The following is a 112129-nucleotide window of genomic DNA, read 5'->3' on the forward strand; positions in this document are numbered from 1 at the left end:
GCCGCCAGTGCCAGCAGGCGCGCACTGATGCGCAGCTGCGCGGCCATCGCTTCGAGGCGGTCGATGCGCAGCCGCAGGCGCTCGCCGTCCGCCATCAGCCCGACCACGCAGCCGTGTCCGGGCGCGCCGTCGCAAACCGTCAGGACGGGCTGGCTGCGCACGGCGTCCAGCAGCCGGCCGCGCGCGGGCGCGGCGCTCACGAACAGGACGTGCAGGCCGCGCGGCATGGCGCGCGGATCGAGGCGGGAATCGATGCGGACGACGGCCAGCGGCCGGCCGTGCACGAGGCGCCCGTCCATGAACCGCCCGGCCTCGTCGGCCAGCGCGTCGTCGCCGGCGACGCCGATCAGCAAGGGACCATCCGCGCGCGCGAACGCGGCATCCGGCCAGTCGACGAACGTGGCGACACGATAGATATAGGCCGCCTTGAGCTTGCGCTCAGGGGTGGCAACGGGGCTGGTCCGGGCATGGACGGCACCCGCTACGATCAGCAGGCACAACACCGCCCGACGGGCGCCGCGCGCGGCTGCAAAGGACGACGCCATCATGGTTATGCCGGCCCCGGATAATCATGCGCGAAACGGTCGAGCGGCATGCGAGGTCCTGGTTCGGTCAATGAGCAACGGTGCGGGCAGAGCCCGCAAGGCGAGCAGAATAGCAGCCCGGCCGGGTGTAATGTCGCACGGAACGAACTCGTTCATTAACGATGGTAAATACAATAACATTTGTAAGGACAAGGCAGGCATGGCTTTTCGTTAAGATTCCGACGCCGCACGCTGGGAAGGCGCGCTAAAATGGATGCGAGCGCGCAGCGGATCCATCCACGCCCGGCACACGGCGGCGCGCCCGCGAAAGATCCTGGAGACCCTGGCGGCCCGCTGGTCCGCCATTACAAGGAGGAGCGACACGTGACGAACGACATCATCGACCTGGCCACCCGTGTGGGCCGGGCACTCGAAGCCAAGGGCCTGCTGCTGGCCACCGCCGAATCCTGCACGGGCGGCGGCGTCTCCCAGGCCATCACGGAAATTCCCGGCTCGACCGGCTGGTTCGAATGCGGCTTCGTGACGTATTCGAACGCCTCCAAGACGGAGATGCTGGACGTGCCGGCCGCGTTGATCGCGCAATTCGGTTCCGTCAGCGAGGAAGTCGCGGGCGCGATGGCCGAAGGCGCGGTCGCGAACAGCAATGCCGACGTGGCGGTCTCCACCACCGGCATCGCCGGCCCCACCGGCGCCGTTCCCGGCAAGCCCGTGGGCACGGTGTGCTTCGGCTGGTCGAAGGGCGACACGACGTACACCGAACGCCTCGTATTCTCCGGCGACCGCCACGCGGTGCGCGAGCAGACCGTGGCGCACGCGCTGTCCGGCCTCCTGCGCCTGCTCGAGTAAGGATGCCCCGCCTGCCGCTGCGTGCCACGGCCGCGCTCACGATGTTCGTCTGCGTGAGCGCGCTTGCCGCGGGCGTCGACGAGGGCATCACCGTGTACGCGGCCGGCGACATCGCGCGCTGCGCCTCCCCTGACCCGGCATATTCGGGCGCGGCCGAGACGGCCGCCACCGTCGCCGCCGGGCTCGCGCAGGACCCGCACGCCGTCGTGCTGGCGCTGGGCGACCTGACCTATCCGCGCGGCGCCATGAAGGAATTCACCGGCTGCTACGCGCCCACGTGGGGCCGCTTCAAGGACCGCACCTGGCCCGCGCCCGGCAACCACGAGTACTACACGCCGGGCGCCCAACCGTATTTCGCCTACTGGGGCGCACGCGCCGGCCGCGGCTACTACAGCTTCGACCTGGGCACCTGGCACATCGTCTCCCTGGACAGCAACCTGGCCCCGGCCGCGCACGCGGCCCAGCTGGACTGGCTGCGCGCCGATCTCGCCGCCCACCCCGCGCGCTGCACGCTCGCGTATTGGCACCATCCGCTGTACAGCTCGGGCGGTCACGGCAGCATCCCCAAGATGCGCGACGCCTGGAAACTGCTGTACGACGCCGGCGCCGAGCTGGTGCTGTCCGGCCACGACCACGATTACGAACGCTTCGCCCCGCAGGATGCGGACGGCCGGCTCGATCCGGCGCGCGGCATTCGCCAGTTCGTGGTCGGCACCGGCGGCGCGTATCCGACGCCATTCCTGCTCACCGTCGCGCACAGCGAGGTCCGCGACAGCAACCGCACCGGCGTGCTGCGCCTGCAGTTGTACGCGGGCGGCTACGGCTGGGAATTCGTCGAGTCGACGCGGCTCGCTTCCTTCGGGGTCGCGCCGCCCGACCGGGGCAGCGCCGCCTGTCATTAAAAAAACGGAGTCCGCATGACACGCCTCCTGTCCATCCTGCCCCTGTTGCTGCTCCTCGCGGGACCGCCGGCGGCGCATGCCCAGCCCGCAGCGGCCGCCGCCGTGCCGCAGATCCGCTACGACAAGACGCAGCTTCCCAACGGCCTGGAAGTGATCCTCGTCGAAGACCACCGCCTGCCCATCGTGGCCGTCAACATCTGGTACCACGTCGGTCCCGCCAACGAGGCGCCCGGGCTGACCGGCTTCGCCCACCTGTTCGAGCACATGATGTTCGCCGGGACGCGGCACCTGCCGCGCGGCCTCGCGGACCGCCTGCTGGAAGGCGCCGGTGCCACCGACAGCAACGGCAGCACGGACTACGACCGCACCAATTATTACGACACGGTGCCGTCGAACCAGCTGGAACTCGCGCTGTGGGTGCACGCCGACCGCATGGGCTATCTGCTCGACGTGCTCGATCAGACCGCGCTGTCGAACCAGCAGGACGTCGTGCGCAACGAGCGGCGCCAGAGCGTCGAGAACCGCCCGTACGGCATCGTCGAGGAAGCGCTGAACCACGCGCTGTTCCCGAAGACCCATCCGTATTACGCGGCCGTCATCGGCTCGCATGCCGACATCCAGAACGCGAAGCTGGCCGACGTGCGCGACTTTTTCAAGCGCTACTACGGCCCGAACAACGCCAGCATCGTGATCGCCGGCGACATCGACAAGACCAAGACGCGCGCCCTCGTGGCCAAGTACTTCGGCAGCTTCAAAAAGAGCCCGCCGGTCGTCCGCCCGCAGGTAACCACGCCCGCTATCACCCGCGAGCGCCGCATCATGGTGCCGGACCGCGTCGAGCTGCCGCGCGTGTACATGGCGTGGCTCACGCCGCCCGCGTTCCAGCCGGGCGACGCCGAGCTGGAAGTGACGGCGCAGATCCTCGCCGGCGGCAAGGCGAGCCGCCTGTACAAATCGCTCGTGTACGAAGGCCAGCTCGCCCAGGAGACATCGGCCGCGCAGAATTCGAACGCGCTCACGTCGACCTTCATCGTCGACGCCACCGCGCGCCCCGGCCACGACGCGGCCGAGCTGGAAGCGGCCATCGACGCGGAACTCAAGGCGCTGCGCGACAACGGCCCGTCCGAACAGGAAGTCGAACGCGCCCGCAACACGATCGAGACGGCGATGCTGACGTCGATCGAAAAGCTGGGCGGCACGGGCCTCGCGAACCAGATCAACCAGTACAACCAGTACACGGGCGATCCCGGCTACCTGCCGAAGGACATCGCCCGCCTCACCCGCGTCACCGCCGCCGACGTGCGCCGCGTGGCGCAGGCCTATTTGCAGCCGAACGCGCGCGTGATCGTCGTGGGCGTGCCGGGCAAGCCGGATCTCGGTCCGGACGTCCCGACGCCGCCGGCACCGAAAGCGTCCAAGACCGGGCTTGCCGCCGGCATCAACCGCGACGAACCCTGGCGCCGCGCGCCGCCGAAACCGGGACCGGCACCGCGCTTCGCGCTGCCGCAGGGCGAATCGTTCAAGCTGCCGAACGGCCTCACCGTCATCTTCCATCCGAATCCCGCGCTGCCGCTCGTGGCCGCGGAACTGGTCGTGAAAAGCGGTTCCGACGCCAACCCGTCCGACCAGCCGGGCCTCGCCGGCTTCACGGCGCAGATGCTGGAAGAAGGCACGGCCACACGCAGCGCGCCGCGCATCGCCGACGAGATCGCGCAACTGGGCGCCTTCCTCGGCAGCGCCGCGTCGAACGACGCGTCGACGGTATCGCTGCTGGCGTTGCGCGCCACGTTCCCGCAGGCGCTGGACGTGCTGGCCGATGTCGTGCTGCACCCGGCCTTCCCGACCGCCGAAGTCGAGCGCCAGCGCGCCGCGCGCCTGGGCGAATTGACGCAGCAGCGCGACGACCCGGCGCTGGTCGCCGCCGTTGCCGCGGCCGGTGCGCTGTACGGACCGAACCACCCCTACGGCTACGGCCAGCTGGGCACGGAACAGGCGATCCGCGCGACGACGCGCGAAGACGTCGTGCGCTTCTGGCGCCGCCACTACCTGCCCGGCAATGCGGCCCTCGTCGTCTCCGGCGACATCACGGCCGACGAGCTGCGTGCGCTGGTCACCGCACGCTTCGGCGGCTGGGAACGCGCCGACGCGGCCGTGTCGGCGGTCGGCGATCCGTCCGGCACCAAGGCGCGCCTCATCGTCGTCGACAAGCCGGGCGCACCGCAGACGGCGCTGCGCGTGACGACCATCGCGGCCGCGCGCAAGACGCCGGACTACCCGGCCATGCAAGTCATGAACGCGGCGCTGGGCGGCCTGTTCTCGAGCCGCATCAACCTCAACCTGCGCGAAGAAAAAGGCTACAGCTATGGCGTGTTCTCGGCATTCCGCTACGACCGCACGCCGGGCCCGTTCACCATCGCGGGCAGCGTGCGCACGGACGTCACGGGGCCGTCGGTGGCCGAGATCTTCAAGGAGGTGAACGGCATGCGTGCCAAGCCGCTGCCGACCGCCGAACTCGCGGGCGCGCGCGACTCGCAGGTGTATTCGCTGCCGGGCCAGTTCGAAACCAATAGCGGCATCGGCGCCAGCCTGGCCGAGACCTATGTGTTCGACCTGCCGGCCGACTACTGGCGCACCCTGCCCGACCGCTTTCGGGCCGTGACGGCGGCGCAGGTGCAGGCGGCGGCGCAAACTTGGTTGAAGCCCGAGCGGCTGAAAGTCATCGCCGTGGGCGACCGGGCGGCGATCGTGCCGCAGTTGCAGAAGCTTGGGCTGGGGGAGCCCGAGATGCGCGACGCTGACGGACAGCTACCGTAAGGTGGACCGCGGCACCGCACGGTTTGTGTTCCGCAAGCGTGCACGCCGTCCACGGGTTCGACGCCGGCAGGCGTCGCGACGAACACGCAACGCTGCCGCCGGTTGAACGCGTGGGCGGTGCTCGCGCCGACGTTGCGCGGCATGCACGGTCGAGCCGCACCTGCCCGCAACGCATCGTTGCGCCACATGTGCATACGATAGCCCTTGCGCCCGCCACCCCTATGCGTTTAACATGTGAACAGTTCTTCACACGTTAAGCATGAGCATCCCCCCCGACATCGACAACGCGGTCGACGAGCTCGCCGACCTGTTCCACCTGCTGGGCGACCCCACGCGCCTGCGGATCGTGCTCGCCTGCCTCGCGCAGCCGACCGCCGTGGGCGACATCGCCGCCGCGTTGAACCTGTCCAGTTCGCTGGTCAGCCACCACCTGCGCCTGCTGCGCGCGGCCCGCATCGTCAAGGCCGAGCGCCAGGGCAAGCAGGTGTTCTATGCGGCCGCCGATGCCCACATCAGCGGCCTGCTCTCTGACATGTTCGAACACATCGCCGAACCCATCGTCGAATAAACTACGGACTGGACGCATGAGTCAACATCATTCCCACGGCCATGGACATGGCCATCATCACCACCATCCCGCGCCGGGCGACAACGGCCGCGCGTTCGGCCTCGCGATCGCCCTGAACACGGCCTTCGTCGCCATCGAATTCGTCTACGGTTTCATCGCCAACTCGACGGCGCTGATGGCCGACGCCGGCCACAACCTGTCCGACGTGCTTGGGCTGGGCCTCGCCTGGGGCGCCGCGCTGCTCACGAAAAGCGCGCCGACGCGCCGCTTCACATACGGCCTGCGCGGCACGTCGATCCTGGCGGCCCTCGCCAACGCCCTGCTGCTGATGGTCGCGTGCGGCGCCATCGCGTGGGAAGCCGTGCACCGCGTCGCCCATCCGGAACCGGTGGCCGGCACGACGGTCTCCATCGTCGCGCTTGTCGGCGTGCTGATCAACGGCTTCTCGGCCTGGTTGTTCGTGGCTGGCAGCAAGGACGACATCAATGTGCGCGGCGCCTGCCAGCACATGGCGGCCGATGCCGTGCTGTCGCTGGGCGTCGTCATCGCCGGCGTCGTGATCATGTACACGGGCTGGACCTGGCTCGACCCGGCCGTCAGCCTCGTGCTGGTCGTCGTGATCGTGGTGGGCACGTGGTCGTTGCTGCGGGAATCGATCCAGATGGTGCTGGCGGGCGTGCCGGACAGCGTCGACGCGACGAGCGTGACGGCCTTCCTGGCCGCGCAGCCGGGCGTGACCGAGGTGCACGACGTGCACATCTGGGCGATGAGCACGACGGAGACGGCCCTCACGGCCCACCTCGTCATGCCGGCCGGCTATCCGGGCGATGCCGCCATCGACGACCTCGTCGGCCACCTGCGCGAGGATTTCGCCATCCACCATTGCACGCTGCAGGTGGAACAAGGGACAACCAACCACAGCAGTTGCTGCCTGCAGGACGGCATGACGGCGCATGCGCACGACGATCATGACCACGATCATGACCATGATCACGACCACGATCATGATCACGGCGCCCATTCACATGCGCACTGACACCGCACCGTAAAAAAAAGCCCCGCAGACATCGCGGGGCTTTTTTTATCCTGCCAGGTTGGCGTACAACGCCGTACTGAGATAGCGCTCGCCGAACGAGGGAATGATGGTGACGATCAGCTTGCCCGCATTCTCCGGCCGCTTGGCGACCTGGATCGCGGCCCACAACGCGGCGCCGGACGAGATGCCGACCAGCAGGCCCTCCTCGCGCGCGGCCGCTCTCGCCGTCTCGAAGGCATCCTCGTTCTTGACGGTGATGACTTCGTCGTACGCTTTCGTGTTCAGCACTTCCGGGATGAAGCCGGCGCCGATGCCCTGGATCGGGTGCGGGCCCTTGGTGCCCTTGGAGAGGATCGGCGACGCTTCCGGTTCCACGGCGATAGCCTGGAAGCCGGGTTTTCTCGCCTTGATCACTTCGGCCACGCCCGTGATGGTGCCGCCCGTGCCGACGCCGGCCACGAGGATGTCGACCTTGCCGTCCGTGTCGCGCCAGATCTCCTCGGCCGTCGTGCGGCGGTGGACCTCCGGGTTGGCGGGATTGTTGAACTGCTGCGGCATGAAACAGTTCGGGTCGGATGCGACGATTTCCTCGGCGCGGCGGATCGCGCCCAGCATGCCTTCCGGCCCGGGCGTGAGCACCAGTTCGGCGCCATAGGCGCGCAGCAGCGTGCGCCTTTCATTACTCATGGTGTCGGGCATGACGAGGCGGCAGCGGTAGCCGCGCGCCGCGCACACCATCGCCAGCGCGATGCCCGTGTTGCCGCTGGTGGGTTCGACGATGATGGTGTTCGGGCCGATCCTGCCGGACTGCTCGGCCGCTTCGATCATGGCCCAGCCGATCCGGTCCTTCACGCTGTGGGCCGGATTGTAGAACTCGAGCTTGGCGGTGATGTCCGCGCCGGCACCTTGCGCCAGGCGGCGGATCCGCACCAAGGGGGTATTGCCGATCAATTCCGTCACGTCGTTCGCGATACGCATGCATACCTCCCGGTTGAATTAGATTTACTTCACCTTCAACAGTTCAACATCGAAGATCAGATCGGAATCCGGCGGGATCGAGCCGCCGCCGGCGCCGCGTTTGCCGTAGGCGAGTTCGCTCGGGATGATCAGGGTGCGCTTGCCGCCCACCTTCATGCCTTGCACGCCCTGCTCCCAGCCCTTGATGACCTGGCGCGCGCCGAGCTGGAACTCGAGCGGTTCGCGGCCCGCGTCCAGCGACGAATCGAATTTGCGGCCGTGCTGCTTGGCGGCCAGCGGCTTGTAGAACCAGCCCGTGTAATTGACCACGACGGTGCTGCCGACGGTGGCTTCCGCGCCCTTGCCGATCACATGATCGATGACCTGCACCTGCGGGCCCTGCTGGGCCGGCTGCGCCTGGGCGTCGGCGGGGTTGACGGGATTGTTCGGGTTGGCAGGATTGGCCGCGTTGGCGGTGGCCTGGGATGCGTCCTGCGCGTTGGCGGCGACAGCCGCAAGCAGCAGGCTTGCTAAGGCGATACGACGAATCATGGAGCCTCTTTCACGAATCAGTAAAAAGGGCACTTCGAAAAACCGTCGCGAGCGGCGGCAATGCTGTTCGAGAAGCGGGGCTGTACGAACAGTACAGCGAGCATCGCAGGACAGCAGTGCAACGCGCAGCAGGTTTTGCGACGTGCCCGACTGATTCTATGATAACAAGGCCTCCTCCGGTTGCACAGCGTCGACGGATTCGGTTACATGTACGGGCGCCGGCACGGCATTGGCCGCGTCCGCCAGCTTGCGCAGCAGATGGCCGGCCGCGACCATGCCGAACGTCGCGGTGACGACCATGCTCGAGCCGAAGCCGGCGCAGTTCAGGCCCGTGATGCTGCCCGCATCGACGTCGCAGGCGTCGCCCGCTTCCGGGTAGCGCAGCGGTTCCATCGAGAACACGGCGTCGATGTGGTACTTGTTCTTTTCGCCGCGCGCGAAGCCGTAGCGGGCGCGCAGGATCTTGCGCACTTTTTTCAGCAGCGGTTCCTGCTCGGTGCGGGCGAGGTCGCGCACCTCGATCTTCGTCGGATCGAGCTGGCCGCCGGCGCCGCCGATGACGATCAAGGGAATCGCATGCGCGCTGCAGTACGCGATCAGCGCGGCCTTGGCCTTGACGCTGTCGATGGCGTCGACGACGTAGTCGAAACGACCGGTTCCGATCATGTGCGGGATGTTGTCCGGATCGATGAAGTCTTCGACGAGCTCGACTTCGCAGTACGGATTGATGAGCGCGATGCGCTGTTTCAGCGCCTCGATCTTGGGCATGCCGATCGTGGTCGACAGGGCCTGGATCTGCCGGTTGATATTCGATTCGGCCACGTTGTCGAGGTCGATGAGCGTGATGCGGCCGACGGCGCTGCGCGCCAGCGCTTCGACAATCCAGGAGCCGACGCCGCCCACGCCGACCACGCAAACGTGCGCCGCACGGAAGCGTTCCAGTGCACGCTCGCCGTAGAGGCGGGCAATGCCGCCGAAGCGGCGGCCGAAGTCGACGTCATCGAGGAGAGAGGTGGAAAGCGTAGTCATCATCCGCCCATTTTACCGGACGGCGCGGCGCTCCTTGCACTAAAATAACTTTCAGTCAATCAAAAATTTAGCCGCATTCTGCGTGTCCACAACAGCGATCATGAACAACATTCTTCCCGACCCCGCGCCCGATTTCGACCAGCCCGTCGCCGTCCTCAAGCATTGCCACGGACGCATCCGCAAGCAACTTGCCACGCTGGAAAAACTGCTCGCCCACCTGCCGGAACACGGTGCCGACGAGCAGGCGCGCCAGGCCGCCACGGCCGTGCTGAGATACTTCGACAAGGCGGCGCACCTGCACCACGAGGACGAAGAGCAGGACCTGCTGCCGATGCTGCTGGCCGTCGCCAAGGGCGACGATGCGGCCACGCTGCAGGCGCTGGCGCCCGTGATCCTGCAGGAACACAAGGACATGGATGCGATGTGGCAAGACCTGCACGAGCAGCTGACGGGCATCGCGGACGGCAGCGGCACGCAGTTGTCGGCATCCATCGTCCGCCGCTTCGTGCAGAGCTACCAGGGCCATATGGAACGCGAGGAAGGCATCGTGGCGCCGATGGCCCTGCGCCTGTTCGGACCGGACCAGATGGCGCGCCTCGGTGCTGCCATGCGCCGCCGCCGCGGCCTGGACGCACCGGCGGCGTGCGCCGAATCGGCGCCGGCCATCGGCGAACGCGTGGCCGACCTGCGCAAGGATTACGGCCAGGCCCGCCTGGACGAAAGCGACGTGGCGGACGACCCGATCGTCCAGTTCACGCGCTGGTTCGAGGAAGCGCTCAAGGCCGAGGTGAACGAGCCGAACGCGATGAGCCTGGCCACCGTGGGTCCCGACGGGCGGCCGACGTCGCGCATCGTGCTGGTCAAGCAGTTCGACGAGCGCGGGTTCACCTGGTACACGAATTATGCGAGCCAAAAAGGCAAGCAACTGGAAAGCAAGCCTTTTGCAGCTCTGCTATTCTTCTGGAGTGAACTTGAACGGCAAGTGCGAATCGAAGGCAGAGTTGAGCGCACGAGTGCCGACGAAAGCGATAAGTATTTCAACAGCCGGCCCTTGAAGAGCCGGCTGTCGGCGATCGCGTCCGAGCAAAGCGAACCGATCGCGAATCGTGCCGCCCTCGAACAACATTACGAGGAAGTGGCGCGTCAATATGGCGAAGCACCGCCACGGCCACAGCATTGGGGCGGTTTTCGCCTGGTGCCGGAACGGATCGAGTTCTGGCAGGGGCGGCGTTCACGCTTCCACGACCGCATCGTCTACACGCGGCAGGAAGACTGGCATTGGACGCGGCAACGTTTGCAACCCTGAGCCGGCGCGTCCGGTTCAGGACTAGCCGGAGATACGCGTGTTCGACCAGATGAAGCTTTCCGCCTGGACTTCAGGCATTCGCAGCAAATTCAACCTGCCCCTGCGCGTGGAATTGTGGAACGGCGCGCAGGTCGACCTGTCGTCCGACCACCAGCCGCGCGTGAAAATCCGCGTTCCCAACCCGGGCGGGCTGCGCTACCTCCTCGCTCCGTCGCTGGGCAACCTGGGAGAGGCCTATGTCGAAGGCGCGCTCGAGATCGAAGGGCGCGCGGCCGACATGATCCAGGTGGGTTCAGCCCTCGCGGAAACCACGGGCAAGCCGGCGCGCACCAGCCGCGTCGCCAACGCCGCGTTGCGCCTCGTCTCGCCGCACACGCGCGAAAAGGATGCCGAGGCCATCCGCTACCACTACGACGTCTCCAACGAGTTCTACAGCCTGTTCCTCGACCCGGCCATGGTGTATTCCTGTGCCTATTTCGAGAACGGCGACGAAGATCTCGCCACGGCCCAGCAAAAGAAGATCGACCACATCCTCACCAAGATCGGCGTGCAGCCGGGCCAGACGCTGCTCGACATCGGTTGCGGCTGGGGTGCCCTGGTCATGCGCGCCGCCAGCAAATTCGGCGCGCGCTGCGTGGGCGTCACGCTGTCGCAGCGCCAGTACGAGCTGGCGCGCGAGCGCGTGGCCCAGGCCGGGTTGCAGGACCGTGTCGAGATCCGCTTGCAGGACTATCGCGACGTCGGCGGCAGTTTTGAGCGCATCACGAGCGTCGGCATGTTCGAACACGTGGGCGTGGACAACCTGCCGGAATACTTCAGCCGCATCAACAAACTGCTGGCGCCGGGCGGGGTCGTCATGAACCACGGCATCACCACGACCGACGTCGAGCAGCGCAACAGCCCGTACGGCGGCGGCGAATTCATCGACAAATACGTGTTCCCGCACGGCGAACTGGCGCACCTGTCGACCGTCATCCGCACCATGCAGGAAGGCGGCCTCGAAGTGCGCGACGTGGAAAACCTGCGCCGCCACTACGCCCGCACGTGCGCGCTGTGGACGGAGAATTTCGAGAACAACGCCGAACGCATCCGGGCGACGTGCGACCCGAAGACCTTCCGCATCTGGCACGTCTACCTGGCCGGCTGCGCGTACGGCTTCGCGCATGACTGGATCAGCCTGTATCAGATCGTGTGCGGCAAGGCAGGCGGGGAACCGGCGCAGATTCCGTGGTCGCGGCGGTATATGTACCCATGACCGGTGGGCCGTGGGCACGGGGTGCGGCGAATTACTTGACGCGCTCCGTGAACATCTTGCGGAACTTGGCGACCTTGGGCGCCACGACGAACGCGCAATAGCCCTGCAGCGGATGCTGGGCGAAATAATTCTGGTGATAGTCCTCGGCCTTGTACCACTGCTCGGCCGGCAGCACCTGCGTGACGATCGGCGCGTCCCATACGCCGGCCATCTCGGCCATCACCTTGCGCGCCGTCGCTTCCTGCTCCGGCGACGTGTAGAAGATCACCGAGCGGTATTGCGTGCCGACGTCGTTCCCCTGGCGGTTGAGCGTCGTCGGGTCGTGGATGGTGAAAAAGATTTCCAGGATGTCGCGATAGCTGATCACGTCCGGATCGAACTCCAGCTTCACCACTTCGGCATGGCCCGTCGTGCCGGCGCACACCTGCTCGTACGTCGGCGCGGGGGTCTCGCCGCCCATATAACCCGATTCCACGCGCAGGATGCCGCGCGCTTCGAGATAAACCGCTTCCAGGCACCAGAAACACCCGCCGCCCAGGATGGCCACTTCGGTTGCGGATTGCTGGCTCATACTGACTCCTCGAGGGATAAATAGTTTTCCATGGCTTCACTGTAACCGAAAGTGCACTGTTGTGCAGGATCAACGAGCAGCCGGCCAGAGGGAGATAAGCCATTGGTGGCATAATGCGCGGATGAACACCAGCTCACCTCGCGCCATCACGCGCGGTTTCGATTCCGCCCATTTCCGCCAAGCCCTGTCGCAATTCGCGACCGGCGTCACCGTGATCACGACCCGCCTGGGCGACGGCAAATTCCGCGGCCTGACCGCGTCTTCCTTCAATTCCGTGTCGCTGGAGCCGCCACTGGTGCTGTGGAGCCTGTCGAACGTCGCCAACAGCCTGCCCATCTTCACCGGCAACTCGCACTACGTGATCAACGTCCTGTCCGCCGGGCAGGAAGAGCTGGCGCGCCGGTTCTCGCGGCGCGGCCAGGATCCGTTCGAGGGCGTCGAGTATGAACTGTCGCGCACCGGCCAGCCGATCCTGAAGGGCGTCTCCGCCTGGTTCGAGTGCCACAACCGCAGCCGCTATCCGGAAGGCGACCACGTGATCTTCGTGGGCGAAGTGGAAGACTGCGCCGTGCATCCGCAGGCCGCCCTGCTGTTCCACGGCGGGCGCTTCGGCACGACCTGATCCTTGCTCGTTTAAAAATGAAAATGCCTGTCGCAGTTTGAAAAGATGCGCGCGGGCGGGCTTCCTATAATGGCTCGACCCGGGCGGCCATCATTCGCCCGCCACATTCTTACAAAGATTGAGACAGGAGCCTCATGAGCCGTTCCGATACGCCCCGCAAAGCCCAGTTCCATTGGGATGACCCGTTGCTGCTGAACGAGCAGCTGCTCGACGAGGAGCGCATGGTGCGCGACGCCGCAGCGGCCTATTGCCAGGACAAGCTGCTGCCGCGCGTCCTGGAAGCCTTCCGCCACGAAACCACCGACCCGGCCATCTTCCGCGAGATGGGCGAACTCGGCCTGCTGGGCCCGACCATCCCCGAGCAATACGGCGGCCCCGGCCTGAACTACGTCAGCTACGGCCTGATCGCGCGCGAAGTCGAGCGCGTCGATTCCGGTTACCGCTCGATGATGAGCGTGCAGTCGTCGCTCGTGATGGTACCGATCTACGAATTCGGCAACGAAGAAACGAAACAGAAATACCTGCCGAAGCTGGCCACCGGCGAATGGATCGGCTGCTTCGGCCTGACCGAACCGAACCACGGCTCCGACCCGGGCTCGATGGTCACGCGCGCGCGCAAGGTCGACGGCGGCTATTCGCTCTCCGGCTCGAAGATGTGGATCACGAACTCGCCGATCGCCGACGTGTTCGTCGTCTGGGCCAAGGATGACGAAGGCCAGATCCGCGGCTTCGTGCTGGAAAAAGGCTGGAAAGGCCTCTCAAGCCCGGCCATCCACGGCAAGGTCGGCCTGCGCGCGTCGATCACGGGCGAGATCGTGATGGACGAGGTATTCTGCCCCGAAGAAAATGCCTTCCCCGAAGTGCGCGGCCTGAAGGGTCCGTTCACGTGCCTGAACTCGGCCCGCTACGGCATCGCCTGGGGCGCGCTGGGCGCCGCGGAAGACTGCTGGCACCGCGCGCGCCAGTACGTGCTGGACCGCAAGCAATTCGGCAAGCCGCTGGCCGCGAATCAGCTGATCCAAAAGAAGCTGGCCGACATGCAGACGGAAATCACGCTGGGCCTGCAAGGCGTGCTGCGCCTGGGCCGCATGAAGGACGAAGGCACCGCTGCGGTCGAGATCACGTCGATCATGAAGCGCAATTCCTGCGGCAAGTCGCTGGACATCGCGCGCATGGCCCGCGACATGATGGGCGGCAACGGCATCAGCGACGAATTCGGCGTGGCGCGTCACCTCGTCAACCTGGAAGTCGTCAACACGTATGAGGGGACGCATGACATCCACGCGCTGATCCTGGGGCGTGCTCAAACTGGCATTGCTGCATTCTGAATACGGTAGGTGGACGGCAAGCCGTCCACCCTACGAAAAAAAACCGCCACGAGGGCGGTTTTTTTTATGCTGGCGGCAAGCTCAGAACTTGTAGCCCAGCGTCAGCACGGTCGAGTTCGGATCCAGCTTCATGTGCTGGCCCTGATGCGTGGAGAAGTGCACGTCGGTACGCAGGCGGGTCTTCACGAGCGCGGCGTTGAGGAACCATTTCTGATTGAAATTCCAGACGGCGCCGACCTGGCCCGACACGGTCCACTTGTTGTCGATGCTGAACGTCGTCGCCGGACCGCCCGGGTTCGTCAGCGCCGTCATGCGGAACGAGCCGGTTTCCTTGTAGAAGTAGGCATAGGTCACGCCCAGGCCGACGTAAGGACGGAAGGCCGCGGTCGGCTCGAAGAAACGGTATTGCACGAACGCGGTCGGCGGCAAGGCTTGCACCGTACCCAGCTCGCCCGTGCCGGCAATGGCGCCCGCGCCGTACAGGCTGTGCTTGTACGGCGTGGCGAAGGTGAATTCGCCGGTGATGTTGTCGGTGATGCCGTAGTTGACCACGATCACCGGTTCCGTGTCCTTGCCGACGTCGCCCAGCGAGTTCGGCAGGGCCGGCGCGGTAATCGCACCGCTTTCCACGTGCGGGGTGATCTGGGTGGCGCCGACCGACACGGCCCACTGCCCCTTGGCCTGTGCCGCAGCGCTGCCCGCCACGGCGAGCGCGCCTGCGGCCACCAGCAGTTTCACGACGTTGGAACTTACTTTCATGTTATCTCCTGATTCTTATGGATGGCCCGTCCGCGCGGACGGGCTGGTCGGGAACGTCGAAAAACCTGCTGCGCGTTGCACTGTCGTGTTGCGATGCTCGCGACGGTTTTTCGAAGTCCCCTATGTGAGGATTACAGCCAGCCCTTCGTGGCCATCTGCTCGAGGACGTAGCGTGCGATCAGCCAGTTCTCGAACGGGGTCGGGTGCACGTCGTCGGCGAACATGTAGTGGCTGACGTCGCCGGCGATCACGTTCTTCGCGTTGCAGACGAGCGACGTGGTGCCCAGCGCGTTCGGGCCGCAGGCCGGGGTCGACGTGTTCGACAGGCCGTACGGCGCCGGGTTGATGACTTCGTCGTGGCTGACGCTCCACAGGTCGACGTACAGGACCTTCGGTTCGTTCGCGACGCCGACCTTCAGCTGGGCGTTGAAAGCATCGACGGCCGTCTTGATCAGGGACTGGACGGCAGCCGGCTGCGATCTGCCCGACGGCGTCGAAGCCACGTCCGGCAAGTTGTTCACGACGACGTAGTTCGCGCCCTTGGCGACGATCTGCGTCTTGACGAGGGCCGCCAGCTGGCCGCCCGCGGTGGCCATCGCGGTGACGACGCCCGCGGCATTGGCGGTCAGGTAGTCGGCGCCCGCCTTCTGGCCGGCGGCCAGCGAATCGGCCTTGGCCTTGTCGACCATCGGGCCGTACACGGTGGCCTGGGCAGCCGCAGTATTGCCGGCCATGACGGCCGCGGTGACGGCGGCCTGCACGACGGACGCGTCGGTGTGGCCGGCACGCGCCGCTTCAGTCTGGATCGCCAGGCCGATCGATTGCGCCGCGGTGGCCGGGTTCGTGGCACCGGCGGCCAGTTGCGTCGTCAGCGAGACGGCGAAGGCTTGCGAGCCGGCCGTGGTGCCGGCGGCGGTGGCGCTGGCCGACAGTTGGCCCATCAGGAACAGGATGTCGTTACCGCCGGCCAGGACGGTCACCAGCTCGGTGCCGCTGAACTTGCCGCCGCTCTTCGCCAGGTGGTTCGCGATCTGCGTCACCACCGGTACGGTCGTCTGGCCCAGCGGCGAGCCCGTGGCCGCGTTGCCGGGGCCGATCGGATTGATCACGCGCGAGCCGCCTTGCGCATAGTTCAGGCAGTTGGTGTTGAACGTGACGGGCACGGCAAAGCCCTTGGTCGCGTCGCCCTGCAGGCCGGTCTGGGCCGGGCACGGGGCCGGCAGCTTCAGTTGGGCTGCGACGAATTCGGTCCAGTTCTTGCCCGTGAGGTCGGGGCTGATCGACGTGTTGTCGCCGTTGATCGTGAACTTGCCACCGCCCAGTGCCTTCACGCCGCCGACGGCATAGGTGCCGACGTCCGACAGGCTGTCGCCGAACGATACCTGGGCGCTGAACTTAGTGGCCGGGGTCTGGTCGCCGGCACGGGGGCTGGTGCTGCTGCCGCCGCAGGCCGACAGGACGGCGGCGGTCACCAGTGCAAGCGCGAATGAGGTCTTACGCATTGTGTCTCCTAAAGAAATTTTTCTTATGCAACGAACGGCCGTGCTATTCGTGTCTTGACTAATATGCCAGTGTTCGACACCGTTGTATAGCGAAAACCTTTGTCGTGCGCCGGCAACAACACCTCCGATTGTTGGGGTAGGGACAAGGCCGGCAGCGGCCGATTATAGCAACGCCGCCGGCTCGTTTTTACCTCAATGTGACAATGTTGATTGAAAATAATCGCGTGTCGCGGCCATGCAAAACGGCGCCACGAGGCCGGCGTGGTAAGCCGACGACACGGCGTCGTCGCCCGAGGCCGCGCGCAGGAGCGCCTTGGCCGCCACGAAGCCGGCCTTGGCCGAGCGGTACGGGTCGTTCAGGCCGGGCGTGTCGTCGATGTCCAGCAGCGTGACATTGCTGCCGCGTGCGCTGAAATAGCTCGCTGCCGATGTCGCGTTGAAAAACGGCACGACCGGGTCGGCATGGCCGCCGCACAACATCGTCGGAACGTTCGGCATATAGCTGCGCAGATCGTTGCGTACAAGCCACTTGCGCAGGTTGTGGGCCGGCGCGCAGGACAGCGGCGCCGTCGCGCTCTGGTCGCACGGATGCGACGCCAGGTCGGCCAGATAGCCGTTGCGGTAAGCCGTGCGGATCAGGTTATTGGCGCCGAAATACTGCGTGTAGCCGGCCGTCTGCGGCTGCGAGTCGACGGCGAACAACGCGGTCGCGGGCAGCCTGCCCTGGCCGACGAGGTCGCTGCTGCCGAGGCTGCCCGGAATCAGGTCGGCAATCGTGGACGCATACTGCGCCTCGTAGATGTCGGACGGTGTCGTGTACAGCGCGGCGCTGGCGTGCTGGGCGGCATTGACGATCATCGGCACGATCACGGTGGCGCCATTGCGCGGCGCGCCGCCGAACAGGTCGTCGCCGAAACGGGCGAGCGCGTACGGGCCCGACATGCCGGACGCCGCCGTCAGGTTGAACTCGTTCGTCCCCAGGTCTTGCATGGCGCGCTGCGTGGCCATCGCGACATAGCCGCCTTGCGAATAGCCGGTGACCATCAGCTTGCCGGAATCCTTGGCGCCGATTGCCGTGAACGAGGTGCGCGCGGCGCGCAGCGCGTCGATCATGTCGGCGGCCTGCGCGATGCGGTCGAGGTAAGGGTGATAGCCGAGCGAAGAGCCGCTGTAACCCGTATAGTTCGGCGCGACGACGATGAAACCCTGGGCCGCGAACACGGCCGCCGCCAGGCGCGCTTCTGCGTTGTTGGCAATGTCGGCCATGTCATACGATTTTTGCAACGACGTGCCGTGCGCATACAGCACGACGGGCCGCGAATTGCTGCACGAGTTGCCACCGCCGGTGGGCACGAAGACGGCGGCAGTGGCGTCCGTCGTTTCGCCGGCGCCGCCGATCGTGTTGTAGTGCACGCGATACACGGACACCGAGCACTGCGGCTGGCCCGCGACGGCCAGGGTGCCCTGCTGCGCCGCTTCGAGGAAGCCGGCCAGCACGGTGGGGGTCAGGGTGGGCAGACTGGCGCCGCCGACATTGACGGCCACGGAGGCGGCCTGCCCCACGAGGCTGCCGCGCGTCGCGACGGGCAGCGGGTCCGGATTCGTGACGCCGGCGGGCGTGCCGCCGGCGGTGGTGCCGCCGCTGCAAGCGGCAAGCAAATAGCCAAGCCCCAGGCTGCAGGCCAGGGTATAGAGGGAACGCATGGGTGTCCTTCGACTAACGGATGACAACAAAAGGTCCGCGCAGAAGGCGGACCAAAGATTGCCGTGTAGCATGCACCGGACAGGCGTTTTTGGGAAGATTCCGAACGGATTACAGCGCGGTAGTGTTGTTTATCAACCCGTGCACGATGCCGGTGGAACCATGCGCGGCGCGGCGCAGGCGGTCGTTGACGCCCGACCATGGACCATCCTGCGGCGGCGCCTCGACGAGGATGACGTCGGCGGATGCCCCATCCATCGCCCGCAGCGCCGCGTACAGCGCGTGCGCGAAGCCTTCGGGCGACGCGGGCAGGCGTACGGCCGCATGCGTGGCCGGCAGGTCGGAATAGTGAATGAGCGCGACCTTGCGCCCTGCCCCTTGCAGCCTCGACAAGGTGTCGGCCAGCGTGGCCGTGTCCTGCATCGCGACCGGCGTATGCGGCGCGTAATGCGATTCCAGCGTGCCGGACGCGCGCGGGGCCGCGGCGTCGGGACGCGCCGGCACCTGGTCGATCACGGCCGCGATGGCGTCAAGCGAGATATGGCCCGGACGCAGCAGCACGGGGCCGTGCGTCGCCAGACGGGATAAATCCACGATCGTCGATTCGATGCCGACCTCGCTCTGGCCGCCATCCAGCACGAACGCGATGCGGCCGTGCTCGCCGATGTCGTCGCCGAACTCGTCGCGCACGTGCTGGGCCGTCGTCGGGCTGACGGCGCCGAATTTGTTCGCGGACGGCGCGGCGACGCCGCCCTTTCCGCCCTTGAACGCCTGCAGCAGTTCGATGGCGACGGGATGCGACGGGCAGCGGATGCCGACCGTGTCCTGGCCGCCGGAGACGGCGTCCGGGATGTGCGGCGCGCGTTTCAAGATCATCGTCAGCGGACCGGGCCAGAAGGCGTCGGCGAGCTGGCGCGCTTCCGAGGGAATATCGGTGGCCCAGTAGTCCAGATCGGCGCCCGGGGCCACGTGCACGATCACGGGATGGTCCTGCGGGCGGCCCTTGGCGGCATAGATCGCGGCCACGGCGGCCGGATTTTCCGCATCGGCGCCGAGGCCGTACACGGTTTCCGTCGGCAACGCGACGAGCCGGCCGGCCTCGAGCGCGCGCGCCGCGGCTTTGATCACATCATCCGTCACGGCAGGATTCACGGCGCGATCCCGAGGATGGCGCACGCTTGCGCGACATTCGCCTGGGCTTCCTGCAAGGTGGGCGCGACGAACGTCACATGCCCCATCTTGCGGCCGCGGCGCGGGTCCGTCTTGCCGTACAGGTGCAGGTTGGCGCCGGGCAGCGCCAGCACCTTGTCCCACGCGGGTTCGCGGGCCCGCTCTTGCTCACCATTGCCGTCGAACCACACATCGCCCAGGATGTTCAGCATGACGGCCGGCGAATGCTGGCGCACATCGCCCAGCGGCAATTGCGCCATCGCGCGGACTTGTTGGGCGAACTGGCTCGTGATGCACGCGTCCATCGTGTAGTGGCCGCTGTTGTGCGGCCGCGGCGCCATTTCGTTGACGATGAGCGAGCCGTCGGCCAGCACGAAGAATTCGATGCACAGCACGCCGACATAGCCGAGCTCTGCCACGATGACGCGCGCCGCATCCTGCGCCTTGCGCGCGCATTCATCGGACACGTTCGGGCCCGGTACGGTCGTCGTGAACAGGATGCCGTCGCGGTGCACGTTCTCCGCGATCGGGTAGACGACCGACTGGCCATCCGCCCCGCGCGCCGTCAGCACGGACACCTCGTACGCGAGCGGCAGCATCTTTTCCAGCAGACAGGTCACGCGGCCCATCGACTCGAACGCGGCGCGGACGTCGTCGCGCGTGCGTACGCGCACCTGGCCCTTGCCGTCGTAACCCATGCGCACGGTTTTCAGGATGCCGGGCAGCAGGTCGTCGGCGATGGCGTCGATGTCGGCATCGCTCGCGATCACCTTGTGCGGCGCCGGCATCACGCCGGATTTATCCGCGCAGGCGACGAAGAAGGATTTTTCCGCGATGCGGTCCTGGGCGACGGACACGCCGTGCGCATTGGGCGCCACGAACACCTGCTGCGCGAGGCGCGACAGGCTGGCGGCCGGGACGTTTTCGAATTCCGTCGTGACGGCCACGCATTGCGCGGCCAGCGCATCCAGGCCGGCGGCGTCTTCGTAGCCGGCCTCGACGAGGCGCTCGGCCACCTGGCCGGCCGGGCAGTCGTCGGACGGCTCCAGCACGGCCACGCGGTAGCCCATCGCCTGCGCGGCGTGGGCGAACATGCGGCCCAGCTGGCCGCCGCCCATCACGCCCAGCCAGGCCGGTTCGCCGGCGGCCGGAAGATAGGCTCGGGACTTCATATCACTCATCAGTCGTTCACAGGCAGGGTCATGGCCTTGGCGGCGGCGGTCTGTTGCTGGCGGAATTGTTCCAGCTGGCCAGCCAGGGTGTCGTCGGTGGTGGCGATGATGGCGATGGCCGTCAACGCGGCATTCGCGGCGCCGGCCTCGCCGATGGCGAAGGTCGACACGGGCACGCCTTTCGGCATCTGCACGATCGACAGCAGCGAGTCTTCGCCGCGCAGGTATTTCGACGGCACGGGCACGCCCAGCACCGGCACGACGGTCTTCGCGGCCACCATGCCCGGCAGGTGCGCGGCACCGCCGGCACCGGCGATGATGGCGCGCAGGCCGCGGCGACGCGCCGATTCCGCATACGCGAACATCTCGTCCGGCATGCGGTGCGCCGAGATCACCTGCGCTTCGAACGGCACGCCGAACTGCTTCAGCATGGCGCAGGCGTGCTGCATCACGTCCCAGTCGGAACTGGAACCCATGATCACGCCCACGAGGGGCTTGTTCTGATCCGCCATCTTTACACCTTCAGCTTCTCGCCCGTCAGGCGTTCGATGGCTTCGAAATACTTGGCCTGGGTCCGGTCGATGACGTCCTGCGGCAGCGGCGGCGCCGGCGGGGCCTTGTTCCAGTCCTTCAGCGTTTCCAGGTAGTCGCGCACGAACTGCTTGTCGAACGACGGCGGCGACATGCCCGGCGCGTACGAATCCGCGGGCCAGAAGCGGGAGGAATCGGCGGTCAGGACTTCGTCCATCAGGTGCAGCACGCCGTTTTCGTCCAGGCCGAATTCGAACTTGGTGTCGGCGATGATGATGCCGCGCGTGGCCGCGTAATCGGCGGCGGTCTTGTACAGCTGGATGCTGATGTCGCGGATCTTGTTGGCCAGTTCCGAACCGATGCGCTGTTCCATGTCGGCGAAGCTGATGTTCTCGTCGTGCTCGCCCAGGTCGGCTTTCGCGGCCGGGGTGAACAGTGGCTCGGGCAGCTTGTCGGCCTGACGCAGGCCGGCCGGCAACTGGATGCCGCAGACGGCGCCGGTTTCCTGGTAATCCTTCCAGCCCGAACCGATGATGTAGCCGCGCACGACGGCTTCGACGAGGATCGGCTTCAGGCGCTTGGCGACGACGGCGCGGCCTTTCACCTGCTCCACTTCCTCGGGTGCGACCACGGATTCCGGCGCGACGCCGGTCAGGTGGTTCGGCACGATGTGGCCGAGTTTTTCGAACCAGAAATCGCTCATCTGGTTCAGCACCATGCCCTTGCCGGGAATCGGTTCGTTCATGACGACGTCGAAGGCCGACAGGCGGTCGGTCGTGACGATGAGGATCTTGTCGTCGCCGACGGCGTAGTTGTCACGGACCTTGCCATGGCCCAGCAATGGCAGGGAGGAAATAGTGGATTGGTAGAGGCTTTTCATAGAGGGGATATCTTGATAAAGCGAAACCGGCGAAGGGGCCGGTCGGATGGGCGGCGGTTGGGAGAACCGGTGCCAAAGCGATATTTTACGTGATTCCTACGCTATCGTCGTCAAAAGCAACGATGAGCTCGCAGGAATGGCCGTCGCCCCTGCGGAGGCAGGGGCCCACTTCGTGGCTCAGCTGATGAAATTGGGTCCCCGCCTTCGCGGGGACGACGGGTTACTGCAAACTATTACTGAACGATCTGCGCCAGTTCGCCAGCTTTATAGCGCTCAGCCATTTTCTCCAGCGGAATCGGCTTGATCTTGGCGGCCATGCCTTCGCAGCCGAACGAGATATAGCGTGCCTTGCAGATCTGCGTCGCGGCTTCGCGCGCCGGCTTCAGGTAGTCGCGCGGGTCGAACTTGGACGGGTTCTCGAACAGGTATTTGCGGATCGCGGCCGTCATCGCCAGGCGGATGTCGGTGTCGATATTGATCTTGCGGACGCCGTGCTTGATGCCTTCCTGGATTTCCTCGACCGGCACGCCATAGGTTTCCTTCATGTCGCCGCCGAATTCGCGGATGATGGCCAGCAGCTCCTGCGGGACCGACGACGAACCGTGCATCACGAGGTGCGTGTTCGGGATGCGCGCGTGGATTTCCTTGATGCGGTCGATGGCGAGGATGTCGCCGGTCGGCTTGCGCGTGAATTTGTAGGCGCCGTGCGAGGTGCCGATGGCGATGGCCAGCGCGTCGCACTGGGTGCGCGCGACGAAGTCGGCGGCCTGCGCGACGTCGGTCAGCAGCTCTTCGCGGGTCATGGTGCGGTCCGCGCCGTGGCCGTCTTCCTTGTCGCCCTTCATCGTTTCCAGCGAACCGAGCACGCCCAGTTCCGCTTCGACGGTGACGCCGATCGAGTGCGCGAACTTGACGACTTCCTTCGACACCTCGACGTTGTAGTCGTACGAGGCGACGGACTTGCCGTCCGCTTCGAGCGAACCGTCCATCATGACGGACGTGAAGCCGGAACGGATCGCGGCCATGCAGACGGCGGGCGACTGGCCGTGGTCCTGGTGCATCACGACCGGGATGTGCGGGTAGGCTTCGACGGCGGCGTCGATCAGGTGGCGCAGGAAGGCTTCGCCGGCATATTTGCGGGCGCCGGCCGAGGCCTGCATGATCACCGGGCTGCCGGTCTGGTCGGCCGCGGCCATGATGGCCTGGACCTGTTCCAGGTTGTTGACGTTAAACGCCGGGAGGCCGTAGCCGTGTTCGGCGGCGTGGTCCAGCAGTTGACGCATTGATACGAGTGCCATGGTTTAGCTCCATAGGAATAAAGAAACCTTTCCGGGTCTCACACCTGCTGCGCGCGCATGCGCCTGGCCTCGCGCGACAGGCGCGTCAGCCATGCACATCTTTCGTTCGACATGCGGCGCGGCCGCGGGTTGCGGCCGCGCGCTCAGGTGTTGAGCTCCCTCTTAATCAAATTCCCCGACGCGAACGATCTTCAATGCGTTCGTACCGCCGACCTGGCCCATCGGCTCGCCCCACGTGACGACGATCATGTCGCCCTTCTTGACGATGCCGTTGGCCACCATCAGGTCTTCCGCCTGTTTCAGGACGGCGGCGCTGTCGCCGCGCTGAGTCAGGTGGTACGCATGCACGTTACGATACAGCGATACCTTGCGCTGGGTGGTGACGCTTGGCGTCAGGGCATAAATCGGGGTGTCGACGTGGTGACGGCTCATCCACAGCGCGGTCGAACCGGATTCGGTCAGCGCCACGATCGCCTTCACGCGCAGGTGGTGCGCGGTGAACAGGGCGCCGTACGCGATCGACTGGTCGATGCGGGTGAACTGCACGTTCAGGAAGTCGGCTTCGAGTTTGTTGTATTCGGAACGCTCCGCTTCGACGCAGATCGCGGACATCATCTCGACCGTCTCGACCGGCCACTTGCCGGCGGCGGTCTCGGCCGACGTCATCACGGCGTCGGTGCCGTCCAGCACGGCGTTCGCCACGTCCGACACTTCGGCGCGGGTCGGCACGGCGTTGACGATCATCGATTCCATCATCTGCGTGGCGGTGATGGCCAGCTTGTTGGAATCGCGCGCCATGCGGATCATGCGCTTCTGCAGCGCCGGCACGGCCGCGTTGCCCACTTCGACGGCGAGGTCGCCGCGGGCGACCATGATGCCGTCGGAGGCGTCCAGGATTTCCTGCAGCACCGGAATCGCTTCCGCGCGCTCGATCTTCGCGATCATCATCGGCTTGTGGCCCGACGGCTCGCCGGCGATGTTCGCCAGCTGGCGCGCCATTTCCATGTCGGTCGCCGTCTTCGGGAACGAGATCGCCAGATAATCGGCCTGGAAGGTCATCGCGGTCTTGATGTCTTCCATGTCCTTCGCGGTCAGCGCGGGCGCCGTCAGGCCGCCGCCCATGCGGTTGATGCCCTTGTTGTTGGACAGGTCGCCGCCCACCTTGACGATGGTGTGGATCTCGCTGCCGGCCACGCGCTCGACGATCAGCACGATCAGGCCGTCGTTCAGCAGCAGCGTGTCGCCCGGGCGGACGTCGTTCGGCAGGGCCTTGTAGTCGAGGCCGACGCGCTCCTGGTTACCCAGCTCGCCGTTCTCGCCCCAGCGGGCGTCGAGAATGAAACGGTCACCATTGTTCAGCAGGATCTTGCCTTCTTCGAACTTGCCGACGCGGATTTTCGGACCCTGCATGTCGGCCATGATCGCCACTTCGCGACCGCACTCGGCGGCGGCGCGACGCACCAGGTTGGCGCGGTCGATGTGGTCCTGGGCGCGGCCGTGCGAAAAGTTCAAACGCACGATGTCCACGCCTGCACGGATCATGCGGACGAGCGTATCGAAGTCGGAGGAAGCGGGGCCGATGGTTGCGACGATCTTGGTACCACGAGACATTGATCTATCCTTGAAGTGAAAAGCGCAGCCCGTGGACTGCGCTGGTGACCGTGAGGTGTTATTTCGCAGCGCTACGCTGCAGCAGGATCTCCACAGCCGGCAGCGTCTTACCTTCGAGGAACTCGAGGAAGGCGCCGCCGCCGGTCGAGATATAGCCGATCTGGTCGGCAATATTGTATTTTGCGATCGCGGCCAGGGTGTCGCCGCCGCCGGCGATCGAGAAGGCCTTCGAGGCGGCGATGGCCGCGGCCAGGGTCTTCGTGCCTTCCGCGAACTGGTCGAACTCGAACACGCCGACCGGGCCGTTCCACACGATGGTGCCGGCCTTGCCGATCTGCTCGGCCAGCTGGGCCGCGGTCTTCGGGCCGATGTCGAGGATCATGTCGTCGTCGGCCACATCCTTGACGTCCTTGATGGTCGCGGCGGCCGTCGGCGAGAATTCCTTCGCGCACACGACGTCCACCGGGATCGGCACCGTCGCGCCACGGGCGGCCATCTTGTCGATGATGGATTTCGCCTCAAAGACGAGGTCCGCTTCCGCGAGCGATTTGCCGATGTTCAGGCCCACGGCCTTCATGAACGTGTTGGCGATGCCGCCGCCGACGATCAGGTTGTCGACCTTGTCGGCCAGGCTCTGCAGGATCGACAGCTTGGTCGACACCTTGGAACCGGCGACGATGGCCAGCAGCGGACGCTGCGGTGCGCCCAGCGCCTTGCCCAGCGCGTCCAGCTCGGCCGCCAGCAGCGGACCGGCGGCGACCACCGGCGCGAACTTCGCGATGCCGTGCGTGGTCGCTTCGGCGCGGTGCGCGGTGCCGAAGGCATCGTTCACATAGATGTCGCACAGCTTGGCCATCTTCTGGGCCAGCTCGTCCGAATTCTTCTTCTCGCCCTTGTTGACGCGGCAGTTTTCCAGCAACACGACCTGGCCCGGCGCGACATCGACGCCATCGACCCAGTTCTGCTTCAGCTCGACCGGCTGGCCGAGCAGCTCGGACAGGCGCTTGGCGACCGGCGCCAGGCTGTCTTCCGGCTTGAACTCGCCTTCGGTCGGGCGGCCCAGGTGCGACGTGACCATCACGGCCGCACCCGCATCAAGCGCAGCGCGGATCGCGGGAACCGAAGCGCGCACGCGCGTGTCTTCTGTAATGTTGCCGGCGTCGTCCTGAGGAACGTTCAGGTCCGCGCGGATGAAGACGCGCTTAGCCTTAAGCGCGCCTTGGTCGATCAGGTCTTGCAAGCGGGTGAAATTGAGAACGGCCATTGTCACAGTCGGTGGAATGTTTAAAAAACGCTATTTTACCTTAGAGGCCGTTGTGGAAAACATCAGAAACGCGCAGGACAGTGAATACCAGCATGCCGACTACGATGGTTTGCAACATGTTCCGCCGCCACAGGTAATAGGCCAGCGCAACGATACCGGCCAACAATTTCGGGTTCGTGACGGCCAGCTGGATGTCGCCTTGCGGTCCCAGCATGAAGTCCGGAGCGACGATCGCGGCCAGCGCGCAGGCCGGCGCAAAGCGCAGCATTTCCTGCACGCGCCGGGGAATCGTCACGCGGTGGCCCACCATCCACAAGGCGCTGCGGGTGCTGGCCGTGGCCACGCCCAGCACGGCGATGACGGTCCAGATGTCCCAGTCAGCCATGGCCCACCTTGCGGCGTCCGCGCGTTTCCTCGACGACGATGGCGGTAACCATGCCGACCAGCACCGCGACCAGCAAGCCGAGCTTGTATGGCAAACCATGCGCCAGCACCGACACGATGCTCGCCACGAGCACGCCGCACAGGGCGGCGCCGTTGATGATCAGGGGCACCAGGATGCACAGGATGGCGAGCGTGCCGGCAAACCCCAGCTGCCATTCGGTCGGGACGGCGCTGCCCAGGAAGATGCCGACGAACGTGCCGACCTGCCAGGCGACCCAGCTCGGATACAGCAAGCCCTTGAGGAACGACAGCTTGCCCCGTTCGGGCGCCGTCCGGGGGTAGCGCTGCAGGAAGAGCGCGGTCGTCAGGTCGCCGGAGATATGACCGAGATAAAAACGCTGGAACAGCGGCAGTTGCGAGAAATGGGGCGCGAGCAGCGCGGAGAAAATGACGAAACGCAGGTTGACGACGAAGGCGGTGGCGAAGATGACCCCGACGGGCGCGCCGGCGGCGATCAGTGGCAGCGACGCCAGCTGGGCCGAGCCGGAATACACGACGAGGGTCATGGCGCTGGCCTGCAGCACGGTGAGGCCGCTCTTGACCATCGCGACCCCGACCACCATGCCCCACGCGCCGAGGCCGAACAGCGTCGGCAGGCCGACCTGGAAGCCTTCGCGCCAGGCCGCCGGGTCATGGCCGTCGACGTCGTTGCCACGTTCCATGCCCGGGTCCAGGCGTGCTCCGTTCATGTCGCGTTCCTGCAACAAAAACGGAAAACAGGCATGGCGGACGGGCGACGTTCGGACATGAAACGATGTGGTGAAAAAGCGTGAAGATTTCCTTGCCGGAATTCTACTCAACAGTGTTAAGGCCGCTATTCTACCGGACCATTCCGGCAATCAGGTCGAATCCGTTAGAATCGTGGTTTTGGGAATGCCGAGATACCGGGCGAGCGACGCCGGAGCGCCATGGATAGCTAAGGTAAGTAAATACCGTGCGCATGGCAAGCCTGCACAGTCCGGTCCGGAATTCCCCTTGCCAAACTAGTTGACGGAGAAATCAATGAACGACAAGACCATCCCGGTCGTGGAACTGGAAGCGAAGGACCTGCCGGCTTATTGCCCGAACCCGGCCATGCCGCTGTGGTCGTCCCACCCGCGCGTCTTCCTGGATTTCGATCATGACGGCAATGCCAAGTGCCCGTACTGCGGCACCCAGTACCGCCTGAAGCCGGGCACGGTGCTGGCGCATCACTGATTCCCTTCTACCGGGAGCTTGCCGTGAACCAAGCGGGCGCAGCAGACTTCCGGGCCCCCTGGTGGCTGCCGGGCGGTGATCTGCAGACGATTTATCCGGCCGTCTGCATCCGCAAACCGGCCGTCGCCTACCGGCGCGAGCGCTGGGACACGCCCTGCGGCCAGGATTTCATCGACGTCGACCTCGTCGACGGCGCCACGGCCGGCGTCCCCTTCGTGCTGCTGTTCCACGGCCTGGAAGGCTCGTCGGACAGCCACTACGCGCGCTCCCTGATGGCGCTTGTTGCGGCGCGCGGCTGGCATGGCGCCATCCCGCACTTCCGCGGCTGCTCGGGCGAGGCGAACCTGGCGCCGCGCTTCTACCACTCGGGCGACGCCGAAGAACTCGACTGGATCATCCGCCGGCTGCGTCCCCGTTATCCCGGTCCGTTCTACGTGGCCGGCGTGTCGCTCGGCGGGAACGCCCTGCTGCGCTGGCTCGGCGAACAGCGCCATGGCGCGGGCATCGTCGACGCGGCCGTGTCCATCTCCGCCCCGCTCGACCTGGCGGCCGGCGGCGCCGCGCTGTCGTCCGGCTTCAACCGCCTGTACACGCGCATGTTCCTGCAGACCTTGAAACCGAAGGCGCTGGCCAAGCTGGAGCGCTTCCCCGGCCTGTTCGACCGCGACCGGCTGCTCGCCGCAAACGATTTATACAGTTTCGACAACGTCGTCACCGCTCCGCTGCACGGCTACCGCGACACGGACGACTACTGGCACCGCGCCAGCGCGCGCCACGTCCTGCACGACATCGTCGTCCCGACGCTCGTGCTGAACGCGCGCAACGACCCGTTCCTGCCCGGCCGCCACCTGCCGCGGACGGCCGCGCCCGCGGTGACGCTGGAATATCCGGCGACGGGCGGCCATGTCGGCTTTTCCACGGGCCCCTTCCCTGGCCGCTTGGACTGGCTGCCGCAACGCATCCTGAAATTTTTCGACGACACGGCCATGCGCGCGCCGGCGCCTGTGCGGCTGTGCCAAGCTTGAACCCATGGACGACATCGTAAAACAAGCAATGGCCAAATGGCCGAACGTGCCGTACTGCTACGGCTGGCTGGCACTGGACGCGCGCGGCACTTGGCGCATGCGCGACGAAGCGGCCCAGCGCGCGGGCACACCGGGCGACAAGCTGACGAATGCCGCGCTGGTCGGCTTCATCGCCCGCAATTATTTAGCGGACGAGCGCGGCTGCTGGTATTTCCAGAACGGTCCGCAGCGCGTCTACATCAACCTCGAGACGACGCCCTTCATCGCGCGCACCGATCCCGCGCAGGGGCTGGTGCTGCACACGGGTCAACCGCTGGGCGCGCCGGACGAGGCGTTCCTGACGGACGCCGGCGGCATCGTGCTGCGTGCCGGCCAGACGATCGCGCAAGTGGACGACCGCGACGCGGGGCAATTGCTGCAGGCGTTCGCACTGGACGGCCGTCCCGCCACGGATGAAGACGTGATGGCGTGGCTGGAAGGCGGCGCGGGCGAGCTGAGCTTACGCTGGCAGGAGCGGCGCATCGGCGTCGGACGGATCGCGGCGGATGACGTGCCCGGCCGCTTCGGGTTCGTGCGGCGGCCGGATCTGGCGCAGCCATCAAAACCAGCTCATTGACACGTCGTTCCCGCGCAGGCGGAACCTAATTTCGCTTGGTGGACGGCGCAAAACCTGGGCCTCCGCCTCCGCAGGGGCGACGTAGTTTTCTTGTGCCCCCGCCTGCGCGTGGGCGACGTGGTTTCAGGTCACCGGTCCTTGTCCTTCTTCGCTTGGTGGACGACGCAAAACCTGGCCCCCGCCCGCGCGGAGGCGACGTAGTTTCAAGTCACCGGTCCTTGTCCTTCTTCGCTTGGTGGACGACGCAAAACCTGGCCCCCGCCTGCGCGGAGGCGACGTGGTTTCAAGTCACCGGTCCTTGTCCTTCTTCTCTTTCTTCTCGTCCTTCTGGCGCTCGTTCAACTCGCGTTCGCGCGCGTCGATCACGGCCTGGTCGTAGAACGACACATCCTTCGCCTTGCGCGCGAGATTGAGCTGGTCGACGGCCGCCGGCAGCGCACCCGTCAGCACATACGACTCCGCCAGCGCCATATGCTGCAAGGCGATCTTGCCCTGGGCCGCATAGGTCTTGGCCAATTGATCGTAGAGCTTGGGTTCTTCCCGGTATTGCTGCACCTGGTCGCGCAGGAACTGGGCGGCCTTGTCCAGCCGGCCGTCCGCGATCAACGCATCGGCATACTGGCGTGCCAGCATGCGCGACAGCGGGAATTTCTGGTACGCGGCTTCCGCTTCCTGCACGGCCTGGTGGACGATCTCCGGCGGCTGCCCCGGCGCCAGTTTGATCTCGGTGCCGAGGCCGGCAAACATGGCGCTGCCGTCCGTACCGCTGCGCTCGCTCGAGAACACGCCGGGCCGCGGCTTCGTCGACGCCTTCGCCTTGTCGAGCCAGCTCTGCGCCGACTTGAGGTCGCCCTGCTTCAACGCCAGGTATGACATGCCGTACATGGCGGCCGTCTGCTGCTGCGTGTTCGACTGGGCCAGCTGGCTCTCGAACGTCGATTTCGCTTCGTCGCGGCCTTTCTGGCTTTCGTCCTGCAGCACGCGCGCACGGGCGCGCACGAGGTGGAATTCGATGCTGTCCGGCCGGATGTGGATCGGCTTCGGATTCTCGCGGATGCGCGCCTGGATGTCGGCGATGCGCTCGCCCGTCAGCGGGTGGCTGCTGAGCCAGGCCGGCGCCTCGCCGTACACGCGCGTCGTGCTCTGCAGGCGCTTGAAGAAATTGACCATGCCCGACGTGTCGTAGCCGGCCGCGCGCATCGTCTGGAAACCGACGCGGTCCGCCTCGCGCTCGGCGTCGCGGCTGAAATTCAGCTGGCGCTGGATGGCCAGGCCCTGCCCGCCCATCATGACGCCCATCGCCGCATCGGCCCCGCCGCCGGCCTTGCCGACGAGCGCCGCCAGCAGCAGCGCGGCCAGCGGCAACAGCGCATCCTGCTTCTGCTGCCCGATCATGCGCGCGATGTGACGCTGCTGCACGTGGCCGATCTCGTGCGACAGCACGGACGCCAGTTCCGATTCGCTTTGCGCGGAGAGCAGCAACTGCGAGTGCACGCCGATGAACCCGCCGGGCAGCGCGAATGCGTTGATCATCGGATCGCGCACGGCGAAAAAGAAGAAATCGGCATTCGTCTCGCCACGCGCGCCGGGCGCGAACGACACGAGGTTTTCGCCGAAATTGTTCAGGAACTCGATGATCGCGTCGTCGTCCAGGTAATCGGGATCGCGGCGGATATCGTTCATGATCTCTTCGCCCAGCTTGCGCTCCATCACGGGCGACAAGTCGGCACGCGCCGTGTCGCCGAGCGTCGGCAAGCCGGTCGAATCGGCACTGCCGCGCAGCACGGGCACGGTGGGAGCCGCGAGGGAGCCGGCAGTGGCCACGGCGAGACCGACGGCCGCGGCGAGGCGGCGCCACGGCCACCTTGGTGAAAGCTGCAACATCGCTGAAATCGGGTTAGGTTTCACGATGCTATGATACCCGCTTCCCGGCCGTTGCCACTGCTGGGCCATATTTTGTGACTTCGTTCCCTCGACAACATGACAACATCTCCCCTGACCCACTTCGACGCCACCGGCCAGGCCCACATGGTCGACGTCGGCGCCAAGGACGCCACCCACCGCATCGCCGTCGCCGCCGGCACCATCCGCATGCAGCCGGCCACGTTGGCACTCGTGACGTCGGGCTCGGCCAAGAAGGGCGACGTGCTGGGCGTGGCGCGCATCGCGGCCATCATGGCAGCCAAGCGGACGAGCGATCTGATTCCCTTATGTCATCCGCTGGCCATCACCCGGGTTGCGGTCGATTTCGAGATCGATGAGGCGAATCACAGTGTGCATTGCCGGGCTCAGGTCGAGACGTATGGCAAGACCGGCGTCGAGATGGAGGCGCTCACTTCTGTCCAGGTGGGCTTGCTGACCATTTATGACATGTGCAAGGCGGCGGATCGGGGGATGGTCATGACGAATATCCGCGTGCTGGAAAAGCACGGCGGCAAGTCCGGCGACTGGACAGCCCAGGTATAAGCAGCCACCGGCCTCGACGACGACACTATAAGCCGGCCTGTTTATTAAATAGCTTGTTCCTGTTGTGTTCGATGCACTCGTGAATCGGTTCCGCCGTCAGGATCGTCATAAACCCGAGCTCTACAGGCTCGTTGTTTTTGCCGAGACTCTCGGTAACAAGACCCAACGCCATCGTTCCGGCGCCAACCGGAAGGCTTTCGTTAAAACGCACAATTGCTGGACCGCCACTGAAACCGCCGCGGGCCATCGAGGACACGATGTAATGGTCGAACACGTGGTCATAACGTTTTACGCATGCATTGACCTCACCTAACGTGGCGACGAGGATCGGTTCGCGCGAGAACGGCACGGGCGGGAATCCCATGATGAGACACTCGTCGAGCAGGAAATCGTAATTCCCATAAGGCAATTCCTTGCAGTGAAACCCCAATTCGATCTCGGTGGGCGGATACCAAGTCAGCGTAAAGCAAGCGATGTCGATGTTCGGATTCGGATGGAAAAACGGTCCCGTGAATGGTAATTGCCTGCGCCGCGAGTCGTCGCCAACTTCATCTAACCGGCCGCTCACATTTTGTTGTGGGGGCACCTCGACAACATGGTTTACGCCGAGGATCTTTTGGCCATCGACGACATGACGCGCGGTGACGTAGATCCCGTCCCCTACGTGAAAAGCCGTGCCAATGCCTGGAATACCATCAGGACTTTCCACTTCCACGAAAGCAACCGCCGGCCCACATTCTCTGAACACCTGCCGATCCCATCTATTGTAATTCGACATATCGCTCCTTATTCTTTGACTCTGACATTACAAATTATGGCTCAGTAAGTAATTTTTCACATGTGGCCACCTCGCTCAACCGCGTCCCAATCCACCAATAATTCCCCTGCACATCCTGTACCCCCGCCGTCCGGTCCCCATAAGGCTGATCGCGCGGCTCGGACAGGCTGGTCGCCCCCTGATCCAGCGCCCGCGCATAGACCTTGTCGACATCCTCGACGTAGACGTGAACCGATGCGATCAGCTCCGCGCCCGGCCGGAATCCCACCATCAGCACCGAATCGCCGATCCGCACCTCCGCGTGCCGGATCGCGCCCTCGGCGTCGACCTGGCGCCGCAGTTCGACCGCGCCGAACGCGTGCGACAGAAAATCAAGCACGACACGCACGTCCTTGACCAGCAGATAGGGCGACACCGCGTTATAGCCATCCGGTTTGTATCCTGCGTCCATATCGTCTCTCCGTCATGTGGTTGGTCATCAAAACTGGACAATTCTGTCACAGCTGTATCGTCGTGCCATATAACTGTTCATCTTTGACACATCCGCGTCCCGAAATACACGCCGCGGATAAGTGGCATGGATATTGCGAATTCCTCCTTGACTGCGCGCCGCGCAATCACAACCACATTCATCGATCAAGGAGACAACCATGAACTGGACCAAACCGGAATTCATCGACTGGCGTTTTGGCTTTGAAATCACGCTGTACATCGCCAACCGCTGACGCAGCCAACCGCCCGCGGCACCCGCCGCGGGCTGACCGGATCCATCCATGAATATCATCGTATTAGGCTCGGCGGCCGGAGGCGGCTTCCCGCAGTGGAATTGCAACTGCCGCAATTGCGCGGGGCTGCGCAACGGCACCGTCCGCGCCACGGCGCGCACGCAATCGTCGATCGCGGTGTCGTCCAACGGGACCGACTGGGTGCTGATCAATGCGTCGCCGGACATCCTCGCGCAGATCCGCGCCACCCCCGCGCTGCAGCCCGCGCGGGACAAACGCGATTCCGGCATCGCCGCCGTCATGCTGATGGATGCGCAGGTCGACCACGTCACCGGCCTCTTGATGCTGCGCGAAGGGAGCACGCTGGCCCTGTACTGCACGGCGCCCGTCTGGCGGGAACTCAATGGCGCGCTGCCGCTCGTGCCTGTCCTATCGCACTACTGCGGCGTTCATTGGCATGAACTGCCGGTGGATAGCAGCCTGCACGTGCCGGGCATCGCCGGCATCCGCTTCACGCCGTTGGCGCTGTCCAGCAAGGCGCCGCCGTATTCCGACCATCGCGCGCATCCGCAAATCGGCGACAACATCGGCCTGCTGATCGAGGATCTCGCTACCGGCAAGTCGGCGTTTTATGCGCCCGGTCTCGGCGCCATCGATCCGCACGTGGAGGCCGCGCTGCGCCGCGCGGACTGCGTGCTCGTCGACGGCACGTTCTGGCGCGCGGACGAGATGATCGAACTCGGCTTTTCCAGCAAGACGGCCGCCGATATGGGCCACCTGCCGCAATCGGGCGAGGCCGGCATGATCGCGGTCCTCGACGGCATTGGCGCGCGGCGCAAGGTGCTCATCCACATCAACAACACGAATCCGATCCTGGACGAGGACTCGGAGCAGCGTGCCGTCCTCGCGCGTCACGGCATCGAAGTCGCGTTCGACGGCATGGAGATCACGCTATGACCACCGCCGCACCGTGGAGCCGCGACGAATTCGAGGCGCAATTGCGCGCACGCGGTGCCGGCTACCACATCCACCATCCGTTCAATGTCAACATGAACGACGGCCTGCTGCGTCCGGACCAGATCCGCGGCTGGGTCGCCAACCGGTTTTATTACCAGGTCAATATCCCGCAAAAGGACGGCGCCATCATTGCCAATTGCCCGGACCGCGCCACGCGGCGCCGCTGGGTGCGCCGCATCCTCGACCATGACGGCTGGGGAGATAACGACGGTGGCATCGAAGCATGGGTGCGGCTCGGCGAGGCCGTCGGGCTCACGCGCGAGGCGCTGTGGTCGCAACGGCACGTCGTGCCGGGCGTGCGCTTCGCCGTCGACGCGTACGTCAACTTCGCGCGTCAGGCGCCGTGGCAGGAAGCCGTCTGCTCGTCGCTGACGGAGATGTTCGCCCCCAGGATCCACAAGGACCGGCTGGCCAACTGGCCGACGCATTACGCGTGGATCGATCCCGACGGCTTGCAGTATTTCCGCAGCCGCATTTCGCTGGCCGAACGCGACGTCGAGCACGGCCTGGAAGTGACGCTCGGCCACTTCACCACCCGCGCCCAGCAGGAGCGCGCGCTCGAGATCCTGCAGTTCAAGCTCGACATCCTGTGGGCCATGCTCGACGCCATCGACAAAGCGTATCCGTAAGGAGGACTCCCATGCACACCGTTCCCGATCAACCCGCCTTGTCTCGCCTGTTCCGCATGCAATGGGAAGAGGCGCAAGGCCTGTATGTGCTCCTGTATCCGGAAGGTATGGTAAAGCTGAGCCGGAGCGCGGCCGAAATCCTGAAACGCTGCGATGGCCGGCGCACGGTGCCCGCCATCGTCGGCGAGCTCGAACAGGTGTTTCAGTGCGCCGGCCTGCGTGGCGACGTCGACGATTTCCTGCGCGTCGCCGGCGAGCGCGGCTGGATTGTCTGAGGCCGCCATGAACGCCCCGACACCGCATCCGCACATCGCCCCGCCGCTGTGGCTGCTGGCCGAGCTGACCTATCGCTGCCCGCTGCACTGCCCGTTCTGCTACAACCCCGTCGACTACGCCAATGACCGCACCGAACTGTCGACCGAGCAATGGATCGACGTGATGCGCCAGGCACGCCGGCTCGGCGCGGCCCAGCTCGGGTTCTCGGGCGGCGAGCCGCTGCTGCGGGACGATCTCGAAGACCTGGTCGGCGCAGGCCGCCGGCTCGGGTTTTATACGAACCTCATCACGTCCGGCATCGGCCTGACCGAAGCGCGCCTGGCCCGCATGAAGGAACTGGGGCTGGACCACATCCAGCTGTCGTTCCAGGACTCGACGCGCGCAATGAACGATTTCTTGTCGAGCACGAAGACGTTCGACCTGAAGGCGCGCGTCGCCAGGCTGATCAAGCAGTACGACTACCCGATGGTGCTGAACGTCGTCCTGCACCGTTTTAATCTCGACCACGTGGACAAGATCATCGACATGGCGCTCGAGATGGGTGTCGAGTACCTGGAACTGGCGAACACGCAGTATTACGGCTGGGCGCTCGTCAACCGGGCCCGGCTGATGCCGACGCGTGCACAGGTCGCGCATGCGGAAGCGGTGGTGAACGCGTACCGTGCGCGGATCGGCAACCGGATGCGCATCCTGTTCGTCGTGCCCGACTATTTCGAAGCGCGCCCCAAGGCGTGCATGAACGGCTGGGGCTCGGTGTTTCTCGGCATCGCGCCGGACGGCACGGCGCTACCCTGCCACGCGGCCCGCTCGCTGCCGGGCATCGCCTTTCCCAACGTGCGCGAGGCCAGCGTGCAAGACATCTGGTATGCCAGCGAGGCCTTCAACCGCTATCGCGGCGATGCCTGGATGAAGGATCCGTGCCGCACGTGCGACGACAAGGCGAGGGACTTCGGCGGCTGCCGCTGCCAGGCCCATGCGCTGACGGGGGACGCCACGAACGCGGACCCCGTGTGCGCGAAGTCGGCGCGGCATGAGGAGTTGCAGACCATCGTCATGCACGCGCAGCGGGAGCAGGAAGCAGCGGTGTGGCGACCGGCGCAGAAAATCGTGTTCCGGTCGGACGCCAATTCGCGCGCTCACCCCTGCCCGTAAGGCATGTACTCGAACCCGTTGCCGATCACGCCGATGAGGCCGGCCTTGTTTTCCGCGCTGTCACTGATGGATGCCAGGACGGAGGCGGTGCCGGCGACTTTGCTGTCGAGCACGCCGGCCCAGAAATCCAGGCCGCCCGGGTCGGGCGCGCGGTGCAGGATGTTTTCGTAGTATCGGGTGACCAGTTCGCGGTTCGACCCCACCCCGTCGTACGCTTTGTGGTATTCGGGCGAATCGAGGAAACCTTGGGCCACGCTTGCCAGGCTCTGGCCGTGATCCATCGCACGGATCCAATAGCCCAGTCCGCCCGCGTCCGGCGCGCGATTGAATGCGGCCTGGTAGATGCGGTAGACCTGCCCGCCGTTGCCGTCGATGTCCAGCGCGACGGTGGTGTCGCTGAAGGCGAGGCGTTCGACGCCCGTCAGCTGCTGGACCGTGCCCGCCTTGTCCGTGACGGTGTACGTGCTGCCGGTCGTGCCGATCCGCTGGATGGTCGCATCAAGATGCGTCATCGACAACCGGACCGTGTCGATGCCGGCGCCGCCGTCGACGGTATGGGCGCCGCCGAGCAGCGTGATCTGGTCGTTGCCGTCGCCGGCCATCACGCCCAGTTGCCCGCCGCCGCCCTTGAGGCTGATGCGGTCGTCGCCGGCGCCCGCCTGCAGCATCACGGCATCGTACAGGCGGCCCGGCAGGTCGACCGTGATGTCGTCGTCGCCGCCAAAATAGCGGAGGTCGCGCAATATCGCATCACCCAGCCCCTGATTCGCGTTCGCGCCCGCCGATACGCCGGTCAGTTGCAGCAGGCTGCCGTCGCGATACTGCTCCCGGTACGCGGTGAGGATGCCGTCGATCGCATTCGAACGGGTCGTATCGATATGAAAATTGCCGTCGGCGCTGCTCGTGGCAAGGAATTTGTCGGCGTCGACCGTGACGTTGGTGAAGGTCCCGCTCATGTCGCCTGCCGGCGTCAAGGTCAGGCTGCCTTGGAGCGAGATGGCGACGTTGCCAAACACGGGGTCGTAGCGCGGGCTGCCGACGGGCAGTTCGGTCGCGACGTGCAGGTACGTCAACAAATGGCCTTGCGCCGACGCGGTCGCGCTCAGGTTGTCGCCCGTCAGGGTGTAATCGAAATTGAACTTGCCTGCACCGGACATGGCGGCGACGCCGTTCTGTTCGAACGTGTAACCGGTGGCGCTGGCATGACCGCTGCTGGCGGCCGGATTGTCGCGCACGACGTTCGTGTAGGTTTCCGTCGCGCCGCTCGTGTAGCGGACGACCAGCGTCGTGCCGTCCAGCGTCCAGCCGACGGGCTGTCCAGGATCGGGAAGATCGCCGGGAGAACCAGCGACATCCACCAGCCCGCCCAGCGACTCGTCGAATGCGGCGTTCTGTTGTTCCAGCGCGTGCTGCTGGTCGACGACGGCTTGCGACAACCTGATGCTAAGCGTGGCCATGTTGCTCATCCTATTCGGCAAGTTCGGGCGGGGCACCAAAGGCCATTGTAACGAGATCAACAGTCGAAAAACTCACGAAAAATATCTTCCTGCCATGCAAAAGCTGATTGATTTGACACGGAACGTGACGGCCTTTGCCGGAAGTGTTGGGTAAACGCCCCAGATTGCGCCGGCATGTGGAAGACGCGTCGAATTATTGCCGCACATCAATTAACATTTAAGTGAAATTGTCACCCGCCGCTCGTCCGCATGCGGCTTTCCCGACTGTCTCCCTCTTTCAGGAGAACTTTTATGTTTCAACAGATGAAGGTCGGCACCCGGCTGACGCTGAGCTTTCTCGCCGTCGTCGTGCTTGGCGCCATCGTCGCCGGCATCGCGGTCTATAACATGACCCAGATGAACGAGCGCGCGAAACGCATGTACCAGAAGGAATTGCTGGGCATTGCCTACGTCAAGGAAGCGAGTCTCGACCAGGTCAACGTGGGCCGCGCCCTGCGCGGGGCCATGCTGGCATCGAGCGAGGAGCTGCGTGCGCAAAACCTGGCCACTGTCGACAAGTACAAGCAGCGGCTGCGGGAAAACCTCGACAAGGCCCGTCCGCTGTTCTACACGGATGACGGCAAGCGCACCTTCGCCGAAACCGATGCGCAGTTGCGCGAGTACGACGACGTCGCCGCGGAACTGGTCAAGCGCATGAAAGCGGAGCCGCTCGAACAGAAGCGCGACTCCGTCGACTACCTGTTCGGCACCTTCCTGCCGAAGGCGACGGCCATCGATGCCAAGTTGGCGGACCTCGTCCAAGGCAAAGAGAAACTTGCGCAGGAGTCCAATCTGTCGAACAAGAACGCGTATGAAAGCAGCCGCGCCACGATGCTGATCCTCGTCGCGCTCAGCGCCATGACGGGCATCGGCTTCGGCATCCTGATCACGCGCAGCCTGACGCGCCAGCTGGGCGGCGAACCCGCGTATGCCGCGGAGGTTGCCGGCCGCATCGCCGCCGGCGACCTGCGCACGGAGGTGCAACTGCGCGCCGGTGACGAGACGAGCCTGCTGTTCGCGATGAAATCCATGCGCGACCGCCTGGCCCGCATCGTCAGCGAAGTGCGCCAGGGCACGGACGCCATCGCCTCGGCCTCCAACGAAATCGCGAGCGGCAACCTGGACCTGTCGTCGCGCACGGAAGAACAGGCCAGCTCGCTCGAGGAAACGGCATCGTCGATGGAACAGCTGACGTCGACCGTGAAGCAGAACGCCGACAACGCGCGCCAGGCCAACGTGCTGGCGCAGACGGCGTCGAACGTGGCCGGCCAGGGCGGCGACGTCGTGGCCCAGGTCGTGCAGACGATGGGCTCGATCAACGACTCGTCGAAGAAGATCGTGGACATCATCACCGTCATCGACGGCATCGCGTTCCAGACGAATATCCTGGCGCTGAACGCTGCGGTGGAAGCCGCGCGCGCCGGCGAGCAGGGCCGCGGCTTTGCCGTCGTCGCGGGTGAAGTGCGGACGCTGGCCCAGCGCTCGGCCGCCGCCGCCAAGGAAATCAAGGCCCTGATCGGCGACTCCGTCGACAAGGTCGAGGCCGGCACCAAGCTGGTCGACCAGGCCGGCAGCACGATGACCGAAGTGGTCACGAGCATCCAGCACGTGACGGACATCATGGCCGAGATCAGTGCCGCCAGCCAGGAACAGACCAGCGGCATCGAGCAGATCAACCAGGCGATCAGCCAGATGGACAATGTGACCCAGCAGAACGCCAGCCTCGTCGAGGAAGCGGCGGCGGCGTCGGAAGCCCTGCAGAGCCAGGCCGTCAAGCTGGCGGAACTGGTCAGCGTGTTCCAGATCGACGACCGCGCGCCGGCAGCCGTGCCCGCCCGCAGGACGCCCGTGCGCGCCGAACCGGTCATGACGACGCCGGCGGCACCGGCAGCAAAGCTGGCGGCGCCGGCGGCCAAGCCCGCCGCTGCGGTCGTCAAGCCTGTGCCCGCCCGCGCCCCCGTGAAAGCGACTGCCAGCACGGCCGCGGAGGAGTGGGAAGAGTTCTGATCCCGCTTGATCCCTGGCGTCCGTACGACATATTGCCCCCGCCCGGCCGGGGGCTTTTTTTCGCCTGACCGGTCTTTCTGCGTGTTAAATTGCTGCCTTCCACCGGCCGCGCCCAGCAAGCGGGGCCGTGTATTCACAAGCCACAAGCGAGAGGACAGGATGAAATTACGTATGCTGGCGCTGGCCGCGGCCCTGACGGGCACGGCACTCGGCGCGACGGCCGCACCGCGCGGATTCACGGTCGAGGACCTGGTGACGATGGAGCGGGTCGGCAGCCCGGCGGTGTCGCCGGACGGCGGCCGCGTCGTCTACACGGTGCGGACGACCGATATGGGCAAGAACCGCGGTCATACCGACCTCTACCTCGTCGACCTGCGCGCCGCCAACCCGGCGCCGCAGCGCCTGACGTCGGACGCCGCCAGCAGCACGGATCCGGAATGGTCGCCGAACGGCGACGCCATCTATTTCATCTCGTCGCGCTCGGGTTCGGGCCAGGTGTGGCGCGTGCCGGCGCTTGGGGGCGACGCTGTCCGCGTGACGGACCTGCCGCTCGACGTGGACGCCTTCCGCGTCGCACCGACCGGCGACCGCATCGCCTTGAGCCTGGCCGTGTTCCGCGACTGCGCCGACCTCGCCTGCACGAAAGCGCGCCTGGACGCGAAGGAAAAAGACAAGGCCAGCGGCAAAATCTACGACCGCCTGTTCGTGCGCCATTGGGACACGTGGTCCGATGGCCGCAATGCCGTGCTGTACTCGGCGCCGCTGGACGCGTCCGGCCGCGTCAACGGTACGCCCGTCAGCCTGTCGGGCTCGCTGGACGGCGACGTGCCGTCGAAGCCGTTCGGCGACCGCGAGGAATTCCGCTTCAGCCCGGACGGCAAGACCGTCGTGTTCTCGGTGCGCATCGCCGGCAAGACCGAGGCGTGGTCGACCAACTTCGACCTGTACTCGGTCCCGGCCACGGGCGGCACGCCGCGCAACCTGACGGCCGACAATAACGCCTGGGATACGAAAGGCGTGTTCTCGCCGGACGGCCGCACCCTCGCCTACCTGGCGATGACCCGGCCCGGCTTCGAAGCGGACCGTTACCACATCGTGCTGCTCGATCTCGCCACCGGCAAGAAGCGCAACGTGGCCGAAAGCTGGGACCGCTCGCCGGGCAGCATCCAGTGGACGGCCGACGGCAAGACGCTCGTCGCGGACGCCGAGGACATCGGCCAGCACCGGCTGTTCGCCATCGACGTCGCCGGCGGGAAGGTCTCGCCGCTGACCGACAAGGGCGCGATCGGCGGCTTCGACGTGCGCGGCAACACCGTCGCCTACACCCAGGCGAATCTGGCGTCCGGCGCGCAATTGTTCAGCATGCAGCTAGGCAGCAACAAGCCGGTGCAACTGACCCACGTGAACGAACAAAAACTGGCGGACGTACGCTGGGGCGAATATGAACAGTTTTCGTTCAAGGGCGCGAACGGCGACACCGTCTACGGCCACGTGATGAAGCCATGGAATTATGAGCCGGGCAAGAAGTACCCGATCGCCTTCCTCGTGCACGGCGGCCCGCAGGGCAGCTTCGGCAACGGCTGGAGCTACCGCTGGAACCCGCAGGTGTATGCGGGCGCCGGCTACGCGACCGTGTTCATCGATTTCCACGGCTCGACCGGCTATGGCCAGAAATTCACGGATGCCATCAGTGGCGACTGGGGCGGCAAGCCGCTCGAGGACCTGAAAAAAGGTCTGGCCGCGGCCGAGGCGAAATATGCCTGGCTGGACCGCTCGCACGCATGCGCGCTGGGCGCCTCATACGGCGGCTATATGATGAACTGGATCGAGGGCAACTGGTCGGACGGGTTCAAATGCATCGTCAACCACGACGGCGTGTTCGACACCCGCGGCATGGCCTATTCCACCGAAGAACAATGGTTCACCGACTGGGAAAACGGCGGCCCGTATTTCACCGTACCGGAAAAGCATGAGCGCTTCAACCCCGTGCTGCACGTGAACAAGTGGAAGACGCCGATGCTCGTCGTGCAGGGCGACCTCGACTTCCGCATCCCGACGGCCCAGGGCCTGTCCACGTTCACGGCACTGCAGCGCCGCGGCATCGACAGCAAGCTGCTCGTGTTCCCGGACGAGAATCACTGGGTCCTGAAACCCGCCAACTCGTTGCTGTGGCATCACACCGTCATCGGCTGGCTGGATCAGCACCTGAAACAGTAAATGACGGACCTGGATCCGGTGCGCTGCACGCTGTTGCGGAATCTGACGTATGAAGGGTTGCCGGCGGATCGGCAAAAGATCGTGTAAGCGCCGCCGGCCCGCTATCGCTCAAAAAAAGCCCAGTTCCCACAGGCGCGGCCAGCGCAGGCCCCGGTTCACGGCGGCGTTCGGCGTACCGTCGTTCATCACGTCGACGACATCGGCGTAGACGCCCCCGGCCAGGGCAACCAGCGCGACCAGCAGGATCAACATGGTGGCGAGTCGCGTTGCCCCGCCGGCTGCACGCGGCGGCTGCGCCGCCGGGGCGCTCATGCGTACCCAGGCAATGGCGAATCCGAGGTACAGGGCGATCGCCAACTGGCTCTGGGGCATCACGATCAGGCCCGAAACCAGGCCGTCGACGAGCACCGCGGCGCCGCTGACCAGCAATGCCGGCAATACGACACTGCCGCCTTCGACGGACGACATGCCCGCGCGCGAACGCACGAGCGCACTCATGCCCTGGAACAAGGCGAAGCCAAGCAACGGCAGCGCCGGCAAGCCCCACTCGACCGCAATCTGCAGCACCCAGTCATGCGGATGCGCCGCCAGGCGGAAGCGGAGCGCATCGTGGGCGAAGTGCATGGGACCGACGCCGAACCAGGGATGCTGGCGGATCAGTTCGAGAGCATTTCCCCATATAAAGGAGCGCATGCTCGAAGGATCGTTCTTGCTACGTTCGAGCGCATAGTCGAGGGCGCCGAAGCTGCCGTTGCCGGCGAGCACCGGCACGATGACGAGGAAGACGACATACATGGCGATACCGCCTGCGAAGGTCACCGCGAATGTCTTCAGGTAGGCGACTGCGGAACGCCGCAGCACGATCGCGGCGAACACGACGCCGGCCGCGAGTCCCAGCAGGCTGCCGCGGCCCGTCGTGGCGATGATGCTGAGCCACCAGAGCGATACCAGCGTCAGCCAGAGGTAACGCAAGCGGGACGCGCGTGGCGTCAGGCAGCAAAGGAGGACCAGCAGCGGAAGCAGCACCGTCTGCGTATGGTTGAAAAAGCGGATATTGCTGAAGCCGGGCGCGAAGTCCAGGGCTTCCAGATGGGTGCCAAGCGCGAATGAAGCGCAGTAATTGACGACGATGCGCACCGCATGCAGCACGGCGGCGCAACCGAGGGCCTGCAGCGCTATCTGCATCACCGGCATGCCGCCGCGCTGGACCTGGGCGGCGATTGCCAGCGCCATGGCCAGCAGCAGCACGAACATCGCCACCTCGACCCCGGCATAACCGGGCGCGTAGGCCATCGTGGCGGCCACGGCACCGTAGGCGAAAAACAGGGCGAGGCTGCGGCCTCCCCAGGAAGCGCCGAAGAACGCGATCAGCCCATCGGATCGGGCGAGGACAAGGGTGAGTCCTGCCAGCAGCAGGAACGCGATTTCATGGATACGCTGCTCGTCGTGTCCTATCCTGCTCAAGAAATTGATCCCCAAAACGACAATCAAGGCGAACAGGTAAGCGGCCGGCACGATCCGCTTCCAAACGGGATGATTGTCAAGCTTGGCGGTTGCAGTCGTTGTCGTCATGGCGGAAAGTAATAAAAAATGCCGCCCAGCTTACACTGAGCGGCATTTTCAGAAGGATCGTCGGGAGACGAGGTCCGATTAGCTCTGGCCGACGCAGACGCCGGTGGTGCCGATCAGCTTTTGCTTGATAGTCGCTGCGGCGCAGCTCCAGCCACCGTTGACATCGCGGGTCAGGACGATATTCTGGCCGGAGACGGTCGACGGGCCGCCGACGATGGCGCAGGTCAGCGTGGTGCCGGTCACGGTGAAGCTCGAGCAGTTGGCGGTGGCGGTGGTCGACAAGCCGACGTCTGCAGGCGTGCTCGGCGTTGCGCCTTCGTTCAGCTTGACTTCAAAGGCGGTCTTGCCGGCCGACACTTCGCCCAGCGCGGCGGCGAATTTCGACTTGGCGACGTAGTCCTGGTAAGCCGGGATCGCCACGGCGGCCAGGATACCGATAATCGCGACAACGATCATCAGTTCGATCAGGGTGAAGCCGGCTTGGGCCTTCTTGACGATTTTCGGTGCTTTCATGATGTTTCTCCAGGTTGGGGGCACTGCAAATTAAAGGGTGTTTCGTATTCGGTACTGCTTGCTTCTGCCCTGTACTATATGCAACCGCCGTGCCAGGTCGTTTCCGTATGGAATCGTTAGCACCGTGCTATCAAATTGTGGGTTTTCGCGTGTTTTCCGCATTGCCGCATGACAATTTTTGTCACCGGGCATGGCGAAAATTGTCATCCTGCCGGATTTTGTTGAGTTGCGACAAAAATTGTCAGCTTGTCGTGCCCGCCTGGACGAAAAAAAACGGGACGCCGAAGCGTCCCGTTTCATCGGATACGGATCCGCGGGATTACAGCATCGCCTTCAGCAGACGCGCCATTTCCGACGGGTTCTTAGTCACCGTAATGCCGCAGGCTTCCATGATTTCCAGCTTGGCTTGCGCGGTGTCGGCACCGCCCGAAATCAGCGCGCCGGCGTGGCCCATGCGCTTGCCCGGCGGCGCGGTGACGCCAGCGATGAAGCCGACGACCGGCTTCTTCATGTTGTCCTTGATCCAGTAAGCAGCGTTGGCCTCGTCCGGGCCGCCGATCTCGCCGATCATGATGACGGCGTCCGTGTCCGGATCGTCGTTGAACATCTTCATCACGTCGATGTGCTTCAGACCGTTGATCGGGTCGCCGCCGATGCCGACTGCCGACGATTGGCCCAGGCCCAGCGCGGTCAGCTGACCGACGGCTTCGTACGTCAGCGTGCCCGAACGGGACACGACGCCGATGCGGCCTTTCTTGTGGATGTGACCCGGCATGATGCCGATCTTGATCTCGTCCGGCGTGATCAGACCCGGGCAGTTCGGGCCCAGCAGCAGGGTCTTCGAACCGGCCTTGGCCATGCGATCCTTGACTTCCATCATGTCACGGACGGGGATGCCTTCGGTGATGCAAATCGCCAGGTCCAGCTCGGCTTCGACGGCTTCCCAAATGGCGGCGGCGGCGCCTGCCGGCGGGACGTAGATGACCGACACGGTGGCGCCGGTTTCCTGCTTGGCTTCCTTGACGCTCGCGAAGATGGGGATACCCTCGAAGTCCTCACCGGCTTTCTTCGGGTTCACGCCGGCAACGAAGGCTTCACGGCCGTTCGCGTAGTCGCGGCACATGCGGGTGTGGAATTGGCCGGTCTTGCCGGTGATACCTTGGGTGATGACTTTGGTGTCTTTGTTAATCAGAATCGACATTTTATTTCCTTCGCGAATTAAGCTTGGCCAGCTGCAGCGGCAACGACCTGCTTCGCTGCGTCTTCCATGGTGTCAGCCGAGATGATCGGCAGGCCGGAGTCGGCCAGCATCTTCTTGCCCAGGTCTTCGTTGGTGCCCTTCATGCGGACGACCAGCGGCACTTGCAGCGACACGGCCTTCGATGCGGTGATCACGCCTTCGGCGATCACGTCGCAGCGCATGATGCCGCCGAAGATGTTGACCAGGATGGCTTTCAGGCCCGGGTTCTTCAGCATGATCTTGAAGGCTTCCGTGACCTTCTCGGCGGTCGCGCCGCCGCCGACGTCCAGGAAGTTGGCCGGCTCGCCGCCGAACAGCTTGATGGTGTCCATGGTGGCCATGGCCAGGCCGGCGCCGTTCACCAGGCAGCCGATGTTGCCGTCCAGCGAGATGTAGGCCAGGTCGAATTTCGATGCTTCGACTTCAGCCGGATCTTCTTCGTCCAGGTCGCGGTAGGCGACGATTTCCGGATGGCGGAACAGGGCGTTCGAGTCGAAGTTGAACTTGGCGTCCAGGGCGATGACTTTGCCGTCGCCGGTCAGGATCAGCGGGTTGATTTCGGCCAGCGATGCGTCGGTGTCCCAGTAGGCTTTGTACAGGCCTTGCAGGTTGGCGCGGGCAGCCGGGATCGAGGCTTCCGGCACGCCGATCTTGGCGGCGATGCTGTCAGCGTCGGCGTCGGTCAGGCCGACGGCCGGATCGATGGCGATGGTGTGGATCTTTTCCGGGTTGCTGTGTGCGACTTCTTCGATGTCCATGCCGCCTTCCGACGAGGCCATCAGCACGACGCGCTGGGTGACGCGGTCGGTGACCATCGACACGTACAGTTCTTTCTTGATGTCGGCGCCTTCTTCGATCAGCAGGCGGCGGACTTTCTGGCCTTCCGGACCGGTCTGGTGGGTCACCAGCTGCATGCCCAGGATCTGGTTCGCGTATTCACGCACTTGTTCCAGCGACTTGGCGACTTTCACGCCGCCGCCCTTGCCGCGGCCGCCAGCATGGATCTGGGCCTTGACCACCCAGACCGGACCGCCCAGCTCTTCAGCTGCCTTGACAGCCTCGTCAACCGACAAGCACGGAATGCCGCGCGGAACGGTCACTCCGAATTTTCGGAGGATCTCTTTGCCCTGATACTCATGGATTTTCATGCTGGCTTCCCTTCTTCTGTTACTGATGTAGTTTAGAAATGCGAATGAATAAATAAAGCGACAAATCCGGAGTCTACTCCGGACAACACTACCCCGGCACCGCCTTTAGCGACCAGCGCGGATAGTACGTTTCGACGGCGGGGCCATCGAGGCGCAGTGCGTGGCAGCGGTCCAGTTCGTAAGGCCGCTCGGTCGAGGTATCGACCGAACGGTTGGCCATCGCGTCATCGGCGAAGGCCTGGATTGCCGCGGTGGGCAGGACTTGCGCGAGTTCGGTCAGGTGGGTGCAGCCGAGTACCCCGGACAGGCGGTCCTTCAGATGCAATCGGAAATGTTTCAGCAGCGACAAGCCGATCAGCTTTTTATAAGCAGGAGCAATGGTGTCGCAGAAACCGGGATAGGGTACGGCGTCGGACGCGGCTTCGGCGTCGACGATATTCATGTCGCGGTCGATGGTCACGCGCAGCTTGAGTTCGTGCACCGGCAGGCCGGCCGGGCGGGAACCGGAAGGCAGGGCAATGTCATGCGTCTTGGTGTCGCGGATGCAGGCGTCGAGATCCCACAGGCCATCGTCGCGCGCGAACACGTCGACAGTGATGGCGCGCGTGTGCCGAGGCTTACGCGGAGCGGGTGGAGACAGGGGCATAAACACCAATGCCGGAATGCGGCGAAAAAATTTGCAGCCGTTGTGCCTGATGCACGTTGCCGCAGCTTCTACGGCAACAACCGCTCTTGCGGCGCTGCTTAAACCATGAAAGTTTAGCACAGGGTGCCGGCCTGTGCACCGTATCCTCAGTTGCCCAAGGGTTTATGAAGGGAAGATAAGGGAAGATGTTGCGAAGTTGTGATGACGAAAGCGCAAGCTTGTGCGCGTGGCTGCGTCATCGAACTGTCATAAACAAGACCGCAGTCCGTCATTCACAACAGTGAGAAGCGGGATCAGAGATCGTCTTCGTCGTCGCCGCCCTTCAGCGCGGCACGCACCGCGCTTTGGGAAAAGCCACGTTGCAGCAGAAAGCGCATCTGCTTGCTGCGCTCTTCGGCATCTTGCGGAACCCGGTTGAACTTGCGGCGCCAGACCTCACGCGCCCGTGCCGTTTCGGATTCCTTCAGTTCGGACTTGAGCTCGTCGAACGCTTCGCCGTTGACGCCATGCTGCTGGAGTTCGGCAAGTACCCGCGCGTTGCCGTAGCGGCCCGCACGCCGGTTCACCAGCGATTCGGCAAAGCGCTCCTGCGACAGCCAGTTGTTCTTTTCAAGGAAATCGAGGAGGGCTTCGACGTCGTCGCCCTCCTCCGCATATCGAGACAATTTGCGCGCCAGTTCGAGCCGGCTGTGCTCGCGCGTCGATAAATATTTCAACGCGCGAGCCTTGAGGCTCAGCTGCTGGCGCACCATCGAGGACGATTACTCGTCGTCGCCGACGGAGGCCAGCTGGGGCGCATCGCCACCGACCGGACCCGGCGGCAGTTCGCGCACGCCCAGGGCGGCGCGGACCTTGTTCTCGATCTCGCGTGCCAGTGCCGGACGCTCCTTCAAGAAGATACGCGCATTGTCCTTGCCCTGGCCGATGCGTTCGCCGCCGTAGCTGTACCACGAACCCGACTTCTCGACGATCTTGTTGTCCACGCCCAGGTCGATGATCTCGCCTTCGCGCGACGTGCCTTCGCCGTACAGGATGTCGAAGTGCGCTTCCTTGAACGGGGGCGCGATCTTGTTCTTGACGACCTTGACCTTGGTTTCGTTACCGATCACCTCGTCGCCAGTCTTGATCGAGCCGGTACGGCGGATGTCCAGACGCACGGAGGCGTAGAACTTCAGCGCGTTACCGCCGGTCGTCGTTTCCGGGCTGCCGAACATGACGCCGATCTTCATACGGATCTGGTTAATGAAGATCACCAGGGTGTTCGTACGGTTGATCGATGCGGTCAGCTTGCGCAGCGCCTGGGACATCAGACGGGCTTGCAGGCCCGGCAGGGAATCGCCCATGTCGCCTTCGATCTCGGCGCGCGGCGTCAGCGCCGCCACCGAGTCGATGACCACCATGTCGACGCTGCCCGAACGCACGAGCGCGTCCGTGATTTCCAGTGCCTGCTCACCCGTGTCCGGCTGCGAGATCAGCAGCTCGTCCAGCTTGATGCCCAGCTTTTGCGCATAGGTCACGTCCAGCGCGTGTTCGGCGTCGATGAACGCGCAGGTGCCGCCCAGCTTCTGCATCTGGGCGATGGTCTGCAGGGTCAGCGTCGTCTTACCCGACGATTCCGGACCATAGATCTCGACGATACGGCCGCGCGGCAGGCCGCCGACGCCGAGGGCGATGTCCAGGCCCAGCGAACCGGTCGAGACGGTTTGCACTTCCTCGACGGGCGCATTGGTATCCATGCGCATCACCGAGCCTTTACCAAATTGCTTTTCGATCTGCGCGAGGGCTGCTGCCAGCGCCTTGCCCTTCTCGGCTGCATTTACTGCGGATTTTTTGTCGTCCATAACTTTCTTTCTGTCCTAGAGTGATCCAAGGTGTGGGCCGCTCGCGCGATTTCAATAGGAAGTACTGTATAAAATCCCAGTGGTTTTGGCAAGCGTTATTTACAGTCGTGTGACAATCCGTTGACCGATTCGACTTGTTACGCAATATCCAACACAATATACGAAACAACGAAGGGAACCTTGAAAAACCGTCGCGAGCGGCCGCAACGCAGTTCGACAAGCGCAGCTGTACGAGCGGTACAGCCGGTCCGCCGTCACGGCGCATCGCAGCCTGCGCGGCCCGGTCCGCAGTGCAACGCGCAGCAGGTTTTTCGACGTTCTCTAATGTCCAAGCCAGAAACGAGGGAGCCGAGATGCGTATTTTACTTGCCGAAGATGACAGCGTGCTCGCTGACGGGTTGACGCGCTCGCTGCGCCAGTCCGGCTACGCGATCGATTGCGTGAAGAACGGCCAGGACGCCGACACCGCGCTGTCCACCCAGGAATTCGACCTGCTGATCCTCGACCTCGGCCTGCCCAAGCTGTCCGGCCTGGACGTGCTGCGCCGCCTGCGCGCGCGCGGCTCGCTGCTGCCCGTGCTGATCCTCACCGCGGCCGACTCCATCGAACAGCGCGTGGGCGGCCTCGACGCCGGCGCCGACGACTATATGCCGAAACCGTTCGCCCTGTCGGAACTGGAAGCGCGCGTGCGCGCCCTCACCCGGCGCGGCCAGGGTGGCGGCTCGACCGTCATCCGCCACGGGCCGCTCGTGTACGACCAGGTCGGCCGCAGCGCCTACATCAACGACCAGATGCTCGACCTGTCCGCGCGCGAACTGGGCCTGCTGGAAATCCTGCTGGCGCGCACTGGCCGCCTCGTGTCGAAGGAACAGCTCGTCGACCACCTGTGCGAATGGGGCGAAGAGGTGTCGAACAACGCCATCGAGGTCTACGTGCACCGCCTGCGCAAGAAGATCGAGACGGGCGGCATCCGCATCGCCACCGTGCGCGGACTGGGCTATTGCCTCGAGCGTCACGCGGACAGCGCCCACAAGAGCGCCGAAGCGGCCAGCGGCCACAAGTGAAACGATTCAAGCGGCGCGCCGCCGGGCCCGATCCGCTCGCCGTCGCGGAACCGCTCGACGAGCTCTACGTTCCGCCCAAACCCGAGCCGGAAGAAAGCATCCAGCACTCGCTGTTCGGCGAGATCCTCGACTGGATGCTGGCGCCGCTGCTGCTGCTGTGGCCGATGAGCATCGCGATCACGTACCTGGTCGCGAAATCGATCGCGAATCAGCCGTTCGACCACGCGCTGGAAGACAGCGTCACGGTGCTCGCCCAGCAGGTCAAGGAAGTGGACGGCAAAGTGGTCGCGCGCCTCCCCAGCACCGCGCGCGACATCCTGCGCGCCGACGACGTCGACAGCGTCTATTTCCAGATCAGCGGCCCGCACGGCGAGATCGTCGACGGCGACCGCGACCTGCCGCTGCCGAACGCGGACGACGCCGAACGCAGCGGCCGCGTGCACTTCCGCACCGAGACCCTGCACGGCGCGCCGATCCGCATCGCCTATGCCTGGGTCAACCTGCAGCCGCTGCTGGACGCTTCTCAGGAACCGCGCCTGGCCCTCGTGCAAGTGGCGGAAACGCTGGAAAAGCGCGCGCAGCTGGCCAACGAGATCATCAAGGGCGTGATCCTGCCCCAGTTCATCATCCTGCCCGTGATCCTGGCTCTCGTCTGGTTCGCCCTGTCACGCGGGCTGTCGCCGCTGGCCCAGCTGCAGGAACGCATCCGCGCCAGGCCTCCGGACGATTTATCGCCGATCGATTCGCGCCAGGTGCCGGAAGAGATCTCGCCGCTCGTCGGCTCGCTGAACGACATGCTGGCGCGTCTCGCGCACACGATCGCCGCGCAGAAGCGCTTCATCGCCGACGCCGCGCACCAGATGAAGACGCCGCTCGCGGGCATGCGCATGCAATCGGAACTGGCGCTGCGCCAGGTCGACCCGAACGAGATCCACCGCTCGCTCGAACAGCTGGCCAAGAGTTCGGAATCCGCCACGCGCCTCGTGAACCAGCTGCTGGCGCTGGCGCGCGCGGAAAACCAGCCGCATGCCGGGCTGGCGTTGGCCCCGCTCGACCTGGCCGCACTCGCGCGCGACGTCGTGCAGGACTGGGTGCAAGCCTCGTTCGCGCACGAGATCGACCTCGGTTACGAGGTCATCGGCGATCCGCCGGAAATCGCGGGCAGCGCCATCATGTTGCGCGAGCTGCTGTCCAACCTCATCGACAACGCGCTGCGCTACACGCCGGCCCAAGGCAGCGTCACCGTGCGAGTGCGCGGGACGAACATCGGCAACGGCGACCAGGCCTTGCTGGAAGTGGAGGACACCGGCCCCGGCATCGCGCCGTCCGAGCGCCACCGCGTGTTCGAGCGCTTCTACCGCATCCTCGGCTCCAGCGTGCCCGGCTCCGGCCTGGGCCTGGCCATCGTGCGCGAGATCGCGCAGCAGCACGGGGCCGAGATCGAGATCTTCAACAACCCGCGCAGCACGCACAAGAAATTCCCGGGCAGCCTGTTCCGGCTGACCTTCCCGCCCACCGTCACGCCTGTCCCCGATGCCGACCGAGACCGCCCCTTCATCTGACACCGACCGCGCACGCGTCTATGCCGCGCGCGCCGCGCACTGGGCCAGAGCGCGCCGCCTGGTCGCGCTGTTGCTGGCGCTGTGGCTCGCCACGAGCTTTTGCACCGTGTTCTTCGCGCGCGACCTCGCGCACCTGTCCGTGTTCGGCTGGCCGCTGTCGTTCTACCTCGCGGCGCAGGGCGCGTCGCTGATTTATCTGGCCATCATCGGCGCGTACGCCTGGCGCATGCGCATCCTCGACCGCGAGTTCCGGCGCATGCTGGAGGCACGCCCATGACCGGCGCGGCACCGTCCACCGCGGCTTCGCCGTCCGCGAAGACGCGCAGCTATTTCCGCCGACTGGCGCGCTACTATGCATGGTTCACGATCTGCTTCGCCCTGTTCCTCGGGGCGCTGGCGATCCTGGAAAACGAAGGCATGCCGCGCCAGTGGATCGGCCACCTGTACATGTTCGCCACGATCGTCCTGTACGCGATCATCGGCGTCGTCAGCCGCACGTCGAACGTGTCGGAGTACTACGTGGCCGGGCGGCGCGTGCCCGCGCTGTTCAACGGCATGGCGACGGCGGCCGACTGGATCTCGGCGGCCAGCTTCATCAGCCTCGCCGGCACGCTGTACCTGCACGGCTTCGACGCCCTCGCCTACGTGATGGGCTGGACGGGCGGCTACTGCCTCGTCGCGCTCCTGATCGCGCCCTATCTGCGCCGCTTCGCCCAGTACACGATTCCCGATTTCCTGGCGGCGCGCTACGGCGGCGAGACCGGCACGCAGCGGGGCAACCTGGTGCGCGCGCTGGCCGTCGGCGCCACCATCGTCGTCTCGTTCACGTACGTCGTCGCGCAGATCTACGCAGTGGGGCTGATCGCGTCGCGCTTCACGGGCGTCGATTTCTCGGTCGGCATCTTCCTCGGCCTCGCCAGCATCCTCGTGTGCTCGTTCCTGGGCGGCATGCGCGCCATCACGTGGACGCAGGTGGCGCAATACATCATCATCCTCGTCGCCTTCCTGATCCCGACGATCTGGCTGTCGATGAAATTCGCGGGCAACCCCGTGCCGCAGGTGGCCTACGGTTCCGTGCTGCCCAAGCTGGCCAAGCGCGAGGCCCAGCTGGCGGCGGATCCGCGCGAGGCCGAAGTCCGTGCCGCTTTCCGCGCCCGCGCCGACGACTACGACAAACGCCTGGCCGGCCTGCCGCATTCCTGGGAGGCCGGCAAGATCGACGCGCAGCGCCGCCTGGACAAGGCGCGCGGCCGCAACGCGCCGCTCACCGAAGTGCGCACGGCCGAGCGCGAACTGCTGGACTATCCGCGCACGGCCGACGAAGCCGCGCATGTGTGGAGCGACCTGCGCGCCGCCAATCTCGCGCGCGCCCAGCCGCCCGAACCCCATGCGGAGCCGTTCCCCGGCAAGACGCGGCAGGAGTCAAGCATCCGCCGCAACAATTTTCTCGCGCTCGTGTTCTGCCTGATGTTCGGCACGGCCGCGCTGCCCCACATCCTGATGCGCGCGTACACGACGCCGTCCGTGCACGAGACGCGCGTGTCCGTGTTCTGGACGCTGTTCTTCATCCTGCTGATCTACCTGACGATGCCGGCGCTGGCGGTGCTCGCCAAGTACGACATCTACACGGCCCTCGTCGGCAGCAGCTACGATTCCCTGCCGACCTGGGTCTCGTACTGGGCCAACGTCGACAAGGCGAATCCGCTGATCAGCATCGTCGACGTCAACGGCGACGGCATCGTGCAGCTGGCCGAGATCGCGATCGACGGCGACGTGCTGACCTTGGCCACGCCGGAGATCGGCGGACTGCCGTACGTGATTTCCGGCCTGGTCGCGGCGGGCGGCCTGGCGGCGGCGCTGTCCACGGCGGACGGCCTGCTGCTGGCGATCTCGAACGCGCTGTCGCACGACATCTACTTCAAGATCGTCGATCCGGGCGCCTCCACGCAGAAGCGCGTGACGATCTCCAAGCTGCTGCTGCTCGCCGTCGCCTTCATCGCGGCGTACGTCGCGTCGCAGAAGCCGGCGGACATCCTGTCGCTCGTCGGCGCCGCGTTCTCGCTCGCGGGGTCGACCATGTTCCCGGCGCTGGTGGCGGGCGTGTTCTGGAAGCGGGCCAATTTCGCGGGCGCGATCGCGGGCATGGCGACCGGATTCCTCGTCTGCATCTACTACATGCTGCACACGAATCCGATGCTGGGCGGGAGCCTGGACGGCGTCTGGTTCCACATCGCGCCCATCTCGGCCGGCGTGTTCGGCGTGCCGGCGGGCGCCCTGGCGCTCGTCGTGGCCAGCCTGCTGACCGCGCCGCCGCCGCGCGAAAGCGGAGGGCTCGTGGAGCATATCCGGGCGCCGGAATGACAACGGGGCGCCGCGGCGCCCCGTTTCAACATGAAGCCGGCAGGCTTATTCGACGATCGTCTGCGCCTGGCCTTCGCCGCGCGCGCGGATCTCGCCGATGCGGTACACGGTCTCGCCGGCCGCCTTCAGCTGGGCTTCGGCCGCGTCGGCGTTGTCCTTCGAGACGATGACCGTCATGCCGATGCCGCAGTTGAACACGCGGTGCATCTCGGCATCCGCCACGCCGCCGTGCTGCTGCAGCCACTGGAACAGCGGCGGCAGGGTCCACGACTTGCTGTCCAGCACGGCCGTCAGGTTATCGGCCAGCACGCGCGGGATGTTCTCGACGAGGCCGCCGCCCGTGATGTGCACGAGGCCCTTCACTTCCATCGCCTGCATCAGCGCCAGCAGCGGCTTGACGTAGATGCGGGTCGGCTGCATCAGCGCGTCGGACAGCTTGCGGCCGTGGAAGTCGGCTTCCAGGTCGGGCTTGGAGACTTCGATGATCTTGCGCACCAGCGAGTAGCCGTTCGAGTGGATGCCCGACGAGGCCAGGCCCAGCACGACGTCGCCCGGGGCGATCTTGGTGCCGTCGATGATCTGCGATTTTTCCACGGCGCCGACGGCGAAGCCGGCCAGGTCGTATTCGCCGTCCGGGTACATGCTCGGCATCTCGGCCGTCTCGCCGCCGATCAGGGCGCAGCCGGCCTGTTCGCAGCCAGCGGCGATGCCTTTGACGACGGCGGTCGCGGTCGTCACGTCCAGCTTGCCGCAAGCGAAGTAATCCAGGAAGAACAGCGGCTCGGCACCCTGCACGAGGATGTCGTTGACGCTCATGGCGACGAGGTCGATGCCGACCGTGTCGTGGCGGTTCAATTCGAACGCGAGTTTCAGCTTGGTGCCGACGCCGTCGGTGCCGGACACGAGAACCGGTTCCTTGTATTTTTTGCTGATCTCGAACAGCGCACCGAAACCGCCGATGCCGCCGAGCACGCCTTCGCGCATGGTGCGCTTGGCAAATGGTTTGATCGCTTCGACCAGGGCGTCGCCGGCATCGATATCGACACCAGCGTCGCGGTAGGAGAGAGAAACATTAGATGGTTGGCTCATGGTATTTGGCAGCGGAGGCGGTAAAATAGTAGGCGGTTGACAACTGGACATTAGACGGCGTGAACTGTCGGTAGCCAGCCGGTCAATCCATTATTTTATCAAAACGGCCTGCCGCGGCACCGTTTTAACGGTCAGAACAACAATTACATGCCTTTTTCCCTCAGCCCGGAGCAAAAACAATCAGCGTTTTGGTTGGCACTCTGGCTGGCTTGCGGTCTGCTGCTGTACGCCCTCGGGCCCATCCTCACCCCGTTCATCGCCGCCGCCATCCTCGCCTACGCGCTGAACGGCGCCGTCGACCGGCTCGAACGCGTGCGCCTCGGCAAATTCCACCTGCCGCGCTCGCTCGCCGTCGTGGCCGTGATCGTGGCGTTCCTGGCGGCCGTCGGCGCCCTCGTCCTGATCGTCGTGCCGGTGCTGCGCACGGAATTGCCGCTGCTGCAGGCCCAGATCCCGGACGCGCTGGCCCGCATCGACACCATGTTGCGGCCCCGGCTGGCGCAGCTGGGCATCCACATCAAGCTGGACGGCAGCAGCCTGCGCACCATCCTCACGCAGCAGATCATGACGTCCAGCGACGAGATCTGGACGACGGTGCTCGCCTCGGCCCGCGTGGGCGGCAGCGCGCTGCTCGGCTGGATCGCCACAAGCATCCTGATCCCGGTCGTCCTGTTCTACCTGCTGCTGGACTGGCACCGCCTGCTGCGCCAGCTGCAGGACGCCGTGCCGCGCCGCTGGGTGAATCCGACCGTGGACATGGCCCTGGAAGTCAACGCCCTGCTGGCCCAGTACCTGCGCGGCCAGCTGCTCGTGATGCTGGTGCTGGCCCTGTACTACTCGGCGGCGCTGGCGCTGGCCGGCTTCGAGGTGGCGCTGCCGGTCGGCATATTGACGGGGCTGCTCGTCTTCATTCCCTATCTGGGCTACGGCCTGGGGCTGGTGCTGGCGCTGACGGCCGCCATCCTGCAGTTTTCCGACTGGAGCGGCGTGATCGCCGTGGCCGTGATCTACGGCGCGGGACAGGTCATCGAGGGCTTTTTCCTCACGCCGCGCCTCGTCGGCGAGCGCATCGGGCTCAATCCCTTGGCGGTGATTTTCGCCCTGCTCGCCTTCGGCCAGCTGTTCGGCTTCGTGGGCGTGCTGCTGGCGCTGCCCGCGTCGGCGGTGCTGATGGTGGCGTTTCGCCACTTGAAACGCCACTATCTGCGCAGCAGCTTCTATAATGCGTGATTCACACGCACACGACATGATGAGAACCGAGCCATGAAACAGCTGGTGCTCGATTTGGGCGCCGAGCCGGCGCAAAGCCTCGACACCTTCCAGATAGGGGAAAATGCCGAAATGGCGCATTTGATGCACCAGTTCGCCCAGCGCGCATCGCGCGAGCATTTCTGCTACCTGTGGGGAGAGACGGGCGCCGGCAAGACGCACCTGCTGCAGGGCCTCGCCGCCACCGATGGCGCGCGCTACATCGCGGCCAATGCCGGTGCGGACGCATTCGTATTGACACACGACGTGAGCCTGTACCTCGTCGACGACGTCGACCAGCTCTCGCCCGAGCGCCAGATCGACGCCTTCGCCCTGTTCAACCAGGTGCGCGAACATGGCGCGTACATGGTGTGCACGGGCCCCGTGCCGCCGGCCGTGCTGCCCGTGCGCGAAGACCTGCGCACGCGCATGGGCTGGGGCCTCGTATACCAGATCCACGGCTTGTCCGACGACCAGAAGATCGCCGCCCTCACGCAGGCCGCGGAAGCCCGCGGTTTGACGCTGTCGGCCAGCGTGTTACCCTATCTGCTGTCCCATTTCAAGCGCGACATGCGCTCCCTGTCGACCATGCTGGATGCGCTCGACCAATATTCGCTCGAGACACAGCGTCCGGTCACGGTACCGCTGCTGCGCGATCTATTGCTTCAGGGAAACCCCGGCAGTCCACACTCCGAACCAAAAGAATGAACGACCTCGCGCTGTTTGACCTCGACCACACCCTCCTGCCGATCGATTCCGACTACGAATGGGGCCAGTTCCTCGTGCGCCAGGGCGTCGTCGACGCCGGCGAACACCAGCGCCGCAACGACGCCTTCTTCGCGCAGTACAACGCCGGCACGCTCGATCCGGTCGAATACCTCGAATTCGCCCTCGGCACCCTGGCCCGCTTCGACCCGGCCCATTTGAAAGACCTGCAGGCGCAATACATGCGCGACGTGGTCAAGCCAAGCATCCGTCCGAAGGCGCTTGAGCTCGTGCGCAAGCACCAGGACGCGGGCGACCTCGTGGCGATCATCACGGCGACCAATGCGTTCGTCACCGCGCCGATCGCGCGCGAGTTCGGCGTGGAGCACCTGATCGCCGCGCGCCCCGAGCTGGACGAACGCGGCCACCCGACCGGCAAGCTGGCCGGCACGCCCACGCAGGGCCACGGCAAGGTCGTGCACATGCACGCATGGCTGGAAGGCCTGGGCCGTCCGTTCGACAGCTTCCAGCGCAGCTGGTTCTACAGCGATTCGCACAACGATATCCCGCTGCTGTCGGTCGTCTCGCACCCGATCGCGACCAATCCGAGCGACAAACTGAAACAACACGCAACCGCCCTCGGCTGGACCTTATTGCATCTCTTCGATGCACCTGTTCAATGATCAAAAAATTCATTCGCAAAATTCTGGGCGTCAAAACCGAGCGCGACCCGACCGAACCCGTCATCCTCGGGCCGGAGCAGCACGGCATCGATCCCAAGCTCGTGTCGAACAACGCGGTGCGCGTCACGCAGACCCTGCAGGAAGCCGGTTTCAAAGCGTTCGTCGTCGGCGGCGCCGTGCGCGACCTGCTCCTGGGCGTGAAGCCGAAAGACTTCGACATCGCCACCGACGCCACGCCCGAGGAAGTCAAAAAGCTGTTCCGCCGCGCCTTCATCATCGGCCGCCGCTTCCAGATCGTGCACGTGATGTTCGGCCAGGACCTGCTGGAGGTGACCACGTTCCGCGGCAAGGGCAGCGACAACGCGCCGAAGGACGAGCATGGCCGGGTCCTGCGCGACAATAACTTCGGTCCGCAGCACGAAGACGCCGAGCGCCGCGACTTCACGATCAACGCGATGTACTACGACCCGGCCACGCAGACGGTGCTCGATTACCACGGCGGCATCGAAGACATCCGCGCCAAGGTCCTGCGCATCATCGGCCAGCCGGAAGCGCGCTACCGCGAAGATCCGGTGCGCATGCTGCGCGTCGTGCGCTTCGCGGCCAAGCTGCAATTCACCATCGAGCCCGCGACCCGCGCGCCGATCCCCGTGATGGCCCCGCTCATCAACAACGTGCCGGCCGCGCGCGTGTTCGACGAAATGCTGAAGCTCCTGATGAGCGGCCACGCGCTGGCCTGCCTGAAGGAGCTGCGCTCGTCCGGCCTGCACCACGGCCTGCTGCCGCTGCTCGACGTCGTGCTGGAACAGCCGATCGGCATGAAGTTCGTCACGCTCGCCCTCGAATCCACGGATACCCGCGTCAAAGCCGGCAAGGGCGTGTCGCCGGGCTTCCTGTTCGCGTCGCTGCTGTGGCACCAGGTGCTGGAAAAGTGGAACGCCTACCGCGCGGCCGGCGAATCGCCGATCCCCGCGCTGCACCTGGCGGCGGACGACGTCCTCGACAACCAGACCGAGAACCTGGCCCTGCAGCGCCGCATCGCCACCGACATGCGCGACATCTGGGCCATGCAGCCCCGCTTCGAACGCCGCAACGGCAAGTCGCCATATAAGCTGCTGGAGCATCCGCGCTTCCGCGCCGGCTTCGACTTCCTGCTGCTGCGCTGCGAATCGGGCGAGCTCGATGCGGAGATCGGCAACTGGTGGGCGACGTTCTACGCCGGCGACGTGGCCGAGCGCGAACGCCTGATCAACTCGGCGCGCGACATCCCGCCGTCCGGCCAAAAGAAGCGCCCGCGCCGCCGCGGTCCGCGCCGCGCGGAAGGTGAAAGCGGCGCACCGGCCGACGCACAGGCCGCGGGCGGCGAATGATCGCCTGGGTCGGCATCGGCGCCAACCTGGGCGACGCGCGCGCGAACGTGCTGGACGCCATCGAGCTTTTGTCCCGCCTGCCGGGTGCGACGCTGCTGCAAACGTCGTCGCTGTACCGCACGGCCCCGATCGACTCTTCCGGCGACGACTACGTCAACGCCGTCGCCTCGCTCGACACGGACCTCGACGCGCACGCCCTGCTGCAGGCGCTGTTCGCCATCGAACAGGCCCACGGCCGCGAGCGCCCCTACCGCAACGCGCCGCGCACGCTGGACCTCGACCTGCTGTTGTACGGCGACCAGGTCATCGATGATGCGCCCGGCTTGACCGTCCCGCACCCGCGCATGCACGAGCGCGCGTTCGTGCTCGCGCCGCTGGCCGAAGTGGCGCCCGGTCTCGTCATCCCCGGCCGTGGCGCCGTGGCCGCGCTGCTCGCGGGCGTCGGCGACCAGGGCATCGCCGTCCTGAATTAAAAACGCAGCGCCAGGTACACGCCGGAGACGGCCAGCGTCATGAGGGCGACAGGCACGCCCACGCGCGCGTGGCGCCGCCAGTCGATGACGATGCCGCGCCGCGCCGCCGCATCGACGACGATGATGTTCGCGATGCTCCCGACGATCAGCAGATTCCCCGCCAGCGTGCTGACCAGCGCCAGCATGACCCCGCCCATCGGATGATGCACGACGGGGATCAGGAGCATCACGGCGGGCACGTTGGACACCAGGTTGGACAGCACGAGCGTGGCAGCGAACAACGCGCCCGGCTGATCCAGCCGCACACCGAGCGACGCGAGCCAGGCGATGGCGTGTTCCGTCAATCCCGTGCGCTGGAACGCGGCGTTCACGACGAAGAGGCTCATGAACAGCACCAGCAATTCCCAGTCGACGAGCCCCAGCATGTTGCGGGAACGCAGCTGGCGGCTCATCAACAGGATGCCCGCGCCGATCAGCGCCATGTGCTCCCTGGGCCACGGTGCGACGAGGAAGCCCACCAGCAGCGCGCCGGCAATCGTCAAGCCCTTGGTCGTTTGCCAGGCATCGAACGGGATGTTCGCCGCCTCGGACCCGGTGTCGGCCGCGCTCTCCTCCCAGCATCCCTTGGTCTGCCACGCGATCAGCGCCCAGCTCGCGGCGAGTCCCAACGCGACCGGGATGATCGCATCCAGAAAATAACCGTCGAACGACAGCCGCATCGTCTGGCCGATCAGCATGTTCTGCGGATTGCCGATCAGCGTCGCGGCGGAGCCGATGTTCGATGCGCACGCGAGCGCCAGCAAATACGGGACCGGCGCGAGCCGGCGCCGCCGGCACGCGTCGACGAGCAGCGGCGCCATGGCCAGGCAGACGATATCGTTGCTGAACACGGCCGACAGCGCCGCGGCGACGACGATCAGCACGCCCAGCAGGCTGGCGGGACTCAGCGCCAGCCCGGCCAGTTTATTGGTGACCCAGTCGTAGAACCCGCCCAGCCGCATCTGCGCCGAGACGACCATGAAGGCGAACAGCAGGGCCATCGTCGGCAGGTGGATCGACGCGACCGCCTGCTCCAGGCTCAACGCATTGATGCTGATGAGCGCGATCGCCCCGAGCAGCGCGACGCCGGTCCGGTCGAGCCGCAGGAACGGCAGCCCGCCGAGGATCATGCCGAGATAGACGACGAGGAAGATAACGAGGATGGTCGTGGCCATTGGGGTGACGAAGTCTGTCGGTGGCGTTTTCAGGTAAGATCGCGCATCTTAACAAACGATGCCGGGCACGCCTGTGACCGCATGCTTGCCCGAGGCGCGTGACCAAGCCGGGGCGATCCTCCGGCATATCTTGATTTGCAAAGGAATACTATGAGCGCTTATTTGGGCGGAAACGCGACGAACGAGGCACCGGTGCGCAAGGCCGTGACCCTGCCCTCGCTGCTGGCGATGCGCGCGGCCGGCGAGAAGATCGCCATGCTCACCTGCTACGACGCCAGCTTCGCGTCGCTGATGGACCGCTGCGGCGTGGACATCCTCCTGATCGGCGACTCGCTGGGCATGGTGTGCGCCGGCTACGACTCGACCTTGCCCGTGACGGTGGCGGACGTCGCCTACCACACCGCGTCCGTCGTGCGCGGCCGCAAACACGCGTTCGTGCTGGCCGACCTGCCGTTCGGCAGCTACGGCACCCTGCAGCAGGCTTACGACAGCTGCGCCGCCCTGATGCGCGCGGGCGCCCAGATGATCAAGATCGAGGGCGGCGCCTGGCTCGCGGAGACCGTGCGCTTCCTGACCGACCGCGGCATCCCCGTCTGCGCCCACATCGGTCTCACGCCGCAATTCGTCCACCAGCTGGGCGGCTACCGCGTGCAGGGCAAGACCGACGAAGGCGCGGAGCAGCTCAAGCGCGACGCGCAGGCGCTGCAGGACGCCGGCGCGGCGATGGTGCTGCTGGAAGCGGTGCCGGCGGCGCTGGGCAAGGAAGTAACGGGCATGCTGCACGTGCCGACCATCGGCATCGGCGCGGGTCCGGACTGCTCGGGCCAGGTGCTCGTCATGCACGACCTGCTGGGCGTCTTCCCGGGCCGCAAGGCGCGCTTCGTGAAGAACTTCATGGAAGGCCAGACGAGCATCGACGCGGCCGTGCAAGCCTACGTGGCGGCCGTCAAGGACGGCAGCTTCCCGGCGCCGGAACACTGCTTCTGATGCCATGGACGCGCAACCGGACACCACCCGTCTGTTCCTGGCGCTGTGGCCGATTGAGCCCGTGCGGGACCAGCTGCGCGCATGGCGCGATGCGTGGACGTGGCCGCGCGGCGCGACGCCCGTCCACACCGATAAACTGCACGTGACCCTGCACTTCCTCGGCAACCTGCCCAGCAGCCGGCTGCCCGAACTGCTGGACGGCCTGCAGGTGCCCTTCACGCCTTTCCAGCTGCAGTTCGGCCGCCCCGTGCTGCAGCACAGCGGGATCGCATGGCTGGAACCGCACACCGAACCGCAGCCGCTGCTGGACCTGCATGCGCGCCTGTCCGACGCCTTGCTTGCGCTGGGCCTGACGCCGGAAGCGCGCAAATACCGGCCGCACGTGACGATGGCGCGGCGCGCCAACGGGGCAGTCATCCCCGCAGCAGGTCCGGCGATCGACTGGGCGGTCACGCATTACGCCCTCGTCGCATCACACGCCGGCGCCTACACGGTGTTAAAAGAATACGGGTAGGGCGGGCACCCCGTGCCCACGTAACGCCGCCACATCGCAAGCGTCCGCGTGGGCGGAGGGCCGCCCACCCTACGGCAAAACGCGTTTCGAATTCGCGGCGATCACGATCCCCGATAACGACAGGATGCCCAGTGCCACCGCGATATTCGCATGCGCCGCGATCGATCCGATCAACGGCGGCGCCATCAACAGGCCCGCGTAGCCGAGCGTGGCCACGGTCGCGAGCCCGCCGCCGGCCGACATCCCCGGCATGCGCGCGGCCGCCGCGAAGATCAGCGGCACGACGTTCGCCGCCGACAGGCCGATCAGCGCGAAGCCCAGCGCCGACAGCCAGAAATGCGTGCTGACCACGGCCAGCATCAACCCCGCGAACATACCGAGCCCGCCCACGGTCATCACGCGCAGCGGCCCGAAACGCAGCACGAGACGGTCGCCGGCGAAGCGGCAGGCGGCCATCGTCACCGAGAACGCGGAGTAGCCCAGGGCCGCCGATGCGGCGTCGACCTTCGTGCGTTCCGTCAGCAGCAGCGCGCTCCAATCCACAAGCGCCCCCTCGACGGCGAAGCACAGCAAACCGAGCATGCCGAGGAACAGCGCGGGCCCGCGCGGCAACGCGAAGTGACTTGCATGCGGCGCCGACGGCACCGCGAGCAGCCTGCGCGCGCACCATGCGACGACGACCGCGATGGCAACGCTCACCGCCAGCGCCCCGCTGCCGTCGCCGAGACCGGCGGCGATCAGCAGGCCGCCCAGTGCGGCGCCGACGAGGCCTCCGAGGCTGAAGAAGCCGTGGAACGAGGACATCGTCGGAATGCCGCGCGCCGCCTCGACCTCGCTGGCGTTGGCGTTCATCGCCACGTCCAGCACGCCGTTGCTGGCGCCGAACGCGTACGCCGCGAGGAACAGCGGCACGACGCCGCCCACGTTCATCAGGAGGGCACTCGTCAGCGCGAACAGCAGGCCGCTGCCGATGACGACGGCGCGCGTGCCCCAGCGTCCTGCCATCCAGCCGGACAGCGGCATCGCGGAGATCGCCCCGCCGGCGATGGTCAAGAGCAGGAAGCCGAGCACGCCCGTGTCGATGCCGGCGCGCGCCTGCACGAGCGGCACGTGCGCGGCCCACACGCCGATGCCGGCGCCGTTGAGCAGGAAGATCGTCGAGACGGACCAGCGCGCGGCGTTCAAGCCCGCGGCCGGCGCGCGTTCGAGGGTCAGGCCGTCGTCGATGCGGCTCATGCGCGGCTCCTTGCGGCCAGTACGATCTCGGGCGCGCGCTCACCCTTGCGCAGGCGCGCGACCACGTCCGGCGCGGCATCCGCTTCCAGCACGAGGCGGTCGATCTCGTGGAGTGGCGCGATCGCGAACGGCGCCGGCGCCTCCAGCCGTTCGTTCAGCGCGGCCACGACGCGCCGGCTGCCCACGGCCAGGATGGCTTGCTTGAGGACGGCTTCCTCGACGTCGCTCGCGCCCAGGCCGCGCTCGGCCTCGACGCTGCACACGCCCACGACCGCCACGTCCACGCGCAGGCGCTGGATCTCGGCCAGCGTCTGCGCGCCCAGCACGGCGCCGACGTGGGCCGAATACACGCCGCCCAGCAGCACGACGCGCGTGGCGCGCAAGTGGCCCAGCCCCAGCGCGATCTGCGGACTGTTGGTGATGATGGTGGCCGCCAGCCCGTCTTCCAGCTGGCGCGCGAACGCGAGGTTCGTCGTGCCGGCATCGACCAGCACCGTGTCGCCCGGGCGCACGCTGTCCGCCAGCGCGCGCGCCAGCATCTCCTTGCGTGCGCCGTCGGCATCGAGCCGCTGGCCGAAGCTGGGCACGGCCTGCGTGCGCCGCATCGCGCCGCCATGCACGCGGCGCAACAGGCCGGCCGCGTCCAGGTCGCGCAAATCTCTCCGGATCGTGTCTTCCGATGTGTTGAACCGCTGCGCCAGTTCGGCCGCCAGCACCTTGCCTTGCTGCTCGACCGTGTCGACGATGTGTTGCCGTCGTTCTTCCGCCAGTTGCATATGCCCTCCTCGATGCCGGTCACTGTACACGTTTACGCACAAAGCAGCAATAATCAATACAAACGTGCACATCCATGCATACCGGCGGCCTGATGGTTGGTTCGTGATGCGTTCGTTGTTACACTTGCCAAATTCATTATCAGAAAAATATGCATCAGTCCGCCGTCATCCTGATCGTCGACGACTACCTCCTGATCCGCACCGCCGTGCGCCAGGTGCTGACGGAGCTCGGGTTCGCCAACATCTTCCAGGCCGATAACGGCAAGACGGCGCAGGACCTGATGCGCAAGCAGCCCGTCGACATCGTGATCGGCGACTGGGGCATGCCCGTGATGAGCGGCCTGGACCTGCTGCACTGGATGCGGCACGACGCGCGCTATGCGCAGACGCCGTTCATGATGCTGACGGCCGAGGCGAATCCGGCCTCCGTGCGCAGCGCCTTGCAGGCCGGCGTCAACGCCTACATGATCAAGCCGTTCACGGTGCACAGCTTCGCCAGCAAGTTCATGGCGATGATCGGCACGGTGCAGGACAGTGCGGCCGCCGCTGCGGTGCCTGCCGGCGCGGCGCCCGCGCCGGAACCGAAGGCCGACGCCGCGCCGCCGGTGCTGAAGCCGACGCCCGTCCAGGCCGACGTCATCGGCCTGCAGGCGCCGCTGGCCGAGCGCCTCAAACGCTGCACGGTGCTGATCGTGGACGACGTCCCCACCAACATCGAGGTGCTGGCCGGCGCGCTGAAGGACTAGTACGCGATCAAGGTGGCGATCAGCGGTCGCAAGGCGCTGGAAATCGCCCGTGCCTTCCCCGTCGACCTGATCCTGCTCGACATCATGATGCCCGTGATGGACGGCTTCGAGACGTGCCGCCACCTGAAGTCCGATCCGAAAACGGCGCACATCCCGGTCATCTTCCTGTCCGCGAAGGACGCCGTCGACGACATCGTGGGGGGCCTGAGCCTGGGCGCCGTCGACTATGTCTCGAAGCCGGCCGACCCGACGATCCTCAAGGCGCGCATTGCGACGCACCTCGCGTTGGCGACGGCGATGGGCGACCTGAAACGCCAGAACGATTTACTGATCGAGAACGCGCACCTGCGCGAAGACGTCGAGCGCATGACGCGCCACGATCTCAAGAGCCCCATCGCCGTCACGCTGCACGCGAGCCAGGCGCTGCTCGGCAGCGATCTTCCCGACCCGCAGCGCGAGCATGCGCACATGATCGAGATGGCCGCCAACCACGCGCTCGACATGATCAACCGCACGCTCGACATCCACAAGATGGAAAAGGGCGAGTATCAAGCCGCGCTGCAGCCGTTCGACCTCGCAGCCCTGCTGTCGCGCGTGGCGCAGCAGACGGAGCTCGCGTTCACGGACCGCCGCATCGCGATCCATTTCGCGGCACCGGGCGACACCGTGTGCCTGGGCGAATCGCTGCTGTGCTATTCGTTGTTCACGAACGCCTTCAAGAATGCGGCCGAAGCGTCCCCGCCGGGCGCCACGATCAAGGTCGACGTGGCGCCGGGGGTAGGCAGCCTGCACGTCGTCATCGACAACGAGGGCGAGGTGCCGCTGACCATGCGCGGCCGCTTCTTCGACAAGTACGCCACGGCCGGCAAGGCCGGCGGCATGGGCCTCGGCACGTATTCGATCCGCCTGATGGCCGCGGTCCAGGGCGGTGACGCCACCATGGAGACGAGTGACGGGCACACGCGCCTGACCGTCACCCTGCCCAGCGTATGACGCACGGTGGGGTCACACCAACAACATCAGGTGCTCCCGCTCCCACGAACTGATCACACGCGAAAACGTCGCGAACTCCAGTTCCTTCACTTCGCAGAACGCCTGCACGAACAAGGGCCCCAGCATGTCGGCCAGCGCCGGACACCCGCGCAGCTGCAGGATCGCATCCTCGAGGTTGCGTGGCAGGTCGCCGTGGATGTGCTCCGCGCTCTCCGGCGTGGGCGCCGACGGCTCCACCCGTTCGACCATGCCGAGAAAGCCGCAGGCCAGCGTCGCCGCCATGGCCAGATACGGGTTCACGTCGACGCCGGGCACGCGGTTTTCCACGCGCCGGCTGGCCGGCCCGGAATTCGGAATGCGGATGCCGCACGTGCGGTTGTCGTAGCCCCAGTGCACATTCATCGGCGCCGACTGGAAGCGCGACAGGCGCCGGTACGAATTCACGTGCGGCGCGAACAGCAAGGTTGCCGGCGGCACGTATTTTTCAAGGCCGCCGATGAAGTGCCGGAACAGCGCGCTTTCCGACCCGTCCTCGTTGGAAAAGATGTTGCGGCCTTCCGCGTCGACGATGCTCTGGTGCACGTGCATCGCACTGCCCGGCTCGGTCTCCATCGGCTTGGCCATGAACGTGGCGAAAATGCCATGGCGCAGCGCCGTCTCGCGCACGGCCCGCTTGAACAGGAAGACGCGGTCGGCCAGTTCGAGCGCGTCCCCGTGCGTAAAATTGATTTCCATCTGGCCCGCACCGGCCTCGTGGATCAGCGTCTCGACGCCCAGCTCGTGCTGCTTGCAGAACGCCGACAACTCCAGGAAGAACGGATCGAAATCGTTCACGGCATCGATCGAATACGATTGCCGGCCCTGCTCCGTGAAGCCGCTGCGGCCCGTGGGCGGACTCAGCGGTTCGTGCGGATTGGTCGTGCGCGCGACGAGATAAAACTCCATTTCCGGCGCGACGACGGGTGTCCAGCCGCGTCCGGCATATCGGGCGAGCACGTGGCGCAGCACGGAGCGCGGGGCCAGGTCGACCTGGCTGCCGTCGAAGTTCATGCAATCGTGGATCACGAGCGCGACGCGCTCCGTCGCCCAGGGCACGACGCGGATCGTGGCCGGGTCGGGCACGCACACCATATCGGGATCGATGGAGCCGACATACGGCGTATTGTTGGGTTGTTCGCCGTGCACCGTGTTCAGCAGGACGCTCTTGGGCAACCGCATGTGCTCGCCGGCCAGGAACAGGTCTTTCGGAAGGATCTTGCCGCGGGCTATGCCCGTCATGTCGGCGATGACGCACTCGACTTCGTGGATGTTATGTTCGCGCAGGAAATCGCGCATCGGATCATGCGCTTCGGAATCCATCACACTCCTCGCTTCACTCGATGCGGGTCACTATAGCATCGGGGTTGTTTGTGGCGCGCGCGGGTTGGAACCCCGTCGTTCCCCAATCTCGCAATTCGTTGCCCGCTTACCGCACTTCGCGTCATGGACGTTCCGCCGGGCGCGATCCTGCGTCATACTTTCTGAATGGAACAGCTGACGAGGACCACGACGACGATGCCGACCGGCGGCATGTGGCGCAACTACGCCTGCGCCTGGCTCGCGTACATGGTGCTGCTCGCGGTCGTGCTGCAGCTTGCCGATCCGAACCAGCGCGGCTTCAACTGGCACAACATGGTCCCGATGTTGTGGATCGTGCCGCAGGCCCTCGTGCTGGCCCTGCACTGGCCGCTCAGCGGCTGGATGGAACGCCGGCGCGTGTCGTTCGCGGCGCGGTGCGTGATCCACGGGCTCGGCGCACCGACCTATGCCATCCTGTCGTACGCGCTGCCCGCGTTGCTGTCCGGCGCCACGCAGCCGCTGTCGTTCTACGTGTGGCCGGTGCTGTATTCGATGATGGGCTACGGCGTCATCGCCACCACCTTCCACATGGTGCGCACCAACGCGGCGCGGCGGCGCCAGGAAGTGGCCATGCAGCAGGCGCACGCGCTGCTCGTGGCGACGGAGCTGAACGCGCTGCGCAGCAAGCTGAATCCGCACTTCCTGTTCAACACGCTGCACTCCATCATCGCCCTCACCCGCCGCGACCCGAGCGCCGCCGAGACGGCGCTCTTTCAATTCTCCGACATGCTGCGCTACGTGCTGGACACGGAAAAGACAGGCAACGACCGCGTCACCCTGGACGACGAGCTGGGCTTCGTGCGCGACTACCTGGAGCTGGAAAGCCTGCGCCTCGGCCCGCGCCTGAAGGTCGACTGGGAACTGGACGATGCCGCGTCCGGCCGCATGCTGCCCGCGCTGTCGCTGCAGCCGCTCGTCGAGAACAGCATCAAGCACGCGTTCAATCCGCACAGCCGGCCGGGCCGCCTCTTGATCCGTACGCGCATCGACGCGCACACGGGGACGCTCGTGCTGTCCGTCGGCGACGACGGTCCCGGCGCCGACATCGGCCGCGTGCGCGCATCGAACGGCCTGGGCCTGCGCACCGTCGAGCGCCGCCTGCAGCTCGAATACGGCATGGACGAGGGCCTGGCCATCGACACGGCGCCGGGCGCCGGCTTCGTCGTCACGATGGCCATCCCGCTCGCCGCCAACGACAAGGATTTCACATGACTCAACCGAGTGCCCGGACCGTGTTCATCGCCGAGGACGAACCGCTCGCGCGCGACGTCCTGCGCGACTTCATCTATGCCCATGCCGGCCTGCGCCTCGTGGGCGAAGCGGCGAACGGCGCCAGCGCGCTCGCGCAGATCGACCGCATCCGCCCCGACATCGTCTTCATGGATATCCAGATGCCCGAGATGACGGGCCTGGACGTGCTGCGCCGCCTGACCGTCGTGCCCGACATCGTGTTCACGACCGCGTACGACCAGTACGCCGTGACCGCGTTCGAACTGAACGCCGTCGACTACCTGCTGAAGCCTTTTACGCGCGCCCGCTTCGACGCGGCCGTCGCGCGCCTGCTGGAGACGCCCGGCGCGGCCGTGCCGGCACGCGACGTCGTCGACGGCGCCCTCGCGCAGGCCGTGCAGCGTGCGCCAAGCAGGATCGAACGCATCCTCGTGCGCGACCGCGGGCGCATCTTCCCGCTGTCCGTGAACGAGATCGCCTACCTCAAGGCGGACGCCAAGTACACGGCGATCGCCGCGCGCGGCCACACCTTCCTCGTGCGCATCGGCATCTCGGAACTGGAAGCCCAGCTGGACCCGGGCCGCTTCATCCGCATCCACCGCTCCGCGCTCGTCAACCTCGACTTCGTCGATTCGATGCGCGCGGACGATCAGTCGCAGCTCGAGATCACGATGCGCGACGGGGCCGTGCTGACGGCGAGCCGGGAGGCGTCGAAGGTGTTGAGAGAGATGGCAATCTGAGCGTCGGCCCGCACCCTCGGCACGTCATTCCCGCGCAGGCGGGAATCCATGCCGAGTTCTCGGCCGGCATACTGAAAATTCGGTAGCGCAGTATGGGTTCCCGCTCTCGCGGGAACGACGGTCTGTGGCTTAAAGCTGAATCCACGTGGTCTTCAACTCCGTGTACTTGTCGAACGCATGCAGCGACTTGTCCCTGCCGTTGCCCGACTGTTTATAGCCGCCGAACGGCACCGTGATGTCGTCGTTGTCGTATTGGTTCACGTGCACGGTGCCCGCGCGCAGCCGGCGTGACGTGCGGATCGCGCGGCTCATGTCGGCCGTCCACACGGCGGCGGCCAGGCCGTACGGCGTCGCGTTGGCCTGGCGCACCGCTTCATCCAGGTCCGTGAACGACAGCACGGACAGCACGGGCCCGAAGATTTCCTCGCGCGCGATGCGCATCGTGTGGTCGACGCCGTCGAACAAGGTCGGCTCGATATACAGGCCCCCCGTCTCCGCGCGCGCCGCGTTGCCGCCCGCGAGCAGGCGCGCGCCCGCGGCCTTGCCGTCCTCGATATAGCCCAGCACCGTCTTCATCTGGGTCGCGTCGACGATCGCGCCCATCACCGTCGCCTCGTCGAGCGGGTCGCCCGGCGCGTACTGCGGGGTCAATGCCAGGGCCTTGTCGAGGAACGCCTGCCGGATCGATTCCTCGACGAACAGCCGCGACGGCGCATTGCAGCTCTCGCCCTGGTTGAAATAGATCGAGCCGATGGCGCTGGCCACGGCCGCATCCAGGTCCGGGCAATCCGCGCACACGATGTTGGCGGATTTGCCGCCCAGCTCCGTCCACGCGCGTTTCAGGTTCGATTGGCCCGCCATCTGCAGGATCTGCTTGCCCACGCGCGTGGAGCCGGTAAAACCGATGCAGTCGACATCCATGTGCAGCGCGAGCGCGCGGCCCGCTTCGTCGCCGTAGCCGGGCAGCACGTTGAACACGCCTTCCGGCACGCCGGCTTCCAGCGCCAGCTCGGCCAGCCGCAGCGACGTCAAAGGCGCCTTTTCCGACGGCTTCAGCACGACGCTGTTGCCGCTTGCCAGCGCCGGACCGATCTTCCACGCGGCCATCAGCATCGGATAATTCCACGGGATGATGGCGGCCACGACGCCGACCGGCTCGCGCGTGATCAGGGCCAGGCTGTCCTGCGGGCTCGGCGCGACCTGGTCGTAGAGCTTGTCGATGGCCTCGCCGTACCAGCGGATGCAGTTCTGCGCCAGCCGCACGTCCACGCTCTTGCTGTAGCGGATGGGCTTGCCCATGTCGAGGGTTTCCAGCAGGGCGAGTTCGTCCTCGTGGGCGAGCATCAGGTCGGCGAAGCGGATCAGGGTACGCTTGCGTTCCGCCGGCGCCTTGCCGGCCCAGCGGCCGTCTTCGAACGCGGCGCGGGCGCCGGCGACCGCCGCATCGACGTCGGCCGGTCCGCAGCGCGCGACGTCGCCCAGGATGCGGCCGTCGACGGGCGATATATTGTCGAAACGGGCGCCGGAGAGGGCGTCGACGCGCCGGCCCTGGATGACGGCGCGGCCGTCGATGTGCACCGTTTTGGATCGTTCGTGCCAGTCCATTGCCCCCATATCGTCTCCTTCTGGATACCATCTGTTGTCAGGCCGATACTAGCAAACAAAATCGATCCAAATGCCGATTTCTGCCGCTATAATCGCGAATTTTTCCCATCCGCATTTTCTATTTCCGCCGTCGCCGGGAGCACTTACTGATATGAACACCATCCTGATTTCATCCGTCGTGCTCTACCTGCTCGGCACGCTCGGCCTGGGCGTCTGGGCCGGGACGCGGATCAAGGACACGTCCGACTTCGCCGTCGCCGGCCGCAGCCTGCCGCTGATCATGGTCGTGACGACGACGTTCGCCACGTGGTTCGGCGCCGAGACCGTGATGGGCATCCCGGCGAAATTCGTGCAGGGCGGCCTGGGCGCCCTCGTGGAAGACCCGTTCGGCGCCGGCACCTGCCTGATCCTCGTCGGCCTGTTCTTCGCCGCCCGCCTGTATAAGCTGAACCTGCTGACGATCGGCGACTACTACCGCGCCCGCTACGGCAAGGGCATCGAAGTGTTCTGCTCGGCCGCCATCATCCTGTCCTACCTCGGCTGGGTCGCGGCGCAGATCACGGCGCTGGGCCTCGTGTTTTCCGTGCTGACGGGCGGCGCGATGTCGGAGACGGCCGGCATGATCGTCGGCACGCTCGCCGTGCTGATCTACGTCGTGATCGGCGGCTTCCTGGCCGTCGCGATCACCGACTTCATCCAGATGATCGTGCTGGTCATCGGCCTGTCCGTCATCGCCATGTTCTCGGCGAAACTGGCCGGCGGCACGGGCGCCGTCATCGACATGGCCCACAACGCCAATCTGTGGCACTTCCTGCCGCAGGCGAAGTTCACCGATATCGCCTTCTTCGTCGGCTCGGCCGTCACGATGATGCTGGGCTCGATTCCGCAGCAGGACGTGTACCAGCGCGTGATGTCCGCGAAGAACGCCCCGACGGCCCGCGCGGGCGCCGTGATCGGCGGCGCCAGCTACATCATCTTCGCGTTCGTGCCGATGTTCGTCGTCGCGTGCGCCGTGATCGTGATGGGCAATGATGCGATGGAACTGGCCAAGAGCGATTACCAGCGCGTGCTGCCCACGTTCGTGATGACGAAGATGCCGCTGGTCATGCAGATCCTGTTCTTCGGCGCGCTGCTGTCCGCGATCAAGAGCACGTCGTCGGCCACGCTGCTGGCGCCGTCGACCAGCTTCACGGAAAACATCCTCAAGAACCTGCGCCCGGGCATGAGCGACCGCCAGCAATTGCTCGCGATGCGCGTCACCATCGTCATGTTCGCGTCGCTCGTGCTGGCGTACGCCATCGCGATGAAGGGCACGTCGATCTACGACCTCGTTTCGTCCGCTTACCAGGTGACGCTCGTCGGCGCGTTCGTGCCGCTCGTCACCGGCCTGTACTGGAAGCGCGCGACGACGCAGGGCGCGATCGTGTCGCTGGCGGCGGGCATCACCACCTGGATCGTGTTCTTCCCGCAGATTTCGCCGCTGGGCGAAGTGTTCCCGGGCCAGCTGGCCGGCCTGCTGGCGGCGTTCGCCGGCATGGTCGTCGGGTCGCTGGCGCCGCAGGTGCTCAAGAACAGGCATGAGCCGCACAAGACGGCGGTGAGCGTGTAACGTCAAAGGCCCCGATACGTGTTCGGGGCCTTTTGTTTTGCGGCGTCGGTTGCGGTGTATGGATTCCCGCTTTCACGGGAATGACGGCCTGTATCGTCGTTCCCGCGGAAGCGGGAACAGCCCACCGGGCTGCTCCCCATGCTGAACATCCCGGAACCACTACGGTTTTACCCATCCCCGCGCGACCACATCCGCCAACGTCCGGTCCAGACAAAACCGTATCCGCTCCACCATCTCATCGATCTGCGCATACGTCATCACGAGCGGCGGCGCCACGATCATCCGGTCCCCGACGGCGCGCATGATGACGCCGTTGTCGAACATGTGCTGCCGGCACACCATCCCCGCCCCCAGCGCGCGCGCGAACGGCTCGCAATCGTGCACGGTCGCGCCCTTGCGCCGCACGAGGTTCAGGCCCGCCGCCATGCCGATGCTTTCCGTGTGCCCGACGAGCGGGTGGTCCGCCAGGCGCGCGAACGCGACCTTCAGGTGCGGACCCGTCTCGCGCGCGACCTTGTCGACCAGCTTCTCGTCCTCGATGATGCGCAGGTTTTCCAGCGCCGCCGCGCAGGCGACGGGGTGGCCGGAATACGTGAAACCGTGATTGAAATCGCCGCCGCGTTCGATCAGCGCGCGCGCCACCCGCTCGCCGACCAGCACGCCGCCGAGCGGCACATAGCCCGACGTGACGCCTTTCGCGAACGGGATCAGGTCCGGCCGCATGCCCATGCGCTCGCAGCCGAACCACGTGCCCAGCCGGCCGAAGCCGCAGATGACTTCGTCCGAGACGAGCAGGATGCCGTACTTGTCGCAGATGCGCTGGATCTGCGGCCAGTAGGTCTGCGGCGGGATGATGACGCCGCCCGCGCCCTGCACCGGTTCGCCGATGAACGCGGCGACCTTGTCCGGCCCCAGCTCCAGGACCTTCTGTTCGAGCCAGTCGGCCGCCAGCAGCCCGAATTCCGCTTCGGACAGGCCCCGTCCGTGCTCGGTAAAATTCGGCTGCTCGATGTGGTGGATGCCGGGGATCGGCAGCGCGCCCTGGGCGTGCATCGCGTCCATGCCGCCCAGCGACGCCCCGGCCACCGTGCTGCCGTGGTAGGCGTTGCGGCGGCTGATGACGATGTGTCGCTCCGGCTGGCCCATCAACTGCCAGTAGCGCCAGACCATGCGCAGTGCCGTGTCGTTCGCTTCCGAGCCGGAACTGGTGAAGAACACGTGCTCGAAGCCGGGCGGTGCCAGGCCCGCCAGCTTTTCCGCCAGCTTCACGGCCGGCACGTTCGTCGTGTTGAAGAAGCTGTTGTAGAACGGCAGAACGTCCATCTGCCGGGCGACGGCTTGCGTGATGGACGCGCGGCCGTAGCCCACGTTCACGCACCACAGGCCGGACATGCCGTCGATGATTTTATTGCCGTCCGAATCCCACAGGTAGATGCCCTCCCCGCGCACCATCACGCGCGCGCCCCGGGCGCTCAGGGCGCCGTGGTCGGTGAACGGATGCAGGAAGTGGGCGCTGTCGAGTTGTTGCAATGTGCGGGTGTCATGCTCCTCCCGGACCGGCGCGCGCAGGCCTGCCTCGAATGCCATGGTGTCGATAGTCATGATGATCTCCTCGTCGTCGTCGCATGGTCATACGTGCAGTAACAGGTGTTCCCGTTCCCACGGGCTGATGACGGTCATAAATTCCTGGTGCTCCAGTTCCTTGACCGCGGAATAGACGTCGATGAAGCGCTCGCCGAGGATGTCGCGCAGGTGGTCCTCGCCGCGCAGCAAGGTCAGCGCCTCGGACAGGCCTTGCGGCAGCTCGACCTTCATCTTGTAGGCGCTGCCCTCGACCATGGGCGTCGGCTCCAGCTGTTCCTGGATGCCGAGGTAACCGCAGGCCAGGGTGACCGCCAGCGCGAGGTAAGGATTGGCGTCGGCGCCGATCACGCGGTTTTCCACGCGCCGGTCCTGCGAGCCGGACACGGGCACGCGGAAGCCCACGGTGCGGTTGTCCACGCCCCATTGCAGGTTGATCGGGGCGGCCGTGTGGCGCACGATGCGGCGATAGGAATTCACGTACGGCGCGACGATCGCCATCGCGGACGGCATGTATTTCTGCAGGCCGCCGATGTAGTGGCGGAAGAGATCCGACGGGGAGCCGTCCGGATTACTGAAAATGTTGCGGCCGGATTCCGCGTCGACGACGCTCTGGTGCACGTGCATCGCCGAGCCGGGCTCGCCAGCCATCGGCTTGGCCATGAAGGTGGCGTACATGTCGTGCTTTAACGCGGCTTCGCGCAGGGTGCGCTTGAAATAAAAGACCTTGTCGGCCAGGCCCAGCGGTTCGCCGTGCTGGAAATTGATCTCCATCTGGCCGGCGCCGATCTCGTGGATCAGCGTGTCGACGTCGAGGCCCATCATGTCGCAGTAATCGTAGATGTCCTCGAACAGCGGATCGAATTCGTTGACCGCGTCGATGCTGTAGACCTGGCGGCTCGTCTCGGAGCGGCCGCTGCGGCCGATCGGCGCGGCCAGCGGCAGGTCGGGGTCGATGTTTTTCGCCGTGAGATAGAACTCCAGCTCGGGCGCGACGAGCGGTTTCCAGCCCTTTTTCTCATACAGCTTCAGCACGCGGCGCAGCACGCTGCGCGGCGCGAAATCGACGAGCCTGCCGTCGGCGAAATAGCAGTCGTGGATCACTTGCGCGGTCGGGTCGACGGCCCACGGCACCATCGTGATCGTGCCAGGGTCGGCCTTCAGGATCATGTCGCGGTCGGTGGTCGAGATGGCGCGGTCGAAGGCGTCGTCGTCGGAGGGCGAATTGCCGGTCACGGTCATGCCCAGCACGATTTCCGGCAAGCGCATGCCGCGGTCTTCGGTGAATTTGACGCGCGGAAGGATTTTTCCACGCGCGACGCCGGTCAGGTCGGGGACCAGGCATTCGATTTCGGTGACTCGTTTACCGTTGAGCCACTCGTCCATGTCGTTATACGAAAAATTGTCGCGGATAGCCATGATGTTCTCTCTGTCCGTTGAATGTTGACAGCCGCGCGCGGACGCGCCGCCCGCGGGCTGCGTGGATGTCGAGCAGGGATCCGGGAAGCTATGGGACGGGCGTGACCGCCCATTTGGCGTCGGGGGTCATCGTGGTGTCCGTTTTGTAGCTTGGTAAGTGCGGCAGGCCTTGCCGAACGCACCGAACATCTTCATCGAATGCGGATTGTGGACGATGCGCCATTCCGGATGCCATTGCACGGCCAGCGTGAAGCCGGGCGCGTTCTTCACGGAGAAGGCTTCCACGAGCCCATCCTCGGCCGTCGCTTCGACGACGAGGCCCGGCGCCAGTTCGTTCACCCCTTGGCCATGCAGCGAATTCACCGGGATTTCTGGCAGGCCGATAATCTGATGCAGCATGCCGCCTTCCACGAGCTGGATCTTGTGGGCGTCGCCATACTGCTCGTCCATGCCGAGTTCCGGATTCTCCCGGTGATCGAAGTGCCCCGGCACGGCCTGCACGGCCTGGTGCAGGCTGCCGCCCAGCGCCACGTTCATTTCCTGGAAACCGCGGCAGATCGCGATGATCGGAATGCCGCGCTTCACGGCCGCGCGGATCAGCGGCAAGGTGGTCTGGTCGCGCGCCGGATCTTGCGGCAGCGATGGGTCGAGCAACTCTTCGGAGTAATAGCTGGGGTGCACGTTCGAGGCCGAGCCCGTCAGCATGATCCCATCGCACAGCGCGAGCATCGTCTCCAGGTCGAGCGCTTCCCCCAGCGACGGCAGGATCAGCGGCGCGCAGTCGGCACCGAGGACGACGGCGTCGATATACTTGTGCTGGGCCGCGTGATAAGGGTGTTCACCGAAATCGCGGGTGCAAGCGGGGACGAAAACGATCGGGCGCATGGTCTCTACCTTGTCGTGAGCGCACAAGAACCATCATACGTACAAACTGGTCCGAATGCGAGTGGCCGTTGTGTCAGATCAAGGAACGCACATTCCCAAGCAATGCTTCCCTGGAATCTGCTAGTCGAGCGGGTTCGTAACCCGTAGCAAAAGCTTAACGTCAACTGAAAGACGATGCCAACACAAACGGTCCGGAGGACCTGGCGCGACGTGGTATCGTAGTCGCCACGCTCGAACGCGATGACGAGGTGCGTATGTTCAAGCTCAACGATCCCTCCCTCCTGCGCCAGCAGGCGTATATCGACGGTCGCTGGTGCGACGCCGACGCCGGCAAGACGGTCGCCGTCGTCAATCCCGCCACCGGCGAAACGCTCGGCACCGTGCCGCACATGGGGGCCGAGGAAACCCGGCGCGCCATCGACGCGGCCAATGCCGCCTGGCCCGCATGGCGCAAGAAAACGGCGCGCGAACGCGCCCTCGTCCTGCGCAAGTGGAACGACCTGATGCTGGAGAATGCCATCGACCTGGCGTCCATCATGACGGCCGAGCAGGGCAAGCCACTGGCCGAATCGAAAGGGGAAATTGCCTACGCCGCCTCGTTCTTCGAATGGTTCGGCGAGCAGGCCAAGCGCATCGAGGGCGACGTGCTGGAATCACCCGCGCCCGACCGCCGCATCGTCGTCACGAAGGAACCGATCGGCGTGTGCGCCGCGATCACGCCGTGGAATTTCCCGGCCGCGATGATCGCCCGCAAGGTCGCGCCCGCGCTGGCCGCGGGCTGTCCCATCGTCCTGAAACCGGCCGAGCTGACGCCGTATTCCGCCCTCGCGCTGGCCGTGCTGGCCGAACGCGCCGGCGTGCCGCCGGGCGTGTTTTCCATCGTGATCGGCGACTCGAAAACGATCGGCGCCGAGATGTGCGCGAATCCCGTTGTCCGCAAGCTCAGCTTTACGGGATCCACGGCCGTCGGCCGGTTGCTGATGGAACAATGCGCGCCGACGGTCAAGAAGCTGTCGCTGGAACTGGGCGGCAACGCGTCGTTCATCGTGTTCGACGACGCCGATCTCGACGCGGCCGTCGAAGGCGCGATGGCCTCGAAATACCGCAACATGGGACAGACCTGCGTGTGCGCCAACCGCATCTATGTGCAGGATGGCATCTACGATGCGTTCGCGCAAAAGCTGACGGCGGCCGTCGCGAAACTCAAGGTCGGCAACGGCATGGAACCGGGCGTGAACCAGGGGCCGCTGATCGAAGAAAAAGCTGTCGAGAAAGTCGAGCATCACATCGCGGACGCGCTCGGCAAAGGCGCCCGCCTGCTGCTGGGCGGCAAGCGCCATCCGCTGGGCCACACGTTCTTCGAACCGACCGTGCTGGCCGACGTCACGCCGCAGATGCTCATCTCGGACGAGGAAACCTTCGGCCCCGTGGCGCCGCTGTTCCGCTTCAAGACGGAGGACGACGTGATCGCCCTCGCCAACGCGACGGAATACGGCCTGGCGTCGTATTTCTACGCGCGCGACATCGGCCGCGTGTGGCGCGTGGCCGAGCGGATCGAATCGGGCATGGTGGGCGTGAACACGGGCCTGATCTCGAACGAGGTCGCGCCGTTCGGCGGCGTCAAGCAATCGGGCCTGGGCCGCGAAGGATCGAAGTACGGCATGGACGATTATCTCGTCATCAAGTACATCTGCCTAGGCGGCATGTGACAGGCAGGATGGACGGCTCCACCCGGCTGCAGGGTGATCGGAAACGTGAACGCCGTCCACGCGTTCACGTGCCGGCTGTGTGGTCGCGATTTGCGCAAGATTGTTGAATGCGTGGACCGCGAAGCCGTCCACCCTACCGTTTGTACTCGTGATACTTGCGCGCGTCCCCGCGTACCTGGTCGGCCGGATACTTCGCGCGGTTGAGCACCATCTTTTCCTGCACGGCGGCGAGCAGGTCGACGTCCAGCTTGTCCGCCAGGCGCACGAGGTAGACGAGCACGTCCGCCATCTCGTGGCGCACCTCGACGAGCTTGTCCGCGCCGAGCTCGTCCGCCCGGCCGTGCTGGAGCCATTGGAAATGTTCCAGCAGCTCGGCCGCTTCCACCGTCAGCGCCGCGGCCAGGTTTTTCGGCGTGTGGAACTGGTCCCAGTCGCGCTCCTCGACGAATTCGCGCACAATGGCGCGCAAGCACGCCAAGTCGCCAAGTGACGGATCATTTGCCATAATAATCATGCTCCAATACAAGAATCCCGCATGGGACGCCATGATACTCCGGCCGGACCCGGCCCCGACGCTGATAACGCTACCAAACAACGCACGATGAATAAACCAGAAACTCTGCGCAGCCGCGCCAGCGGCCGCGTCACGTTGGCCGAGGTGGCGGCCCGGGCCGGTGTCGGGACCATGACGGTGTCGCGCGTGATCAACCAGCCGGAGCTGGTGTCCGCCGCGTTGCGCACGCGTATCGAAGAGGCGATCGCGGAGCTGGGCTACATCCCCAACCGCGCCGCCCGCGCCCTGGTGTCGGCGCAGTCGAAGGTGATCGTCGTGCTGGTGCCCTCGCTGTCGAATGCCGTGTTCACCGACGTGCTGGCCGGCGTCCAGGACGCACTGGGCGGCGACGGTTACCAGATCCTGATCGGCAATACGATGTATTCGGATGCCGAGGAAGAGAAGCTGCTCGGCATCTACCTGCAATCGAACCCGGACGGCGTGTTGCTCTCCGGCCTGACGCACAGCAAGCAGGTCACGCACATGCTGGCCACGTCGAAGCTGCCGGTCGTGTCAATGATGGATTTGGCGAGCGAGCCGGACGTCATGTCTGTCGGCTTTTCGCAACTGGAAGCCGGCTACACGATGACGCGCTACCTGATCGACAAAGGCTACAAACGCATCGGCTTCATGGGCGCGCAGCGGGACGAACGCACGTTGAAACGGGCGGAGGGCTACCGCCGCGCCCAGCGCGACGCGGGCCTGTACGATCCCCGGCTCGAGGTCATGGTCGGCGACCCCTCCTCGCTCGCGCTCGGCTCGGAACTGCTGGGCCGCATGCTGTCGGTGACGCCCGACTGCGACGCCATCTTCTGCTGCAACGACGACCTGGCGCAGGGCGCCATCTTCCAGTGCCAGCGGCGCGGCATCGCCGTGCCCGGCCGGCTGGCCATCTGCGGCTTCAACGACCTGCCCGTGTCGGCCTGGATGAATCCGTCGGTCACCACCATCGCCACGCCGCGCTACCGCATCGGCTATGAAGCCGCCCAGCTGTTGCGCGCCGTCATCCAGGGCGAGAAGCCCGCCGTCACCCGCATCGATCTCGGCTTCACGCTGATGGCGCGCGAGAGCGCCTGACCCGTCTGCTGCGCTGCAGCATAGAAATTTCTTTACAAAGTCATCGATCGGAGTAGACTCGGCCGTCCTGATAGCGCTATCAGATTTATCAAGAATTATCAGAGACAGACCATGCCCATTCCCGTTCCATCATCGTATGCCCGACCGGCCCGCTGGGTCGTCATGGGCGTCTCCGGCTGCGGCAAGAGCGAAGTCGGACAACGCCTGGCACAAGCACTGGGCGTCCGCTTTCTCGAAGGCGACGCCTATCACAGCCCGGCTAACGTCGCCAAGATGGCCGCCGGGATTCCGCTCGACGACGCCGACCGTGCCGACTGGCTGCGCGCCCTGCAGGCCGAGATCGCCCAAGCCCGGGCGAGCGGCGCAGGCTTTGTACTGGCCTGCTCGGCCCTCAAGCGCCGTTACCGCGACGTGCTGCGCGACGGCGCGCCGGACCTGCGCTTTGCCCACCTGAGCGGGCCGCGCGACCTGATCGCCGAGCGCATGCTGGCGCGCACGGCGCACTACATGCCGGCGTCGCTGCTCGACAGCCAGCTGCGCGACCTCGAACCGCTGCAGCCGGACGAATCCGGCGTCCTGCTGGACATCCGCAAACCACTCGCCGTCCTCACCGACGACATCCTTCACCCCGAGGGTCGCTAGAACCCATCACTCAATCACACAGGAGACGACAACCATGACATTCACAAGACAACAAGGCATCCCCCGCCGCCGCTGGGGCATCGGCGCCCTGCTCGGCATGGGCGTGCTGATCAACTACATCGACCGCATCGGCCTGTCCGTCGCGGCCCCGCAGATCAAGGACGTGTTTCACCTGAGCGCCGTCGAACTGGGCCTGCTGTTCTCCGCGTTCGCGTGGTCGTATTCGCTGCTGCAGATTCCGGTCGGCATGGTGCTGGACCGCTTCGGCCCGACCAAGGTCGGCCGCTGGGGCGCCTTCCTGTGGGGCGTGGCTTCCGTGATCACGGCATTCTCGAGCGGCTTCGCGGGCATCTTCATCGCGCGCATCCTGCTGGGCGTGGCCGAGGCGCCCGCCTTTCCGGTCAGCTCCAAGGCCACCGGCTACTGGTTCCCGCGCAACGAGCGCGGTCTGGCGACCGCGATCTTCGATGCGGCCGCCAAGTTCTCGAACGTGATCGGCGTACCGCTCGTCGCGATCACGGTGGTGAGCGCCGGCTGGCGCTGGGGTTTTGCGCTGACGGCCACGCTCAGCTTCCTGTACTTCATCGCCTTCACCTGGCTGTACCGCGACCCGAGCGCGGACAAGCGCCTGTCGAAAGCGGAATACGATTACATCCAGCGCGGCGGTGCCGCTCCGGAAGGTCCGGCCGACGCCGGTGCCCTGAACATGCTGGGCTATCTGCTGACCAAGACCAAGGTGTGGGGCCTGACGATCGGCTTCGCCGCCTACGGTTACACCTTCTATCTGTTCCTGACCTGGCTGCCCGGCTACCTGGTCGAGGCGATGCACATGAGCATCCTGAAATCGGCCGGCTTCGCCGCGATTCCGTGGGCGTTCGCCACCGTCACCGATCTGTTCGTCGGCGGCTGGCTGATCGATCACCTCATCTCGCGCGGCAAGGATGAATCGACCGTGCGCAAGACCGTGCTGATCGTCGGCATGTTCTTCGGCCTCGCCGTGTTCGGCGCCACGCAAACCACCGATCCGGCCTGGGCCATCTTTTGGATCTCGATCGCGCTGGGCGGTCTGGCCGCGGCCGCACCGGTCGGCTGGTCGCTCCCGTCCCTGATCGCACCGAAGGGCGGCGCCGGCACCATCGGCGGCATCATGAACTTCGCCAACAACCTGATGGGTGCCGCGGCCCCAATCGTGACCGGCATGATCGTCGGCGCCACCGCCTCGTTCACCAACGCCTTCTTCGTCGCCGGCGTCATCCTGCTCGTCGGCATCGTCTGCTTCGTGTTCGTGCTCGGGAAGATCGAGCCGATTCCGGATCCGGAACCGGTCCGCGCAACGGTCACGGCTGCCTGAAAGGAAAACGTACAATGACTATCAAGTTTTCCTTCTTGTGCGCCGCCCTGCTGTGCGGCGCTACGGCCTCGGCCAGCGATTCGGTCGCGTTCTATGGCGTGATGGATGTCGGCATCTCGGTCGACCAGGGCGGCGTCGCCGGCACGTCGACCCGGGTGACGAGCGGCATGGCGACCCAGAGCCGCTGGGGCTTCCGCGGATCCGAAGACCTGGGCCAGGGCATGTCCGTGTTCTTCGTGATCGAAGGCGGCATCCATGCCGACAACGGCACCTCGACGCAGAACAATACGCTGTTCGGCCGCACGTCGATCGTCGGGCTGCGCGGCCGCTATGGCGCGATATCCGCCGGCCTGCAGGACACGCCCCTGTTCACGACGCTCAACGTGGTGGTCGACCCGCTGCGCAGCGGCGTCGTGCGCGCCAACAACCTGATGCCGCCGACCGGCTTCCGCGCGCCGAATTCCGTGCTGTACCGGAGTGCGGACATCGACGGCTTCAGCGGCGACCTGATGTATTCTGCCGGTGAAGTGGCCGGCAACAATGCCGCCGGCCGCGCGTTCGGCGGCTCGTTCGGCTACAGCCGCGGCCCGCTCGCCGCCCGCATCGCGTACCACCGCAAGAACAACGACAGCGCCACGGTGACCGGCACCGATCCGGCCCGCAACCTGCTGTTCGGGGCAAACTACGATTTCGGGGTCGCGCGCATGCACTTCGGCTATGAAGTCAACAAGGGGCGCAACAGCGCGCCGCTGAACAATGGCGCGGCAGTCTTCGGCGGCCCTGCCCCGATCGCGTCGACGGACAGCCGCGACCTGCTGCTGGGGGCGTCGCTGCCGTTCGGCGCCAGCACCGTCGTGCTGACGTATGTGCGGATGGACGATCGCACCCTCCGCAACCAGGATGCGCAGCAGCTGGGCGCCGCCTATATGTATGCGTTTTCGAAGCGCAGCGACGTCTACGCATCCTACGGTGTGATCCACAACCACAACGGCGCCGCCTACACGGAAGGCAACAGCGAAGAGCCCGGCACGGGCAACCGCCAGTTCGCCATGGGCTTGCGCCACCGCTTCTGACGCCATCCCGGGCACCGGCGGCCGCCGGTGCCCGTTCCCTTCTTACCTCCGCTCTTCGCCGTCGACGTAGCCGCGCAGGATCTTGTCCAGCTTCGGCTGGATTTCCTCGTAGCTGCTCACGGTGATGCCCAGGTCGCGCAGCAGGCCGTCGTGCACGCCATAGACCCAGCTGTGGATGGTCAGGTCCTGGCCGCGTTCCCACGCGTCGCGCACGACCGTGGTCTGGGCGATGTTGATGACCTGCTCGGCCACGTTCAGTTCGACGAGGCGGTTGGTGGCGGCGGCGCCGGCCACGTTGCCCAGGTATTTGCCGTGCTTGTCGCGCACGTCGCGCACGTGGCCGAGCCAGTTGTCGGCGAGGCCAACGCGCGTATTGTTCAGCGCCGCGCCCACGCCCGAGCAGCCGTAGTGGCCGCACAGGATGATGTGCTTGACCTTGAGCACGTCGACGGCGAATTGCAGCACCGTCAGGCAGTTCAGATCCGAGTGGGAGACAACGTTGGCGATGTTGCGATGGACGAACAGTTCGCCCGGCGCCATGCCGACGAGTTCATTGGCCGGCACGCGGCTGTCGGAGCAGCCGATCCACAGGTATTCCGGGGACTGCTGGGAGGCCAGATCCTTGAAGAAATCGGGATCTTCCTTGATCATCGACGCCGCCCATTGGCGGTTGCGTTCGAAGAGGTCTGCGGCGGTGAGGCCGGTGGGGGTCTTTGCCATGATTTCCTATCTTTGATACGGATGCGGCAGGCTCAGCCGAAACGTCACTCCCGCGAAAGAGGGGCCATGCTGAGATTCCGCGAGCTACCCCAGCGACTTCAAGGTAGCGGCTCCGGAGCCGGGTTATGGATTCTCGCCTTCGCGGGAAGTCATGTCCGGCAGTGCCGGGAATGACAACGTTATCTAACCAACCACATCCTGGTCAAAAAAAACCGCCGAAGGCTCACACCGTTCAGCGGTCCCTGGACTTCTTACTCGAAGAAGTCCTTCACTTTATCCATCCAGCCCTTGCTCTGCGGACTGTGTTTCGCCCCGCCCTCGTTCGTCAGGCGGTCGAATTCGCGCAGCAGGTCCTTCTGCTTTTCGGTGAGCTTGACGGGCGTCTCCACCACGACGTGGCAGAACAGGTCGCCCGAATAGCCCGAGCGCACGCCCTTGATGCCCTTGCCCTTGAGGCGGAAGGTCTTGCCGGTCTGGGTGCCTTCGGGGATCGTGAACGATACTTTGCCGACCAGCGTCGGCACCTCGATCTCGCCGCCCAGTGCTGCCTTGCTGAACGAGATCGGCATTTCGCAATGCAGGTCGTCGCCTTCGCGCTGGAACACGGTATGCGGCTTGATGTGGATCTCGACGTACAGGTCGCCCGGCGGCCCGCCGTTCGTGCCCGGTTCGCCGTTGCCGGTGGAGCGGATACGCATGCCGCTGTCGATGCCGGCCGGGATCTTCACTTCCAGCGTCTTGTTGCGCTTGATGCGTCCGGCGCCGCCGCAGGCCGCGCACGGTTCCGGAATGATCTTGCCGCTGCCGTGGCACTTCGGGCAGGTCTGCTGGATCGAGAAGAAGCCCTGCTGCATGCGCACCTGGCCGTGGCCGTGGCAGGTCGAGCAGGTCACGGGCGACGTGCCCGGCTTGGCGCCGCTGCCGTGGCAGGTGTCGCACTTGTCCCAGCTCGGCACGCGGATCGTCGTGTCGAAGCCGGCAGCTGCCTGTTCCAGCGAAATTTCCAGGTTGTAGCGCAGGTCGGCGCCGCGGTACACCTGCGGGCCCGAGCTGCGGCCGCGTCCGCCGCCAAAGATGTCGCCGAAGATGTCACCGAACGCATCGCCGAAGCCGCCGGCACCGAAGCCGCCGCCCATGCCGCCGTTCGGATCGACGCCAGCGTGACCGTAGCGGTCATAAGCCTCGCGCTTTTCCGGATTGGTCAGCATCTCGTAGGCTTCTTTGACCTCCTTGAACTTCTCTTCCGCTTCCTTGTTATCGGGATTGCGGTCCGGATGGTACTTCATCGCAAGCTTGCGATAGGCCTTCTTGATCTCGTCTTCCGAAGCATTCTTCGCGACGCCGAGGATCTCGTAAAAATCACGCTTTGCCATTTGTCGGCACCTTGCTGTCTATCTACAAAAGAACTGTGGCAGACCGGGCGCTACCCGCGAACGCACAGCCCAAAAGGATACGAGTATACAGTGAGCATTACGGGCTTGCTCGACTCGGCCGTAAAAACAACGCCGGATCGGTCCCGCAGAGTCTGGACTGGGCAAAAAAACCGAGCCGGGCACCATGTGGTCGCTTCGGCTCGGCGGGTTGCGGCGACGGGGCTGCCCGCTGAGGCTGCCCCGTCAGGACGTCATTACTTGGCGTCCTTGACTTCCTTGAAGTCGGCGTCGACGACGTCGTCATCCTGCTTGGCCGACTCGGCACCCGGTTGCGCGCCGCCGGCCTGTGCACCGGCTGCGCCCTGCTGGGCTTGCATGTCGGCATACATCTTCTCGCCCAGCTTCTGGGCGGCGGTCGACAGTGCGGACACCTTGGCGTCGATCTCGGCCTTGTCGCCCGACTTGATGGAACCTTCCAGGTCGGTGATCGCGGCTTCGATCTTTTCCTTCTCGCCCGCGTCCAGCTTGTCGCCGTACTCGGTCAACGACTTGCGGGTCGAGTGCACCAGCGCGTCGGCCTGGTTGCGCGACTCGGCCAGTTCCTTGACTTTCTTGTCCTCTTCCGCGTTCAGCTCGGCGTCCTTCACCATCTTCTGGATTTCCTCTTCCGACAGACCCGAGTTGGCCTTGATGGTGATCTTGTTCTCCTTACCGGTGGCCTTGTCCTTCGCGCCCACGTGCAGGATGCCGTTGGCGTCGATGTCGAAGGTCACTTCGATCTGCGGCGTGCCGCGCGGTGCCGGCGGGATGCCTTCCAGGTTGAACTCGCCCAGCGCCTTGTTGCCGGCGGCGATTTCGCGTTCGCCCTGGTAGACCTTGATGGTCACGGCCGGCTGGTTGTCGTCGGCGGTCGAGAACACCTGCGAGAACTTGGTCGGGATCGTGGTGTTCTTCTGGATCATCTTGGTCATCACGCCGCCCAGGGTTTCGATACCCAGCGACAGCGGGGTCACGTCCAGCAGCAGCAGGTCCTTGCGGTCGCCGGCCAGCACGGAGCCCTGGATGGCGGCGCCGACCGCGACGGCCTCGTCCGGGTTCACGTCCTTGCGCGGATCCTTGCCGAAGAACTCTTTAACTTTTTCCTGCACCTTCGGCATACGGGTCATACCGCCGACCAGGATGATGTCGTCGATGTCCGAGACCTTCACGCCGGCATCCTTGATGGCGATGCGGCACGGCTCGATCGTCTTGGCGATCAGTTCCTCGACCAGCGCTTCCAGCTTGGCGCGGGTGATCTTGAGGTTCAGGTGGACCGGGGCGCCGTTCGCCATCGCGATGTACGGCTCGTTGATCTCGGTCTGCTGCGAGGACGACAGCTCGATCTTCGCGCGCTCGGCCGAAGCCTTGATGCGCTGCAGGGCGATCGGGTCCTTCGACAGGTCGAGGCCGTTGATCTTCTTGAATTCGTCGATGATGTAGTCGATGATGCGCTGGTCGAAGTCTTCGCCGCCCAGGAACGTGTCGCCGTTGGTCGACAGCACTTCGAACTGCTTCTCGCCTTCCACGTCGGCGATCTCGATGATCGACACGTCGAACGTACCGCCGCCGAGGTCATACACGGCGATCTTGCGGTCGCCCTTGTCGGTCTTGTCCAGGCCGAATGCCAGCGCGGCCGCGGTCGGCTCGTTGATGATGCGCTTGACGTCCAGACCGGCGATGCGGCCGGCGTCCTTGGTCGCCTGGCGCTGCGAGTCGTTGAAGTACGCCGGGACGGTGATGACGGCTTCCGTCACTTCCTCGCCCAGATAGTCTTCGGCGGTCTTCTTCATCTTGCGCAGCACTTCGGCCGAGATCTGCGGCGGTGCCAGTTTCTTGTCGCGCACCTGCACCCAGGCGTCGCCATTGTCGGCCTTGATGATCTGGTACGGCATCAGGCCGATGTCCTTCTGGACTTCCTTCTCGTCGAATTTACGGCCGATCAGGCGCTTCACCGCGAACAAGGTGTTTTTCGGGTTGGTGACGGCCTGGCGTTTCGCCGGCGCGCCGACCAGGATCTCGCCATCTTCCTGATAAGCGATGATCGAAGGCGTAGTACGGGCGCCTTCCGCGTTTTCGATGACCTTGGGCTGACCATTTTCCATGATCGCCACGCAGGAGTTGGTGGTGCCCAGGTCGATACCGATGATTCTGCCCATAATATTTTCCTTTTTAGTACTAAGTTTTCAGATGTGTCGAATATTGGGAAATGTCGCTTCGTTTCAAGAGCTTATTCAGCCCTCAGCGCGACATTATTTCGGTGCCGCGGCGGTCACGATGGCCGGACGCAGCAGGCGGTCGGCGATCATGTAACCCTTCTGCAGGACGGTCACCACGGTGTTCGCTTCCTGGTCGGCCGGGACCACGGCCACGGCCTGGTGCTTGTTCGGGTCGAGCTTGTCGCCCGGTTGCGGCATCACTTCGACCAGACGGTTCTTCTCGAATGCGGCGGTGAGCTGCTTGAGGGTCATCTCGACGCCTTCCTTGATCGATTCGACCGTCGGCGCTTCGACTTTCAGGGCCATCTCGAGGCTGTCGCGCACCGGCACCATGGCCTCGGCGAAGCTTTCGATGGCGAACTTATGGGCCTTGCTCACATCTTCCTGGGCACGGCGGCGGATATTGTCCGCCTCGGCCTTGGCACGCATGAATGCATCGTGCATTTCGGCCAGCTTGGCTTCGGTGGCGCTCAGCTGTTCTTCGAGGCCGGGCTCCGTCGCCGGCGCGCCCTGGGCCGCGGCAGGGGCTGCGGCATCGGCTTCCGGCTGATTGCTCACCTCTTGGTTTTCTTGGTCTTGCATCGAAAAAACTCCTGAAATCAAGGACTTGGCTGATTGATTGGACGGTTACACCGCTTATACAGGCCCCCATATTGGGCAATCGCCTACATTTTCAAGGGGAATTGCCGCATTAATATGCAGATAAGCGTAGTCTTTTGTTACAAGACTACTTGCTCGTAGTCACCATCGTCAGCCCGCCGTTCTACTATCGTTGTGTTAAGACATCCGTCCGAACGACCCGATGGGAACGATCATGAAACTGCATCTGATAAGCGGCGCCGTGCTCATCTGCACCCTGCTCGCGCTGGCTGCGATCTGCCTGGCGGAACTCGGGTCGGCGCCGCAAAACGTGGCATTCTAGCATCTTGCCGTCGGGCGACGGCTAATTACGCACCCAACTTCAATGCGTGCTCGCGCGCGATTTCGGCATCGCGGCGCTCCGCCTCGCGTTGCGCGGGCGTGAGCATCGTCGGCCAGCCGATCAGATGCTGCTCGGCGATCTCGGCCATGCCGACGATCCAGGCCGCATTGTCGTTCAGGCAGGGAATGTAGTGATAATCCTGGCCGCCGTTCGATTCGAAGTCGTGGCGCACTTCCATATTGATCTCTTCCAGCGTCTCCAGGCAGTCGCTGGTGAAACCCGGGCACATCACGTCGATCCGTTTGATGCCGTCCTTCGCGAGCTGCTGCACGGTCGGCGCCGTGTACGGCTGCAGCCATTCGGCGCGGCCGAAGCGCGACTGGAACGTGACCAGATATTGATCGGGCGATAAGCGCAGGCGCGCCGCCAGCAGGCGGGCCGTCCGGTGGCATTCGCAGTGATACGGGTCGCCGAGCAGCAAGGTACGCTTGGGCACGCCGTGGAAGCTCATCACCAGTTTCTCGCCGCGGCCGTGCGCCTCCCAGTACGACTCCACGGACTCCGCCAGCGCCTCGATATAGCCTTCGTGGTCGTGGTAATGCTTCACGAGGCGCAGCTCGGGGATGTTGCGCACTTTTTTGTAGTGATCGAAGACGGCGTCCCAGATCGATGCCGTCGTCGTGCCGGAATACTGCGGATACGCGGGCAGCACGGCGATGCGCTCGACGCCGCGCGCCTTCAAATCGTCCAGCACGTCCGGCAGCGCGGGCGAGCCGTAGCGCATCGCCATCGCCACCTCGACGTCGCGGTGGCCGCGTTGGCCGAGCAGCGCCTGCAGCGCGGCCGCCTGCCGTTCCGTGTACACCTTCAAGGGCGAGCCGTCGCGGCGCCAGATGGTCGCGTATTTTTTCGCCGACTGCCCCGAGCGGAACGGCAGGATCGCCAGGTGCAGGATGACGTTCCACACGGCGCGCGGGATTTCCACGACGCGCGGGTCGAGCAGGAATTGCTTCAGATAGCGCCGCACCGCCGGCCGCGTCGGCGCCTCGGGCGTGCCGAGGTTGACGAGGACGATGGCGCTCTTCGCGATGGTGCCGTGCTGGTGCGCCGGTTCTTTGTTGAAGGGCATGGTCGACTCAGGACGCCAGCAACTCGCGCGCATGCTTGCGCGTGGTCTCGGTGATCTCGATGCCGCCCAGCATGCGCGCCACCTCCTCCACGCGGGCCTTGTTGTCGAGCACGTCGATGCGCGACACGGTCTTGCCGCCGTCCGTCGTGCCCTTGGCCACCTGGAAGTGCTGGTTGGCCTGGCTCGCCACCTGCGGCAGGTGTGTGACGCACAGCACTTGCCGGCTCTGGCCCAGGCGTTTCAGCAGGCGGCCGACGACTTCCGCCACGCCGCCGCCGATGCCCGTGTCGACCTCGTCGAAGATCAGGGTCGGCACCGTCGTCGCGTTGGAGGTGATGACGGAAATCGCCAGCGAGATCCGCGCGAGCTCTCCGCCCGACGCCACCTTGGCCAGCGGCCGCGGCGCGACGCCGGCGTGACCCGCCACGAGGAACTCGACCTGCTCGACGCCGTACGCGGCCGGCTCGCACGGATTCAGCGCGACGACGAAACGGCCGCCGCTCATCGACAATTCCTGCATCGCTTCCGACACTTGCGACGACAGGCGCTGGGCCGCTTGCGCGCGCGTCGCGGACAGTTTCTGCGCGGCCGCCATGTAGACCGCCTTGGCCTTCTCTTCCTGCTTGCGCAAGCCTTCCACGTCGCTGGCGTCGGCCAGCTGCTGCAGCTTCGCCTTCAGCGTGGCGTGCTCGTCCGGCAGTTCTTCCGGCGCGACGCGGAATTTGCGGGCCGTGCTGTGGATCGCGTCCATGCGCGCGTCGACCTGGGCCAGGCGCTCCGGGTCGAGCTCGACCTTGTCGACATACGTGTTCAGCGCGTACACGGCTTCCTGCAACTGGATGCGCGCCGGCTCCATGCAATCGAGCACGGCCTGCAGGCCCGCGTCGACACCGGCCAGCTTCGCCAATTTCTGGTTCAGCGACGACAGCTGCGACAGGATCGGCTGCTCCGATTCCGACAGGGCATTCAGCGCTTCCTGCGCCCCCTCGATCAGGCTCGCGGCATGCGACAGGCGGCTGTGTTCGTTCGTGATCTCGGCCCACTCGCCCGGCTTCACGGCCAGCTTATCCAGCTCGCCAACCTGCCATTCGAGGCGCTCGCGTTCCAAGAGCACGTTCTTCGCGTTCGTCTCGAATTCCTCGCGCTGGCGCGCCAGCGCCTTCCACGCTTTATAGGCAACCGCGACGTCGTGCACCTGCGCGGCGGCGCCGGGGTCGCGCACGGCGATCTGGTTGTCCAGCAGGGCGCGCTGGGCATCGAGCTTGAGCAGCGACTGGTGCGCGTGCTGGCCGTGGATGTCGACGAGGAGCTCGCCCAGTTCGCGCAGCTGGCTGGCGGTGGCGGCGCTGCCGTTGATATACGACTTGGAGCGGCCGGCGTTGTCGATCACGCGGCGCAGCAGCGCGCCGCCTTCGTCGGTCCCGAACTCGTTCTGCTCCAGCCAGTTGCCTGCTGCCGGGGTCAGCGCGAAGTCGGCGCTGATGTCGGCCTTGGCCGCGCCTTCGCGCACCATGCTCGCGTCGCCGCGGCCGCCCAGCGCGAGCTGGAGCGCGTCGATCAGGATCGACTTGCCGGCGCCGGTCTCGCCGGTGAGCACGGTGAAGCCGTTCGAGAACTCGAGCTCGATCGCGTCGACGATGACGAAGTCGCGGATGGTCAATGTGCGCAACATGAAGAAACTCATCTCCTGATGGATGCTGGAATTATTTGAGCTTGCCGTCACCGGACGGATATTCGTTCCAGTGCAGCTTCTCGCGCAACGTGTGGTAGTAGCTCCACCCTTCCGGATGCAGGAAGGTGATGGTGTTGGGCGAGCGCGAGATCATGATCTGGTCGCCGTGCTGCAGGCTCGTGAAGGTCTGCATGTCGAAGTTCACGCTGATGTCGCGGCCGTTGATGATTTCGACGACGATGTCGCTCGTGTTCGGCACGACGATCGGCCGGTTGGACAGCGCGTGCGGCGCGATCGGCACCAGCACGATGCCGGCCAGCGTGGGATGCAGCAGCGGGCCGCCGGCCGACAGCGCATACGCCGTCGACCCGGTGGGCGTGGACACGATCAGGCCGTCCGAACGCTGGTTGTACATGAACGTGCCGTCCACCGTGACCTTCAGCTCCGCCATGCCGGCGCCGGTGCCGCGCGCGACCACGACGTCGTTGACGGCGACGGAACAGTGGATCTCGGCGCCGTCGCGCACGACGCGCGCTTCCAGCAACAAGCGTTCCTCGGCCTTGGCCTTGCCACTGAGGATGTCGCCCAGCGCGGGCAGCATGCGGTCGATGGGGATGTCGGTCATGAATCCCAGGCGGCCCTGGTTGATGCCGATGAGCGGCACGCGGTAGCGCGCGAGCTGGCGGGCGATGCCGAGCATCGTGCCGTCGCCGCCGACGACGATAGCGGTGCTGCAGTGCGCGCCGATCTGGGCGATCGTCATGGCGTCCACGCCGGCGACTTTCACGTGACCCGCCGTCGCTTCCTCGAACACGACGCGGTAGCCGGCGCCTTGCAGGAAGTCGACGATGGCCTGCACGGGCTCGTCGATGCCGGCCGTGTTGTGCCGTACGACGAGCGCGATGGTTTGTTGCGGTTCAGGCGTCACGGACATTACGACTCTCGGCAGCAGGTGATAGGGAGACAGAAGATTAACCGATTCGCCCGGCTTCTGCACTATCGCAACTCAGCAAATACTGTACAAACGCACAGTATAGTTGGGTGGACGGACTTCCGGCAAGCGGACCAGTCGAGCTCGCTTCAATGAAGGATCCCGATCCCGAACGCGGCGCCGATCGCCAGCCCCATGCCGGTCACGTGCAGCGCCATCAGCACGAACCAGCGCACGCCGGTCATCAGGCGCGAGCCGCCGTACACGCGCCGCATCGCGACGGGGGTGTAGAACACGAGCCACAGCCACAGCAGGAACGTCACGATGCCGAACAGGTCCGGCACCAGCATGATGAGGGTCAGGGCGAGGAACGCGAACCCGTTCACGTGCAGCGCGAACAGCAGGTGTTCGCCGTAGCGCCGGCCCGATCCCAGGTACAGCACCTTCAGGTACAGCGCGAACAGCGGCATCATGAAGAACACGGCATACGGCACATAGCTGTTGAAGACCGTCCGCATCACCTTGTCCCGCTCCGCGGGCGTCATGTTGCTGAACCGGTCCGCCTGCTCGCCCCAGTGCGCGTTGACGTTGCCGATGGCCTTGCGGACGTCGACCGTGCCCGCGGCGATTTCGCCCGGCTCGTCTTCGCGCATCAGCCCGCCCTTCCGCTCCGCCTTGCCGTGCGCGGCCGCCGGGGCCGGCGCCGGGACCTCGTCGTGGCCGGTGTAGTTCACGACGGCGAAGAAGACCAGGCTGAACGTCAGGTACAGGCGCAATGGCTGGATGTAGCGCACGCGGCGGCCATTGATGTATTCCAAAGTCAGCTGCCCCGGCCGGAACAAAAGGAGCAGCAGCGACTTCCAAAGCTTGCCTTCCAGCGCGACGTAATGGCCGATGAATTCGTGCACGAATTCGCGCGCGCTGGCCGGATGCAAGACGGTCTCCTGCCCGCACTCGTGGCAGTAGTGTCCGCGAACGACGGCGCCGCAATTCGGGCAGTCGCTGGCGGCGTGGTGCGGATGGGCTGGCATGTTCATGACGTTCGCGGCGGTTGTCATTGAAACCAACATGTTAGCGATTTAATTGCAAAAAAGCATCTTCCAATTGCGCGACCGCCTTCGGATCGAACGATTAGGATTTAATCAATTGAATCGAAGGAGGTTGTCATGGTGCAGGAAGAAAAAGACCGTGTCGTGAATACCGACCGGAAAATCGAAGAACAGAGCTACAAGCGCGAACCGCACGAGCGCGACGAATCGCCCGACGGCCAGGGCGTCCGGCCGCGCGGCATCATGAAACAGGCGGCCGAAGACCTCGAGCAAGGTCTCGTCGACACCGACGCGCGCGTGACCCCGGGCGCCAGCGAAGCCGTGGACCCGGCGCCGGACGCCACCGGCAAGGCCAACCCGCAACCCGACCGCCACCGCGACATGCGCGACCACGATTCGACCATTCCGGAAGGAGGCAAGAATCGATGACGCCACGCACCAGGCTTGCGTTCCTGTTCCTTCCCTTGCTGGGCGCCGGCAACGCCATGGCCCAGCAATATCCCGTCGGCTGGGGGCCGAATCCGGCCCTGCCGGCACCCGAGAAATCCCTGATCCCGACCATCAATGTGGCGAAGGCGGATGCGTGGCCGAAAGGCACGCGCCCGACGCCGGCCGCCGGGCTGGCCGTCACCGCGTATGCGACCGGCCTCGACCATCCGCGCTGGCTGTACGTGCTGCCGAACGGCGACGTGCTCGTGGCCGAGAGCAACAAGCCCGGCAACGCGCCGAAGGAAAAAGGCATCCGCGCCAAGGTGCAGGGACTGGCGCAGAAGGAAGCCGGCGCCGGGGTCGCATCGCCCGATAACATCATCCTGCTGCGCGGCTTCAAGCCGGACGGCACGGCCGATACGAAAGTCACGTTCATGCAGGGCCTGACGTCGCCGTTCGGCATGGCCCTCGTCGGCAGCGAGCTGTACGTCGCCAATGCCGACGCGCTGTGGAAATTCCCGTACAAGACGGGCGAGACGAGCATCACGGCCAAGGGCACGAAGGTGCTCGACCTGCCGTCCGGGATCAACCACCACTGGACGAAGAACGTCGTCGCGTCTCCCGACGGCAAGAAGCTGTACATCACCGTCGGCTCGAACAGCAACGTGGCCGAGAACGGCATGGACGTCGAAAAGGGCCGCGCCGCCATCTGGGAATACGACCTCGCCAGCGGCAAGTCGCGCATCTACGCGAGCGGCCTGCGCAATCCGAACGGGATGGATTTTCAACCGCAGACGAAGGCCTTGTGGGCCGCCGTCAACGAACGCGACGAACTCGGCAACGACCTCGTGCCGGACTACATGACGGCCGTGAAGGACGGCGCGTTCTACGGCTGGCCGTACAGCTATTACGGCCAGCATGTCGACACGCGCGTCAAGCCGCAGAATCCCGACCTCGTCGCCAAGGCCATCGTTCCCGACTACGCGCTGGGCGCGCACACGGCCTCGCTGGGCCTCGCGTTCTACAACGCCGATCTGATGCCGCAGTTTAAGAACGGGGCGCTGATCGGCCAGCACGGCTCGTGGAACCGCAAGCCGTTTTCCGGCTACAAGCTCGTGTTCGTGCCGTTCACGAACGGCAAGCCGAGCGGACCGCCGCAGGACGTCCTGGCGGGCTTCCTCGGCAAGGATGAACACGCTTACGGGCGCCCGGTCGGGGTCGCGGTCGACAAGACCGGCGCCATCTTGCTGGCGGATGACGTCGGCAACATCGTCTGGCGGATCACACCTGCCGCCACCAACCAGGGAGCAACTAAATGATCAAACGTAAGGGAAGCGCCGTCTGGAGCGGCGGACTGAAAGACGGCAAGGGCACCGTGTCCACGCAGAGCGGCGTCCTCAACCAGTCGCAATACGGCTTCAACACCCGCTTCGAAAACGGGCCGGGCACGAATCCGGAAGAACTGCTGGCGGCCGCCCACGCGGGCTGCTTCACGATGGCGTTGTCGGCCCAGCTGGGCGAAGCGGGCATGACGGCGCAGAAGCTGGAAACCACCGCCACGGTATCGCTGGACAAGGCCGACGGCGGCTTCGCCATCCCGGCCGTGCACCTGGAACTCGTCGCCACGATTCCCGGCGCGAGCGAGCAGGCGTTCCAGGAAGCGGCGCGCAAGGCCAAGGAAGGGTGCCCGGTGTCCAAGCTGTTCAATGCAAACATTACGCTGGACGCCAAATTACAGGCTTGATTACGCCAAACGCCCACCCTAAGGCTGCCGTAGGGTGGGCGGCCTCCGCCCACCATCCGCCTGCATGGCGACGACTGCCTGCACGAATCCACCCGAGCGCATAAAATCCTCGCTTTCCCCTCCAAACAACAAGGACAACAATGCGCATCCTGCATACCATGTTACGCGTCGGCGACCTGCAGCGCTCCATCGACTTCTACACCAACGTGCTGGGCATGAAGCTGCTGCGCACGAGCGAGAATCCGGAATACAAATACACGCTGGCGTTCGTCGGCTACGGCAACAACCCGGACCATGCGGAACTCGAACTGACCTATAACTGGAGCGTCGACAAGTACGAGATGGGCACGGCCTACGGCCACATCGCGATCTCGGCCGACGACATCTACAAGACGTGCGAACAGGTCCGCGCGGCCGGCGGCAACATCACGCGCGAACCGGGCCCGGTCAAGGGCGGCACGACCGTCATCGCCTTCATCACCGATCCGGACGGCTACAAGGTCGAACTGATCGAGCGTGCCGACCACGCCGGCGGTGCTGGACTGAGCAGCTGACCTTCCTCCCTGCTACAATCTCCGCGCCCGTTTCCGAACGGGCGACAATTTAATACGTCTTCGGGGCGGGGTGCGATTCCCCACCGGCGGTATGGTCACGGTGTGGCCGAGCCCGCGAGCGCCTGCGGTTGCAGGGTCAGCAGATCTGGTGAGAAGCCAGGGCCGACGGTATAGTCCGGATGAAAGAAGATGTGCGTCATCATGCGTACGCTGTGCCGTCAGGCATGGGCGTGCGCGTCGTTTCGCGTTGCCCTGATGCGTTTTTCGCTGCGCCTTTGTGCGCTAACCATTTGCGAGGAGCGTCTCAATGACCACCCATGCTTTTACCCTGTTTAGCGAGGATCTCGACGGCCGCATCGCCGCCGCCCTCGACGCCACGCGCGCCGGCATCCCGGTGATCCTGCTCGACGATTTCGACCGCGAGAACGAAGCCGACCTGATCGTCGCGGCCGAAAAACTCACCGTCGACACCATGGCGCTGATGATCCGCGAATGCAGCGGCATCGTCTGCCTGTGCCTGTCGGCCGACAAGGTCCGCGCGCTCGATCTGCCGCCGATGGTGCCCGATAACGGCAGCCGCTACGGCACGCCGTTCACCGTGTCGATCGAAGCGCGCGACGGCGTGACCACCGGCGTTTCCGCGGCGGACCGCGTGACGACGATCCGCACCGCGATCGCCGCGGATGCGCAACCGGCCGACCTCGTCCGTCCCGGCCACGTGTTCCCGTTGCGCGCCAACCCGGCCGGCGTGCTGGGCCGAGCCGGCCACACGGAAGGCTCCGTCGACCTCGCCGTGCTGGCCGGCCTGCAGCCGGCGGCCGTGCTGTGCGAGCTGATGAACGAGGACGGTACGATGATGCGCGGCGACGCCATCGAACGCTTCGCGCGCGAACGCGGCTTCCCCATCCTCACCATCGCCGAGCTGATCGCCTGGCGCACGCGCAGCGAGCAGAAGGCCGCCTGACCGGCGTCACTTCCTCGGCTTGAGCAGCGCGAGTCCCGTGTTCGTGCGCACGACGATGTTGCCGTCATCGGCCACCGCGAGCGCGTGCACGAGCACGAGGCCGGCCGGTGGGGCATCGAGCCGGTCGTTCAGATCGACGATGCCGTCCTTTCTCGTCCAGGCAATCGCGTGTTCCTCGGTCTTTGTCGTGGCCGAACCGACGACGATTAGGAAATTTCCAAAATTCGGGCTCTGACCCCGGTGTGTTACGGCTGCTGCAGCAGCGCGTTGATCGGCTGCAGGTCTTCCTCGCGCAGCGAACCGGCGGCGGCTTTCAGCTTCAGGCCGGCCAGGATCGTGTTGTAGCGTGCGCGGGCCAGGTCGGTGCGGGTCTGGTACAGCTGGCGCTGGGCATTCAGCACGTCGATGTTGATACGCACGCCGACCTGGTAACCGAGCTTGTTCGATTCCAGTGCTGAATTGCTCGACACCTCGGCCGCTTCCAGCGCCTTCACCTGGGCCAGGCCGCTGTTCACGCCGAGGAAGGATTGGCGCGCCACCAGCGCGGCGTTGCGGCGGTTCGCTTCCAGGTCGTTGCGGGCCTTGTCTTCCAGCGCGATCGATTCGCGCACCTTGCTCGTCACGGCGAAGCCGTTGAAGATCGGGATGCTGTACTGGATGCCGATCGCGTTGTTGTTGGTCTTGCCCGACTGGACCGTCTGGCCATTGACGTCGCGGTGCAGCGACGATGCCACCAGGTCCACGGTCGGGTAGTGGCCGGCGCGGTTGCGCGAGATGTCGCGCTTGGCCGATTCCAGCTGCAGCTGGGCCACGGTCACGGCATAGTTCTGGTTCTCGGCGGCGGACACCCACTGGTCGACGTTGATCGGCTGCGGCGCCGTCAGGGTGACGCCCGTGCGCAGCGTCGCCAGCGCGGCCGGCGGCGTGCCGATGATGGCTTGCAGCGCCGTCTTCTTGGTCTCCAGATCGTTGACGGCAGCGATTTCCTGCGACACCACCAAGTCGTACGCGGCCTGGGCTTCATGCGTGTCGGTGATGGTCTGCGTGCCGACCTCGAAATTGCGCTTGGCGGAAGCCAGCTGCTCCGTCACGGCGACTTTTTGCGCCCGCGTGGATTCCAGCGTGTCCTGGGCGGCCAGCACGTCGAAATAGGCCTGGGACACGCGCGTGATCAGGTCTTGCTGGGCCTGGGCAAACTGGGCTTCCGAAATGGCTTGCTGCAGCTTGCTCTGCTGGTAGGTTTCCCAGCGGTCCCAGCGGAACAGCGGTTGCTGCAGCGTGACCTGGATCGTCTTGTCGCGCAGGTTGCTGCCGGCACCCGCGGCCGGATTGTTGTTCCACGACGTGAAGTCGCTGTTGTTCTTGGTGATGTCGCCGGTGACGCCGACGGTCGGCAGCAGGCCGGAACGCCCCTGGGTGATACGTTCGCGACCCGCGGCGGCGGCCGCGCGGGCGCTGGCAAAAGTGGCGTCGTTCGCCAATGCCTGCTGGTACACCTGGATCAGATCGGCCGCCTGGGCATTGAGCGAAAACGCGCTGGCCAACAGTACGGCGATGAGGGGCTTCTGCATTACTTTCTCCGTCGGAGTCATCAATAGTTAAGGACGCAGGCCGTCAATACTTGGGCATCGAAGGATCGACCTGCACGGCCCAGGCGTGTATTCCGCCTGTGAGGTTGGTGATGTTGCTGAATCCGTTGCGCTCCAGGAAAGCGGCCACTTGCATGCTGCGTGCGCCGTGGTGGCACACGCAGACGATGTCCTGGCCGTCATCCAGTTCGCTCACGCGGATCGGAATCAGGTTCATCGGAATCTGGATCGAGCCCTCGAGGTGGCAGGTCTCGAATTCCCAGTTTTCCCGGACGTCGAGCAGCAACGGCTTCGGACGCGACGGGTCGGCCAGCCAGGCGGCCAACTCGGGGGCGGTAATGTGCTGCATCGTGTGTGCCTTTCGCCTTAGAACTGGAAGTGCGACGGCACCGGGGCGCCGGTCAGGTAGCGCACATTGGTCTCGAACACCTTGATCGTGCTGTAGCTGTTCTCGCCCGTGCGGGTGATGATGCACGCTTCCATCACCGGCGCCTGGCCGACGATGGCGGCGATGCGGCCGCCCACCTTCACCTGCTTCAGGATCGCTTCCGGCAGCACTTCCAGCGCGCCCGAGATCACGATCACATCGTAAGGCGCACCCTTTTCCCAGCCTTGTGCGCCGTTGCCGACCTCGACGGTCACGTTGTGGATACCGGCATTGGCCAGGTTTTTCTTCGCCAGTTCCGCCGTTTCCGGATTGATTTCCACGGTGGTCACCTTGGCGGCGCGGTGCGCCAGCAGGGCGGCCATATAGCCCGAACCGGTGCCGATTTCCAGCACGGTCTCGTGTTTCTTCACACCGACTTCCTGCAGGATGCGCGCCTCGAACTTCGGCGCCAGCATCGATTCGCCACCCGGCAGCGGAATCTCGACGTCGGCGAACGCCAGGTTCTGGTACGCGGCCGGCACGAACTGTTCGCGCTTGACGACGTGCAGCAGGTCGAGCACATCCTGGTCCAGCACGTTCCACGGACGGATCTGCTGTTCGATCATGTTGAAGCGGGCTTGTTCGATATTCATCTTTATACTCGGTGGGAAAATAAATAATCCGATATTTTATCGTTGAACGGCTTCAGCAAACATATCTTAGCGATACGACGCTGAACGCCAGCGAAAATTGCGACAGTCTGCAGTTTAAGGGGCATGAAACCCGGAAAACGGCGTCTTGACGTACGGAGACTCGAGAAACCGGCTGCGCGTTGCAGGTTCGGCCCGCGATGCTCGCTGTACTTTCGTACAGCTGCGCTTCTCAACCAAACCTGCGGCCGCTCGCGACGGTTTTTCAAGGCCCCGGTGCGAAAACGGTTCACGCGCCGGGAGACAGCAGGCCGTGCAGCGCCATGTCGAGGAAGGTATCGAGGAAGGCCAGCGGTTCCAGTTCCCCGCGCGGGCACGGGCCGACCGAATGCTTCCAGATGATCAGGGTGAGCATCGGGGCGACGAGCACCTGGGTCATCATGTTGACGTCGATGCGGCGGAACTCGCCCCGTGCGATGCCGCGCTCCAGCATCGACGACATGGCCCGGGTGCCGCGGTTGATGACCTCTTCCTGGTAGAAGCGGGCCAGCTCCGGGAAATTGTCGGCTTCGGCCGTGACGAGCTTGATGATGCCGGAGGCCTTGGTCGCCCCCAGCCGCTGCCACCACGAGTGGATCAGGTGGCGCAGCAGGTCGGCGCTGTGGCCGTCGAATTCGGCGACGGATGCTTCCGCCTCGCCGATCACGGGCACGATATTGCTGCGCACGACGGCCTTGAACAGTTCTTCCTTGTTTTCGTAATACAGGTACAAGGTGCCCTTGGACACGCCGGCGCGGCGCGCGACGTCTTCCAGGCGTGTGGCGGCATAGCCACGTTCGACGAACAGGTCGATGGCCGCCTCGAGCAACTCCTGGGGCCGCGCGTCCTTACGGCGCTCCCAGCGCGGCTTGGTGTCAAAAGGGCATGGCATGCGTCTGTCCGACAACTAACTAATGAGTCAGCAAATATAGACCTGGGGATAGGGTCAGTCAAGAACACCCCCTGTCGGTAGTATACTGGCAGCTTGCCCGCCTTCGGTCTTTACATGAGCGTTTCGTCTTCACCCGTTTCCTGCCGCCCCGGCTGCGGCGCCTGCTGCATCGCGCCCTCGATCACGTCCCCGATTCCCGGCATGCCTTTGGCAAGCCAGCCGGGGTGCGCTGCGTGCAGTTGGACGAGCACGACGGCTGCCGCATTTTCGGGCAGCCGGGCCGGCCGCGCGTCTGCGGCAGCCTGCCGCCCTCGCGCGAGATGTGCGGGGACACGCGCGAGCAGGCGATGTTTTTTCTTTCCGAACTGGAACGCTTAACGGCCTGACATTGCCTCCATATGGAGACGGTAACTCGACGGCAACCCCCTTCCTCATGGTAAGCTTGCGGCCCGCGCAGCACCGTCCGCGCACGCGTCCCCAACCCTACCGAACTCATACATCAAATGGATATCATTCTCGCCCTAAAAGCGATCATCATGGGCCTCGTCGAGGGCTTCACCGAATTCCTGCCGATTTCGTCCACGGGTCACTTGATCCTCGCCGGTAGCCTGATCAATTTCACGGGCGAAGTGGCCCAGGTATTCGAAATCGCGATCCAGGCCGGCGCGATCCTGGCCGTGATGTGGGAATACCGCGTGCGCATCGGCGCCGCGCTGGGCGGCGTCACGTCCGATCCGCGCCAGCAAAAACTCGTCATCAACCTGATCGTCGCCTTCATCCCGGCGGCCGTGCTGGGCGTGTTGTTCAGCAAGGCGATCAAGGCGCACCTGTTCGCGCCGGTGCCGGTGGCCGCCGCGTTCATCGTCGGCGCCTTCGTGATCCTGTGGGCGGAGCGCCGCCACAAGGTGCTGCCGGGCGCGCACCGTATCGCGACCGTGGACGACATGACGGTCATGGACGCGTTCAAGGTCGGCTGCGCCCAGTGCTTGGCGCTGATCCCCGGTACCAGCCGTTCGGGCGCCACGATCATCGGCGGCATGCTGTTCGGCCTGTCGCGCACGGCCGCCACCGAATTCTCGTTCTTCCTCGCGATCCCGACGCTGCTGGCCGCGACCGTGTATTCCGTCTTCAAGGCGCGCCACGACCTGCACGCGACCGACCTGCCGCTGTTTCTGATTGGCGGCGTGGCGGCGTTCATTTCCGCCTTTCTGTGCGTACGTTGGCTGTTGCGCTTCATCAGCACGCACGACTTCACGGGCTTTGCCTGGTACCGTATCGTGTTCGGTGTGATCATCCTGGTCACCGCCCATTTCGGCTGGGTGGTTTGGGCCGAATAATTCGAGAGCAGTAGCATCATGACGAGCGACATCCAGCAACGCGCGCTGCAGATCCTGCAGACGGTATTCGGCTACCCGGCCTTCCGCGGGCAGCAGGCCGAGATCGTCGAGCACGTGGCGTCCGGCGGCGATGCGCTCGTGCTGATGCCCACCGGCGGCGGCAAGTCGCTGTGCTACCAGATTCCCGCGCTGCTGCGCGACGGCGTCGGCGTCGTCGTCTCGCCGCTGATCGCGCTGATGCAGGACCAGGTCGACGCGCTGGCCGAAGTGGGCGTGCGCGCCGCGTTCCTGAACTCGACGCAGACGTTCGAAGAGACCCTGCGCATCGAGCGGATGGTGCGCACGGGCGAGATCGACGTCGTCTATGTGGCGCCCGAGCGCCTGATGACGCCGCGCTGCCTGGAACTGTTCGAGTCCGCGCACATCTCGCTGTTCGCCATCGACGAAGCGCACTGCGTGTCGCAATGGGGCCACGATTTCCGGCCCGAATACATCCGCCTGTCGATCCTGCACGAGCGCTTCCCGCACGTGCCGCGCATCGCGCTGACGGCGACGGCCGACCAGCTCACGCGCGCCGAAATCGCCCAGCGCCTGCAGCTGGAAGAGGCGCGCCAGTTCGTGTCGTCGTTCGACCGCCCGAACATCCGCTATTCCATCGTCGAAAAGACGAACGGCCGCAAGCAGCTGCTCGACTTCATCACGGCGGAACATCCGGGCGACTCGGGCATCGTCTACTGCCTGTCGCGCAAGAAGGTCGAGGAGACGGCGGAATTCCTGAACGAGAACGGCATCCGCGCCCTGCCCTATCACGCGGGCATGGAGTATTCGCTGCGGGCCGACAACCAGGCGCGCTTCCTTCGTGAAGACAATATCGTGATGGTGGCGACCATCGCGTTCGGCATGGGCATCGACAAGCCCGACGTGCGCTTCGTCTGCCACCTCGACCTGCCAAAATCGCTGGAAGGCTATTACCAGGAAACGGGCCGCGCCGGCCGCGACGGCCTGCCGTCCAATGCCTGGATGGCCTATGGTTTGCAGGACGTCGTGCTGCAGCGCCGGATGATCGACGAGTCCGACGCCGACGAGAATTTCAAGCGCGTGCTGTCGTCGAAACTCGACGCCATGCTGGGCCTGTGCGAGACGCTCAGCTGCCGGCGCATGCGCCTGCTCGAATACTTCGGCGAGCGCTCCGGCCCATGCGGCAACTGCGACACGTGCCTGATCCCGCCGACGTCGTTCGACGCGACGGTGCCCGTGCAAAAACTGCTGTCCGCGATCTACCGCGTCGACCAGCGCTTCGCGGCCGGCCACGTGATCGACGTGCTGCGCGGCGTGAGTTCCGAACGCATCGTCCAGTGGCACCACGACAAGCTGACCGTGTTCGGCGTCGGCGCGGAACGCGGCGAGCAGGAATGGCGCGCCATCGTGCGCCAGACGATCGCCCTCGGCCTCGTCACCGTCGACCATGACGCGTTCAGCTCATTGAAACTGACGGAAGCGGCGCGGCCCGTGCTGAAAGGCGAGCAGAAAGTGCAGCTGCGCCAGTACCAGAAACCGGTCAAGCCCAAGCGCACCTCGACGCCGCGCGGCTATGAAGAAGTCGAGCTGTCGAAGTCGGAACAGGCGATCTTCGACAAGCTGCGCTGGTGGCGCGTCGAAACGGCCCGCGCGCACGGCGTGCCCGCGTACGTCGTGTTCCAGGACGCGACCTTGCGCGAGATCGCCAAGGTCAAGCCCACGTCGCTCAGTCAGCTGCGCGGGGTGTCCGGGGTCGGCGAGAAGAAGCTGACGTCCTACGGCGACGAGATCGTCGGCATCATCAGCGAGATGGTTTGACAGCGACCGGCCGCGCTACGTGTTGGGTGGACGGGTCCCCCGTCCACGCGTCCGGCCGACGCCCGCATTGCGGCGACATTACCGTTCGTTGAACGCGTGGACGGCAAGCCGTCCACCCTACCGGCAACGTGTCGGCGGTTTTATTTTTTGGTAAAGACGAGGTCCCACACGCCGTGGCCCAGCTTGAGGCCGCGGTTCTCGAACTTGGTCAGCGGCCGGTACGCCGGCTTCTCCGCGTAGCCCTCGGCCGTGTTCTGCAGCGCCGGCTCATTGCCCAGCACTTCCAGCATCTGCACCGCGTAATCTTCCCAGTCCGTCGCGCAATGGATATAGCCGCCCCGTGCCAGCTTGCGGCACAGCAGGTCGACGAACGGCGGCTGGATCAGGCGGCGCTTGTTGTGGCGCGCCTTGTGCCACGGGTCGGGGAAGAAGATGTGCACGCCCGCCAGCGAACCATCGGCGATCATGTTGTTCAGCACCTCGACGGCATCGTGCTGGATGATGCGCAGGTTCGGGATATCCTGCTCGCCGGCCAGTTTCAGCAGGCTGCCCACGCCCGGGGTGTGGACCTCGACACCGATGAAATCCTTGTCCGGCATCGCCTTCGCGATGTGCGCCGTCGTGTCGCCCATGCCGAAGCCGATCTCCAGGATCAGCGGCGCGGTGCGGCCGAACGGGGCATGGAAATCGTACTCTGCCTTGCGGTACTCGATCAGATAGCGCGGGCCGAACGCTTCCAGCGCGCGCGCCTGTCCGGTCGACAGGCGGCCGGCGCGGGTGACGAAACTGCGGATGCGGCGTTCGGTCGGGTCGTAGAGCATGGTGCGGCCCTGCTCGTTGGTAGGCGTATCGGAAGACATGGGAATGAGATGAAGAGTCAGAAAAAGCGGGCGCCATTATAACCCGGCGCTTCCGCGCACCGATCTCCGACATAATGCGTCCGTCGCCATCAGGAGCCGCCCATGCACCAGCAGACCCACCCGATCGCCACCGAGGACAACGTCGCCGCCTACCGCCTGACCTCTTTCCACTACGGCACGCCCGGCAGCGGCAAGAAGGTCTATATCCAGGCTTCGCTCCATGCGGACGAGGTGCCGGCGATGCTCGTCGCGCACTTCCTGCGCCGTGAGCTCGACCGGCTCGGCGCGGCGGGAAAAATAACGGGCGAGATCATCCTGGTGCCGGCCGCGAATCCGATCGGGCTGTCGCAAGTCATCCACGGCGCGCCGTTCGGGCGCTTCGACCTGGCCAGCGGCGTCAATTTCAACCGGTCATACCGGCATGTGGCCGAGGCGCTGAAAACGTCGCTGGAGGGCAAACTGGTCCCGGACGCCGCCGCCAACGCGGCCCTCGTGCGCGAGCATGCGCGCCGCGAGATCGCGGCCTGGGTGCCATCGAGCGCGACGGAAGAACTCAAGAAGACGCTGCTGGGCATGGCGATCGACGCCGACATCATGCTCGACCTCCATTGCGACAACGAGGCGGTGCTCCACATGTACACGGGCACGCCGCTGGCCGAGCGCGTCAAACCGCTGGCCGCGCTGATGGGCGCGCACGCGGTGCTGCTGGCGAGGGAATCCGGCGGCGAACCGTTCGACGAAGCGTGCAGCCGCATGTGGTGGCAGTTGCAGGAGCACTTCGGCGACCGTTTTCCGATTCCGCTCGGCTGCGTCGGCGTGACGGTCGAGCTGCGCGGCGAGAACGACGTGCGCTACGATCTGGCCGAACGGGATGCGCACGCGCTGCTGCAATACCTGGCGCGCGAGGGCGTCGTCGACCTGCCGCACGAGCCGCTGCCGGATCCGCTGTGCGAGCCGACGCCTTTGGCCGGCGTCGAACCGCTGCACGCGCCGCATGCGGGCGTGCTCGTGTTCCTGAAACGGCTGGGCGACCGCGTGCAGGCGGGCGACGCCGTCGCCGACATCGTCGATCCCGTCAGCGGCAGGACGACGACCTTGCGGCCGACGCAGTCCGGCATCCTGTTCGCCAGCACGGCGCACCGGCATCTGCTGCGCGGGATGCACGTCTGTAAGATCGCGGCGGCGGCGGCGTGGCGGAGCGGGAGTCTGCTGGGGGCGTGAAAAGGAACGCACAACTGAACCGTCGCCCCCGCGAAAGCGGGGGCCCATACTGAGCAACAGAATCCGGCACGTTGGAAGCCGTGCGGTATTTTTGATATCCGGCTTATCCGACTTCGGCGCATCAGCATGGGTTCCCGCCTGCGCGGGAACGACGTATCAAGCGTTGCGGGTCTTATGCCGCCAGCGCCTCCTTGAACAGGTAGCGCTGCGCCAGCAACGGCGCAATCGCCGCCGCCGGCTGCGGCCGCGCGACGAAATAGCCCTGCACTTCATTGCAGTTCAGCGCGCGCAGGATGCCCAGCTGTTCTTCGTTCTCGACGCCTTCCGCCACGACCTCCATCCCGAGCGCGTGCGCCATCGACACGATGGCCTGGAAGAACACGGTGCCTTCCTTCGAGCGTCCCAGTTCCGCCGTGAACGAGCGGTCGACCTTGAGCACGTCCATCTTCATGCGCTGCAGTTGCGACAGCGACGAGTAGCCCGTACCGAAATCGTCGACGTGCAGCTTGACGCCCAGCGCGCGGATGGCGGCCAGCTCGGCCAGGATCTCGGCCTGGTCGCCCATCATCGCGGACTCCGTGATCTCGACTTCCAGCAGGCCGGCCGGCACGGCGTGGCGTTGCAGGGCGTCGGCCAGCTCGCGCTGCACGCCGCCACGCAGGAACTGCTTGGGCGAGACGTTGATCGACACCGGCACCGGCACCGCGCCCTGCGCGCGCCACGCGGCCAGCTGGGCGCAGGCCTGGTCGATCACGATGGCGCCGATCGGCACGATCAAGCCGCTCGACTCGGCCAGCGGGATGAATTCGTCCGGACGGATCATGCCCAGCTGCGGATGCTCCCAGCGCAGCAGCGCTTCCATGCTCAGGAGTTCGCCCGTGCGGGTGTCCACGCGCGGCTGGTAGTACAGCACGAACTGGCGCTTGTCGATCGCTTCCAGCAGGCGCTGGCGCAGCTGGGTGCGCGTTTTGAGGATGTTCGACTGGGCCGGATCGAAGAAGCGGTACTGTCCCTTGCCTTCGGCCTTGCCGGCATACATGGCGATGTCGCCGTGACGGATCAGGGTGGCCGCGTCGAGGCCGTCGCGCGGGTAGACGGCGATGCCGACCGAGGCGCCGATCATGTGCTGGTCGTCGGCGATCAGGAACGGCTTGCTGAAGGCGTCGACGATGCGCGTGGCGACGATGGCCACCTGCTGGTCGCTGTCGAAGGGGCTCAACAGGACGACGAATTCGTCGCCGCCGAAGCGGGCCACGCTGTCGCCCGGACGCAGCTGCGACATCAGGCGCTCGGCGGCGAGCTTGAGCAGGCGGTCGCCGACGGCGTGGCCGTGCGAATCGTTGACCTGCTTGAATTCGTCGAGGTCGATGAACAGCAGCGCCGCGCCGTGGTCGCCCTCGTGCGCCTGGGCCAGCGCGGCCGGCACGAAGTTCAGGAACCAGTGGCGGTTCGGCAGGCCCGTGAGGCTGTCCTCGTTGGCCAGGCGCGCCAGTTGCGATTCGTGCTCCTTGCGCTCGCTGATGTCCTGCAAGGTGACGGCGAGGACGTCGCCCACGCGCACGATGCGCCGGTGGCCCCAGCGGATGTTCAGGCGGTTATTCTCGGGCATGCGCCGGTCTTCCTGGTGGAAGCCGACGGCCAGCGCCGTGCGGTAGTTGGCGGCCAGGTCGTCGAACGAGCTGCCGTGATGGAGTTCGGAGATCAGGCTGCCGACCAGTTGCGAACGCGTGGCGCCGTAGAAAAAGGCGCCGCGCTCGTTGCAATCGACGATACGGAAATCGCTCGCCTGGCCCTTGCGGTCGCGCACCGGCGCGACCATGTAGAAGCCGTCGTTGCCGCTCTCCGTCGCCGTGCGGTAGGCGCGCTGGATCTCGGCCCGGTCGCGCGCCCGCGCCCCCGCCCGCAGCGACAGCACGCTCGCGCCCAGCGCCAGCAGCGACAGCACGACGGTCGCCACCAACGTGTGGTTGCGGCTGTCGGTCCAATAGGCGTCGGCCGCTTCCAGCACGGCCGTATGCGACAGCGCGACGAGGGCCACGAGCGGATACGCGCTGGAGCGGCGCCAGCCCAGCACGCGCGCCTCGCCATCGGCAAAGCCGCCCGGCCCTTCGACCAGCTGCACGCCGCGCGCCACCGGCCAGCGGTCGGCATTCGCGGGCAGCAGCGAGCCTGCGCTCTGGGTGCGCACGATGCCCCGGGCGTCCTGCTCGACGCGGAGCGAGTTCTCGGTACCGACGAGCGCCAGCAGGCTGCCCGGGCCCAGCGTGGGCGAGCTGACGAACGACGTGAAATACGAGGCGTCGACCGCCATCAGCAGCACGCCGTCGAATCCGTCCTCGTCCGTGTCGAGGCGGCGCGTGAACAAGATCGTGCCGCGCGTCTCGTCCAGTTCCGGCGGCGGCGTGCCGATGCGCAGCGCGGTCGAGATGGCGTCGCGGTGCTGGACGAAAAAGGCCGCCTTGGACAGGTTCAGCCCGCGCTCGTGGATGCGGTTCGATGAACGGATCGCGCCGTCGGGTCCGATGACGCTCACGTTGACGAAGGCGGCGTCGGTAAACATGCCGTCGCGCCGCATGTTTTCGATCAGGCTGCGGTCGCGCGCATGCTCCCAGCTGTGCTTGAGCTGCATGGTGATCTGGTCGATCTGCGCGACCGAGCGCGTGACGTACTGTTCGTAGGCCTCGGCATACGCGTCGGCTTCCTTGAAAGCCTGCTCCTCGGCGCGCCGGTGTTCGGAGCCGGCATGCAGGATGGTGGCGGTCCAGAGGGCGGCACAGGCGAGCAGCGCCAGCGCGGGCCACAGCAGCGCGAGGAATCGGTGGGTGCGCGGGGCGGTGTGCGCACTGGACTTGGACATGCGTTTTCCGTCAGAAGGCGTGTGCCAGGGCGCACGCACAGTTACTGTTCAGTAAAACGCAGTGTAAGAAATGAAAGTTACGGGTTGATGACATTGGGACGGAGAAATATTAATTACTCCGGCACGCCCCCGGACAATGCCTGCGCCAGCGCATCCACATTGGCCGGCTTCACGAAATGGTAATGAAAACCCGCCGCTTTCGAGGCATCGCGGTCCTGCTGCTGGCCATATCCCGTGAGCGCGATGAACAGGGCGCCGGCCGCGCGCGGCAGGGCACGGATCTGGCGGGCCAGTTCGTGGCCGTCCATGCCGGGCAGGCCGATGTCGAGGACGAACGCGTCGAAGGAACGTTCGCGCGCGCACGCCAGCGCCTGCAGCGGGTCGTATTTGACGACCGTCTGGTGGCCCAGCACCTCGAGCAGCATCGCCACCGTCTGGGCGGCATCGACGTTGTCGTCGACAACCAGCACGCGCCGCACGAGAGGCGGCGCCCCGATGCCGTCGGCATGCCTGGACGGCGTGGGCGCGGGCGCCCCGCCCCGGCTGCCGTGGCGCTCGACGGCGTTCTTGACCGGTGCGGGCGCGATACCGGCACCGGTGTCGGGATGGATCAGTTCGGCGCAGGTGACGCCGTCCTGCGATTCTTCGGAAATGCCGTTCAATTCGTACATAGCTCGGTCCCGTTCTGCGGCATGGCATTGCAATGGTACGAAAATACGCCGCCCCGGCGCGCAGCCTAGGTGGGACGGCATGCACCAAGGATAGCGCTCCTAGTGCCGCGCGGCAATACGCGCACGATTGAATGTCAGCGCCGCGCCTCGGCCTGGGCCAATACCTCGTTGACTTCGTTCAGGTCGGCGGGCTTGACCAGGTAATGGTCGAAGCCGGCCTGCTGAGCCTCCTTGCGGTCCTGGTTCTGGCCGTAGCCGGTCAGGGCGACCAGCGTGGCGCCCGCGTTTTCCGGCTGGGCGCGCAGCCGCCGCGCCAGTTCATAGCCATCCATGTCGGGCAGGCCGATGTCGAGCAGCAGGACGTCCGGATGCTCGTCCTGCGCCCGCGCCAGCGCCCCGCGCGCGTCGTATTAGACGCTCACGGCATGGCCCTGCACTTCGAGCAGCGCGGCCAGCATCTGGGCGGCGTCGGCGTTGTCGTCGACGACGAGCACGCGCAGGTTGCCGTTGTCCTGGACGGCATCCGCTTTGCCCGCTCCGGCATCCGGCGCCTCGGCCGGGGGGCGCGCCACGCACGGCAGGGAGATCGAGAACTCGCTGCCCTGCCCCAGGCCTCTGCTCTCGGCATGCACGGTGCCGCCGTGCAGGGCGACGAGGCTCTTGACCAGCGCCAGCCCGATCCCGAGCCCGCCCTGGGACCGGTCCGGCGTGCGCTCGGCCTGGGTGAACAGGTCGAAAATGTACGGCAGGACTTCCGGCGCGATGCCGACGCCGTTGTCGCGCACCGCCACGGTCACGCACCCCGCCTCCACCGTCACGGTCAGCACGATGCGTCCGCCGGGGGCCGTGTACTTGGCCGCGTTGTTGAGGATGTTCGAGATGACCTGCACGAGGCGCGTGCGATCGCCGGTGACGTGCGCCGGCTGGCCGGACAGCTGCAGGGTCAGCGCATGGCGGCGCATGTCGATCAGCGGCCGCACCTGCTCGACGGCGGCGGAGACGATCGCGTTCACATCCAGCTCTTCCCGCTCCAGCGTGACGAGGCCGCGGGTGACGCGGGAGACGTCCAGCAGGTCGTTGACGAGGTCCGTCATGTGCTCGGCCTGGCGCACGATGATCTCGCTGGCGTTGGCCACGCTCTTGGGGTCGAGCCGGCCGAGCTTGAGCAGCTGGGCCGCCGTCATGATCGGCGCCAGCGGATTGCGCAGCTCGTGCGCCAGCATCGCCAGGAACTGGTCTTTCTGGCGGTTGGCGGCGCGCAGCTCGTCCTCGACGAGCTTGCGGTCAGTGACGTCGCTGCCTTCCACGAAGATACCGTTCACCTGGCCGTTCTCGTCGCGGATCGGCTGGTACACGAAGTCGATGTAGCGCTCTTCCAGCGGCCCTTCCGGTTCGCGCTGCAGGCGCACGGGCAGCGCGTGGCCGACGAACGGCTCCCCCGTCGCGTAGACGCGGTCGAGCAGTTCGAAGAAGCCCTGGCCGACGATCTCCGGCAGCGCCTCGCGCACGGACTTGCCGACGACCTGGCGGTGGCCGACCAGCTGCATGTACGACTGGTTCGTCAGCTCGAACACGTGCTCGGGGCCGCGCAGCACGGCCATGATCCCGGGCGCCTGCGCGAACAGGCCGCGCAGCCGCTCGTTTTCCTCGTTGCGGTATTTCTCGGCCAGCACCTGGTCGGTGACCTCGACGCACGCGCAATACATGCCGGCAATCTCGCCGCGCTCGTCGCGCACCGGCGAATACGAGAACGTGAACCAGGTCGGCTCGTCGTAGCCGTGGCGGTTTATCACGAGGTACAGCCGGTCGGCATACGTCGCCTCGCCGCGCAGGGCACGCTCGATCAGGGGGCCGATATCGTGCCAGATCTCGGACCAGACGTCGCGGAAGCGCCCGCCCAGCGCGGCCGGATGCTTGGCGCCGAGGATGTCGCGATAGGAATCGTTGTACAGAAACCCGAGCTCCGGCCCCCAGGCCACGAACATCGGCAACTTCGAATTCAGCATCAGGCCGACGACCGTGCGCAAGGCCTGCGGCCACGTGCGCGGATGGCCCAGCGGGGAGCCGGACCAGTCGTGCGCGCGCATCATGGCGCCGACCTCGCCGCCGCCGCTCAGGAACATGAGCGTGCCGGCCTGGTCGAGGGCGTTGGGATGGGACGGGTCTTGTCTGTCTTCTTGCATGATTGACACTGATGGAGCGACATCACCAGTGTGCCATAAGGGCTTGCCACAGGCGCGCACGGCGGGGCAGGCGGACTGGAACGTATTACGAGGGAGGGCGGTGCGGCTTTCGGTCCGGTTCAACCGTGGCGCAAGACATGGCGGCTGTTGGAGCGGGTGAAGGGAATCGAACCCTCGTCGTAAGCTTGGGAAGCTTCTGCTCTACCATTGAGCTACACCCGCGTTGCCCGCATTCTACGCGCGTTCGCGACGTTTTGACAATTCTCCAGCCGCTCACAGTTGGCCTTAGATGTTTTCAGCATGAGCTAGTGCCGAAAAATTCGTTGGGCTGCCCATGGACGGGCTCGTATATTGACAACTCGTCCATCAGCATAGCGGAGGCATCGTGGCGCTCATCGAATCATTGCCCAACTCACGCCGGGAGAACGACTGATGGCCGACTTCGACATCGGCGCGATCGTGTGCGACCTGCACGACGCGCGCCGGCAATGGCGCCAGGCCCACCGTCCGGCCGGCGAAGTGCGCGGCATCGAGTTCCCGTCGCGCGAGGCGCTCGCGACCATCGTCGGGCAATTGAAGGGCGTGCTGTTTCCGCTGCGCCTGGGTCCACCCGACCTGCGCGAGGAAAGCGAGGATTTCCACGTCGCCCATGCCCTCGACACCGCCCTGCACGCGCTGCTGCGCCAGGTGCGCATCGAGCTGCGTTACAGCGCGGCGCTGCGCCACCTGACCCATACCGACATCGAACCGCAAGCGCTGGACGCGAC

104 protein-coding genes, 1 tRNA gene, 2 pseudogenes and 1 riboswitch (2 of these 108 cut by a window edge) are annotated in these 112129 nt (G+C 65.5%); of the genes and pseudogenes, 51 read left to right on the top strand and 56 right to left on the bottom strand.

Annotation, left to right across the window (positions count from 1 at the left end):
* Window positions 1–548, bottom strand: partial view of a YfiR family protein gene (locus BVG12_RS16960; RefSeq protein WP_075793422.1) — the 5' portion only. 7 nt of this gene lie to the left of the window's left edge; only the first 548 of its 555 coding nucleotides appear in the window; its start codon is at window positions 546–548; the stop codon falls past the left edge of the window.
* 360 nt (window positions 549–908) lie between these two features.
* Between BVG12_RS16960 and BVG12_RS16965 the strand changes: the two genes are divergently transcribed.
* The 5 genes from BVG12_RS16965 (at window position 909) to BVG12_RS16985 (ending at window position 6711) form a co-directional block, all read left to right on the top strand.
* Window positions 909–1391, top strand: coding sequence for a CinA family protein (locus BVG12_RS16965; RefSeq protein WP_075793423.1), 483 nt, complete (start codon window positions 909–911; stop codon window positions 1389–1391).
* 2 nt (window positions 1392–1393) lie between these two features.
* Window positions 1394–2293: a metallophosphoesterase family protein gene (locus BVG12_RS16970; RefSeq protein WP_075793424.1), complete on the top strand. Its 900-nt coding sequence runs from the start codon at window positions 1394–1396 to the stop codon at window positions 2291–2293.
* Between the two features lie 15 nt (window positions 2294–2308).
* On the top strand, window positions 2309–5107 hold the full coding sequence (locus BVG12_RS16975) for a M16 family metallopeptidase (RefSeq protein ID WP_075793425.1): 2799 nt from the start codon (window positions 2309–2311) through the stop codon (window positions 5105–5107).
* 259 nt (window positions 5108–5366) lie between these two features.
* Window positions 5367–5675: an ArsR/SmtB family transcription factor gene (locus BVG12_RS16980; RefSeq protein ID WP_075793426.1), complete on the top strand. Its 309-nt coding sequence runs from the start codon at window positions 5367–5369 to the stop codon at window positions 5673–5675.
* Between the two features lie 16 nt (window positions 5676–5691).
* The gene (locus tag BVG12_RS16985) at window positions 5692–6711 is read left to right on the top strand and encodes a cation diffusion facilitator family transporter (protein ID WP_075793427.1); all 1020 of its coding nucleotides are present in this window, start codon (window positions 5692–5694) and stop codon (window positions 6709–6711) included.
* Between the two features lie 45 nt (window positions 6712–6756).
* On the opposite strand, the gene cysK is transcribed toward BVG12_RS16985, so the two are convergent.
* The 3 genes from cysK to tcdA all read right to left on the bottom strand — a co-directional run bounded on the left by cysK (window position 6757) and on the right by tcdA (window position 9249).
* A complete protein-coding gene (gene cysK, locus BVG12_RS16990; RefSeq protein WP_075793428.1) occupies window positions 6757–7689 on the bottom strand; it encodes a cysteine synthase A in 933 nt (310 codons plus the stop codon).
* Between the two features lie 24 nt (window positions 7690–7713).
* Window positions 7714–8220, bottom strand: a complete 507-nt coding sequence (locus tag BVG12_RS16995; RefSeq protein WP_075793429.1) for an FKBP-type peptidyl-prolyl cis-trans isomerase — start codon at window positions 8218–8220, stop codon at window positions 7714–7716.
* 156 nt (window positions 8221–8376) lie between these two features.
* A complete protein-coding gene (gene tcdA / locus BVG12_RS17000) occupies window positions 8377–9249 on the bottom strand; it encodes a tRNA cyclic N6-threonylcarbamoyladenosine(37) synthase TcdA (protein ID WP_075796417.1) in 873 nt (290 codons plus the stop codon).
* Between the two features lie 100 nt (window positions 9250–9349).
* Between tcdA and pdxH the strand changes: the two genes are divergently transcribed.
* Complete coding sequence (pdxH, locus tag BVG12_RS17005) at window positions 9350–10555, top strand: pyridoxamine 5'-phosphate oxidase (RefSeq protein WP_075793430.1); 1206 nt, start codon at window positions 9350–9352, stop codon at window positions 10553–10555.
* Between the two features lie 37 nt (window positions 10556–10592).
* On the top strand, window positions 10593–11810 hold the full coding sequence (locus tag BVG12_RS17010) for a class I SAM-dependent methyltransferase (RefSeq protein ID WP_075793431.1): 1218 nt from the start codon (window positions 10593–10595) through the stop codon (window positions 11808–11810).
* A 31-nt stretch (window positions 11811–11841) separates the two neighbouring features.
* On the opposite strand, the gene msrA is transcribed toward BVG12_RS17010, so the two are convergent.
* Window positions 11842–12381, bottom strand: a complete 540-nt coding sequence (gene msrA / locus BVG12_RS17015; protein ID WP_075793432.1) for a peptide-methionine (S)-S-oxide reductase MsrA — start codon at window positions 12379–12381, stop codon at window positions 11842–11844.
* Between the two features lie 121 nt (window positions 12382–12502).
* On the opposite strand from msrA, the gene BVG12_RS17020 reads away from it, so the two are divergent.
* Together BVG12_RS17020 and BVG12_RS17025 are read left to right on the top strand one after the other, a co-directional pair.
* Window positions 12503–13003 (top strand): flavin reductase family protein, encoded by a 501-nt coding sequence (locus BVG12_RS17020; protein ID WP_075793433.1) that lies wholly within the window; start codon window positions 12503–12505, stop codon window positions 13001–13003.
* Window positions 13004–13137: 134 nt separating this feature from the next.
* On the top strand, window positions 13138–14331 hold the full coding sequence (locus tag BVG12_RS17025; protein WP_075793434.1) for an acyl-CoA dehydrogenase: 1194 nt from the start codon (window positions 13138–13140) through the stop codon (window positions 14329–14331).
* An 81-nt stretch (window positions 14332–14412) separates the two neighbouring features.
* Here the strand turns inward: BVG12_RS17025 and BVG12_RS17030 are convergent, their stop codons facing one another.
* The 12 genes from BVG12_RS17030 to BVG12_RS17085 form a co-directional block, all read right to left on the bottom strand.
* A complete protein-coding gene (locus BVG12_RS17030; protein ID WP_075793435.1) occupies window positions 14413–15090 on the bottom strand; it encodes an OmpW/AlkL family protein in 678 nt (225 codons plus the stop codon).
* A 131-nt stretch (window positions 15091–15221) separates the two neighbouring features.
* The gene (locus BVG12_RS17035; RefSeq protein ID WP_075793436.1) at window positions 15222–16592 is read right to left on the bottom strand and encodes an SGNH/GDSL hydrolase family protein; all 1371 of its coding nucleotides are present in this window, start codon (window positions 16590–16592) and stop codon (window positions 15222–15224) included.
* A gap of 192 nt (window positions 16593–16784) precedes the next feature.
* Window positions 16785–18296, bottom strand: a complete 1512-nt coding sequence (locus BVG12_RS17040) for an alpha/beta hydrolase family protein (RefSeq protein WP_075793437.1) — start codon at window positions 18294–18296, stop codon at window positions 16785–16787.
* 109 nt (window positions 18297–18405) lie between these two features.
* Entirely contained in the window at window positions 18406–19446 is a 1041-nt protein-coding gene (locus tag BVG12_RS17045; RefSeq protein WP_075796418.1) for an L-threonylcarbamoyladenylate synthase, read from the bottom strand.
* Window positions 19443–20636 (bottom strand): 5-(carboxyamino)imidazole ribonucleotide synthase, encoded by a 1194-nt coding sequence (locus BVG12_RS17050; protein WP_370662840.1) that lies wholly within the window; start codon window positions 20634–20636, stop codon window positions 19443–19445. The genes BVG12_RS17045 and BVG12_RS17050 overlap by 4 nt, the downstream gene beginning before the upstream one ends.
* Before the next feature lie 8 nt (window positions 20637–20644).
* A complete protein-coding gene (gene purE / locus BVG12_RS17055) occupies window positions 20645–21148 on the bottom strand; it encodes a 5-(carboxyamino)imidazole ribonucleotide mutase (RefSeq protein WP_075793439.1) in 504 nt (167 codons plus the stop codon).
* 2 nt (window positions 21149–21150) lie between these two features.
* Window positions 21151–22047 carry a phosphoribosylaminoimidazolesuccinocarboxamide synthase gene (locus BVG12_RS17060; RefSeq protein ID WP_075793440.1) on the bottom strand — a complete coding sequence of 299 codons (897 nt, stop codon included), beginning with the start codon at window positions 22045–22047 and terminating at the stop codon, window positions 21151–21153.
* 233 nt (window positions 22048–22280) lie between these two features.
* Window positions 22281–23345: a class II fructose-bisphosphate aldolase gene (gene fba, locus BVG12_RS17065; RefSeq protein ID WP_056124652.1), complete on the bottom strand. Its 1065-nt coding sequence runs from the start codon at window positions 23343–23345 to the stop codon at window positions 22281–22283.
* A 162-nt stretch (window positions 23346–23507) separates the two neighbouring features.
* On the bottom strand, window positions 23508–24956 hold the full coding sequence (gene pyk / locus BVG12_RS17070; protein ID WP_075793441.1) for a pyruvate kinase: 1449 nt from the start codon (window positions 24954–24956) through the stop codon (window positions 23508–23510).
* Between the two features lie 58 nt (window positions 24957–25014).
* Window positions 25015–26220: a phosphoglycerate kinase gene (locus tag BVG12_RS17075; protein ID WP_075793442.1), complete on the bottom strand. Its 1206-nt coding sequence runs from the start codon at window positions 26218–26220 to the stop codon at window positions 25015–25017.
* Window positions 26221–26260: 40 nt separating this feature from the next.
* Entirely contained in the window at window positions 26261–26605 is a 345-nt protein-coding gene (locus BVG12_RS17080; RefSeq protein ID WP_075793443.1) for an AzlD domain-containing protein, read from the bottom strand.
* The gene (locus tag BVG12_RS17085) at window positions 26598–27353 is read right to left on the bottom strand and encodes an AzlC family ABC transporter permease (protein ID WP_229503906.1); all 756 of its coding nucleotides are present in this window, start codon (window positions 27351–27353) and stop codon (window positions 26598–26600) included. The genes BVG12_RS17080 and BVG12_RS17085 overlap by 8 nt, the downstream gene beginning before the upstream one ends.
* Window positions 27354–27666: 313 nt before the next feature.
* Here BVG12_RS17085 and BVG12_RS17090 point away from each other — a divergent pair, with 313 nt between their 5' ends.
* From BVG12_RS17090 to BVG12_RS17100, 3 genes are read left to right on the top strand one after another with little or no spacing between them, the layout of a single operon-like run.
* Window positions 27667–27861, top strand: coding sequence for a zinc-finger domain-containing protein (locus BVG12_RS17090; protein WP_036236204.1), 195 nt, complete (start codon window positions 27667–27669; stop codon window positions 27859–27861).
* A gap of 23 nt (window positions 27862–27884) precedes the next feature.
* Window positions 27885–28886 (top strand): YheT family hydrolase, encoded by a 1002-nt coding sequence (locus BVG12_RS17095; protein ID WP_075793444.1) that lies wholly within the window; start codon window positions 27885–27887, stop codon window positions 28884–28886.
* Between the two features lie 4 nt (window positions 28887–28890).
* Window positions 28891–29502 carry a DUF2946 family protein gene (locus tag BVG12_RS17100; protein WP_075793445.1) on the top strand — a complete coding sequence of 204 codons (612 nt, stop codon included), beginning with the start codon at window positions 28891–28893 and terminating at the stop codon, window positions 29500–29502.
* A 288-nt stretch (window positions 29503–29790) separates the two neighbouring features.
* On the opposite strand, the gene BVG12_RS17105 is transcribed toward BVG12_RS17100, so the two are convergent.
* The gene (locus BVG12_RS17105; protein WP_075793446.1) at window positions 29791–31386 is read right to left on the bottom strand and encodes a M48 family metalloprotease; all 1596 of its coding nucleotides are present in this window, start codon (window positions 31384–31386) and stop codon (window positions 29791–29793) included.
* Window positions 31387–31482: 96 nt separating this feature from the next.
* Between BVG12_RS17105 and moaC the strand changes: the two genes are divergently transcribed.
* Window positions 31483–31968 (top strand): cyclic pyranopterin monophosphate synthase MoaC, encoded by a 486-nt coding sequence (moaC, locus tag BVG12_RS17110; protein WP_075793447.1) that lies wholly within the window; start codon window positions 31483–31485, stop codon window positions 31966–31968.
* Between the two features lie 25 nt (window positions 31969–31993).
* Here the strand turns inward: moaC and BVG12_RS17115 are convergent, their stop codons facing one another.
* Window positions 31994–32746, bottom strand: a complete 753-nt coding sequence (locus BVG12_RS17115) for a S1 family peptidase (RefSeq protein WP_075793448.1) — start codon at window positions 32744–32746, stop codon at window positions 31994–31996.
* A 34-nt stretch (window positions 32747–32780) separates the two neighbouring features.
* Window positions 32781–33197, bottom strand: a complete 417-nt coding sequence (locus BVG12_RS17120) for a VOC family protein (protein ID WP_075793449.1) — start codon at window positions 33195–33197, stop codon at window positions 32781–32783.
* Window positions 33198–33396: 199 nt separating this feature from the next.
* Between BVG12_RS17120 and pqqA the strand changes: the two genes are divergently transcribed.
* The 5 genes from pqqA to pqqE are packed head-to-tail and all read left to right on the top strand — an operon-like array spanning window position 33397 to window position 36545.
* Window positions 33397–33471, top strand: a complete 75-nt coding sequence (gene pqqA / locus BVG12_RS35845) for a pyrroloquinoline quinone precursor peptide PqqA (protein ID WP_075796420.1) — start codon at window positions 33397–33399, stop codon at window positions 33469–33471.
* A 48-nt stretch (window positions 33472–33519) separates the two neighbouring features.
* Window positions 33520–34428: a pyrroloquinoline quinone biosynthesis protein PqqB gene (pqqB, locus tag BVG12_RS17130; protein ID WP_075793450.1), complete on the top strand. Its 909-nt coding sequence runs from the start codon at window positions 33520–33522 to the stop codon at window positions 34426–34428.
* Complete coding sequence (gene pqqC / locus BVG12_RS17135; protein ID WP_075793451.1) at window positions 34425–35117, top strand: pyrroloquinoline-quinone synthase PqqC; 693 nt, start codon at window positions 34425–34427, stop codon at window positions 35115–35117. The genes pqqB and pqqC overlap by 4 nt, the downstream gene beginning before the upstream one ends.
* Window positions 35118–35128: 11 nt before the next feature.
* The gene (gene pqqD / locus BVG12_RS17140; protein ID WP_075793452.1) at window positions 35129–35392 is read left to right on the top strand and encodes a pyrroloquinoline quinone biosynthesis peptide chaperone PqqD; all 264 of its coding nucleotides are present in this window, start codon (window positions 35129–35131) and stop codon (window positions 35390–35392) included.
* Window positions 35393–35399: 7 nt separating this feature from the next.
* A complete protein-coding gene (pqqE, locus tag BVG12_RS17145) occupies window positions 35400–36545 on the top strand; it encodes a pyrroloquinoline quinone biosynthesis protein PqqE (protein ID WP_075793453.1) in 1146 nt (381 codons plus the stop codon).
* Here the strand turns inward: pqqE and BVG12_RS17150 are convergent.
* Entirely contained in the window at window positions 36530–38002 is a 1473-nt protein-coding gene (locus BVG12_RS17150) for a DUF4214 domain-containing protein (protein WP_075793454.1), read from the bottom strand. The genes pqqE and BVG12_RS17150 overlap by 16 nt on opposite strands.
* A gap of 291 nt (window positions 38003–38293) precedes the next feature.
* On the opposite strand from BVG12_RS17150, the gene BVG12_RS35675 reads away from it, so the two are divergent.
* On the top strand, window positions 38294–40048 hold the full coding sequence (locus BVG12_RS35675; RefSeq protein WP_307189121.1) for a methyl-accepting chemotaxis protein: 1755 nt from the start codon (window positions 38294–38296) through the stop codon (window positions 40046–40048).
* 171 nt (window positions 40049–40219) lie between these two features.
* A complete protein-coding gene (locus BVG12_RS17160) occupies window positions 40220–42265 on the top strand; it encodes a S9 family peptidase (protein ID WP_218921081.1) in 2046 nt (681 codons plus the stop codon).
* A 108-nt stretch (window positions 42266–42373) separates the two neighbouring features.
* Here the strand turns inward: BVG12_RS17160 and BVG12_RS17165 are convergent, their stop codons facing one another.
* The 7 genes from BVG12_RS17165 to recA form a co-directional block, all read right to left on the bottom strand.
* A complete protein-coding gene (locus BVG12_RS17165) occupies window positions 42374–43837 on the bottom strand; it encodes an O-antigen ligase family protein (RefSeq protein ID WP_083685141.1) in 1464 nt (487 codons plus the stop codon).
* A 78-nt stretch (window positions 43838–43915) separates the two neighbouring features.
* Window positions 43916–44350 (bottom strand): pilin, encoded by a 435-nt coding sequence (locus BVG12_RS35165; protein ID WP_075793457.1) that lies wholly within the window; start codon window positions 44348–44350, stop codon window positions 43916–43918.
* A 319-nt stretch (window positions 44351–44669) separates the two neighbouring features.
* Window positions 44670–45551 carry a succinate--CoA ligase subunit alpha gene (gene sucD / locus BVG12_RS17175; RefSeq protein WP_075793458.1) on the bottom strand — a complete coding sequence of 294 codons (882 nt, stop codon included), beginning with the start codon at window positions 45549–45551 and terminating at the stop codon, window positions 44670–44672.
* 17 nt (window positions 45552–45568) lie between these two features.
* Entirely contained in the window at window positions 45569–46738 is a 1170-nt protein-coding gene (gene sucC, locus BVG12_RS17180) for an ADP-forming succinate--CoA ligase subunit beta (protein WP_075793459.1), read from the bottom strand.
* An 88-nt stretch (window positions 46739–46826) separates the two neighbouring features.
* Window positions 46827–47384: a DUF2889 domain-containing protein gene (locus BVG12_RS17185; RefSeq protein ID WP_075793460.1), complete on the bottom strand. Its 558-nt coding sequence runs from the start codon at window positions 47382–47384 to the stop codon at window positions 46827–46829.
* Between the two features lie 293 nt (window positions 47385–47677).
* Window positions 47678–48136: a recombination regulator RecX gene (gene recX / locus BVG12_RS17190; RefSeq protein WP_075793461.1), complete on the bottom strand. Its 459-nt coding sequence runs from the start codon at window positions 48134–48136 to the stop codon at window positions 47678–47680.
* A gap of 9 nt (window positions 48137–48145) precedes the next feature.
* Complete coding sequence (recA, locus tag BVG12_RS17195; RefSeq protein ID WP_075793462.1) at window positions 48146–49225, bottom strand: recombinase RecA; 1080 nt, start codon at window positions 49223–49225, stop codon at window positions 48146–48148.
* Window positions 49226–49578: 353 nt separating this feature from the next.
* Between recA and BVG12_RS17200 the strand changes: the two genes are divergently transcribed.
* From BVG12_RS17200 to BVG12_RS17215, 4 genes are read left to right on the top strand one after another with little or no spacing between them, the layout of a single operon-like run.
* Window positions 49579–50289 (top strand): response regulator, encoded by a 711-nt coding sequence (locus BVG12_RS17200; protein ID WP_075793463.1) that lies wholly within the window; start codon window positions 49579–49581, stop codon window positions 50287–50289.
* The gene (locus BVG12_RS17205; protein ID WP_075793464.1) at window positions 50286–51851 is read left to right on the top strand and encodes a sensor histidine kinase; all 1566 of its coding nucleotides are present in this window, start codon (window positions 50286–50288) and stop codon (window positions 51849–51851) included. The genes BVG12_RS17200 and BVG12_RS17205 overlap by 4 nt, the downstream gene beginning before the upstream one ends.
* Window positions 51823–52128 carry a DUF4212 domain-containing protein gene (locus BVG12_RS17210; protein WP_075793465.1) on the top strand — a complete coding sequence of 102 codons (306 nt, stop codon included), beginning with the start codon at window positions 51823–51825 and terminating at the stop codon, window positions 52126–52128. Before BVG12_RS17205 ends, BVG12_RS17210 begins: the two co-directional genes overlap by 29 nt.
* The gene (locus BVG12_RS17215; RefSeq protein WP_075793466.1) at window positions 52125–54212 is read left to right on the top strand and encodes a sodium:solute symporter family protein; all 2088 of its coding nucleotides are present in this window, start codon (window positions 52125–52127) and stop codon (window positions 54210–54212) included. Before BVG12_RS17210 ends, BVG12_RS17215 begins: the two co-directional genes overlap by 4 nt.
* Before the next feature lie 45 nt (window positions 54213–54257).
* Here the strand turns inward: BVG12_RS17215 and purM are convergent, their stop codons facing one another.
* Complete coding sequence (purM, locus tag BVG12_RS17220) at window positions 54258–55301, bottom strand: phosphoribosylformylglycinamidine cyclo-ligase (RefSeq protein ID WP_075793467.1); 1044 nt, start codon at window positions 55299–55301, stop codon at window positions 54258–54260.
* 147 nt (window positions 55302–55448) lie between these two features.
* On the opposite strand from purM, the gene BVG12_RS17225 reads away from it, so the two are divergent.
* From BVG12_RS17225 to folK, 5 genes are read left to right on the top strand one after another with little or no spacing between them, the layout of a single operon-like run.
* Entirely contained in the window at window positions 55449–56531 is a 1083-nt protein-coding gene (locus BVG12_RS17225) for an AI-2E family transporter (RefSeq protein ID WP_075793468.1), read from the top strand.
* Window positions 56532–56564: 33 nt separating this feature from the next.
* Window positions 56565–57257, top strand: a complete 693-nt coding sequence (gene hda, locus BVG12_RS17230) for a DnaA regulatory inactivator Hda (RefSeq protein WP_075793469.1) — start codon at window positions 56565–56567, stop codon at window positions 57255–57257.
* Window positions 57254–57937, top strand: a complete 684-nt coding sequence (locus BVG12_RS17235) for a histidinol-phosphatase (RefSeq protein WP_075793470.1) — start codon at window positions 57254–57256, stop codon at window positions 57935–57937. The genes hda and BVG12_RS17235 overlap by 4 nt, the downstream gene beginning before the upstream one ends.
* A complete protein-coding gene (gene pcnB / locus BVG12_RS17240; protein WP_075793471.1) occupies window positions 57934–59307 on the top strand; it encodes a polynucleotide adenylyltransferase PcnB in 1374 nt (457 codons plus the stop codon). The genes BVG12_RS17235 and pcnB overlap by 4 nt, the downstream gene beginning before the upstream one ends.
* A complete protein-coding gene (folK, locus tag BVG12_RS17245) occupies window positions 59304–59780 on the top strand; it encodes a 2-amino-4-hydroxy-6-hydroxymethyldihydropteridine diphosphokinase (protein WP_075793472.1) in 477 nt (158 codons plus the stop codon). The genes pcnB and folK overlap by 4 nt, the downstream gene beginning before the upstream one ends.
* Here the strand turns inward: folK and BVG12_RS17250 are convergent.
* The gene (locus BVG12_RS17250) at window positions 59777–60994 is read right to left on the bottom strand and encodes an anion transporter (protein WP_075793473.1); all 1218 of its coding nucleotides are present in this window, start codon (window positions 60992–60994) and stop codon (window positions 59777–59779) included. The two genes, folK and BVG12_RS17250, sit on opposite strands and share 4 nt — an antisense overlap.
* Before the next feature lie 150 nt (window positions 60995–61144).
* Here BVG12_RS17250 and panB point away from each other — a divergent pair, with 150 nt between their 5' ends.
* Window positions 61145–61981: a 3-methyl-2-oxobutanoate hydroxymethyltransferase gene (gene panB, locus BVG12_RS17255; protein ID WP_075793474.1), complete on the top strand. Its 837-nt coding sequence runs from the start codon at window positions 61145–61147 to the stop codon at window positions 61979–61981.
* 4 nt (window positions 61982–61985) lie between these two features.
* The gene (gene thpR / locus BVG12_RS17260; protein ID WP_075793475.1) at window positions 61986–62495 is read left to right on the top strand and encodes an RNA 2',3'-cyclic phosphodiesterase; all 510 of its coding nucleotides are present in this window, start codon (window positions 61986–61988) and stop codon (window positions 62493–62495) included.
* Between the two features lie 69 nt (window positions 62496–62564).
* On the opposite strand, the gene BVG12_RS17265 is transcribed toward thpR, so the two are convergent.
* Entirely contained in the window at window positions 62565–63731 is a 1167-nt protein-coding gene (locus tag BVG12_RS17265) for an MFS transporter (protein ID WP_075793476.1), read from the bottom strand.
* Complete coding sequence (locus BVG12_RS17270; RefSeq protein WP_075793477.1) at window positions 63728–64507, bottom strand: DeoR/GlpR family DNA-binding transcription regulator; 780 nt, start codon at window positions 64505–64507, stop codon at window positions 63728–63730. Before BVG12_RS17270 ends, BVG12_RS17265 begins: the two co-directional genes overlap by 4 nt.
* A gap of 149 nt (window positions 64508–64656) precedes the next feature.
* Between BVG12_RS17270 and BVG12_RS33505 the strand changes: the two genes are divergently transcribed.
* Window positions 64657–65253 (top strand): response regulator, encoded by a 597-nt coding sequence (locus BVG12_RS33505; RefSeq protein WP_083685147.1) that lies wholly within the window; start codon window positions 64657–64659, stop codon window positions 65251–65253.
* 12 nt (window positions 65254–65265) lie between these two features.
* Window positions 65266–66246 carry a hybrid sensor histidine kinase/response regulator gene (locus tag BVG12_RS17280; protein ID WP_083685150.1) on the top strand — a complete coding sequence of 327 codons (981 nt, stop codon included), beginning with the start codon at window positions 65266–65268 and terminating at the stop codon, window positions 66244–66246.
* A gap of 12 nt (window positions 66247–66258) precedes the next feature.
* On the opposite strand, the gene BVG12_RS17285 is transcribed toward BVG12_RS17280, so the two are convergent.
* Window positions 66259–67605 (bottom strand): glutamine synthetase family protein, encoded by a 1347-nt coding sequence (locus BVG12_RS17285; RefSeq protein ID WP_179966271.1) that lies wholly within the window; start codon window positions 67603–67605, stop codon window positions 66259–66261.
* Window positions 67606–67770: 165 nt separating this feature from the next.
* On the opposite strand from BVG12_RS17285, the gene BVG12_RS17290 reads away from it, so the two are divergent.
* Window positions 67771–68856, top strand: coding sequence for a sensor histidine kinase (locus tag BVG12_RS17290; RefSeq protein ID WP_229503907.1), 1086 nt, complete (start codon window positions 67771–67773; stop codon window positions 68854–68856).
* Window positions 68853–69614 (top strand): LytR/AlgR family response regulator transcription factor, encoded by a 762-nt coding sequence (locus BVG12_RS17295; protein WP_075793478.1) that lies wholly within the window; start codon window positions 68853–68855, stop codon window positions 69612–69614. The genes BVG12_RS17290 and BVG12_RS17295 overlap by 4 nt, the downstream gene beginning before the upstream one ends.
* 129 nt (window positions 69615–69743) lie before the next feature.
* Here BVG12_RS17295 and BVG12_RS17300 read toward each other — a convergent pair whose 3' ends face one another.
* Complete coding sequence (locus tag BVG12_RS17300) at window positions 69744–71228, bottom strand: aldehyde dehydrogenase (RefSeq protein ID WP_075793479.1); 1485 nt, start codon at window positions 71226–71228, stop codon at window positions 69744–69746.
* Between the two features lie 142 nt (window positions 71229–71370).
* Here BVG12_RS17300 and BVG12_RS17305 point away from each other — a divergent pair, with 142 nt between their 5' ends.
* On the top strand, window positions 71371–72828 hold the full coding sequence (locus BVG12_RS17305) for a high affinity choline transporter 1 (protein WP_179966272.1): 1458 nt from the start codon (window positions 71371–71373) through the stop codon (window positions 72826–72828).
* A gap of 159 nt (window positions 72829–72987) precedes the next feature.
* On the opposite strand, the gene BVG12_RS17310 is transcribed toward BVG12_RS17305, so the two are convergent.
* From BVG12_RS17310 to BVG12_RS17320, 3 genes are all read right to left on the bottom strand, one after another.
* Window positions 72988–74430, bottom strand: coding sequence for an aspartate aminotransferase family protein (locus tag BVG12_RS17310; RefSeq protein WP_075793480.1), 1443 nt, complete (start codon window positions 74428–74430; stop codon window positions 72988–72990).
* 27 nt (window positions 74431–74457) lie between these two features.
* The gene (locus tag BVG12_RS17315; protein WP_075793481.1) at window positions 74458–75828 is read right to left on the bottom strand and encodes a glutamine synthetase family protein; all 1371 of its coding nucleotides are present in this window, start codon (window positions 75826–75828) and stop codon (window positions 74458–74460) included.
* 126 nt (window positions 75829–75954) lie between these two features.
* On the bottom strand, window positions 75955–76713 hold the full coding sequence (locus BVG12_RS17320) for a gamma-glutamyl-gamma-aminobutyrate hydrolase family protein (protein WP_075793482.1): 759 nt from the start codon (window positions 76711–76713) through the stop codon (window positions 75955–75957).
* A 254-nt stretch (window positions 76714–76967) separates the two neighbouring features.
* Here BVG12_RS17320 and BVG12_RS17325 point away from each other — a divergent pair, with 254 nt between their 5' ends.
* Window positions 76968–78422: an NAD-dependent succinate-semialdehyde dehydrogenase gene (locus BVG12_RS17325; protein ID WP_075793483.1), complete on the top strand. Its 1455-nt coding sequence runs from the start codon at window positions 76968–76970 to the stop codon at window positions 78420–78422.
* Window positions 78423–78555: 133 nt separating this feature from the next.
* Here the strand turns inward: BVG12_RS17325 and BVG12_RS17330 are convergent, their stop codons facing one another.
* A complete protein-coding gene (locus BVG12_RS17330; protein WP_075793484.1) occupies window positions 78556–78927 on the bottom strand; it encodes a nucleotide pyrophosphohydrolase in 372 nt (123 codons plus the stop codon).
* A 96-nt stretch (window positions 78928–79023) separates the two neighbouring features.
* Between BVG12_RS17330 and gntR the strand changes: the two genes are divergently transcribed.
* The 4 genes from gntR to BVG12_RS17350 all read left to right on the top strand — a co-directional run bounded on the left by gntR (window position 79024) and on the right by BVG12_RS17350 (window position 83118).
* Window positions 79024–80052, top strand: a complete 1029-nt coding sequence (gntR, locus tag BVG12_RS17335; RefSeq protein WP_075793485.1) for an HTH-type transcriptional regulator GntR — start codon at window positions 79024–79026, stop codon at window positions 80050–80052.
* A 111-nt stretch (window positions 80053–80163) separates the two neighbouring features.
* Window positions 80164–80694 (top strand): gluconokinase, encoded by a 531-nt coding sequence (locus BVG12_RS17340; protein WP_075793486.1) that lies wholly within the window; start codon window positions 80164–80166, stop codon window positions 80692–80694.
* 34 nt (window positions 80695–80728) lie between these two features.
* Complete coding sequence (locus BVG12_RS17345) at window positions 80729–82045, top strand: MFS transporter (protein WP_075793487.1); 1317 nt, start codon at window positions 80729–80731, stop codon at window positions 82043–82045.
* A gap of 14 nt (window positions 82046–82059) precedes the next feature.
* Window positions 82060–83118, top strand: coding sequence for a porin (locus tag BVG12_RS17350; RefSeq protein ID WP_075793488.1), 1059 nt, complete (start codon window positions 82060–82062; stop codon window positions 83116–83118).
* 42 nt (window positions 83119–83160) lie between these two features.
* Here the strand turns inward: BVG12_RS17350 and can are convergent, their stop codons facing one another.
* From can to BVG12_RS17390, 8 genes are all read right to left on the bottom strand, one after another.
* Entirely contained in the window at window positions 83161–83838 is a 678-nt protein-coding gene (gene can, locus BVG12_RS17355; protein WP_075793489.1) for a carbonate dehydratase, read from the bottom strand.
* A gap of 251 nt (window positions 83839–84089) precedes the next feature.
* Window positions 84090–85211: a molecular chaperone DnaJ gene (dnaJ, locus tag BVG12_RS17360; protein ID WP_075793490.1), complete on the bottom strand. Its 1122-nt coding sequence runs from the start codon at window positions 85209–85211 to the stop codon at window positions 84090–84092.
* A gap of 254 nt (window positions 85212–85465) precedes the next feature.
* A complete protein-coding gene (gene dnaK / locus BVG12_RS17365; protein ID WP_075793491.1) occupies window positions 85466–87406 on the bottom strand; it encodes a molecular chaperone DnaK in 1941 nt (646 codons plus the stop codon).
* A 93-nt stretch (window positions 87407–87499) separates the two neighbouring features.
* Window positions 87500–88048: a nucleotide exchange factor GrpE gene (gene grpE / locus BVG12_RS17370; RefSeq protein WP_075793492.1), complete on the bottom strand. Its 549-nt coding sequence runs from the start codon at window positions 88046–88048 to the stop codon at window positions 87500–87502.
* Between the two features lie 365 nt (window positions 88049–88413).
* Entirely contained in the window at window positions 88414–89517 is a 1104-nt protein-coding gene (gene hemH, locus BVG12_RS17375) for a ferrochelatase (RefSeq protein WP_075793493.1), read from the bottom strand.
* A gap of 7 nt (window positions 89518–89524) precedes the next feature.
* Entirely contained in the window at window positions 89525–91189 is a 1665-nt protein-coding gene (gene recN / locus BVG12_RS17380; RefSeq protein WP_075796425.1) for a DNA repair protein RecN, read from the bottom strand.
* Between the two features lie 31 nt (window positions 91190–91220).
* On the bottom strand, window positions 91221–92123 hold the full coding sequence (locus BVG12_RS17385; RefSeq protein WP_075793494.1) for an NAD kinase: 903 nt from the start codon (window positions 92121–92123) through the stop codon (window positions 91221–91223).
* A 146-nt stretch (window positions 92124–92269) separates the two neighbouring features.
* Entirely contained in the window at window positions 92270–93157 is an 888-nt protein-coding gene (locus tag BVG12_RS17390) for a DUF3667 domain-containing protein (RefSeq protein ID WP_075796426.1), read from the bottom strand.
* A gap of 129 nt (window positions 93158–93286) precedes the next feature.
* Between BVG12_RS17390 and BVG12_RS17395 the strand changes: the two genes are divergently transcribed.
* From BVG12_RS17395 to ribB, 5 genes are all read left to right on the top strand, one after another.
* The gene (locus BVG12_RS17395; protein WP_075793495.1) at window positions 93287–93598 is read left to right on the top strand and encodes a hypothetical protein; all 312 of its coding nucleotides are present in this window, start codon (window positions 93287–93289) and stop codon (window positions 93596–93598) included.
* A complete protein-coding gene (locus BVG12_RS17400) occupies window positions 93595–94917 on the top strand; it encodes a PQQ-dependent sugar dehydrogenase (protein WP_075793496.1) in 1323 nt (440 codons plus the stop codon). Before BVG12_RS17395 ends, BVG12_RS17400 begins: the two co-directional genes overlap by 4 nt.
* Window positions 94914–95342, top strand: coding sequence for an OsmC family protein (locus tag BVG12_RS17405; protein WP_179966273.1), 429 nt, complete (start codon window positions 94914–94916; stop codon window positions 95340–95342). Before BVG12_RS17400 ends, BVG12_RS17405 begins: the two co-directional genes overlap by 4 nt.
* 140 nt (window positions 95343–95482) lie before the next feature.
* Entirely contained in the window at window positions 95483–95896 is a 414-nt protein-coding gene (gene gloA, locus BVG12_RS17410) for a lactoylglutathione lyase (protein WP_075793497.1), read from the top strand.
* A gap of 52 nt (window positions 95897–95948) precedes the next feature.
* Window positions 95949–96091: riboswitch (FMN riboswitch) on the top strand.
* Between the two features lie 112 nt (window positions 96092–96203).
* Complete coding sequence (gene ribB / locus BVG12_RS17415; protein WP_075793498.1) at window positions 96204–96860, top strand: 3,4-dihydroxy-2-butanone-4-phosphate synthase; 657 nt, start codon at window positions 96204–96206, stop codon at window positions 96858–96860.
* A gap of 245 nt (window positions 96861–97105) precedes the next feature.
* Here ribB and BVG12_RS17420 read toward each other — a convergent pair whose 3' ends face one another.
* From BVG12_RS17420 to BVG12_RS17435, 4 genes are all read right to left on the bottom strand, one after another.
* Window positions 97106–98431, bottom strand: a complete 1326-nt coding sequence (locus BVG12_RS17420) for a TolC family outer membrane protein (RefSeq protein WP_075793499.1) — start codon at window positions 98429–98431, stop codon at window positions 97106–97108.
* 43 nt (window positions 98432–98474) lie between these two features.
* On the bottom strand, window positions 98475–98798 hold the full coding sequence (locus BVG12_RS17425; protein WP_075793500.1) for a rhodanese-like domain-containing protein: 324 nt from the start codon (window positions 98796–98798) through the stop codon (window positions 98475–98477).
* Window positions 98799–98815: 17 nt separating this feature from the next.
* Window positions 98816–99469: a protein-L-isoaspartate O-methyltransferase family protein gene (locus tag BVG12_RS17430; protein WP_075793501.1), complete on the bottom strand. Its 654-nt coding sequence runs from the start codon at window positions 99467–99469 to the stop codon at window positions 98816–98818.
* A 286-nt stretch (window positions 99470–99755) separates the two neighbouring features.
* Entirely contained in the window at window positions 99756–100397 is a 642-nt protein-coding gene (locus BVG12_RS17435; RefSeq protein WP_075793502.1) for a TetR/AcrR family transcriptional regulator, read from the bottom strand.
* A gap of 114 nt (window positions 100398–100511) precedes the next feature.
* On the opposite strand from BVG12_RS17435, the pseudogene BVG12_RS35175 reads away from it, so the two are divergent.
* The 3 genes and pseudogenes from BVG12_RS35175 (at window position 100512) to recQ (ending at window position 103570) form a co-directional block, all read left to right on the top strand.
* Window positions 100512–100783, top strand: a pseudogene (locus BVG12_RS35175) (YkgJ family cysteine cluster protein).
* Between the two features lie 117 nt (window positions 100784–100900).
* Window positions 100901–101734: an undecaprenyl-diphosphate phosphatase gene (locus tag BVG12_RS17445; protein WP_075793503.1), complete on the top strand. Its 834-nt coding sequence runs from the start codon at window positions 100901–100903 to the stop codon at window positions 101732–101734.
* Between the two features lie 18 nt (window positions 101735–101752).
* Window positions 101753–103570 carry a DNA helicase RecQ gene (recQ, locus tag BVG12_RS17450; protein ID WP_075793504.1) on the top strand — a complete coding sequence of 606 codons (1818 nt, stop codon included), beginning with the start codon at window positions 101753–101755 and terminating at the stop codon, window positions 103568–103570.
* A gap of 140 nt (window positions 103571–103710) precedes the next feature.
* Here the strand turns inward: recQ and trmB are convergent, their stop codons facing one another.
* Window positions 103711–104391, bottom strand: a complete 681-nt coding sequence (gene trmB, locus BVG12_RS17455) for a tRNA (guanosine(46)-N7)-methyltransferase TrmB (protein ID WP_075793505.1) — start codon at window positions 104389–104391, stop codon at window positions 103711–103713.
* A gap of 141 nt (window positions 104392–104532) precedes the next feature.
* Here trmB and BVG12_RS17460 point away from each other — a divergent pair, with 141 nt between their 5' ends.
* Complete coding sequence (locus BVG12_RS17460; RefSeq protein WP_075793506.1) at window positions 104533–105651, top strand: succinylglutamate desuccinylase/aspartoacylase family protein; 1119 nt, start codon at window positions 104533–104535, stop codon at window positions 105649–105651.
* Between the two features lie 172 nt (window positions 105652–105823).
* On the opposite strand, the gene BVG12_RS17465 is transcribed toward BVG12_RS17460, so the two are convergent.
* The 5 genes and pseudogenes from BVG12_RS17465 to BVG12_RS17480 form a co-directional block, all read right to left on the bottom strand.
* A complete protein-coding gene (locus tag BVG12_RS17465; RefSeq protein ID WP_075793507.1) occupies window positions 105824–108508 on the bottom strand; it encodes a bifunctional diguanylate cyclase/phosphodiesterase in 2685 nt (894 codons plus the stop codon).
* Window positions 108509–108621: 113 nt separating this feature from the next.
* Window positions 108622–109179, bottom strand: coding sequence for a response regulator (locus BVG12_RS17470; protein WP_075793508.1), 558 nt, complete (start codon window positions 109177–109179; stop codon window positions 108622–108624).
* Between the two features lie 134 nt (window positions 109180–109313).
* A pseudogene (locus tag BVG12_RS33510) lies at window positions 109314–109574 on the bottom strand (response regulator); the annotation flags it as partial.
* A gap of 15 nt (window positions 109575–109589) precedes the next feature.
* Window positions 109590–111362: a PAS domain-containing hybrid sensor histidine kinase/response regulator gene (locus tag BVG12_RS17475; RefSeq protein WP_083685166.1), complete on the bottom strand. Its 1773-nt coding sequence runs from the start codon at window positions 111360–111362 to the stop codon at window positions 109590–109592.
* 148 nt (window positions 111363–111510) lie between these two features.
* Window positions 111511–111584, bottom strand: a tRNA-Gly gene (locus BVG12_RS17480).
* 210 nt (window positions 111585–111794) lie between these two features.
* Here BVG12_RS17480 and epsC point away from each other — a divergent pair.
* A protein-coding gene (gene epsC, locus BVG12_RS17485) for a serine O-acetyltransferase EpsC (protein ID WP_075793509.1) crosses the window boundary here: on the top strand, window positions 111795–112129 show its 5' end (the start). Its footprint extends 589 nt past the window's final position; the window shows 335 of its 924 coding nt (coding positions 1–335); it begins with the start codon at window positions 111795–111797; the stop codon falls past the right edge of the window.

Origin of the sequence: Massilia putida (assembly GCF_001941825.1) — a bacterium.
Classification (GTDB): Bacteria; Pseudomonadota; Gammaproteobacteria; order Burkholderiales; family Burkholderiaceae_D; genus Telluria; species Telluria putida.

What these genes read in the sequence shown, in the direction of transcription:
- BVG12_RS17270 (WP_075793477.1), bottom strand. Translation starts at nt 64,507, where the DNA reads ATGCAACTGGCGGAAGAACGACGGCAACACATCGTCGACACGGTCGAG.
- BVG12_RS17250 (WP_075793473.1), bottom strand. Translation starts at nt 60,994, where the DNA reads ATGGCCACGACCATCCTCGTTATCTTCCTCGTCGTCTATCTCGGCATG.
- BVG12_RS17295 (WP_075793478.1), top strand. Translation starts at nt 68,853, where the DNA reads ATGACTCAACCGAGTGCCCGGACCGTGTTCATCGCCGAGGACGAACCG.
- BVG12_RS35165 (WP_075793457.1), bottom strand. Translation starts at nt 44,350, where the DNA reads ATGAAAGCACCGAAAATCGTCAAGAAGGCCCAAGCCGGCTTCACCCTG.
- BVG12_RS16975 (WP_075793425.1), top strand. Translation starts at nt 2,309, where the DNA reads ATGACACGCCTCCTGTCCATCCTGCCCCTGTTGCTGCTCCTCGCGGGA.
- sucC (WP_075793459.1), bottom strand. Translation starts at nt 46,738, where the DNA reads ATGAAAATCCATGAGTATCAGGGCAAAGAGATCCTCCGAAAATTCGGA.
- BVG12_RS17040 (WP_075793437.1), bottom strand. Translation starts at nt 18,296, where the DNA reads ATGCGTTCCCTCTATACCCTGGCCTGCAGCCTGGGGCTTGGCTATTTG.
- BVG12_RS17330 (WP_075793484.1), bottom strand. Translation starts at nt 78,927, where the DNA reads ATGGCAAATGATCCGTCACTTGGCGACTTGGCGTGCTTGCGCGCCATT.
- BVG12_RS17290 (WP_229503907.1), top strand. Translation starts at nt 67,771, where the DNA reads ATGGAACAGCTGACGAGGACCACGACGACGATGCCGACCGGCGGCATG.
- BVG12_RS17405 (WP_179966273.1), top strand. Translation starts at nt 94,914, where the DNA reads ATGATCAAACGTAAGGGAAGCGCCGTCTGGAGCGGCGGACTGAAAGAC.
- purE (WP_075793439.1), bottom strand. Translation starts at nt 21,148, where the DNA reads ATGGCGGATCAGAACAAGCCCCTCGTGGGCGTGATCATGGGTTCCAGT.
- BVG12_RS17315 (WP_075793481.1), bottom strand. Translation starts at nt 75,828, where the DNA reads ATGGCTATCCGCGACAATTTTTCGTATAACGACATGGACGAGTGGCTC.
- pdxH (WP_075793430.1), top strand. Translation starts at nt 9,350, where the DNA reads ATGAACAACATTCTTCCCGACCCCGCGCCCGATTTCGACCAGCCCGTC.
- gntR (WP_075793485.1), top strand. Translation starts at nt 79,024, where the DNA reads ATGAATAAACCAGAAACTCTGCGCAGCCGCGCCAGCGGCCGCGTCACG.
- hda (WP_075793469.1), top strand. Translation starts at nt 56,565, where the DNA reads ATGAAACAGCTGGTGCTCGATTTGGGCGCCGAGCCGGCGCAAAGCCTC.
- BVG12_RS17225 (WP_075793468.1), top strand. Translation starts at nt 55,449, where the DNA reads ATGCCTTTTTCCCTCAGCCCGGAGCAAAAACAATCAGCGTTTTGGTTG.
- BVG12_RS17475 (WP_083685166.1), bottom strand. Translation starts at nt 111,362, where the DNA reads ATGCAAGAAGACAGACAAGACCCGTCCCATCCCAACGCCCTCGACCAG.
- can (WP_075793489.1), bottom strand. Translation starts at nt 83,838, where the DNA reads ATGGCAAAGACCCCCACCGGCCTCACCGCCGCAGACCTCTTCGAACGC.
- BVG12_RS17020 (WP_075793433.1), top strand. Translation starts at nt 12,503, where the DNA reads ATGAACACCAGCTCACCTCGCGCCATCACGCGCGGTTTCGATTCCGCC.
- BVG12_RS17425 (WP_075793500.1), bottom strand. Translation starts at nt 98,798, where the DNA reads ATGCAGCACATTACCGCCCCCGAGTTGGCCGCCTGGCTGGCCGACCCG.
- BVG12_RS17200 (WP_075793463.1), top strand. Translation starts at nt 49,579, where the DNA reads ATGCGTATTTTACTTGCCGAAGATGACAGCGTGCTCGCTGACGGGTTG.
- BVG12_RS17210 (WP_075793465.1), top strand. Translation starts at nt 51,823, where the DNA reads ATGCCGACCGAGACCGCCCCTTCATCTGACACCGACCGCGCACGCGTC.
- gloA (WP_075793497.1), top strand. Translation starts at nt 95,483, where the DNA reads ATGCGCATCCTGCATACCATGTTACGCGTCGGCGACCTGCAGCGCTCC.
- dnaK (WP_075793491.1), bottom strand. Translation starts at nt 87,406, where the DNA reads ATGGGCAGAATCATCGGTATCGACCTGGGCACCACCAACTCCTGCGTG.
- BVG12_RS17080 (WP_075793443.1), bottom strand. Translation starts at nt 26,605, where the DNA reads ATGGCTGACTGGGACATCTGGACCGTCATCGCCGTGCTGGGCGTGGCC.
- BVG12_RS17430 (WP_075793501.1), bottom strand. Translation starts at nt 99,469, where the DNA reads ATGAATATCGAACAAGCCCGCTTCAACATGATCGAACAGCAGATCCGT.
- sucD (WP_075793458.1), bottom strand. Translation starts at nt 45,551, where the DNA reads ATGTCGATTCTGATTAACAAAGACACCAAAGTCATCACCCAAGGTATC.
- purM (WP_075793467.1), bottom strand. Translation starts at nt 55,301, where the DNA reads ATGAGCCAACCATCTAATGTTTCTCTCTCCTACCGCGACGCTGGTGTC.
- tcdA (WP_075796417.1), bottom strand. Translation starts at nt 9,249, where the DNA reads ATGACTACGCTTTCCACCTCTCTCCTCGATGACGTCGACTTCGGCCGC.
- BVG12_RS17025 (WP_075793434.1), top strand. Translation starts at nt 13,138, where the DNA reads ATGAGCCGTTCCGATACGCCCCGCAAAGCCCAGTTCCATTGGGATGAC.
- BVG12_RS17235 (WP_075793470.1), top strand. Translation starts at nt 57,254, where the DNA reads ATGAACGACCTCGCGCTGTTTGACCTCGACCACACCCTCCTGCCGATC.
- recN (WP_075796425.1), bottom strand. Translation starts at nt 91,189, where the DNA reads ATGTTGCGCACATTGACCATCCGCGACTTCGTCATCGTCGACGCGATC.
- BVG12_RS17215 (WP_075793466.1), top strand. Translation starts at nt 52,125, where the DNA reads ATGACCGGCGCGGCACCGTCCACCGCGGCTTCGCCGTCCGCGAAGACG.
- BVG12_RS17350 (WP_075793488.1), top strand. Translation starts at nt 82,060, where the DNA reads ATGACTATCAAGTTTTCCTTCTTGTGCGCCGCCCTGCTGTGCGGCGCT.
- BVG12_RS17345 (WP_075793487.1), top strand. Translation starts at nt 80,729, where the DNA reads ATGACATTCACAAGACAACAAGGCATCCCCCGCCGCCGCTGGGGCATC.
- dnaJ (WP_075793490.1), bottom strand. Translation starts at nt 85,211, where the DNA reads ATGGCAAAGCGTGATTTTTACGAGATCCTCGGCGTCGCGAAGAATGCT.
- BVG12_RS17305 (WP_179966272.1), top strand. Translation starts at nt 71,371, where the DNA reads ATGAACACCATCCTGATTTCATCCGTCGTGCTCTACCTGCTCGGCACG.
- fba (WP_056124652.1), bottom strand. Translation starts at nt 23,345, where the DNA reads ATGGCACTCGTATCAATGCGTCAACTGCTGGACCACGCCGCCGAACAC.
- BVG12_RS17030 (WP_075793435.1), bottom strand. Translation starts at nt 15,090, where the DNA reads ATGAAAGTAAGTTCCAACGTCGTGAAACTGCTGGTGGCCGCAGGCGCG.
- cysK (WP_075793428.1), bottom strand. Translation starts at nt 7,689, where the DNA reads ATGCGTATCGCGAACGACGTGACGGAATTGATCGGCAATACCCCCTTG.
- recQ (WP_075793504.1), top strand. Translation starts at nt 101,753, where the DNA reads ATGACGAGCGACATCCAGCAACGCGCGCTGCAGATCCTGCAGACGGTA.
- BVG12_RS17460 (WP_075793506.1), top strand. Translation starts at nt 104,533, where the DNA reads ATGCACCAGCAGACCCACCCGATCGCCACCGAGGACAACGTCGCCGCC.
- ribB (WP_075793498.1), top strand. Translation starts at nt 96,204, where the DNA reads ATGACCACCCATGCTTTTACCCTGTTTAGCGAGGATCTCGACGGCCGC.
- grpE (WP_075793492.1), bottom strand. Translation starts at nt 88,048, where the DNA reads ATGCAAGACCAAGAAAACCAAGAGGTGAGCAATCAGCCGGAAGCCGAT.
- trmB (WP_075793505.1), bottom strand. Translation starts at nt 104,391, where the DNA reads ATGCTCTACGACCCGACCGAACGCCGCATCCGCAGTTTCGTCACCCGC.
- BVG12_RS17310 (WP_075793480.1), bottom strand. Translation starts at nt 74,430, where the DNA reads ATGACTATCGACACCATGGCATTCGAGGCAGGCCTGCGCGCGCCGGTC.
- BVG12_RS17160 (WP_218921081.1), top strand. Translation starts at nt 40,220, where the DNA reads ATGCTGGCGCTGGCCGCGGCCCTGACGGGCACGGCACTCGGCGCGACG.
- BVG12_RS17090 (WP_036236204.1), top strand. Translation starts at nt 27,667, where the DNA reads ATGAACGACAAGACCATCCCGGTCGTGGAACTGGAAGCGAAGGACCTG.
- BVG12_RS17470 (WP_075793508.1), bottom strand. Translation starts at nt 109,179, where the DNA reads ATGTACGAATTGAACGGCATTTCCGAAGAATCGCAGGACGGCGTCACC.
- pqqE (WP_075793453.1), top strand. Translation starts at nt 35,400, where the DNA reads ATGAACGCCCCGACACCGCATCCGCACATCGCCCCGCCGCTGTGGCTG.
- recX (WP_075793461.1), bottom strand. Translation starts at nt 48,136, where the DNA reads ATGGTGCGCCAGCAGCTGAGCCTCAAGGCTCGCGCGTTGAAATATTTA.
- pcnB (WP_075793471.1), top strand. Translation starts at nt 57,934, where the DNA reads ATGATCAAAAAATTCATTCGCAAAATTCTGGGCGTCAAAACCGAGCGC.
- moaC (WP_075793447.1), top strand. Translation starts at nt 31,483, where the DNA reads ATGACAACATCTCCCCTGACCCACTTCGACGCCACCGGCCAGGCCCAC.
- BVG12_RS17075 (WP_075793442.1), bottom strand. Translation starts at nt 26,220, where the DNA reads ATGGCCGTTCTCAATTTCACCCGCTTGCAAGACCTGATCGACCAAGGC.
- BVG12_RS17420 (WP_075793499.1), bottom strand. Translation starts at nt 98,431, where the DNA reads ATGCAGAAGCCCCTCATCGCCGTACTGTTGGCCAGCGCGTTTTCGCTC.
- BVG12_RS17300 (WP_075793479.1), bottom strand. Translation starts at nt 71,228, where the DNA reads ATGGGGGCAATGGACTGGCACGAACGATCCAAAACGGTGCACATCGAC.
- pyk (WP_075793441.1), bottom strand. Translation starts at nt 24,956, where the DNA reads ATGTCTCGTGGTACCAAGATCGTCGCAACCATCGGCCCCGCTTCCTCC.
- BVG12_RS17395 (WP_075793495.1), top strand. Translation starts at nt 93,287, where the DNA reads ATGGTGCAGGAAGAAAAAGACCGTGTCGTGAATACCGACCGGAAAATC.
- msrA (WP_075793432.1), bottom strand. Translation starts at nt 12,381, where the DNA reads ATGAGCCAGCAATCCGCAACCGAAGTGGCCATCCTGGGCGGCGGGTGT.
- BVG12_RS17120 (WP_075793449.1), bottom strand. Translation starts at nt 33,197, where the DNA reads ATGGACGCAGGATACAAACCGGATGGCTATAACGCGGTGTCGCCCTAT.
- BVG12_RS17185 (WP_075793460.1), bottom strand. Translation starts at nt 47,384, where the DNA reads ATGCCCCTGTCTCCACCCGCTCCGCGTAAGCCTCGGCACACGCGCGCC.
- folK (WP_075793472.1), top strand. Translation starts at nt 59,304, where the DNA reads ATGATCGCCTGGGTCGGCATCGGCGCCAACCTGGGCGACGCGCGCGCG.
- panB (WP_075793474.1), top strand. Translation starts at nt 61,145, where the DNA reads ATGAGCGCTTATTTGGGCGGAAACGCGACGAACGAGGCACCGGTGCGC.
- BVG12_RS17285 (WP_179966271.1), bottom strand. Translation starts at nt 67,605, where the DNA reads ATGGATTCCGAAGCGCATGATCCGATGCGCGATTTCCTGCGCGAACAT.
- recA (WP_075793462.1), bottom strand. Translation starts at nt 49,225, where the DNA reads ATGGACGACAAAAAATCCGCAGTAAATGCAGCCGAGAAGGGCAAGGCG.
- BVG12_RS16980 (WP_075793426.1), top strand. Translation starts at nt 5,367, where the DNA reads ATGAGCATCCCCCCCGACATCGACAACGCGGTCGACGAGCTCGCCGAC.
- pqqC (WP_075793451.1), top strand. Translation starts at nt 34,425, where the DNA reads ATGACCACCGCCGCACCGTGGAGCCGCGACGAATTCGAGGCGCAATTG.
- BVG12_RS16970 (WP_075793424.1), top strand. Translation starts at nt 1,394, where the DNA reads ATGCCCCGCCTGCCGCTGCGTGCCACGGCCGCGCTCACGATGTTCGTC.
- BVG12_RS35675 (WP_307189121.1), top strand. Translation starts at nt 38,294, where the DNA reads ATGTTTCAACAGATGAAGGTCGGCACCCGGCTGACGCTGAGCTTTCTC.
- BVG12_RS17435 (WP_075793502.1), bottom strand. Translation starts at nt 100,397, where the DNA reads ATGCCATGCCCTTTTGACACCAAGCCGCGCTGGGAGCGCCGTAAGGAC.
- BVG12_RS17105 (WP_075793446.1), bottom strand. Translation starts at nt 31,386, where the DNA reads ATGTTGCAGCTTTCACCAAGGTGGCCGTGGCGCCGCCTCGCCGCGGCC.
- BVG12_RS17060 (WP_075793440.1), bottom strand. Translation starts at nt 22,047, where the DNA reads ATGAAAAGCCTCTACCAATCCACTATTTCCTCCCTGCCATTGCTGGGC.
- BVG12_RS17340 (WP_075793486.1), top strand. Translation starts at nt 80,164, where the DNA reads ATGCCCATTCCCGTTCCATCATCGTATGCCCGACCGGCCCGCTGGGTC.
- BVG12_RS17400 (WP_075793496.1), top strand. Translation starts at nt 93,595, where the DNA reads ATGACGCCACGCACCAGGCTTGCGTTCCTGTTCCTTCCCTTGCTGGGC.
- BVG12_RS17150 (WP_075793454.1), bottom strand. Translation starts at nt 38,002, where the DNA reads ATGGCCACGCTTAGCATCAGGTTGTCGCAAGCCGTCGTCGACCAGCAG.
- pqqD (WP_075793452.1), top strand. Translation starts at nt 35,129, where the DNA reads ATGCACACCGTTCCCGATCAACCCGCCTTGTCTCGCCTGTTCCGCATG.
- pqqB (WP_075793450.1), top strand. Translation starts at nt 33,520, where the DNA reads ATGAATATCATCGTATTAGGCTCGGCGGCCGGAGGCGGCTTCCCGCAG.
- BVG12_RS17445 (WP_075793503.1), top strand. Translation starts at nt 100,901, where the DNA reads ATGGATATCATTCTCGCCCTAAAAGCGATCATCATGGGCCTCGTCGAG.
- hemH (WP_075793493.1), bottom strand. Translation starts at nt 89,517, where the DNA reads ATGCCCTTCAACAAAGAACCGGCGCACCAGCACGGCACCATCGCGAAG.
- BVG12_RS16985 (WP_075793427.1), top strand. Translation starts at nt 5,692, where the DNA reads ATGAGTCAACATCATTCCCACGGCCATGGACATGGCCATCATCACCAC.
- BVG12_RS33505 (WP_083685147.1), top strand. Translation starts at nt 64,657, where the DNA reads ATGCATCAGTCCGCCGTCATCCTGATCGTCGACGACTACCTCCTGATC.
- BVG12_RS17085 (WP_229503906.1), bottom strand. Translation starts at nt 27,353, where the DNA reads ATGAACGGAGCACGCCTGGACCCGGGCATGGAACGTGGCAACGACGTC.
- BVG12_RS16995 (WP_075793429.1), bottom strand. Translation starts at nt 8,220, where the DNA reads ATGATTCGTCGTATCGCCTTAGCAAGCCTGCTGCTTGCGGCTGTCGCC.
- BVG12_RS17115 (WP_075793448.1), bottom strand. Translation starts at nt 32,746, where the DNA reads ATGTCGAATTACAATAGATGGGATCGGCAGGTGTTCAGAGAATGTGGG.
- BVG12_RS17265 (WP_075793476.1), bottom strand. Translation starts at nt 63,731, where the DNA reads ATGAGCCGCATCGACGACGGCCTGACCCTCGAACGCGCGCCGGCCGCG.
- BVG12_RS17320 (WP_075793482.1), bottom strand. Translation starts at nt 76,713, where the DNA reads ATGCGCCCGATCGTTTTCGTCCCCGCTTGCACCCGCGATTTCGGTGAA.
- BVG12_RS17385 (WP_075793494.1), bottom strand. Translation starts at nt 92,123, where the DNA reads ATGTCCGTGACGCCTGAACCGCAACAAACCATCGCGCTCGTCGTACGG.
- BVG12_RS17100 (WP_075793445.1), top strand. Translation starts at nt 28,891, where the DNA reads ATGGACGACATCGTAAAACAAGCAATGGCCAAATGGCCGAACGTGCCG.
- BVG12_RS17050 (WP_370662840.1), bottom strand. Translation starts at nt 20,636, where the DNA reads ATGAAGTCCCGAGCCTATCTTCCGGCCGCCGGCGAACCGGCCTGGCTG.
- thpR (WP_075793475.1), top strand. Translation starts at nt 61,986, where the DNA reads ATGGACGCGCAACCGGACACCACCCGTCTGTTCCTGGCGCTGTGGCCG.
- BVG12_RS17465 (WP_075793507.1), bottom strand. Translation starts at nt 108,508, where the DNA reads ATGTCCAAGTCCAGTGCGCACACCGCCCCGCGCACCCACCGATTCCTC.
- BVG12_RS17390 (WP_075796426.1), bottom strand. Translation starts at nt 93,157, where the DNA reads ATGAACATGCCAGCCCATCCGCACCACGCCGCCAGCGACTGCCCGAAT.
- BVG12_RS17165 (WP_083685141.1), bottom strand. Translation starts at nt 43,837, where the DNA reads ATGACGACAACGACTGCAACCGCCAAGCTTGACAATCATCCCGTTTGG.
- BVG12_RS17325 (WP_075793483.1), top strand. Translation starts at nt 76,968, where the DNA reads ATGTTCAAGCTCAACGATCCCTCCCTCCTGCGCCAGCAGGCGTATATC.
- BVG12_RS17035 (WP_075793436.1), bottom strand. Translation starts at nt 16,592, where the DNA reads ATGCGTAAGACCTCATTCGCGCTTGCACTGGTGACCGCCGCCGTCCTG.